Source organism: Nitrobacter sp. Nb-311A, assembly GCF_000152905.1.
Classification (GTDB): Bacteria; Pseudomonadota; Alphaproteobacteria; order Rhizobiales; family Xanthobacteraceae; genus Nitrobacter.
The window spans coordinates 1-112812 of record NZ_AAMY01000013.1 but is presented as its reverse complement, the minus strand read 5'-3'; the positions used below and the strand labels follow the sequence as shown (position 1 = coordinate 112812).

General features: G+C 60.0%; 82 protein-coding genes, 3 pseudogenes and 1 other annotated feature. Of the genes and pseudogenes, 33 read left to right on the top strand and 52 right to left on the bottom strand.

Annotation, left to right across the window (positions count from 1 at the left end; translation table 11 throughout):
• From NB311A_RS06885 to NB311A_RS06850, 8 genes are all read right to left on the bottom strand, one after another.
• On the bottom strand, positions 1 to 3167 hold a 3167-nt coding region (locus NB311A_RS06885; protein WP_009797780.1), incomplete at its 3' end, for a non-ribosomal peptide synthetase.
• The gene (locus NB311A_RS06880; protein ID WP_009797779.1) at positions 3160 to 9723 is read right to left on the bottom strand and encodes a non-ribosomal peptide synthetase; all 6564 of its coding nucleotides are present in this window, start codon (positions 9721 to 9723) and stop codon (positions 3160 to 3162) included. The genes NB311A_RS06885 and NB311A_RS06880, both read right to left, overlap by 8 nt.
• Before the next feature lie 2 nt (positions 9724 to 9725).
• Entirely contained in the window at positions 9726 to 19481 is a 9756-nt protein-coding gene (locus tag NB311A_RS06875; RefSeq protein ID WP_040674198.1) for a non-ribosomal peptide synthetase, read from the bottom strand.
• A gap of 63 nt (positions 19482 to 19544) precedes the next feature.
• A complete protein-coding gene (locus NB311A_RS06870) occupies positions 19545 to 20513 on the bottom strand; it encodes a TauD/TfdA family dioxygenase (protein ID WP_050752075.1) in 969 nt (322 codons plus the stop codon).
• Positions 20482 to 21237, bottom strand: coding sequence for a thioesterase II family protein (locus tag NB311A_RS06865; protein WP_083780398.1), 756 nt, complete (start codon positions 21235 to 21237; stop codon positions 20482 to 20484). The genes NB311A_RS06870 and NB311A_RS06865 overlap by 32 nt, the downstream gene beginning before the upstream one ends.
• Before the next feature lie 16 nt (positions 21238 to 21253).
• A complete protein-coding gene (locus tag NB311A_RS06860; RefSeq protein WP_009797775.1) occupies positions 21254 to 21481 on the bottom strand; it encodes an MbtH family protein in 228 nt (75 codons plus the stop codon).
• 1115 nt (positions 21482 to 22596) lie between these two features.
• Complete coding sequence (locus tag NB311A_RS06855) at positions 22597 to 24915, bottom strand: TonB-dependent siderophore receptor (protein ID WP_040674169.1); 2319 nt, start codon at positions 24913 to 24915, stop codon at positions 22597 to 22599.
• A 310-nt stretch (positions 24916 to 25225) separates the two neighbouring features.
• A protein-coding gene (locus NB311A_RS06850) for an IS3 family transposase (protein WP_086008680.1) occupies positions 25226 to 26457 on the bottom strand; the annotation gives its coding sequence in 2 pieces (ribosomal slippage) (positions 25226 to 26166 and positions 26166 to 26457; 1233 coding nt in all).
• Positions 26057 to 26173 (bottom strand) — a sequence feature (AL1L pseudoknot). It overlaps the preceding gene by 117 nt.
• A gap of 645 nt (positions 26458 to 27102) precedes the next feature.
• Between NB311A_RS06850 and NB311A_RS06840 the strand changes: the two genes are divergently transcribed.
• Positions 27103 to 27822: an FkbM family methyltransferase gene (locus tag NB311A_RS06840; protein ID WP_009797772.1), complete on the top strand. Its 720-nt coding sequence runs from the start codon at positions 27103 to 27105 to the stop codon at positions 27820 to 27822.
• Positions 27823 to 27998: 176 nt separating this feature from the next.
• On the opposite strand, the gene NB311A_RS06835 is transcribed toward NB311A_RS06840, so the two are convergent.
• On the bottom strand, positions 27999 to 28796 hold the full coding sequence (locus NB311A_RS06835; protein WP_009797771.1) for a universal stress protein: 798 nt from the start codon (positions 28794 to 28796) through the stop codon (positions 27999 to 28001).
• 314 nt (positions 28797 to 29110) lie between these two features.
• On the opposite strand from NB311A_RS06835, the gene pabB reads away from it, so the two are divergent.
• The 8 genes from pabB (at position 29111) to NB311A_RS06795 (ending at position 38708) form a co-directional block, all read left to right on the top strand.
• Positions 29111 to 31228 (top strand): aminodeoxychorismate synthase component I, encoded by a 2118-nt coding sequence (pabB, locus tag NB311A_RS06830; protein WP_009797770.1) that lies wholly within the window; start codon positions 29111 to 29113, stop codon positions 31226 to 31228.
• A 385-nt stretch (positions 31229 to 31613) separates the two neighbouring features.
• Positions 31614 to 32144 (top strand): hypothetical protein, encoded by a 531-nt coding sequence (locus NB311A_RS19630; protein WP_009797768.1) that lies wholly within the window; start codon positions 31614 to 31616, stop codon positions 32142 to 32144.
• Positions 32145 to 32163: 19 nt separating this feature from the next.
• Positions 32164 to 33705 carry a glycosyltransferase family 2 protein gene (locus NB311A_RS06820; protein ID WP_245256955.1) on the top strand — a complete coding sequence of 514 codons (1542 nt, stop codon included), beginning with the start codon at positions 32164 to 32166 and terminating at the stop codon, positions 33703 to 33705.
• A complete protein-coding gene (locus NB311A_RS06815; RefSeq protein WP_009797766.1) occupies positions 33702 to 35015 on the top strand; it encodes a glycosyltransferase in 1314 nt (437 codons plus the stop codon). The genes NB311A_RS06820 and NB311A_RS06815 overlap by 4 nt, the downstream gene beginning before the upstream one ends.
• Before the next feature lie 150 nt (positions 35016 to 35165).
• Entirely contained in the window at positions 35166 to 36260 is a 1095-nt protein-coding gene (locus NB311A_RS06810) for a LicD family protein (RefSeq protein ID WP_009797765.1), read from the top strand.
• On the top strand, positions 36257 to 36718 hold the full coding sequence (locus tag NB311A_RS06805; protein WP_009797764.1) for an adenylyltransferase/cytidyltransferase family protein: 462 nt from the start codon (positions 36257 to 36259) through the stop codon (positions 36716 to 36718). Before NB311A_RS06810 ends, NB311A_RS06805 begins: the two co-directional genes overlap by 4 nt.
• Before the next feature lie 54 nt (positions 36719 to 36772).
• Positions 36773 to 37795 carry a hypothetical protein gene (locus NB311A_RS06800; RefSeq protein WP_009797763.1) on the top strand — a complete coding sequence of 341 codons (1023 nt, stop codon included), beginning with the start codon at positions 36773 to 36775 and terminating at the stop codon, positions 37793 to 37795.
• Between the two features lie 61 nt (positions 37796 to 37856).
• Positions 37857 to 38708: a hypothetical protein gene (locus NB311A_RS06795; RefSeq protein WP_009797762.1), complete on the top strand. Its 852-nt coding sequence runs from the start codon at positions 37857 to 37859 to the stop codon at positions 38706 to 38708.
• Between the two features lie 353 nt (positions 38709 to 39061).
• On the opposite strand, the gene NB311A_RS06790 is transcribed toward NB311A_RS06795, so the two are convergent.
• Positions 39062 to 39283: a hypothetical protein gene (locus tag NB311A_RS06790; RefSeq protein WP_009797761.1), complete on the bottom strand. Its 222-nt coding sequence runs from the start codon at positions 39281 to 39283 to the stop codon at positions 39062 to 39064.
• Between the two features lie 478 nt (positions 39284 to 39761).
• On the opposite strand from NB311A_RS06790, the gene NB311A_RS06785 reads away from it, so the two are divergent.
• Positions 39762 to 40211 carry a DUF2231 domain-containing protein gene (locus NB311A_RS06785; RefSeq protein ID WP_040674166.1) on the top strand — a complete coding sequence of 150 codons (450 nt, stop codon included), beginning with the start codon at positions 39762 to 39764 and terminating at the stop codon, positions 40209 to 40211.
• 217 nt (positions 40212 to 40428) lie between these two features.
• Here NB311A_RS06785 and treY read toward each other — a convergent pair whose 3' ends face one another.
• Together treY and NB311A_RS06775 are read right to left on the bottom strand one after the other, a co-directional pair.
• Positions 40429 to 43227, bottom strand: coding sequence for a malto-oligosyltrehalose synthase (treY, locus tag NB311A_RS06780; protein WP_009797759.1), 2799 nt, complete (start codon positions 43225 to 43227; stop codon positions 40429 to 40431).
• Between the two features lie 213 nt (positions 43228 to 43440).
• A complete protein-coding gene (locus NB311A_RS06775) occupies positions 43441 to 44958 on the bottom strand; it encodes a YdiU family protein (RefSeq protein ID WP_009797758.1) in 1518 nt (505 codons plus the stop codon).
• A 137-nt stretch (positions 44959 to 45095) separates the two neighbouring features.
• Here NB311A_RS06775 and NB311A_RS06770 point away from each other — a divergent pair, with 137 nt between their 5' ends.
• Positions 45096 to 45530: a hypothetical protein gene (locus NB311A_RS06770; protein ID WP_009797757.1), complete on the top strand. Its 435-nt coding sequence runs from the start codon at positions 45096 to 45098 to the stop codon at positions 45528 to 45530.
• A 78-nt stretch (positions 45531 to 45608) separates the two neighbouring features.
• On the opposite strand, the gene NB311A_RS06765 is transcribed toward NB311A_RS06770, so the two are convergent.
• From NB311A_RS06765 to NB311A_RS06725, 9 genes and pseudogenes are all read right to left on the bottom strand, one after another.
• On the bottom strand, positions 45609 to 46583 hold the full coding sequence (locus NB311A_RS06765) for a cytochrome-c peroxidase (protein ID WP_245256953.1): 975 nt from the start codon (positions 46581 to 46583) through the stop codon (positions 45609 to 45611).
• Positions 46584 to 46617: 34 nt separating this feature from the next.
• Positions 46618 to 47157, bottom strand: coding sequence for a hypothetical protein (locus NB311A_RS06760; RefSeq protein WP_050752078.1), 540 nt, complete (start codon positions 47155 to 47157; stop codon positions 46618 to 46620).
• Between the two features lie 103 nt (positions 47158 to 47260).
• Positions 47261 to 49408, bottom strand: a complete 2148-nt coding sequence (locus NB311A_RS06755) for a TonB-dependent siderophore receptor (RefSeq protein WP_009797754.1) — start codon at positions 49406 to 49408, stop codon at positions 47261 to 47263.
• A gap of 369 nt (positions 49409 to 49777) precedes the next feature.
• Positions 49778 to 50785 carry an ABC transporter C-terminal domain-containing protein gene (locus tag NB311A_RS06750; RefSeq protein ID WP_009797753.1) on the bottom strand — a complete coding sequence of 336 codons (1008 nt, stop codon included), beginning with the start codon at positions 50783 to 50785 and terminating at the stop codon, positions 49778 to 49780.
• Positions 50786 to 50956: 171 nt separating this feature from the next.
• Positions 50957 to 51453, bottom strand: a pseudogene (locus tag NB311A_RS06745) (TPM domain-containing protein).
• Between the two features lie 3 nt (positions 51454 to 51456).
• A complete protein-coding gene (locus NB311A_RS06740) occupies positions 51457 to 51777 on the bottom strand; it encodes a hypothetical protein (RefSeq protein WP_009797751.1) in 321 nt (106 codons plus the stop codon).
• Between the two features lie 58 nt (positions 51778 to 51835).
• Positions 51836 to 52378 carry a flavin reductase family protein gene (locus NB311A_RS06735; RefSeq protein ID WP_009797750.1) on the bottom strand — a complete coding sequence of 181 codons (543 nt, stop codon included), beginning with the start codon at positions 52376 to 52378 and terminating at the stop codon, positions 51836 to 51838.
• 8 nt (positions 52379 to 52386) lie between these two features.
• On the bottom strand, positions 52387 to 53616 hold the full coding sequence (locus NB311A_RS06730; protein WP_040674163.1) for an acyl-CoA dehydrogenase family protein: 1230 nt from the start codon (positions 53614 to 53616) through the stop codon (positions 52387 to 52389).
• Positions 53617 to 53734: 118 nt separating this feature from the next.
• Positions 53735 to 54010 carry a hypothetical protein gene (locus NB311A_RS06725; protein WP_040674183.1) on the bottom strand — a complete coding sequence of 92 codons (276 nt, stop codon included), beginning with the start codon at positions 54008 to 54010 and terminating at the stop codon, positions 53735 to 53737.
• Positions 54011 to 54469: 459 nt separating this feature from the next.
• On the opposite strand from NB311A_RS06725, the gene NB311A_RS06720 reads away from it, so the two are divergent.
• On the top strand, positions 54470 to 57001 hold the full coding sequence (locus NB311A_RS06720) for a DUF3772 domain-containing protein (protein WP_009797747.1): 2532 nt from the start codon (positions 54470 to 54472) through the stop codon (positions 56999 to 57001).
• Between the two features lie 69 nt (positions 57002 to 57070).
• Complete coding sequence (locus tag NB311A_RS06715) at positions 57071 to 57475, top strand: winged helix-turn-helix domain-containing protein (RefSeq protein ID WP_009797746.1); 405 nt, start codon at positions 57071 to 57073, stop codon at positions 57473 to 57475.
• A 290-nt stretch (positions 57476 to 57765) separates the two neighbouring features.
• Here NB311A_RS06715 and NB311A_RS06710 read toward each other — a convergent pair whose 3' ends face one another.
• A complete protein-coding gene (locus NB311A_RS06710) occupies positions 57766 to 59457 on the bottom strand; it encodes an outer membrane beta-barrel protein (RefSeq protein WP_040674182.1) in 1692 nt (563 codons plus the stop codon).
• Positions 59458 to 59744: 287 nt separating this feature from the next.
• On the opposite strand from NB311A_RS06710, the gene NB311A_RS06705 reads away from it, so the two are divergent.
• Positions 59745 to 60758: an SIS domain-containing protein gene (locus tag NB311A_RS06705; RefSeq protein WP_040674161.1), complete on the top strand. Its 1014-nt coding sequence runs from the start codon at positions 59745 to 59747 to the stop codon at positions 60756 to 60758.
• A gap of 63 nt (positions 60759 to 60821) precedes the next feature.
• Here the strand turns inward: NB311A_RS06705 and NB311A_RS06700 are convergent, their stop codons facing one another.
• The 3 genes from NB311A_RS06700 to hemH all read right to left on the bottom strand — a co-directional run bounded on the left by NB311A_RS06700 (position 60822) and on the right by hemH (position 63530).
• The gene (locus tag NB311A_RS06700; protein ID WP_009797743.1) at positions 60822 to 61268 is read right to left on the bottom strand and encodes an NfeD family protein; all 447 of its coding nucleotides are present in this window, start codon (positions 61266 to 61268) and stop codon (positions 60822 to 60824) included.
• 23 nt (positions 61269 to 61291) lie between these two features.
• A complete protein-coding gene (locus NB311A_RS06695) occupies positions 61292 to 62290 on the bottom strand; it encodes an SPFH domain-containing protein (RefSeq protein WP_040674179.1) in 999 nt (332 codons plus the stop codon).
• A 202-nt stretch (positions 62291 to 62492) separates the two neighbouring features.
• Positions 62493 to 63530 (bottom strand): ferrochelatase, encoded by a 1038-nt coding sequence (hemH, locus tag NB311A_RS06690; RefSeq protein WP_009797741.1) that lies wholly within the window; start codon positions 63528 to 63530, stop codon positions 62493 to 62495.
• A gap of 87 nt (positions 63531 to 63617) precedes the next feature.
• Between hemH and NB311A_RS06685 the strand changes: the two genes are divergently transcribed.
• Entirely contained in the window at positions 63618 to 64016 is a 399-nt protein-coding gene (locus tag NB311A_RS06685; protein ID WP_009797740.1) for an MAPEG family protein, read from the top strand.
• A gap of 21 nt (positions 64017 to 64037) precedes the next feature.
• Here the strand turns inward: NB311A_RS06685 and NB311A_RS06680 are convergent, their stop codons facing one another.
• Positions 64038 to 66143 carry a M3 family metallopeptidase gene (locus NB311A_RS06680; RefSeq protein ID WP_009797739.1) on the bottom strand — a complete coding sequence of 702 codons (2106 nt, stop codon included), beginning with the start codon at positions 66141 to 66143 and terminating at the stop codon, positions 64038 to 64040.
• Between the two features lie 150 nt (positions 66144 to 66293).
• On the opposite strand from NB311A_RS06680, the gene NB311A_RS06675 reads away from it, so the two are divergent.
• From NB311A_RS06675 to NB311A_RS06655, 5 genes are all read left to right on the top strand, one after another.
• Complete coding sequence (locus NB311A_RS06675; protein ID WP_009797738.1) at positions 66294 to 66554, top strand: hypothetical protein; 261 nt, start codon at positions 66294 to 66296, stop codon at positions 66552 to 66554.
• 665 nt (positions 66555 to 67219) lie between these two features.
• Positions 67220 to 68362, top strand: a complete 1143-nt coding sequence (locus NB311A_RS06670; RefSeq protein WP_009797737.1) for a type III PLP-dependent enzyme — start codon at positions 67220 to 67222, stop codon at positions 68360 to 68362.
• 132 nt (positions 68363 to 68494) lie between these two features.
• Positions 68495 to 69094, top strand: a complete 600-nt coding sequence (locus NB311A_RS06665) for a GNAT family N-acetyltransferase (protein ID WP_009797736.1) — start codon at positions 68495 to 68497, stop codon at positions 69092 to 69094.
• Positions 69095 to 69446: 352 nt separating this feature from the next.
• Positions 69447 to 69899, top strand: a complete 453-nt coding sequence (gene rnk / locus NB311A_RS06660; protein ID WP_009797735.1) for a nucleoside diphosphate kinase regulator — start codon at positions 69447 to 69449, stop codon at positions 69897 to 69899.
• A gap of 453 nt (positions 69900 to 70352) precedes the next feature.
• Complete coding sequence (locus tag NB311A_RS06655) at positions 70353 to 71789, top strand: homospermidine synthase (RefSeq protein ID WP_009797733.1); 1437 nt, start codon at positions 70353 to 70355, stop codon at positions 71787 to 71789.
• A gap of 67 nt (positions 71790 to 71856) precedes the next feature.
• Here NB311A_RS06655 and NB311A_RS21865 read toward each other — a convergent pair whose 3' ends face one another.
• The 7 genes from NB311A_RS21865 to NB311A_RS06620 all read right to left on the bottom strand — a co-directional run bounded on the left by NB311A_RS21865 (position 71857) and on the right by NB311A_RS06620 (position 78403).
• Positions 71857 to 72198, bottom strand: coding sequence for a hypothetical protein (locus NB311A_RS21865; RefSeq protein WP_009797732.1), 342 nt, complete (start codon positions 72196 to 72198; stop codon positions 71857 to 71859).
• A 208-nt stretch (positions 72199 to 72406) separates the two neighbouring features.
• Positions 72407 to 73420 carry a WD40 repeat domain-containing protein gene (locus NB311A_RS06645; protein ID WP_083780397.1) on the bottom strand — a complete coding sequence of 338 codons (1014 nt, stop codon included), beginning with the start codon at positions 73418 to 73420 and terminating at the stop codon, positions 72407 to 72409.
• Complete coding sequence (locus NB311A_RS06640; protein ID WP_040674160.1) at positions 73420 to 74490, bottom strand: GTP-binding protein; 1071 nt, start codon at positions 74488 to 74490, stop codon at positions 73420 to 73422. Before NB311A_RS06640 ends, NB311A_RS06645 begins: the two co-directional genes overlap by 1 nt.
• A gap of 117 nt (positions 74491 to 74607) precedes the next feature.
• Complete coding sequence (locus tag NB311A_RS06635; RefSeq protein WP_009797729.1) at positions 74608 to 75546, bottom strand: metal ABC transporter solute-binding protein, Zn/Mn family; 939 nt, start codon at positions 75544 to 75546, stop codon at positions 74608 to 74610.
• Positions 75546 to 76415: a metal ABC transporter permease gene (locus NB311A_RS06630; RefSeq protein WP_009797728.1), complete on the bottom strand. Its 870-nt coding sequence runs from the start codon at positions 76413 to 76415 to the stop codon at positions 75546 to 75548. The genes NB311A_RS06635 and NB311A_RS06630 overlap by 1 nt, the downstream gene beginning before the upstream one ends.
• 6 nt (positions 76416 to 76421) lie before the next feature.
• A complete protein-coding gene (locus NB311A_RS06625; protein ID WP_009797727.1) occupies positions 76422 to 77177 on the bottom strand; it encodes a metal ABC transporter ATP-binding protein in 756 nt (251 codons plus the stop codon).
• Positions 77178 to 77797: 620 nt separating this feature from the next.
• Positions 77798 to 78403, bottom strand: coding sequence for a superoxide dismutase (locus NB311A_RS06620; protein ID WP_009797725.1), 606 nt, complete (start codon positions 78401 to 78403; stop codon positions 77798 to 77800).
• Positions 78404 to 78684: 281 nt separating this feature from the next.
• Between NB311A_RS06620 and NB311A_RS06615 the strand changes: the two genes are divergently transcribed.
• Positions 78685 to 79122, top strand: a complete 438-nt coding sequence (locus NB311A_RS06615) for a DUF2147 domain-containing protein (RefSeq protein WP_009797723.1) — start codon at positions 78685 to 78687, stop codon at positions 79120 to 79122.
• A 24-nt stretch (positions 79123 to 79146) separates the two neighbouring features.
• Here the strand turns inward: NB311A_RS06615 and NB311A_RS06610 are convergent, their stop codons facing one another.
• Positions 79147 to 81624 carry a heavy metal translocating P-type ATPase gene (locus NB311A_RS06610; RefSeq protein WP_040674158.1) on the bottom strand — a complete coding sequence of 826 codons (2478 nt, stop codon included), beginning with the start codon at positions 81622 to 81624 and terminating at the stop codon, positions 79147 to 79149.
• A 56-nt stretch (positions 81625 to 81680) separates the two neighbouring features.
• On the opposite strand from NB311A_RS06610, the gene NB311A_RS06605 reads away from it, so the two are divergent.
• A complete protein-coding gene (locus NB311A_RS06605) occupies positions 81681 to 81956 on the top strand; it encodes a metal-sensitive transcriptional regulator (RefSeq protein ID WP_009797720.1) in 276 nt (91 codons plus the stop codon).
• 235 nt (positions 81957 to 82191) lie between these two features.
• A protein-coding gene (locus NB311A_RS20170; protein ID WP_116394719.1) for an IS5 family transposase occupies positions 82192 to 82961 on the top strand; the annotation gives its coding sequence in 2 pieces (ribosomal slippage) (positions 82192 to 82503 and positions 82506 to 82961; 768 coding nt in all).
• 79 nt (positions 82962 to 83040) lie between these two features.
• Here NB311A_RS20170 and nhaA read toward each other — a convergent pair.
• Together nhaA and NB311A_RS06585 are read right to left on the bottom strand one after the other, a co-directional pair.
• Positions 83041 to 84408: a Na+/H+ antiporter NhaA gene (nhaA, locus tag NB311A_RS06590; RefSeq protein ID WP_009797718.1), complete on the bottom strand. Its 1368-nt coding sequence runs from the start codon at positions 84406 to 84408 to the stop codon at positions 83041 to 83043.
• A 94-nt stretch (positions 84409 to 84502) separates the two neighbouring features.
• Positions 84503 to 84796 (bottom strand): hypothetical protein, encoded by a 294-nt coding sequence (locus tag NB311A_RS06585; protein ID WP_009797717.1) that lies wholly within the window; start codon positions 84794 to 84796, stop codon positions 84503 to 84505.
• Between the two features lie 145 nt (positions 84797 to 84941).
• Between NB311A_RS06585 and NB311A_RS06580 the strand changes: the two genes are divergently transcribed.
• The 3 genes from NB311A_RS06580 (at position 84942) to NB311A_RS06570 (ending at position 86753) form a co-directional block, all read left to right on the top strand.
• Complete coding sequence (locus NB311A_RS06580) at positions 84942 to 85160, top strand: hypothetical protein (RefSeq protein WP_245256952.1); 219 nt, start codon at positions 84942 to 84944, stop codon at positions 85158 to 85160.
• A gap of 145 nt (positions 85161 to 85305) precedes the next feature.
• Positions 85306 to 85539, top strand: a complete 234-nt coding sequence (locus NB311A_RS06575; protein WP_131522885.1) for a hypothetical protein — start codon at positions 85306 to 85308, stop codon at positions 85537 to 85539.
• Between the two features lie 131 nt (positions 85540 to 85670).
• Complete coding sequence (locus NB311A_RS06570) at positions 85671 to 86753, top strand: LLM class flavin-dependent oxidoreductase (RefSeq protein WP_040674176.1); 1083 nt, start codon at positions 85671 to 85673, stop codon at positions 86751 to 86753.
• A gap of 59 nt (positions 86754 to 86812) precedes the next feature.
• Here the strand turns inward: NB311A_RS06570 and NB311A_RS06565 are convergent, their stop codons facing one another.
• Entirely contained in the window at positions 86813 to 89170 is a 2358-nt protein-coding gene (locus NB311A_RS06565; RefSeq protein ID WP_040674174.1) for a TonB-dependent receptor, read from the bottom strand.
• 449 nt (positions 89171 to 89619) lie between these two features.
• Here NB311A_RS06565 and NB311A_RS06560 point away from each other — a divergent pair, with 449 nt between their 5' ends.
• Positions 89620 to 90543 (top strand): ABC transporter substrate-binding protein, encoded by a 924-nt coding sequence (locus NB311A_RS06560; RefSeq protein ID WP_245256951.1) that lies wholly within the window; start codon positions 89620 to 89622, stop codon positions 90541 to 90543.
• Positions 90544 to 90549: 6 nt separating this feature from the next.
• Here NB311A_RS06560 and NB311A_RS06555 read toward each other — a convergent pair whose 3' ends face one another.
• From NB311A_RS06555 to NB311A_RS06535, 5 genes are all read right to left on the bottom strand, one after another.
• The gene (locus tag NB311A_RS06555) at positions 90550 to 91380 is read right to left on the bottom strand and encodes an ABC transporter ATP-binding protein (RefSeq protein ID WP_009797711.1); all 831 of its coding nucleotides are present in this window, start codon (positions 91378 to 91380) and stop codon (positions 90550 to 90552) included.
• Positions 91377 to 92378, bottom strand: a complete 1002-nt coding sequence (locus NB311A_RS06550) for an iron ABC transporter permease (protein ID WP_009797710.1) — start codon at positions 92376 to 92378, stop codon at positions 91377 to 91379. The genes NB311A_RS06555 and NB311A_RS06550 overlap by 4 nt, the downstream gene beginning before the upstream one ends.
• 193 nt (positions 92379 to 92571) lie before the next feature.
• Positions 92572 to 93351 carry a sulfite exporter TauE/SafE family protein gene (locus NB311A_RS06545; protein ID WP_040674155.1) on the bottom strand — a complete coding sequence of 260 codons (780 nt, stop codon included), beginning with the start codon at positions 93349 to 93351 and terminating at the stop codon, positions 92572 to 92574.
• A 15-nt stretch (positions 93352 to 93366) separates the two neighbouring features.
• Positions 93367 to 95028 carry a bifunctional protein tyrosine phosphatase family protein/NAD(P)/FAD-dependent oxidoreductase gene (locus tag NB311A_RS06540; protein ID WP_009797708.1) on the bottom strand — a complete coding sequence of 554 codons (1662 nt, stop codon included), beginning with the start codon at positions 95026 to 95028 and terminating at the stop codon, positions 93367 to 93369.
• Positions 95029 to 95070: 42 nt separating this feature from the next.
• The gene (locus NB311A_RS06535; protein ID WP_009797707.1) at positions 95071 to 95958 is read right to left on the bottom strand and encodes an MBL fold metallo-hydrolase; all 888 of its coding nucleotides are present in this window, start codon (positions 95956 to 95958) and stop codon (positions 95071 to 95073) included.
• A 413-nt stretch (positions 95959 to 96371) separates the two neighbouring features.
• On the opposite strand from NB311A_RS06535, the gene NB311A_RS06530 reads away from it, so the two are divergent.
• The gene (locus NB311A_RS06530) at positions 96372 to 97007 is read left to right on the top strand and encodes a peroxiredoxin (protein ID WP_040674154.1); all 636 of its coding nucleotides are present in this window, start codon (positions 96372 to 96374) and stop codon (positions 97005 to 97007) included.
• On the top strand, positions 97004 to 97408 hold the full coding sequence (locus tag NB311A_RS06525; protein WP_009797705.1) for a metalloregulator ArsR/SmtB family transcription factor: 405 nt from the start codon (positions 97004 to 97006) through the stop codon (positions 97406 to 97408). The genes NB311A_RS06530 and NB311A_RS06525 overlap by 4 nt, the downstream gene beginning before the upstream one ends.
• Positions 97409 to 97522: 114 nt before the next feature.
• Here NB311A_RS06525 and NB311A_RS19625 read toward each other — a convergent pair whose 3' ends face one another.
• From NB311A_RS19625 to NB311A_RS06490, 8 genes are all read right to left on the bottom strand, one after another.
• Positions 97523 to 98044: a hypothetical protein gene (locus tag NB311A_RS19625; RefSeq protein ID WP_050752074.1), complete on the bottom strand. Its 522-nt coding sequence runs from the start codon at positions 98042 to 98044 to the stop codon at positions 97523 to 97525.
• Entirely contained in the window at positions 98028 to 99554 is a 1527-nt protein-coding gene (locus NB311A_RS06520) for a di-heme-cytochrome C peroxidase (RefSeq protein ID WP_050752073.1), read from the bottom strand. The genes NB311A_RS19625 and NB311A_RS06520 overlap by 17 nt, the downstream gene beginning before the upstream one ends.
• A 390-nt stretch (positions 99555 to 99944) precedes the next feature.
• Positions 99945 to 101012, bottom strand: coding sequence for a PAS domain S-box protein (locus NB311A_RS06515; protein ID WP_009797702.1), 1068 nt, complete (start codon positions 101010 to 101012; stop codon positions 99945 to 99947).
• Positions 101013 to 101259: 247 nt separating this feature from the next.
• Positions 101260 to 102297, bottom strand: coding sequence for an AraC family transcriptional regulator (locus NB311A_RS06510; protein WP_009797701.1), 1038 nt, complete (start codon positions 102295 to 102297; stop codon positions 101260 to 101262).
• A gap of 453 nt (positions 102298 to 102750) precedes the next feature.
• Positions 102751 to 104865, bottom strand: a complete 2115-nt coding sequence (locus NB311A_RS06505) for a DUF262 domain-containing protein (protein ID WP_009797700.1) — start codon at positions 104863 to 104865, stop codon at positions 102751 to 102753.
• A 97-nt stretch (positions 104866 to 104962) separates the two neighbouring features.
• Positions 104963 to 105052: a hypothetical protein gene (locus NB311A_RS22485; protein WP_245256956.1), complete on the bottom strand. Its 90-nt coding sequence runs from the start codon at positions 105050 to 105052 to the stop codon at positions 104963 to 104965.
• 270 nt (positions 105053 to 105322) lie between these two features.
• A complete protein-coding gene (locus NB311A_RS06495; protein ID WP_009797698.1) occupies positions 105323 to 105589 on the bottom strand; it encodes a conjugal transfer protein TraD in 267 nt (88 codons plus the stop codon).
• Between the two features lies 1 nt (position 105590).
• Entirely contained in the window at positions 105591 to 105917 is a 327-nt protein-coding gene (locus tag NB311A_RS06490; RefSeq protein ID WP_040674171.1) for a conjugal transfer protein TraD, read from the bottom strand.
• A 181-nt stretch (positions 105918 to 106098) separates the two neighbouring features.
• Between NB311A_RS06490 and traA the strand changes: the two are divergent.
• From traA to NB311A_RS06470, 4 genes and pseudogenes are all read left to right on the top strand, one after another.
• Positions 106099 to 108362: pseudogene (traA, locus tag NB311A_RS06485) on the top strand (Ti-type conjugative transfer relaxase TraA); the annotation flags it as partial.
• Between the two features lie 334 nt (positions 108363 to 108696).
• Positions 108697 to 108987: a DUF1778 domain-containing protein gene (locus tag NB311A_RS06480; RefSeq protein WP_040674170.1), complete on the top strand. Its 291-nt coding sequence runs from the start codon at positions 108697 to 108699 to the stop codon at positions 108985 to 108987.
• Positions 108984 to 109499, top strand: a complete 516-nt coding sequence (locus tag NB311A_RS06475) for a GNAT family N-acetyltransferase (protein ID WP_009797693.1) — start codon at positions 108984 to 108986, stop codon at positions 109497 to 109499. The genes NB311A_RS06480 and NB311A_RS06475 overlap by 4 nt, the downstream gene beginning before the upstream one ends.
• Positions 109496 to 110363 (top strand): annotated as a pseudogene (locus NB311A_RS06470) (recombinase family protein); the annotation flags it as partial. The gene NB311A_RS06475 and the pseudogene NB311A_RS06470, both read left to right, overlap by 4 nt.
• Here the strand turns inward: NB311A_RS06470 and istB are convergent.
• Positions 110330 to 111193: an IS21-like element helper ATPase IstB gene (gene istB / locus NB311A_RS06465; RefSeq protein ID WP_009796681.1), complete on the bottom strand. Its 864-nt coding sequence runs from the start codon at positions 111191 to 111193 to the stop codon at positions 110330 to 110332. The pseudogene NB311A_RS06470 and the gene istB sit on opposite strands and share 34 nt — an antisense overlap.
• The gene (gene istA, locus NB311A_RS06460; protein ID WP_009796680.1) at positions 111193 to 112692 is read right to left on the bottom strand and encodes an IS21 family transposase; all 1500 of its coding nucleotides are present in this window, start codon (positions 112690 to 112692) and stop codon (positions 111193 to 111195) included. Before istA ends, istB begins: the two co-directional genes overlap by 1 nt.
• Positions 112693 to 112812: the final 120 nt, after the last annotated feature.

The window sequence follows — 112812 nt, the reverse complement described above, 5'->3', positions numbered from 1 at the left end:
CTCACCATCTGCAACGAAATGATCGAGTCGCCGCCAAGCTCAAAGAAATTGTCTGTGACGCCGATGACAGGCTGGCCGAGAAGCTCCGCCCAGATCGTCGCGAGCGCGGCTTCCGCCGGCGTGCGCGGCGCGATGTGCTCGGCCGAAGCCGCAAGCCGGTCCGGCGGCGGCAGCGCCTTGCGGTCGATCTTGCCGTTCGGCGTCAGCGGCAGCCGCTCCAGCACCACGATCCGCGCCGGCACCATGTAGTCCGGCAATGACGCCGCCAGCGCAGCCTTCAGCGCCGCAGCATCCAGAGCCTCGCCGCTGACATAACCGACAAGCTGGCGTCCCGTCCCGGCCTCGCGCGCCACCACCACCGCCGCACCCACGCCCGCCTGCGCCGCAAGCCGCGCCTCGATCTCGCCAAGCTCGATCCGGAAGCCGCGGATCTTCACCTGATGGTCGGCGCGCCCGACATACTCCAGCACCCCGTCCTCGCCCCATCGCGCCACATCGCCGGTGCGATAAAGCCGCGCTCCGGGCAGGCCGAACGGATCAGGCATGAAGCGCTCCGCCGTCAGCGCGCCGCGCCGCCAATAGCCCCGCGCCAGTCCCGCACCGCCAATGTAAAGCTCGCCGGCAACCCCAACAGGCGCAACGTTGAGATCATGATCCAGAACGTAGGCCGAACGGCGTCCGACCGGACGCCCAATCGGCGCATAACTGCCGTCGATCTCTGCGCTGGCGTCGACCTTCCAGAGCAACGGCGTCACAACGGTTTCGGTCGGACCGTAGCCGTTGATCAACGTCCGCGGATTCAGCGCGCGTTTGATTTTGTCGAAGCCGGCCTTCGGCATCGCCTCGCCACCAAACGAGTACAGCTCGACCGGCGGCGGATTTCCGTGCCACGCCGCACAGTCTGCAAGCTGCTGCACGTAGGCCGCCGGAAATCCGGCGTTCGTGACACGCTTTTCGCGCAGCACATCGAGCGTCTGCTCGGCCGACCACAGATCGCCGTCGCGCATCACAAGCGCGGCGCCGCACGTCAACGCCGTCCAGAGGCGCTCATGGGCGCCGTCGAAAGTGAAGGAGAGGAAGTGAAGCTCGCGTGAGCTTCGATCCATGTCGTAAAGACCAGCGGTAACCTCGCAATGCATCGCGAATGGCCCATGCTCGACGGCGACGCCCTTCGGAACCCCGGTGGACCCTGAAGTATAGATGACATAGGCCAGGCTGGAGGGCGCTATTTTGATTTCAGGTTCACTTTCGTGCTCCGCTTCGAGATCGGACAACTCAAGCGGAACGACTTCAATTTCGGCCGGCGTCGTCAGTGTCGTGCCTTCAGCATCACTCAGCACGATGCGCGCGCCGGCGTCGCGAAGGGTATCGACTTGTCGTGTCGCCGGATGCTCCGGATCCAGCGGCAGATAGGCTGCCCCTGTCTTCAGGACCGCAATGAACGCGATGACGAGCGACGGCGAACGTCGCGCCGAAATGCCGACCAGATCGGAGGGGCGAACGCCCAGCCTGATCAGACGATGTGCAAGCCGATTAGCGCGACGATCAAGCTCGGCATAGGTGATAACCTCGTCCCCGAAGATCAGCGCCGGAGCATCCGGCGTCTCGCGCGCGAACTTCGCAACCGTTCGATGCACGGGTTCGAACGCACTTCCGGTATCGGTATTGTCATTCCACTGCCGCAGTCTGGCCCATTCCTGCTCCGATAGCAGCTCCATGCCGGCGATCGGCTGCGCGTCCTTCTCAACCATCACTCTCAGGATCGTGATCCAATGCGACGCGAGACGCTCAATCGTGGAAGCCTCGAACAGCGCTGTAGCATAGGTGAAGATCGCGCGGATTTCGCCGGATGGCCCTTCTTCGCTATCGAGGGCGAGGTCGAATTTGACGGTCTCAACCTCAGGATCAATCTTTTCGATTTGCAGGTTGGTCAGGCTCGGCGGATTGCCCGACGCGCGCCGGTGTTGGTGGTTATAGAGAACCTGAAAGAGCGGATTCTGGCTCAGGCTGCGCTTCGGCTGCAGAATTTCAAGCAAGCGCTCGAATGGAAGATCCTGGTTCTCCTGCGCTTCGATTGTCGCCGAATGGACGGAGTTTATGAAGTCCGCAATCGTGGCGCGTCCGTCGATCTCCGTGCGAAGCACCTGTGTGTTGACGAACAGTCCGATCACGCCGCGGACTTCATCGCGGTGGCGGTTGGCGACAGGAACGCCCACACAGATGTCGGACTGTCCAGTGTAACGATAAAGCAGCAGCTTGAGACTTGCCAACAGCACGACGAACAAAGTCGTCCGATGCCGACGTGCCAGCGCACGCAACCCGTCGGCAAGCGCCGGATCGAGCGTGAGGTGAAGCGCAGATCCGGCGAGATCAGGAACCGCCGGCCGCGCATGGTCGATTGGAAGCTGCAACACAGTCGGATCTTTGAGACGGGCAGTCCAGTATTCGACCTGCCGTCCGCCATCGACTGCACTTATCCATAACCGCTGCCATTCGGCATAGTCGGCATATTCAATGTCGGGCTGCGCTAGCGTCGGCGTCTCGTCACACGCGAAGGCCGCGTATAGTTTCCAGAACTCGTCAACCAGCACGCCTATCGACCAACCGTCGGCCACAATATGGTGCAGGGTGACGACGAGAAAATGATCGTCCTCCCCGAGCGCCAGCAATGTGACGCGCATCAGCGGACCCGCCTCGAGATCAAAAGGCCTCAAGGCTTCCTGACGCGCCAGCAGACGCGCCTGCCCTGGACGGTCGTCGCCATCGAGCATCACCTGCCGCAACGTGACCGGTTGCGGATCGAGCACGATCTGTTCAGCTTCGCTGCCCTCTTGCCGGAAGATCGTGCGCAGCGCGCTATGGCGAATGACCAACGCATCGAACGCCTGCTGCAGCGCCCGCATTTGAAGGTTGCCGCGTATCCGCACGGTCGCCGAAATATTGTAGGCGGCACTATCCCGATCCATCCGCCACAGAAACCACAGCCGCGATTGCGCGAAGGATAACGGCGCTTGTGTCCGTTCCTGCCGCGCGATCGGCAACATCGCGAGATTGACGCCCCGTGCCGCAAGCTGCGTCAGGAACGTCTTCTGCTTGGCGGCGTCAAGGCGCATCAATCGCTGAGAGATGTCGCGAAGCTGCTTATGCGCGGCGGCGGTGTCACTCATCGGCAAACTCGAGTTCCTTCAGCATGTCGAGCATCGCGGCGATGTCGTCGCTACGCTTGTCGACCTCCATTTCGGGCGCAAGCGCAACCGCCATACTTTCGACGGTCGTCATGTCAAACAGCCGGTTCAGCGGAAGGTCATAGCCAAGATCGCGCTTGATACGACTGACGAGCTGAATGGCGACGATCGAGTCGCCGCCAAGCTCAAAGAAATTGTCTGTGACGCCGATGACAGGCTGGCCGAGAAGCTCCGCCCAGATCGTCGCGAGCGCGGCTTCCGCCGGCGTGCGCGGCGCGATGTGCTCGGCCGAAGCCGCAAGCCGGTCCGGCGGCGGCAGCGCCTTGCGGTCGATCTTGCCGTTCGGCGTCAGCGGCAGCCGCTCCAGCACCACGATCCGCGCCGGCACCATGTAGTCCGGCAATGACGCCGCCAGCGCAGCCTTCAGCGCCGCAGCATCCAGAGCCTCGCCGCTGACATAACCGACAAGCTGGCGTCCCGTCCCGGCCTCGCGCGCCACCACCACCGCCGCACCCACGCCCGCCTGCGCCGCAAGCCGCGCCTCGATCTCGCCAAGCTCGATCCGGAAGCCGCGGATCTTCACCTGATGGTCGGCGCGCCCGACATACTCCAGCACCCCGTCCTCGCCCCATCGCGCCACATCGCCGGTGCGATAAAGCCGCGCTCCGGGCAGGCCGAACGGATCAGGCATGAAGCGCTCCGCCGTCAGCGCGCCGCGCCGCCAATAGCCCCGCGCCAGTCCCGCACCGCCAATGTAAAGCTCGCCGGCAACCCCAACAGGTGCAACGTTGAGATCATGATCCAGAACGTACAGCGTGGTGTTGCCGATCGGGCGGCCCAGCGCAGGGCGGGCGTCCGCCGCATCCAGGCGATGACGCGCCGACCACACCGTGGTCTCGGTCGGGCCGTACAGGTTCCAGACCTCGCCCGCCTGCGCCACCAGCCGCCGCGCCAGGTCCGGCGGCAACGCCTCGCCGCCGCACAGCACCCGGCAGCCCGACGGAAGCGCCCCCTCGTGATCGAGCAGCATCCGCCAGGTCGCGGGCGTCGCCTGGATCAGGCTCACCTCATGCGCGGCCGCGAGCGCCTTCAGCCGGCCCGGATCCTGCGCCGCGGCGCGATCGGCCAGCACCACCCGCGCCCCGACCGTCAGCGGCAGCCACAGTTCCAGCACCGCGATGTCAAACGACAGCGAGGTCAGACCCAGCACGCGGTCCTTCTCCGTCATGCCCGGCTGCTCCGCCATCGTCGCCAGGAAGTTCGTCACCGCATCGTGGCGGACCATCACCCCCTTCGGAACGCCGGTCGAGCCCGAGGTGTAGATCACATAGGCCAGGCTCTCGGGAGGCACGGCGATGGCCGGGTTGCTGTCGTTCCCTCCCTCGGGCTGCGCATCGATCAGCCAGGCCTCGGCGCCGGTCTCCTCCAGCACCGCCGCGAACCGGCCGCGCAGCGCGCTTTGCGTCAGCACCAGCGCCGCGCCGCTGTCGCGCAGCATGTGCGTCAGCCGCTCCTGCGGATAGTCCGGATCCAGCGGCAGATAGGCCCCGCCCGCCTTCAGCACCGCAAGCAGCGCCACCATCATGCCGACGCCGCGCTCGCACCACAGCCCGACAACAACATCGGTCCCGACCCCGCGAGCCCGCAGCCGCCACGCCAGCCGGTTCGCACGCCCATTCAGCTCCCCATAGCTCAGCGCCTCCTCACCAAACACCAGCGCAATCGAACCCCAACAACGCCGAACCTGCCGTTCAAACTGTTGGACGACCGAGAAATCGCGCGAATAATCAGCTTGCGTCTGATTCCATGCTTGCAGCAGCCGCTGACGTTCTTCGGAAGGCAAAATATCCAATTGTCGAACCGGCGAGCGAGGTGAATGCTCCAATGCCCTCATCAACTGATCGAGCGCATGCTGCATCAAACCGCAGATGCGATCGGCCGAAAGCGAGCGAGCCACTTGAACGGTCAGACCAAGCGCCCGGCCATAATCCTCGACCGCCATCATCAAAGGATAGTTCGTCCGCTCTTCGCCGCCGAGCCACTCGACGCCCTGTATTCCGCTGCCACCGTGGTCCGGGGATGAACCGCCCGGCATTGCATTGTGCCGATAGTTCAGAATCGAGCTGAACAGCGGAGCCGGCGCGGCGACGCCGCTGCATCGTTGCGCCAGCGTCAGCGAAGCATGTTCATGCACCATCAGTTCGGTTAACCGGTCGTGAGCCTGACGAACGCTGTCCTCAACTGGTGTGCCGTCGAGATCAAGCCGCAACGGTAATGTGTTGATGAACAAACCCATGCTGCGATCACTGGCGCCGCCACCGTGCATACGGCCGGACAAAACGGTGCCGAACACGACCTGCTCGCGTTCGCTGCTCCTCGCCACAACTTGTCCCCACGCCAGATGACACAGGCTGGCAAGACTCACGCCCATGCGCCGCGCCAACGCGCGAAGGCCATCGTTGAGCGACGAGGGCAACATACGCCGGGCTTCCTTTATGCCGCCGCCATCGCCATGCACTCGGTCGAGGTAAAACGGCGTTGTCGGCTCGTCGATGTCGGCCAGCATGCTCCGGAAAAAGCGCTCGTGCTGCGCGGTCGCCTCAGGCTTGCGCGACTGCGCTACCAGGTTTCGGAACGGATGCGGCGCTGAAAGCTCATGGCCACGCCCGGATAATATCTTCCGAACTTCATCGTGCATCACCTCCAGCGTGGAGTGATCGCCGATCAGATGATGCAGCAATGCCAGAAGCAGCCAGCGCCCGGTGGCAGGGTCGCGCGCGATTGCAAACCTCAGCAGCGGCGCCTGGCTGAGTTCGATCCTATAGTGGCGCGGATCGAAGCGGTGCGCGAGCTGCTCTTGCGCGGGGGCTTCGCCATCGAGGACAACCTCTCTGACAGCGACCTCAGCCTTTCGCCAGACCACTTGCGCAGGCGCGGATAATCCGTCCCATACAATGGACGTGCGTAGAATATCGTGACGATCGATAACCTGCTGAACGGCGGCGAGATAGCGGTCGAGCAAATCGCGGCGTTCGAACGCCATCTGGCCGACCAGAAGATATGGATCGCCTTCCTTCGCCATCAGATGGTGAAACAGAATGCCGTCCTGGAGTGGCGACAGCGCATAAATGTCCTGAATATTCGCAACGCCGCCGGGTACCGCAGCGACGATGCGGTCGATGTCGGATTCGGTCAGCGCGATCAGCGGCAGCAATTCGGGCGTGATCCTGGCCGTCTGCGGCGTGATCCGATTAGCTGGAATGTCAATGTCTGCAGCGACCTTGAGGCCGGCGGCGAATTCAGCCAGCACAGGCTTTGCAAATAGCGTACGCACGTCCGCGACAAGCGAATGACGCTGCAGCCGCTCCAGCAAACGGACAGCAAGCAGCGAGTGGCCGCCAAGTTCAAAGAAATGATCGTTTCGTCCGATCCGGTCGACGCCCAACAGCTCTGTCCAGATCGCGGCGACAACCTCCTCTGTTTCACCTTGCGGCGGCTCGAAGCTGCGCCTTGCAAAAGCATCATCTTCCGGAGCAGGCAACGCTTTGCGGTCTATCTTGCCATTCGGAGTGAGCGGCAAGGCGTCCAGCCGCACGAAGGCCGACGGCACCATGTAGTCTGGCAAGAGCGAGCGAAGATGGCTGCGCATAGCAGCCGCAAACTCACCGGCATCTGGCGCCGCATCAGTGCGCTCACCCGTCGCAACGTAAGCGATCAGACGAGGATCCCCATTGTGATCGTGACGCACAAGAACCACCGAATCGGACACGCTCGGGTGCTCGTTCAGGCGAAATTCGATCTCCCCCAATTCAATGCGGAAACCGCGGATCTTGACCTGAAGATCGTTGCGGCCGAGAAATTCGAGATTGCCATCCGGCAGATAACGTCCGAGATCGCCGGTACGATACATCCGCGCGCTCGCGTCGTCGGCGAACGGATCGCGCTTGAAGCGCTCTTCTGTCAACTCAGTGCGATTGAGGTAACCGCGGGCGATTCCAGCCCCTCCGACGTAGATCTCGCCGGTCGCCCCGAGCGGAACGGGCGCACCGAAGCGGTCCAGCAGATATACTCGCTGATTTGGAATGGGGCGGCCGATGGGAATCACATCATCGTTAAAATCCGCCGGGCGCAGCCAGGTGGTCGCGCATACCGTGACTTCCGTCGGCCCGTAGCCGTTGAAGACAGCAACGCTCGAGGGCAGGCTCTTGATCAATTCCGCTTTTGGTGATTCACCTGCGAGCACCAGCACCTTCAGCGTCGCCAGCCGGTCGAGATCGGTGCGTCCTTGCAGCATTGCCGGCGGCAAACCGGCATGCGTGATCGCGTTGTCGACCAGGTAATCGATCAGGTCGGACGTGCTCTGATATTCGCGCTGACCGACAAGGAACAGCGCGGCTCCCGAGCACAGCGCCATGACGATTTCCCAGGCGCTGGCGTCGAAGCTGAACGAGGCAAACTGCGCGACGCGGCTGCACGGAGAGACGGCATACATCTCCTGCTGCGTCAGCGCCAGATTTACCACGCCGCGGTGCTCGACCATCACACCCTTCGGCTTTCCCGTCGAGCCGGAGGTGTAGATGATATAGGCGAGATGCCTTGATGTGAGCCCTACGGCTTCCGGAGCAGGCGACGCCAGTTCGGCAATCGTCGAAGCGCTCGCATCCAGATCGAGAATTTCGCACGCAGCATCCGCGAAGGTCGCGCATCGACCGTGATCGGCGATCAACAGCTTCGGCCTTGCATCCTCCACGATCTGTCGCAACCGCTCCGCTGGATAAACCGGATCGAGCGGCAGATAAGCGCCGCCTGCCTTGAGGACTCCGAGCAGGCTTACGATCATCCCGATACCGCGCGGCAGGCAGATGGCGACGAGCTGATCCGGGCCAACGCCCGATGCGATCAAATGCCTTGCAAGCTGATTGGCTCTCGCATCAAGCTCGCCATAACTCAGGTGAATACCGTCATGAACCACTGCCACAGCTTCAGGCGCGCGGCGAACCTGATCCATGAACAGTTGGTGGATGCAGCGTTCGGACGGGAACGGCGCGGCGGTCCTGTTCCACGTTTTCAAAACGAGCTTTCGTTCCTCGTCACCGACGATATCGATATGGTCTACAATCCGATCGGCATCGGTGACCATGGCATGCAGCAAAGCCAACAGGTAATCCCGGTGACGCATGATCGTCGCTTCTTCAAACAGCGCCGTCGCATAATTTAAGGTTCCGACGATGCGGTCCTCCGTCTCGCCAAGGTCAAGTTCAAGATCGAACTTGACCTGCTGAAGCGGAACATCGACGATCTCGGCCTTGAGGCCGGGCAGTTCGAGGACTGGCGCTGACTTGTTCTGCCACGCCAATACCACCTGAAACACCGGCGGGTGTTCCAGCCGCCGGGGAGGTTGAATGACCTCGACGAGTTGCTCAAAGGGAAGATCCTGGTGATCCTGAGCCGCGAGCGCCGTCGCTCGCACACGCCTCAGCAATTCGGCGACATCGGGCGCGCCTGAAAGATCCACGCGGATCGCAAGCATATTGACGAAGAACCCGATCAGGCCCTCGATCTCGCGCTTGTTGCGATTGGCTATCGGCGTTCCGATCACGAGGTCGGTCTGGCCGGAGAGTCTCGACAACACAGCCGCCCACGCCGCAAGCACGGTCATGAACGCCGTGGTGCCGTGCTTCTGACTGAACCGCCTGATGGCTTGCGTGAGATCACGATCGATCTCGACCGGCAGCGTGGCGCCGGCGAAAGACCTCTCCGGCGATCGCGGCCGATCGGTGGGCAACTCGATCGCCACGGGCGCGCCGGCAAGCGCTTGCCGCCAGTAGTCGACCTGCCGCTCCAATCGATCCCCGGCCAGCCATTTCCGCTGCCATGCCGCGTAGTCCGGATACTGAATTTGAAGCGGCGGCAGCGGATCGTCCGCACCGGCTGTCAGCGCCCGGTAAAGGGCGCAGAGCTCACGCACGAATACATTCATCGACCAGCCGTCTGATATGATGTGGTGCTGCGTGAGCAGGAAGAGATACGCCTTTTCCGACGTTCGGATCAAACGGGCGCGGATCAATGGTCCGGCCGAAAGATCGAACGGCCTGACGGATTCCTCGCGGCACAAATGCGCGACTTCATGTTCGAGATCGTCGCGGCCGCGTAGATCATGTTCGAGCACCGGCAGATGTTCGTCCGACGGCAACAGTTCGACGCGCGGCTGCCCGCCAACCACGCGAAAGACGCTGCGCAACGCTTCGTGGCGCGCGAACAATCGATCAAGACTTTGACGCCATGCGTCGGCGTCAAGCTCACCGGAAAGATTTAATGCGCCGCGAATGTGATAGTTGGAGTTGGCGCCATCGAGCTGCGCCAGCAGCCAAAGGCGCTGCTGCGCAAAGGAAAGTTCAAGCGGCTGGCCCCGCGGCACCGCCGGAATCGTCTCTAAACTCTCACCAACAGTCCGGCCACGTTCCCTGGCGCGCGCTACAAGCCTTCTCACCTGCGCGGGATCGAGAGCACGCAAATCCGGCTTTGCCATATCGACCATGTTCACTGCTCCACCGCGATCAGTTCCCGAAGTTCTTCGGCATCGAATTCCTGTTCGATCAACCTGATCGATACGACGCGCGCAAACGCGGCGAGTTCTGGATGCGCGAACAGATCCGAGATCGGTATGGAGACGCCGAATTCCTGCGACACCAAACTCAGCACCCGCACGGCAAGCAGCGAGTGCCCGCCGAGCTCGAAGAAGTGGTCGTTACGCCCGATCCTCTCGACGTCGAGTATTTCGGACCACATCCTCGCCAATGCGATTTCGACGTCGTCCTCAGGCGCTTCATAGCGACGACACGCCAGCATGCCCTCATGCGGTTTCGGCAATGCTTTCCGGTCGATTTTCCCGTTGCGGGAAAGCGGCAATTGCTCGAGCACGACGATCGTCGCGGGCACCATGTAATCCGGCAACACGGCGGCCAACGCGTCGCGTAACGCCGCACCGTCCAAGGTCGGATCGCCGCTCGCATAGGCGACCAAATGGCGTCCCGTCTTGCTATCCTGCGCCACCACGGCCGCGGCGCGCACGCCGCGCTGCTCGATCAGGCAAGCCTCGATCTCCCCAAGTTCGATGCGGAAACCGCGGATTTTGACCTGCTGGTCGGCTCGACCGACATAGTCGATCACACCATCATCGCGCCATCGCGCAAGATCTCCGGTCCGGTACAGGCGGTCGCCGTTAGCGCCGAAGGGATCCGGAATGAACCGTTCCGCAGTCATCGCACTCCGGTTCAGATAACCGCGAGCCAGTCCGGCACCACCGATGAACAACTCGCCCGTGACACCGGCGGGAACGACATTGAGGTCGGCATCGAGAATGTAGGCGGTTCTGGCGCCAACCGGCCGTCCGATCGGCGCAGTCTGCCCGGGCTGCAACGTTGCCTCGTCAACGACCCAAGCGGTCGGCGCGATCACCGTCTCAGTCGGACCATAGGCATTGATCAGAAGGTCGGCATCGACTGTCTCACGAACCGCCTTGATCCCGGTCTCCGACCAGGCTTCGCCACCGACGATGCATGCCCTGATCGAGAGCTTTCGTCCGCTCTGCCGCAATGCCGCGCTCAACTGATCCGCATAGGCGGGCGGTAAGAATATCGTCGTGACCGAGCTTCGCTCGATCTCGTAAACGAGATCGTCGATCAGCAGGCCCGGCCGGGAAGGCAAAACCAGTGACCCGCCCGCCATCAACGGCGCCAGCCAGCGCTCGTGCGCGATGTCAAAGTTGATGGACGCGGTCTGAAACTCCCGATCTCGCGGCGTCATGCGGTAAAGCCGGCTGATCGCCTCGCAATGCATGGCAAGCGGACCATGCGCGACAGCCACACCCTTCGGCGTACCCGTCGACCCCGACGTGTAGATCACATAGGCCAAGCTATCCGGATGAATTTCGATATTCAGATTGCCGGTGTCCTCTCCGGCAAAGAGCGACGGCCGATCGATGCAGAGAGTCTCGACAGCGATCTCATCCAGCACCGGCGAAAGCGACTTGAGCTGTTCGCTTTCCGTCAGGACGAGCCGCGCCCCGCTGTCGCGCAGCATGTGGACGAGTCGTTCGGCCGGATAATCCGGATCGAGCGGAAGATAGGCAGCACCTGCCTTCAGGACCGCAAGCAGCGCGACCATCGTTTCCGGGCTGCGCGCCAAAGCGATGCCAACCAGGCAATCCGGCCCGATATCCTGGGCATGAAGCCACCTGGCAAGCTGGTTAGCTCTGCTGTTCAATTCGCCGTAGCTGAGGTGCCGATCGCGCCAGATAACGGCGACAGACGAGCACGCTTGCGCCGCCTGCGCCTCTATGTGCGCGACGACGCCAATAGAGGAGGCGGGCGGCGGCGGCTGTGCAGCGCCGCTCCAGTTGAGAACCATGGTTTCATAGCCAGCCGCCGATCCAAGTCGCCCGAGGGAACCGCCTGCGTCGAATGCGATCTGCTCCAGTAATCCGAGCAGCATGTCACGAAGGCGCTGAATGGTTGCCCCATCGAACTGGGCCCGATCGTAGTTGAATTCGAGATTGAGGCGGTCGTTCCCCGCGAACACGGCCACCGCCAACGCAAAGTTGGTGGGGGTGACATGATCCACGCGCCCCAGGCGCGGGCCACTCTCTCCGGCCTGCAGCAGGTCTTCCTCGATCGGATAGTTCTCAAACACCAGGATGCTGTCGAATAATGTTTGCCCGCCGCGGCCCGCGAAGCGCTGGATCTCGTAGAGCGGCGTCCAGCCGTGCTCGCGCAGGACGAGGTTCTGCTCCTGTAGCCGGCGCAGCCAATCTCCCACCTGCGTTTGCGGGCTCGGTGCATCGACGATCGGCAGTGTGTTGATGAACAGGCCGACCGTCTCTTCGGCACCGGGAAGCTCTTCCGGACGGCCGGATACGGTCACGCCAAAACAGACCGCGAACTGTCCCGAAAGACGCCGCAACAGTTGCGCCCACGCAGCCTGAATGACCGTATTGAGAGTCACCCGCTCGCGTTTCGCGAGCGACTTCAGTGACCAGGTCAGTTCTGCATTCACCGCAAGCACAGTGCTGGCGTGCCCCAGGTCGTCCGACGCCTTGTTCGTGACCACCGCATTCGCCAGCAGAGTGGGCGTTTCGAGTTCGGCCAATGCGCCGCGCCAGAACCGTTCTGCGCTTGCGGAATCACGCCCCTGAAGCCATGCGATGTAATCGCGATAGCTACCCTGCGCCGCTGGCAGGACGCCATCTCTCACATGCTGGAGGACCTCAGCAACCAGCCGCGCCGAACTCCAGCCATCGGCAAGAATATGGTGGTGGGTCCAGATGAGCCAATGGCGCTTGTCGTCAAGATGGATCAGGCGCACGCGCTGCAATGGAGCCTGCGCAAGGTCGAATCCTTTCTCGCGTTCCTGCCGGGATACTTCGGCGAGCGCGGCATCCAGCTCCGCACGTTTGTCGCCGCGTTCGAGCCCGACCGCTCGCTGCCGCCAATCCTCTTCAATGAACGGCACCGCCGCATGACGATACACCACCTGCTGAGCGGCACCCGCGAGACTCCGCCACATAAAGCCTGTCCGCAACGCGGCGTGCCGGTCGCTGACCGCTTGCCATGCCATCCGGAGCTTTCCGGCGTCGAAGCCGAGTAGTTCAATTCCGACCTGATTTACATAGGCATCGTTGCCGCCATCACGGAGAGCGTGGAACAGCATGCCCTGCTGCATCGGCGAGAGGGGATAGATGTCCTGGATGTTGCGCGCATCCAGCGCAACTCCCAACTGGTCGAGATCGACCTGCCGCAGTCCGGACAACGCGACATCAGACGGGGTGAGGCCAGACACGCCGCTACAGCAATGAGCTGCCAACTCCCGTAACGCTGTCTCGTAAAGCCTCGTCAATCGTTCGATTGTCGCGCGGCGATAGCGCTTGCGGCCATATTCAAAGGACAATCGCAGCCGGCCGTCACGCACCAGACCATTGATCGTCAACCACCCTCTCATGGGACCAGAAGCGCAACGAGACGGACCCGGACTCTCCGGAGCAAATGAAAAACGCGACGATTCCCCCACGCTGCTATCGAAACGGCCGAGATAATTGAAAACGATCCGCGGCTCCGCCACTCGCTCCAGGACACGACGCTGTTCGTCCGAGCCGAGATAGCGCAACACACCATAGCCAAGTCCGTGGTTCGGGATAGCGCGAAGCTTCTCCTTGACCGCCTTGATCAGAGAGGCGTCGTCGCCCCCGCCTTGCAACCGCACGGGGAATGCCGTGGTGAACCACCCGACCGTTCGGGAAACATCCGCTCCCGAGAAGATGTCTTCGCGGCCGTGGCCTTCAAGCTCGACCGTCACATCCTCACATCCGCTCCAGCGCGAGACGGCTCTTGCAAGGCCCGCCAGCATCAGATCGTTGACCCGCGTCCGATAGGCGGCGGGCGCCTCCTCTAACAAGCTCGATGTCAGGTCGGGGTCGAGAACGAGAGACACTTCCTCGGTGTCTCCTACAAGGTCGACAACCCCATGATTGTCATCGCAAGGAAGAGCTGAGCCCGCCTCGCAATCGAGCCATAAAGATAGTTCGGAAGCCAGTTCCGCGGAGGCCGCGTAGGCGTGCAGACGTTCGCTCCATGATGCATAAGAGTCGCTCTTCGGCGCCAGTTCGAGGGCATCGCCTTTCTCAAGCTGCTCATAAGCTGAAGCCAGGTCTTCAAGAAGGATACGCCAGGATACGCCGTCGACCACCAGATGATGGATCGCGAGTAGAAGCCGCTGGCTGCCATCGGCAAGGTCCATGCCGACGGCGCGCAATAGAGGACCTGACGACAACGACAGGCTCTTCTGCGCGGCGGAAGCAAGCGCGGTCACCTGTTTGGCGTCACCGACACCGGCATGTGTCCATAATAAATCCGACGGCGCCGGTGAGATATCCTTCTCTGCCCTCCACCCGCCATGCACCTGCTTGAACCGCAAGCGCAACGCGTCATGGTGCTCCGCGACCGCCGTTAACGCGCGCCGCAGCACATCCCAGTTCATCCGCGCTTGCGGAATCAACAACACCGCCTGATTCCAATGATTCCGGTTACCGATTTTCGCGGAAAAGAAACGGTTCTGGATCGGAAGCAGATGACGCATGCTAGTTGCCGGATCGTTGCCGATCCGCGAACCGTGCTTTTCCTTTCCGGCGACAGAATCCGTCGTGACAACCGCGACCGCGGCGAGGCTGGCTATCGTCTGCTGGCCGAAGATCTGCTTCGGCGTCACGCGAACGCCCCGCTTACGCAAACGCGCAACGATCTGCAGGCTCAGAATGGAATCGCCGCCAAGCTCGAAGAAATTGTCATTACGGCCGACGCGCTCGCGCCCCAGGACTTCACGCCAGACTTCCGCGATCGTCGCCTCGGTATCTCCGGCGGGCTCGGCATAGGTCGAGAGGACGGCACTTCCCGCCGTTTCGGGCAGGGCTTTGCGGTCGATCTTGCCGTTGGATGTCAGCGGCAGCCGCTCCAACACAATCATATGGGATGGCACCATATAATCGGGCACGATTGCTGAAAGCTGGCGCTTGACCGCTTCCGCTTCCAGAGTCACGCCGTCACCGGGCACGCAATATGCAACGAGTTCCTGCCGTCCCGCCTGCCCGTCGATGCTGCGAGCGATAACAACAGCGTCATTGATTCCCGGCAGCGCCTTAAGGGCGCGGCCGACTTCGTCAGGCTCGACGCGGTAGCCGCGTAGCTTGATCTGGTCATCGCTGCGGCCGATAAAGATCAGCCGGCCCGCTCGATCACAACGGACGCGATCACCCGTCCGATAAAGCCGATCTCCGGCTCGACCGAACGGATCCGGCACAAATTGTTCTGCGGTCAAGCCTGCAGCACCGCGATAACCTCGCGCGACGCCCGCACCTCCGATATACAATTCTCCTGTAACTCCGATCGGCACTTCATTGAGGGAGTTATCAAGAACATGAACGCGCAGATTGGCGAGCGGTAAGCCGATCGGGACCGGCTCGTTCTTATGTACCGAGACACATTCATGGGTCACGACGCCGACGGTCGTTTCTGTCGGTCCGTAGTGATTGATAATCCGGCAATGCGGACGCAAACGCCGGACTTCATCGAGCAGCATCGCGTCACAGGCTTCTCCGCCCAGAACGAGCGTTTCACACGGCAGCAGATCGGCGGAGCGCCGCGCCTGCAACAAACCGCGCAGATGGCTCGGCACGATCTTGAGGACTCCAACCTTTTCTTCTCCCACGGCTTGCGCGAATGCATCCGGATCGAGCACCGCCTCCGGAGACAAAAGGTTCAGTGTCGTTCCAGACGCAAGCGCGCCGAACAGCACCGTGTGACCCAGATCAGCCGCCACGGTCGAGACCATCGCCATGCTGGCCGAGGATTGCGGCTGCAACCTTTGCAAGAAAGCCTGCACATAGTTGGCGAGCGCACCATGCGGGACGGCGACGCCCTTCGGCGTTCCGGTCGACCCGGACGTATAGATAACATAAGCAGTTTGCGCCGGATGAATTACCGTTTCCGGCGGACTATCCGATATTGCCTGGTTCGTCGTTTCAGCGTTCGCGTCAATCACGACACAATCGAGCACGTGGGATTCTGTCAGCTTCTCGGCGGCCGCAAGCAGGATTTCGATGTGCCCCTCGTTGAGAATGCGCCTGACGCGTTCCAGCGGCCATTTTGGATCAAGCGGCACGTAAGCAGCGCCTGCCTTCAGCACGCCAAGCAACGTGACAACGAAGGCCGGCGAGCGCTCTATCCACAGAGCGACCGCCACCTCGCGTGTCACACCGCGGGCGATCAGCATGTTCGCAACACGATTCGATTTCTTCTCAAGGTCAGCGAATGTCAGCGTCTCGTCCCCGCATCGAACCGCAACTGCGGCGTCTTCGCCGGACGTCGAGGCACGATGGAGCCTCACCACATCGTCAAATTCAAACGTTGTGGGCTGCGACGCCAACACCTGCCGATTCGCATCATCAATGACGAAGTCTGATATTCGTCTCTCTACGTCATCAACGATCTGGCGCAACATCGAACCAAACTGCACGGTAAATCGTTCGATCGTGGGTCGATCGAAAAGGTCGGTCGCGTAGTTGAAGGTCGCTTTCATACCAAACGGGCTATCGACCACATCGAGCGCCAGGTCGAAGTGAGAACCCGCGAGATCCATGATTTCGATATCGGCCGAGAGTCCGTCGACGCCGTTGAAGCCGCGCGGGGCCGTCATATAATTGAACTTCGCCTGAAACAGCGGGTTGTGGCCACCGTTACGTTCAGGACGCAGGCTATCGACCAGCATTTCAAAGGGCAGGTCCTGGTGCGACAGCGCTTGGATTACCGTTTCCTTGACCTGTCGGAGCAAGCTCGTGAAGCTTGTGTCATCGACGATCTCCGCGCGCAGCACCAGTGTGTTGACGAAACATCCAATCAGGCGTTCGAGCTCCGCTTGCTGGCGTCCCGCGACCGGCACACCGATCCGCAAATCGTTCTGTCCGCAATAGCGATAGAGCAGCAGCTGATAGGCGGCGAGCATCAGCATGAAGACGCTTGCGCGATTCTCTGCGGCAATCTTCCGAAGCCGCGCGGCCAGCATGCCGTCGATCGCAAGGCCGACCGTATCTCCGCCATGACTTTGCGTCATCGGCCTCGGGCGATCGTGCGGCAACGCCAGCAGCGGATGCACGTCACCCAGTTTCGTACGCCAATATTCGAGTTGGCGGTCGCCCTCGCCTTCCGCCAACCAGTTTCGCTGCCAGATAGCAAAATCGGCATACTGAACCGCCGGCACCGGCGGCAGGTCAACCTCCTCCCCGAGCGCGCTTCGGTAGAGACCGGACAACTCTTGAAGCAAGACATCAAGCGACCAGCCATCGACAACGATGTGATGGGCAAGCAGCAGCAGTTCGTGTGTGTCATCCGCGAGTTGAAGTAATATGGCCCGAAATAGCGGTCCGTTCACAAGATCGAACGGCCTGGCGAGTTCGGATCGTCTTATCGCAGCCGCACGGGCATCGCGGATGTTCGCCGGATAGGCGCGAAGATCCTCGTGCCTGTTGTCAACGTTCATTGCATCGTGAATGACTTGCGTTGCCCGGCCCTCGATTGCAACGAATGTGGTGCGCAGCGCCTCGTGACGACAAACGATCTGATCGATCGCGCCTCTTAGGGCGGCATGGTCGAGCTTTCCGTTCAGCCTGATCGTGCTTGCGACCGTATAGGCGGTCCCTGCCGGATCCATATTCCACAGGAACCACAACCGTTCCTGCGCATGCGACAACGTCGTGCGGTCGGCCGATGCGGCCTTGGGAATCGACGGCGACGGACGGAAGCGGTTTTGCGCCAAACTCTCGATGTGTTTTGCAAATCCAGCAAGCGTCGGCGCGTCGAAAAAACTGCGCAGCTCCAGTTCAACGCCGAAACGTTCGCGGATCGCAGAAGCGACCTGACCGGCCTTGAGCGAGTTTCCTCCCAGGACGAAGAAATCATCCTCGCAATGCACGGCTTTTAGGTCGAGCGCATCGCACCAGATCAAAGATACGGCGCGCTCGGTGTCGGTCACAGGCGCCGTTAAAGGTGCGCCATCACGGCGGCGCCCTCTCTCGAACACCATGAAGCTATCAAGCGTGTTGCTGGCCAATCGCGCCGCGCAGGCCGAACGCTGAAGTTTTCCGCTGGTCGTCAGCGGCATGGCTCGCGGATTCAACAGAACGATCACGGCCGGATATTCCTGCGCCTGCCGAAGTACGGCCTGCCCGATCGCTTCCGCCAGCACTTCAGGATCTTCGCCCTTGAGAACAGCTCGGCTGAATTCCGCCGCGACCCCGATGCCTTCCTGTCCGTCCGCCTCGACCGCGAAAGCAGCGACCCTTCCTCTGCGAACCGACTCCACATCGGCTTCGACCGCCTGTTCAACATCAGTCGGATAGATATTCTGTCCTCGCACGATCAGAACATCCTTGAGACGGCCAGCGACCACCAATGCGCCGTCACGAATGAAGCCGAGGTCACCTGTGCGCAGCCAACGGGCGCCATCGCGCTCCACGAACACCTGACGCGTGGCATCCGGGTTATTCCAATATCCGAGCGTAACGCTGGGACCGGTCACCCAGATCTCACCGACTTCGTCCATCTCTGCTGCAGCTGATCCGTCCACCCGCATGATGCGCGTTGCATGATCGGCGGGAGGTCGACCGCACGCCACGAGGTCAGTCCCCTTGCTTGCGCAAGCAACGACGCCTGTGGCGAGTTTCGCAGTGTCGAGCGTGTAGCTGATAGTCTCCGCGGTACCGTCACTCGCTGTTACCAGCAGCGTCGCCTCGGCCAGACCATAACAAGCATTTAACGCATGCCGATTGAACCCGGCCCGCGCGAATCGATCACAAAACCTCCGCACGGTGGTATGGCGGACAAACTCCGACCCGGAGAATGCGAATCTCCATCGACTCAGATCCAAACGGTCGATGATTTCATCCGAAATACGATCGGTACACAGAGCAAAAGCGAAATCAGGCCCGCCGCTCAAAGTGCCGCCGTGGCGATCGATAGCTTCGAGCCAGCGCCGCGGCCGTTCAAGAAAGTTACGCGGCGACATCAGAACGCCGGTAAAGCCTGTAAACAATGGATTCAGGAGTCCGCCGATCAGCCCCATGTCGTGATATAGCGGCAGCCAACTCACGAAAACATCATCGAGCGTCCCGCCTGCGGCGGCTTCGATGGCACGTTCGTTGGCCACGAGGTTTCCATGCGAGACGCAAACGCCCTTTGGCTGCGATGTCGATCCGGACGTATATTGCAGGAACGCGACTGCGTCCGTTGCGAGCTTGGTCTCGCGCCAGTCCGCGGCTGGTTCCGTCAAAAGTGAGTCCACAGCGATGATCTGAACGTTTGTCAGTTCAGGAAAAGCCGCCTCGACAAGAGAACAGAGGCCGGATTCCACCAGGATGAAACGAGGCGCTGCGTCACGCAAAATACCATTGAGGCGTCCGGCATAGCGCGCTGAGCTTTCCTCGGGCGGGTACGCCGGAACAGCGATCACCCCAGAATACAGACAGGCATAGAAAGCGACGACGTAGTTGATTCCGCTCGGCAGCAGTATCACCGCGCGCTCCCCGGCGCCGCCTAACTGCTGCAACCGCGCTGCGACCGACCTTATCCGCTCGTCGAGCTCCGCAAATGTGAGTTCCTCGGCGACACCATCCTGCTCCAGAAAACGTAGCGCCACCTTATCCGGCCGGCGCGCGACGTGCTCCCGCAATCGTTCGACAAGGTTGTCATCTTTCATCTTCTCGAATCCCTGTCGGTTTCGGTCAGAAATCTCACCATGCGCTACGACGAATGCGAGCAATCAGCTTTGCGGATTAGCTTCCGCCATCGCGACAATCACCTTGCGCGGCCCCTTGAAGGGTACGCGGGCGTGAGCCGTGAGCATGTTATCGAGCATCACAACGTCGCCTGCTTGCCATGGAAAGCTGATCTTGTGCTTGTCGAGCGTGGCACGAACGGCAGACAACGTTTCGTCGTCAATTCTCGAACCGTCACCATAGAAGGCATTGCGCGGCAGATGCATCTCGTCGCCGACAACGTCGAGCAAGCTCTCGCGCACTTCGGGATCAAGATTGGAGACGTGAAACAAATGCGCTTGATTAAACCAGACCCATTCTCCCGTCACCGGATGGCGCGCGGTACCCTGACAGACCTGGCGGGTGCGAAGCTCGCCGCCATCCATCCATTCGCATTCGATATCATGATCGGCGCAGTACGCTTCGACTTCCGCTTGGGAGTCGGTTCCGAACACGTTCTGCCAATCGACGTCGAGACCATTGCCGTAATTGCGCACATACATCACTCCCTTATCGGCAAAGCGTTCACGAATGTCCGCCGGCATATCGTTATAAATGGCGCGGCTATCAGCAATCGGCGTCTCCCCGCCTTCCAGCGCGGGTTGCATGCAATAGAACCAAATCTTCATCGGCCAATCGCGCGTGTAGGCCTGTTCGTTATGTAACGGAATATGCTGGTGGGGCGGATATTCAGTAGAAGTGTAGACGCCGGAAGTGACCTGCGAACGCGGCGTCGAACCGAATTCGTATGTGAGCAGAGGGTGCCCGAACCCCGCGGCGAAAGCACGAAATGCATCAGGACCGTTCAGAGAGAAATCACGAAACACGATGCCACCGCAATCGGTCAGATGTCTGTCGATGATCGACCGCAGCATAGGAAGCACCTCGTCCAACGATTGTCCCACTTCCTCTGCCTTAAGCAGTAAAGGAAGGCGCCGACCATCAATGAGTGGCTGAATGGAGAATGCGCTCATACTCGTCACTCCGATGTGAATTAGCCGATCGTCCTGATTGTGCCGCCAGCGCGGATCCGATGAGATCGATCAACTCGGCCTGCCGCGTGTGAATGAAGAAGTGATGCCCCGGCAATACGTCCATCCGGAACGATGCCGAAGTTTCCTGCTCCCAGGCCCGCAGGCCCTCGTTGCTGGTCTCGTCATCGGCCCCGCCAAACACATGCAGGGAGCAAGGCAAACGGGGCCGCATCCCATAAACGTAGGCACCACACATCATGAAATCGGCGCGCAACACCGGCAGCACCGATTGCATCAACTCCATATTCGAGAGCACCTCGTCAGGAGTACCCCGAAGACGGCGCAACTCCTGCAACAGCGCCTCATCGTTCAAAGGAAGACGCCACTTGCTGTTGTCCCGAACCGCCGGCGCTTCCGCGCCCGATGCGAAAAGGACGGCTGGCGCCCTCGCGCCGCGGTCGAGCAGATTGTGAACCAGTTCAAATGCGATAATCGCGCCGAGGCTATGGCCGAACACTGCATAAGGAACATCGAGATGCGCGCCGAGCTCGTCGGCGAGTTGCGCAGCCAGCGTGTGAGGATTGGTTGCCAACGCCTCATCCATCCGCGCGCCGCGCCCAGGCCATTCGACAGGCCAGACATCGATCCACGACGGCAGAAGCCTGCGCCAGCGCGCATAGCACATCGCGCTTCCGCCAGAGTAAGGCAGACACAGAAGCCGCATAGGTTGAATTGGCTCGCTAGTTACGCTGATTTTGTGACGGCGCTTCGTCCATGAATTTTCGCAAACTCAAGGGACGCATATCGGTCCACACCTGTTCGATGTAGTCGAGGCATTCCTTCTTGCTGCCGGTCTTGCCTACCTCTTTCCAGCCGGCGGGGACGTCTTTGAACGTCGGCCAGATGGAATATTGCTCTTCATCATTGATCACGACAGCAAATGTCACATCGTCTCTATCAAACACCATCACGGCCCGGCCTCCTTGTTCAGAAAACGAAAGCGACGATGTTTGACTAAGTCAGAAGCAGAGGCCGGTCAAAGCAATACCGACGAGAGTATTTTTTAATGTCTCAAAACTGATGATGGGAACATTCACACTCGCCATCACTGTGGCGAAAAAAGATAACAATAGGGCGAAGTTTAATTTTAACTGCGATAACTTTTTGACGCCATGCGCGTCCGTCGCAGAAAGGTCACGATCACATTCGCGGCTGATTGAACTGCGCTGAACCAGACTCCAGCCTTTTTTGATCGAGCATGATCTTATCCGAAAAGCCGGTTTCCGCTTTTGGGGATCATGCTCTTAAGTGATGATCGCGACCGAGTTTGAAAGGCGATCCTCTTCTTGAACGCCATGGATTCAAGGACCAGAGCGACTGAGAACAGGGCTACTGATCATAGCTCGAGCCGAGAGAGAAAAACAGAAAGCGGAAATTTTGAATCAGAAATCGTAGCCTGAGTTTCAGAGATCGCCGGGGCGATCATTCTGATACCAACTGCTTCGCTCAAGACAGCGAACTGCATCAAACCAAGGCGCGCTTCCGCCGGACACATTATGGCTGTTCAGCCGCCTGGCGTAAGCGCCATCGAAAACATTCTCTTTTTTCTTTGGTGCTCGCCGGCTCGGACGCGCGCACCGCTTTATCCGGGCCGGCCGAGGTTCTCAAGCTGGTTATCGCTCGTCATATAGCGCAAACAACGACAAGCGGGCTCAGCTCACCGCGCTGCCGTCGGATGATCCAACCGAACGCTTCTCCATCGCTGATCTTCGGATGAAGATCGGCTCAGGCGGAGGCAAACCGATAACCGAGAGGAGCAAGCTGAGATCAGCAGGATCGAAGCCGGGTGCTCGCTGAAGGATATGGTGGACGCGACGTGGGCGCCACGCCGCACCTGCTCACAACCTTCGCTGCCTCTATGCATCAAACGCTGGAGATACAGCTATAAGCCGAGAGACGCTCTATAGCGTTTTCGAGCGAGGCATGCCTCGGGCTTAACCCGAGGACGGATATCGTTTCGCGTGAAAAAACGCACCAAAACAACTGGAGCTTCGCTTCTGATTCAGCCAGAAGCGAAAATGCTCTAGAAGTTGAAGGTCGTCGAGACCAGGTAGGTCCGGGGAGCTGCAAGCGTGATAACCCCGCTATATGCCGATGCCCAGTAAGCCTGATTTGCGACGTTTTGTACCATGGCCCGGACAATAATCGGCTTCCCGTTCCAGGGCGAATCAAAGGTGTATCGCGCTCCCAGATCGACCCGTGTCCAGTCAGGTATCGTCAGCGTGTTTGTGACATTCGCATATTGCGTGCCGGTATAGATGACCCTGCCGGTCACGGTGAGGCCGCGCACGAAGGGTGTATCCCATTCCGCACCGATATTCGCTGTGATCGCAGGAACGCCGACTGCTTTCTTTCCGTCGTTGATCCCGTTTTGCGTCCTTTCCTGCACACCGTCGATCAAAGCGGCGCCGCCGAGAACGCGGATGGCGGGAGTGATCTCTCCGAATACATTGAGTTCCATGCCGCGGTTACGCTGTATACCGTTGAGTTCCTGAGTCTGATTCCCGAGCGTACCGACAGTGATGATGCTCCGCTGACTGATATCGAAATAGCTCAGCGTTGCCGTGATCCGGCCGGCGTCGAACTTTATGCCGCCCTCGGCTTGCTGGGTTGGTGTTGGCGGGAATACGGTCCCGGCATTCGCAAAAATACCGGGCACCACAACGGGTGTCTGCAGACCTTCGATATAGTTTGCATAGAGCGAGATGCGTTCGACCGGCTTGACAACAATCGCATAGGCCGGGGTCCACACTGACGTGCTTTGCTCCGGCCGGCTCGTGCCCGGCCCCGTCAAAACCATCACACCCGAGCCGGCGGTCTGGTGACGAGCGCCAACGGTGAACTGCACCCGGTCGTTCAGCATCGACATGGTATCGGATAGGCCGATGCTCGACAGCCTGACGCCGGTTACCTGGCTGAGAGCTAATGCATTGAAGTTGGCGGGCGCCGGTATGTTGGTCGGTTCGGTGTAGAGGTTCCAGGCAATTAGACCCGCTGCGCCAAGGTTCTGATTGTAGCTCCGATCGTTGACCGAGTAGTTGATATTCATCAAGTGATGAATAGGCCCGGTATCGACGTTCGCCCGGATACCAGTCGTGCCCGCGAAGGTCTCGAACGTCTCCTTGCCACGACCCGGCCGCCCAATGAGATCCCCCGCACCATTGACGATGTTGGGTGACGGATAGAGATAGTTGATGTTGCTGTCGTGATAACCGAACACGGCATAGGCGGTCATCCAGTCGGTTAAATCGACCTCTCCTTCTACAGTGGTGAAGAAGTCCGTGGGCGCATAATAGGCCCACGGAACCTGGAAATTGAGGCCAGGTTTCGGCGGCTGAGGAATGGCCGTCGTCGCGCCAAGCCCGAAGAATCGCATAGGCGGCCTCAGATTATCCGCCTGATAGCCGACATCGAAAGCCGCGCGCACCCTTTCGCCCCGATAATCAACCCCGAGGACGACGTTTCCAAACTCGTCCGTCTGCCGATTCCACGGTGTATTGCCGTTCGAGTAGGTGCTGTTCAGCCTGACGCCCCACTCCTTGTGTTCGCCGTACCGCCGGCCGAGGTCGACATTTGCTCCGAACTGCGATTGGGAAACATAAGTCCCCGTTATTCGCGTGATGTCGAGGTCGGTCGCATGTTTGCTGATCAAATTGATGGTGCCGCCGACCGCCCCGCCGCTGGTGGCGCCGGTGCCGCCGACGGTCATGCCGTTGAGCAGAGCGCTCGGTCCCTTGAGGACTTCGACGCGCTCGACGAAATTGGCCCTGGTGGAGTAGTACGGCGCGATTCCGTAGAGCCCGTTCAGGCCGTAATCGCCGCTGTCATAGTAGAAACCCCGGATAAAGACACCATCGGCGCCGCCGCCGGCTGCTTGAATCGTCCTGACTGAAGGATCGTTATCAAGCACGTCGCGAATCGTCCGCGCCTGCTGGTTTTCTATGAGTTGAGACGTATAGCTTGTCTGATTGAACGGCGTGTCCATCACGCTGCGGTTGCCGAGCATTCCCAGGCTCGCGCCCGTTGCAACCTGGCCACCGGCATATACCGGCGGCACGGTGCCGACTGTCCCGGTCGAAGGCACCATGAAAGGGACAGGCGCCGCCTGGCGCGGCGCCGGCGCGGCGACTTGTCTCCGGACCGGACTGGCCGTTCGGGTTCGTGACCGCTTGACCGACTGTCGTGCTTTCGGCTTGGGCGCGACGATAGTTACAGGCGGCAGGTTGGATTGCTGCGCGAGCGCTGGTCGAATATCGCCCGATGAATCCACGGAAACGACAAAATAGCTCACTGCTCCCAGCGACGCTATGCTCACAATAGTTTTAGCCGAGAGTTCTCGCATCGTCCCCGCCCCTAATTCCCTTAAAAATTCCGTTAAAAGTGATCCCCAGCGGCTCCTAACACAGGAACTGATTCTTGCGAACGAATCATAGGCTAGAAGCCATCTAAAAGTGTACGGTGCATCGCGACTGAGGTTTTCTCACAACACTTCAGGACGAACGCCGTCCCGGGCGACGGATTGCTGCGGCTCGATACAGTCGCCGCCGCATTCTGAAACGAAGTTTACGCGGCTCGCCAATGAACTATGGTCCGGAGACGATGAGAGCTTCAGCTGAACCGCCCCGGGTTTGCCGGAGGCCGTTTGGTTTAAGTTATGCCGCCATGGCCGATTGTTCCAGCATGGCGTAGTAGCGTTGCTCGGCTTCGGCGGGCGGGATGTTTCCGATGGGCTCCAAGAGCCGTCGGTTGTTGAACCAATCGACCCATTCCAGCGTTGCGAACTCGACGGCCTCGAAGCTACGCCACGGTCCGCGTCGGTGGATCACCTCAGCTTTGTAGAGGCCGTTGATGGTTTCGGCGAGAGCATTATCGTAGGAATCGCCGACACTGCCGACAGACGGCTCGATGCCAGCTTCAGCCAGGCGCTCGGTGTACTTGATGGATACGTACTGACTTCCTCTGTCGCTGTGGTGTACGAGCCCGCCGCGATGGACCGGCCGTCGATCGTGCAGGGCTTGCTCCAGCGCATCGAGCACGAAGCCGGCGTGCGCCGAACGTGATGCCCGCCAGCCGACGATCCTGCGGGCATAGGCGTCGATGACGAAGGCGACATAGATGAAGCCGGTCCAGGTGGCAACATAGGTGAAGTCGGAGAGCCAAAGCGCATTCGGCCTCGACGCCTTGAACTGGCGGTTGACGTGATCCAGCGGGCATGGCGCCGCCTTGTCGCCGATCGTGGTCCTGACCGACTTGCCGCGGATAACACCGTGCAAGCCCATGGTCCGCATCAATCGTGACACCGTACAACGGGCGATATCGAAGCCTTCGCGCTTGAGTTGCCGCCAGATCTTGCGCACGCCATAGACGCGGAAGTTCTCATCGAAGACGCGCCGGACCTCGATCTTCAGGATGACATCCTGCCTGGCGCGCGCCGACAGCTTGGCGGGATCACGCCGTTTGGCGACATGGGCATGATAGGTCGAGGGGGCGATCGACAGAACCTTGCAGATCGGCTCGACCCCATGCGCCGCGCGATGATCGTCGATGAAGGCGATCATGGCTTGGACCGGCGGTCGAGCTCCGCCGTCGCAAAATAAGCGCTTGCCTTGCGCAGAATCTCATTGGCTTGCCGAAGCTCGCGGTTCTCACGCTCAAGCGCCTTCAGCTTCTCCGCCACGTCCGTTGGGACGCCTGCTCGCTTGCCGCTGTCGATCTCCGCCTTCTTCACCCATTCCAGCAGGGTATGGCCGGAACAGCCAATCTTGGGGGCTATCGCCTCAATCGCAGCCCAGCGGGACGGATACTCGCTGCCGTGATCCAAAACCATTCGAACCGCTCGGGCCCGAACCTCCGGTGAAAACTTGTTCGTCGTCTTGCTTGTCATGGCTCCATCCTCTCAGGAGTTGGAGCCTCCGGCAAACCCGGGGCGGTTCAAGCCGCTTTCAGGTGAGGCCCGCAAGCGGGTCCTCCCTTTGAAGATCTGCAGCGTGAATGTCTTGAATATAAAGGCGAAACGCATCCCTGCGGGGTCGCTCGCGGAAATGACCGAGACTACTGACCCGCCGCTTTCACCGCGGCTGCAAAGCGAAGCGCGCACAAGCGAGCGCGGGAGGGAATTCGGCCGATCGGGTAGCCATCGGAGAGAGCGCTCCGCGGAACGCCCCATTTTGTGCATGGGCTTGTGAACGGGAGGCCCAATCACCCGTCCGCTAAAACCAGCAAGTCTACCGCAAGACCCTTACACGCGCAAGTTGCGGCGAGATCTTAAGACATGCCGCCAAGACAATAAAATCCCGGCCGCCCATTAGCGGAGCGGTGATTGAGCGCCGACCGCATCGACCCTGATCGCGGCTGCGAAGAACCACTGCATCTTCTGATGAACCCCGATTGCCCTGTCGACACTCGACGCAAATGTTGGGTAACAACGTGAGCCGGATGAAACGAAAAGCTACGAACCGCTAGGAAGACGCCAGTGGCACCCGCGCAATTCTCGACCTATTATTCCGCCCTGCGGTTCCTGGCGCGGTGCATGCGATATCGTTACCGGACGGAAAAACTCCAGCTCCAAACGCTGATGCGGCTCGATCTAAGCGGCGCCACCGTTCTCGATATCGGAGCCAACAAGGGCATTTATTGCTTCTGGATGTCTCGCGCGGTGGGCAGGCTTGGCCGGGTGATCGCCTTCGAGCCGCAGCCAGAAATGAACGTAGCGATCAGCCGGCTCAAGTCGATCTTCAAATGGCGCAACATGAGGGTGCTAAATGTCGCCCTTTCCAGCGTTGATGGTGTGGCTGTCCTTGCGCGCCAGAGGGTGGGAGACGGCAGCGCCTCACTGCAACCCTCGCGCCGTAACGTCGCCAACGAAACCCTGATGGTCGCCACTACGAAGCTGGACACCATCGATATGGACTTCAGCAATCTCAGATTCATCAAGTGCGACGTCGAGGGGCATGAGCACGACGTCTTCCGCGGTGCCGAGCACACCATCCGCCGCTATCGGCCGGTAGTGCAGTTCGAGGCCACACCATCCGAAGCGCAAGGCGTTTTCGATTTCTTTATCGGGCTCGGGTATTTCGGCGTCATGATGTTGGGCAACCGATACTTGAACTATTTAAGCCGCGAGGCACATTACAAATTTGGCAATGGCGGCCATCGCGACTTTCTGTTCTTCCCGCCGGAGGCGATCGGCACGACGATCGGCCCGAACATCTATAATCAGTTTCCCGAAGAGGCATCTCGTCGTGGCTAAAGATCAGTTCGTGGGCTTGGCAGTCATTGCCATTGGAGCCCTGCTCGGATGTCTCCTTGGGTATAATCTCTCAAAGCGACAACAACCACAATCCGGTGAGGACCGCTGCTCTTAAGCCCCATGGCAGACGTCGACCGTGATGAGATGATACGTGGATCACGTTCATCACTCGCGCTTTAATGCGACATAAAAACAGGAACGGTCATCGCCGATAGCATACCGCGCGTCGCTCCTCCGAAGACAAATTCACGCAAGCGAGAGTGTCCATAGCCGCCCATCACAAGCAGGCTCGTCGAACCGCCAGCAATATGCCTCAAAATGGTATTCGCAACATCCATATCAACGGCTGGTATCGTTTCCACCCTGACTTTGATATCGTGTCGAGCGAGATGCTGACCGATAACGGTGCCACGAAGCACCTGCTCATTAGCGGTCTTTTCATCTTCGACGATAAGCAGCTCGACGGTGCTGGCTCTTTTCAGAAACGGCAACGCATCATTGATGGCGCGCGCAGCGGTGCGACTTCCATCCCAACAGCACACAACCTTCTCGAGCTTCAACGCCTCCTGCTGAACGTTTGGAACGATGATGAGCGGCCGGCCGGAATCAAAGAGCGTTGTTTCGATAAGAATGCTGTTGTTGACGCCCTTATGATCATCGGATTGCATGACGACACTGAGATCAAAACACCGCGCCATTTCCGAGAACGTCTTAGACGTTCCTGAAACGAGACGCGGTTCGGCTGAGAGATTGCCACGTTTCATGGCCAGTTTGAAACGCTCAATCGCGCCACGTGCCTCTGCCTCGCTCGCGGCAAACAGATCCTCAAGAGCCTCGGCGGGAATGTTCGCTTCAAAGTTAAATATAACCGCCGTCAGATGGGCGGAAAAAACTTCCGCTATCGAAGCGGCAAAATCCCGGACGATATCCCGCGAGGGGTCGCGTTCCAGATGAAGAATAATGTCTTTAAGCATATAACTCGCTCCCCAATCCGAATACCCGTCGCGAGACCACGATATCGAAAATCACGGACGGTTGAAAGCTTCAAACCGTCAAAGGTTTTCGTGCGGCACCTTGGCATCCTGTCGAAAGCATGAACGGTCCTTCCGAAATGGCTCATCGTCTTACCGGTAGCAAAATATTAGAGGCCCGGACGACACGCCGCCAGTAGCGAATGCGAGACTTCGCGGATAAATGTATCGTTTCTGACTTTTCCTGCGACCAGTTCGGATCGATCAATCCTCGCCGGTCCCTCCGTGCGGGAACCAGTGCATGCCGAGGTCATGTCGTGAGGACTCTGATAATCGACAACTACGATTCATTCACCTACAATCTGGTGCACTTGATCGCCGAAATAAACCAGGAAGAGCCCCTGGTCGTCCGCAACGATGCGACGACATGGGACGAACTCTCCCGAAGGCCATTCGATAATATCATCATCTCGCCGGGCCCGGGACGACCCGACCGGGCGGCGGATTTCGGCTTATCCCAGGCCGCGATCGAAGCGGCCGCTTTGCCCTTGCTCGGCGTATGTTTGGGACATCAGGGCCTTGCCCTCGCGTCAGGCGCGTCCCTGGCACGGGCTCCCTCTCTCGTTCATGGGCGCACATCCAGAATCGTGCATCAGGCGTCCGGCCTCTTCGCAGGCATGCCACCATTGTTCAGTGCGGCCCGCTATCATTCTTTTGTTGTCCAGCGTCCTCTCCCGCCCGCTCTTGAGGAAATTGCCTGGACCGAAGATGGCCTCGTCATGGGGATCGCGCGTCACGGGCGGCCGCAATGGGGCGTGCAATTCCATCCGGAATCGTTTCTCACAGAAAACGGCCGGATCTTACTGCGAAACTTTCGCGACCTTTCGTTTCGCTGCACGGGACGAACCTCGACGCCACCGCCCGCACGGGCGGACAAGCAGCGCGCTGCGCCGCCAGCTACGACGACCCGCAAAGCATTCTGGCTCGAAATCCCGCGCGCGATTGACACCGAGACGGTGTTCTGTTCGCTCTTTGCCGATCAGCCCTTCGCCTTTTGGCTCGACAGCAATCTTGGGGGGACTCCGCTCTCACGATGGTCGTACATGGGAGATGCGACAGGGCCACATGCGCAGACGGTACAGTATCGCAGCGCTGACAGGATGACCCTTGTCGACGATGCTCGTGGCCACCGGACCGAAAACGTCGATATATTCGCGTATCTTCAAAGGGAGCATTCGGGCCGGCCGCAATCGGCGCCGCCATGTCCTTTTGTCGGCGGTCATGTCGGGTGGTTCGGCTACGAGCTGCGACATGATTGCGGCTCGCCGACCACGAGGCGGGCTGTAACTCCCGACGCTTTGTGGATCCGTTCGGACAGGTTCATCGCCGTCGATCACCGCGAGGGGAAAACGTATGTATGTGCGATCGATAGTCCCGATGAAGCCGCTCGCGCGCAGCATTGGATACGCTCTACACTCAAGCGGATCGAATCGGCGAAGCGCCCGCCCCTGAATTTCCCTTACGCGACCGACCGCGATCCTCTCGCATTCCTCATGAAAGATGGAAGAGAGAGCTATCTCTCCAAGGTCGCTCGCTGTCTCGACTTGATCGCGCAAGGGGAGACGTATCAGGTCTGTTTGACTAGCGAGCTTTCCTGCGCTGCCACAGTCGAGCCCCTGCGGGTTTATCGTGCAGTGCGAAACGTCAACCCCGCTCCGTTTGCGGCTTTTCTCAAATGGCCCGGCGGAGCCGTCCTAAGCGCTTCGCCCGAACGTTTTCTTGCAGTCGATACAGACCGCAACATCGAAGCAAAGCCGATCAAGGGAACGATCCGGCGCGCCACCGATCCGCTTGAAGACCAGAAACTGGCCGAAATACTGCGGGCTGGTCGAAAGAACCGGGCGGAGAACGGAATGATCGTCGATCTCCTGCGTCACGATCTATCGCGCTGTTGCGAGACCGGGAGCGTATCGGTGCGAAGCTTGTTTAACGTCGAAACATATCAGACCGTCCACCAACTGGTAAGTACGATACGCGGTACTTTGAAGCCGGAGTATACGCTGATCGACGTGTTGCGTAGCGGCGCATTTCCAGGCGGATCGATGACGGGAACGCCGAAATCCCGCACCCTTGAATTGATCGATCAGTTGGAGCAGCGCGCCCGCGGCATCTATTCCGGCTCACTTGGGTGGCTGGGTGATGATGGCGCTGCTGATCTGAGTATCGTGATCCGATCCATCGTGCTGGCCGATGGACGATTCTCTATCGGCGTCGGAGGCGGAGTGGTTGCGGAATCCACGCCCGAGGGAGAATTCGAGGAGATGCTCTTGAAGGCTGAGGCTTCGATCAAATCAATCGTCCTCGCCACATTTGGAAGCTTTAGCGAACGTCAATATCGTCTGGCGGAGCCTGGCGATAGAATGGCTCAAAACTAAGAAGAAAGATCGTGGAGGAAACTCCAGCGTCAGATGGTCCGGCAGATCGAAAACGACATCGAAGCGACGGAGACCGCCGCTACAACTCCAAAGCCGGTTCTTACGAAAATGACGGTTCCTCGACTTGAACCCTTTGATGAGAAGACATCATGGGCAGCGATCAATCCATCGAGACTCTGATTGTAATCAAAGCACTTCTATTTTGTGAACCGAAAAGCAGCTTGTGTGAACTATCGATGACAGCGGTCCAACAACACACCGAATTTCATCATTTTCAAACAATGGGGCAAAGACACATCAAGAGTCGCGCCTTGAGATTTGCCTTCGTGGTCTGCACGGACACCACGGCGCACATATTGAGGAATTGCAATGAGGACAGGTTCGAATGGTGAATATCCCGCATCCCAGGGTTGCCTTTGGTGATTTGCCTGATCAGTTCAAAACCGATGCAGACGAGGTCAGGCTCCCTCGGAAGACGCTGGCCGGACTTCTTGATTTGTATATCTCTTCCTGGGACTTCGACGAGGATTGGTATCTCACGACTTACCCCGACATAGCGGCCGCCGTCAGCAGCACCCGGTTTCCATCAGGATGGGCGCACTTCAGATCGGTAGGATATCTCGAGGGGCGGCTCGGTTCTCCGACGATTGTAGATAGCGAATGGTACCTTGAGACCTATCCCGACGTCGCTCAAGCAATGCTGGAGGGAAAGATAGCCAGTGCCGCGGAGCACTTCGAGAACTTTGGATACGCGGAAGGCAGGTTGCCGTCGAAACCTGGCGTTGACGCGAGGTGGTATGCACGCCGTTACATGCATGTTCGCAAGCAGGATCAGGATGAAGAGGAAAAACACGCGCATGAAGATTTTGTCAGGCGTGGCTATCGCGGGTTGGCGCTCCCCGCTCCGCCTCGCTGAGTTTTTTTGAGGAATGAACATGTTAGAAGCGCCGCTGCTTCCTGTAGCTCTTCGGAACTTTGACGAGTCTCGATACCTGGAATCCAATCCGCACGCGCGCCACGCGTTAACTTCGGGGGAAGCCGCCAGCGCGCTCGACCACTATCTGCGGTTCGGAATCGACGAGAACAAGCACTCCACCATCCGCCGTGAGCCGGGCACCGTGGCATGCTCGGTCGAACGATATTTGGTGTCGGAGTCGGGGTTCTGCCTGATCATTGGCTGGCTCGCGGATGAAGGCTGTGAAACTCCGCGAATGAAGCTGATCGGAGGCGATTTCACCGTCGAGTTGCCGCGAACCGCATGTTTCAGGCAGGCCCGGAAGGATGTCGAACAACACATCCGCGAGGGCGCCTACGACTATGGGTTTGTTGGGTTCGGTCAGTCCCCTTCGAAATCTCTTTTGAAGCAGTCACTTCTGTTTCAGGTGGCGTCTCTGACTGGCACATTTCAGACAAAGATTACTCCGGAGATTGTGTCGGACAAGCGCCTTCTAAATACGTTGCTGCAGATAATCGCGACGTGCGAATCTCATTCGGGTAAACAGGCAGCTCTGAATGGCTTTCTTTGCGGAGCCTCAGGAACAGCTCTCATTCAACTGTTTCGGTCTCACGTCGCATCGGCCGTATCCAACTCCTACGTTGAGCGCTTCCGGCCACGAAAGGTGTCGAGCTCATTCGTCACCGTATTATTCGGCTCAACCGAGCCTATCAAACTTCAGCCGATGTTATTCCGGGAGGCTGGGATCGATTTCGGCGAATGGATCTACGTCTGCAACTCGCCAGAGGACGCGGACGAAGTGTTGCGATACGCGCGTCTGATGTCGGACCTTTATGACGTGATGATCACTGTCATTGCCCTGGGAGACAATGCAGGCTTTGGCGCGGCAAACAATGCAGCCATCGATCATGCCGCAAGCAACCGGATCTTCATCATCAATCCCGATGTATATGCCCTCCCCGCTTATGCACGCCAGATGAGCCAAGTTCTGGCAGATACCAAGCTTGGGAAGACGCTATGGGGCGGATTGTTGTTCTATGATGATCACAATCTCATGCATTCAGGCATGTTCATCGACAAAGATGAGTTCGTCCGACGCAACTCTCTCAACCGCACCGACGATTCCGTGCTGGCGCCATACGGACGCCTGTTGCGCGTCGAACATTTTGACAAGGGCGTACCGTTCTCCGAACGAGAATGGCAGAAGCCAAAAGTTGTGCCTGCGATAACCGGCGCCGTAATGGCCTTTGAAAGGCCAATGTTTGAAAAGCTTGGAGGATTCTCTACACGCTACATTTATGGTCACTACGAAGACGCCGACCTGTCGTTACGTTGGAACGCTTCGAATGGACCTGTTTGCATACACCCGCAAATTCGCCTTGTGCATTTGGAAGGACAGGGTTCACGCGCTCGCGGTGAAGAATATCGCGGCGCCTCCATGGCGAATCGCCACTTCTTCACCGCCGAACATGGCGCGTATTTCGACAAGAATCTCGCCAAGACAAACAGGCGGACGCCATGAAGATTGTCTACGTCAGCTATCTTCATCCTTCAATAGCGCCGGGCGGCGCTCAACAGGTGGCGTACGAAATGTTTCAGGCTAGCCTGAAGCGCGGACACGATGCCTATTTCATAGCAGCGCTCGAAGCCAATCATGATCAAATCTACGGCAAACCCGGCGCGCCCATCGTCCCTGTCCAGGGCGAAGAGCGGCAGTACTTCTATTTCCCGCAGTATTACGACTTCCTCCACCTTTCAGTCGGCGATTGGCGCTCGATCCAGTTCTTTCGGGAATTGATCGAGCGGATCAAGCCAGACGTCATTCACTTCCACCATTATCATCGCGTCGGAGTGGAATCGATTCGTGCGGCCAGGATCGCGGCTCCTGATGCGGTCATCTGCTTCACCTTCCATGAGATGATGGCGATATGCATGGCCGATGGCCAAATGGTGAAGAGAGGCTCGCGTGATCTTTGCCGATCAGCCTCCCCTGTTTCGTGCAACAAGTGTTTCCCGGATCTTCGCCCGGAGTTTGTGACGCTGCGGGCGGCCCGCCTGAAAGCCGCTCTCGGGGAGTGTGACGTTTTCGTTTTTCCATCCGAGTTCATCGCCGAGCGATACGTGGAGTGGGGGCTGCCTCAGGAGAAATGCGTCGTCATACCAAATGGCCAGACCAACCTTGGCGCCACATTCGACCGCAGCCAGCATTCGCGGCAAGTCAATCGCTTCGGCTTCTTCGGACAATTCATCGACAACAAGGGCGTAGACGTCATATTCGATGCGCTTCTGTTACTTGGCAGAGAACAGCGGCTTCCGGCACAAGGCATCGTTGTCGAGATAAATGGCGGCAATAAGCACTACGCGTCCGGTCCTTACATGGATCGGATCAACCAACAGGTAGAAGAACTCCGCAAATCCCAATTCGGCAGGATCACCGTGCGCGAGAACGGGGCCTACGGTCGTGATCAACTGGCCGAACGGATGGCATCGATCGATTGGGTGATCGTTCCGTCAACCTGGTGGGAGATATTTGGTCTTGTTGTCTCTGAAGCCTGGATGTTCGGCCGGCCCGTCATCGCTTCTGCGATCGCAGGGCTGAAGGAAAGAGTGATCCCGCAAAAGAACGGATTTACTTTTCTACCACGAGACGGCCGATCGCTGGCGGCTCTCATGTTGAATCTGGTCGGAAACGAACAGCAATGGATCGCGACAAACCGATCCATCGAGCAGCCCTGGAGCGACGACGAAATGTTGGACGCTCACCTGACCCTTTGGAAGGAGTTTTCACCTGCCGTTTACGATCGCCGCCAGGTTGACGCGGTGGCGGTCTGACCCAGGGAGGGCCGGATGACTCCTTTTACGCAGCAAGTTTCATTCCGGAAGCGAGGCTGTTCGCCGATATTCGCAGCCATCGGCCTTTCGCTTCTCAGTAACATGGGAAGAACCAGGTATCCTGGCGAGTATGAGTAAGCGAGTTCACACGTGAATCTAGCAACACCCCTATTCGACAATTCGCTCCCTGCCATTCGAACCTCGATCGCAGGGATATCCAATGCGAAGTACGAACAGCTAACCGATGGCTCCAAGGAGATTTACAAACAGGTCCTGCGCATCTTCGAACGTCATAAGCTCGAATATTTCCTGTTCGCAGGCGCAATCGTCGGCTACGTGCGGAATGGCCGTATGCCCCCGTGGAATGATGATCTGGACGTCATCATTTTCGAGGATCAGATTCAGATCTTCGAGAACAGAATCCTGCCCTTGCTGCGAGAGTGCGGCTACGCTTGCTGGCCGGTGGCTGCGCCCTATACCGGGGGAGGATACCACATCCTAGCATTACAGCAGGACGCAAATTCCCGCCGCGCATCCATCGAACTGGCCGACGGGATACCCGTCGTCGTGCCGTGGGCGCAGATAGACGTATTCTATACAAGCGTCGATGAAGCGGGCTTTATAAGAAATCTGTCAAACTGGGGCATGTACCATACAAAAGAGGTCCCCGAAACGTGGGTCAGGCCGGGCACATTCATTCACCTGGATTCGTTTCGCGCTCGTGTCTTCAGCAATTATGAAGACGACATTCGGCACGAGTACGGCAACGTGGCCGCCAATATCGTTGTTCATTCACACGATAAAGTTGCGCTCAAGTTGATGGGATCTGACTGGGAAAAATTCGAGTTCGACTATGACGCTTTGCTGTCCACGAGGGTAAGAGGCATACCGCCGAGCTTGAGCCGAAAGCGACTTGCCGAATTCGTACCGGATGCGAACCGAAGATTCGAGACGTCGGCTGACGAAAACTTCGACGCCATTGCGAAGACGATCTGCGAAGACGCGCTGGGCCATGTCACCCTGACCGGAGCTGACCAGAGCTTCTGGGTCCTGGATTTGAAACGTTTATTCCCAAGCGTCAAACTTGAGGTTTTGATCGGGACAGAGAGAGAGGCGAAACGAGCAGTTCACCTGCGGCGCTTCATCGACAGCGTACAATTCTCCGATCCGACGATTCGTAAGATTTACGAGGATTGTCTGCTCGCCAACGATACCACTATCTCAAGACGGAGTGGTTCAACATGACCAATGTGATCACCTATGGAACCTTTGATTTGTTTCACGTGGGTCACGTTCGCCTGCTGCAGCGTCTGCGAAGCCTCGGAGATCGTCTCATCGTTGGATGCTCCACTGATGAGTTCAACGACATCAAGGGAAAGAAGTCTGTCATCCGATACAACGAGCGCGCTGAAATTCTTTCAAGCTGCAAGTATGTCGATCTGGTGATACCCGAGGAAACGTGGGAACAGAAATCCAGCGACATCCGAAAGCACGACGTCAGAATATTCGCCATGGGCGACGATTGGGTCGGAAAATTCGATCACCTGTCTGCGGAAACCGGCTGCATCGTGACGTATGTGAGCCGAACCTCGAATGTTTCCACCACCGATATCAAAGGGTATCTACGAAAAATCGATAGCGATACAATTGCGTCGATGAAGAACAAGATCGATCATTTACGTGCGCAACTGGAGAAGTACTAGGCCCTCCAATCCAATAGCGAGGGTTTGGACCCGTCCCGATCGTCGGATACGGAAATGAGAAAGCAGCGCCTGTTCGTTCGATCAACGCTTTCAATTCTCTTACTGCTGTTCTCAGGAGCTTCTGGCATCCTGTCAGCAACCGAGATCTGGATCGCCCCTCAAGCCTCTGTTCCACCTTCTCCCCTGAATCGCGCAGTCGATTTTCTGGATATGTTCAGATCTGACGCCCCTTGGCGGAAGACGGCTCAAGCCGTCAGCGTCTTCAAGCTCTACGGATCGTATCTCGAACATGCTCCTCAGGATCAAGTGAACCTGATCGTAGAGAATCTCAATGCTCGTCGTATTTCGATCGCCGTTGAAGCGGGGGTGCTGAACACTCCGGTGGCCAAGCCGGCATGTGGAGGCCCTGGGGTCGAAGGTTACTCGACGATCGCCCGCGCGAAATTGATTTCAGAAAAGATCAAGAAGGCGGGAGGCTCGATCGCGTATGTCGCAATGGACGAGCCGCTGTGGTTCGGGCGCTATTACAAAGGGCTCCCCGGCAAGAAACCAGGATGTCGTCTCTCGGTAGAGGAGGTTATCGATCTTGTGATGCCCGTGCTTCGGGTCTATCGCGACGATTTTCCGGCGGTGAAGATCGGAGATGTCGAACCGAGCGGCGTCGCATATCAGCCGGAGTGGCAAAGTGACCTACAAAGATGGCTTCGCGGCCTTCGCGAACGGCTGGGGTCACGCATCTCATTCATACAATTGGACGTGCCGTTTTCAGCCGGCTCGCGGCAGGTCGCCGCTGCGCTGCGTTTTTATCAGCAGTTGGACGTCTTGCGCGCGGAGAACCTGATAAAAGATATCGGCATTATCTATAACGGACTACCGACTGATCGCACCAACAAAGAGTGGATCGATAACGCGCAGAATCACATCAAGTTATTCGAGCACGGCCATAAGCTTCGCCCCCAACAGGCGATCATTCAATCGTGGACGCCGCGCCCAACGCATGCCTTGCCGGAAACGGACCCAGAGAGTCTCACGAGTCTGGTTCTATACTATGCCAGGAACTTTGACGGCGCGAAATGAGGGGAGCTGCGTGCATGATCAATCAAAGGTTGGCTGAAGCTACATCAAAGTGCGGCACGTGATGGCAGGAAAGACGATCATCCACGGCGGAGGCCAAATAGACGGGTATGCACAAACCAACTCGATCGAGGCGGTCCTTGCCTCGCTCGCAGCTGGCGAAAGACAGATCGAACTCGATTGCGTTAAACTGGCTGACGGCTTCGCATTGGCCCACGACGAGGCTGAGCAGAGATTTTATGGAGTTGAAAACAAGTTCGCGTCAATAACTCGGGACGAGTTTCAGCGACTGCGGGTATTCGAGAAATTCAATCCGGTTACGTTCGACATGGTCGAACGGCTCTTGAAGATTCTACCAGACACAAAGATAATCATCGACGCTAAATTTCCGGACTTCCAGTTTCCTGGCTTTCTCCAGTTCTTGACCAACAGCCACGCGTCCCTTCTGGACCGGCTATACTATCAGGTCTATCGGCGTGAATGGGTTGACTTGTGTCGCCCGTTCGGAATCCGAAAGGTCGTGATAGCCTTGTGGAAGCACTACGACTCGGATCCCTACTCAGACGCGGCCTATGACTTCGCTCGCTATGCAACGTCGACGTTGGACCCGCTCGGAATAAGTGTCAGATGGAAAATTCCCGGCAAGCAAACAGAAAATCTTCACCGGGCGGGTATGACGCGCCTGGCGAATTTGGCCGACATATACTTCCATGGCCAGGACATTTCTCTGTGCAGGGAAAAGGAGCTTCTCGATACTGGCATTAATTTCTTCAGTTCATATTCGCTAGGCAGTTTACCCGACGGATTTGATGCCGGATCTTACAAGAAAAAACATGCTGACCTGATGCATTTGAGTGACCTGTGCGCGGCTTGCCACTACCTGGAATTTGGCATTCGGGAAGGCAGGGCATTTTAAGTCACAGGAAGCTCATAACTCATGGCTCCGGCTGCTCACTGTACTTGCCGAGAACAGCTCGATCTTCTGTAGGCTCAATCGCGTGCGCCTGTCGGCATGGTCGACGCCGCGAGACAGGTTTACCGCCTTGCGGCTTGCCAACATTTCTTCAGTTAGGGAAAAAACGAGATCGAGATGCAAGAGACGGCGAAGAACCCGACCGGAGTCGGGTGTCCATAGCCAAGATGTATAGCCGAGATAGACGTCCATCGTCGTGCCGTTTCTTCGTCGGCAGGCAAGAAGGTGCCTTTCAGCGACAAAAGAACCGCTCGACCGATCAGCACTCGATGAACGAAAGCACGTGACTTTCGCGATCAGTTGACAGAACCAAAAGGCAGGATGGAGACCGTCTCACCGTCATGATCAAGAATGGTGATGCATATCCCATTATCATTCAGGTCGGGCATGTCACCCAACATCTCCCGAGCCAGGAGGGTACCGTACATAACGGCCTCCTCATGGGTCTGCAGGGGAACCTTGATGGGTTTCGATTTGCGCTCGGCCAAGTCTGTAATGATGTAGCTGAAAATCGGCATGATGAGTGAGTACCGCCTAGGTTCATTGTCGCTAAAGGAAGCGAGGAATTCGCAAGGGACAGGCAAAGAGGCCCGCTAGAGGGCGCTGCCTCTTTATTTTAAGGCTGACGAGTAATATCCGTTGATAGGGACAGCTGTTGCTTTTGTTATCGATCGTTTCTTAGACCATCACGCGCTCCACCGCCAGTCCGGATTGCGTGGGTCTCCCTCGCTGCGGATCGGTATATTTTTAGAAGCTTTGACCGACGATCAGCGAAGCTGGAGGAACGAGAAACAGACCAAAACGCCCGGCCTCCATCCGCGTCCGGACGCCCGGACGGAAGCGGGCTAATCGACTTCTGGCGTTCCATCATCTGCAATCGGCCGGCGCCGGAAAACCAGCTAACGCGGTTTCACTGCGGTCATCGCATTTTGCTCCTTCGAAAAAGAGGAACGGACGGCGCGGAAAACTGTTGCCAGCGAAACAAGGGAGTTTCCTATGGCAACCGTCAACCCACGTTCTACTGCGCAGATAGCCGGCCACCCAATCCATCCCATGGTGATAGCTTTTCCCATTGCCTGCTTTGTTCTGGCCTTCGTTTCCGATCTTGCTTTCGCAGCGACTTCGAATGGATTTTGGGCCACGGCCTCGCTGTGGCTGCTCGGCATAGGCCTCATTACGGCCGGGCTGGCAGCCGTGACAGGCCTTGTCGAAGTGTGGGGCGATACCCGTGTGCGCAACCTGTCGGATACGCGGCTTCACGCGATTGGCAATGCCATCGCTCTGATGATTGCGGCTTTCAACTGGTACTGGCGGTTCGATAGCGGCGACTCTGTCATCGTTCCGACCGGCGTCGTGCTTTCGGGCCTCGTCGTGCTCGGCCTGGCATTTTCAGGCTGGAAGGGCGGCGAGATGGTGTTTCGCCACCGGGTCGGAGTCGCGGACTAAAAACGAGCACGGCTTCCCAACCAGTCTCTGCCGTTCCGTCCAATGCAATCGACCACCTTGCTGGCGGCCGACCTTGACCCGAGGATGGGATACCCGCTCGCGTAAAGAAGACGCATTAAAAGCAGCTCACACCGCCTACAATTAAAGGTTCCCCCAGCCGCTTGCGGCGACCAGTCGCTGTCAATCTTGCGCGAAACTAAAAATGCGGGCGGCGGGGTCAGGCGAGTTCAGAGGGCGTGAGCAGCGCGACCGGCAAGGTGGCGAACAGGTCGCGGGCCGGAAGTGATCCTTGCGAGAGCGTGAGTTCGCGTCCGCTGAACAGCTCTATCCATCGCCGTGGAGCAACTGCCGGCAAAGTCAGGACGCAATCCTCCCACGCGTCTATTTGATTCCCACGGGATGGGTATAAAGCCACGGCGGTCACCAGTGTGCTGGTATCGCGGGTGCGCATGAACGCACAGAGACGATCTGCCTGCGGACCTGTGGCAGGGAGTGCTTCGTATGAGCCCTCCATGAAGAGTTCCGGTTCGCGTCGGCGCAGCGCCAACGTCTCGGCAATAAGGCGAAGTTTCAAACGGCCGTCACGCCAGTTTTCCAGGAGCTCCGGAAGTTCGCCGCTGCCGGATTCCAGAGACGCCAGTGATGCTTTCCGGACGTCATAGTCAACGGGACGACGATTGTCCGGATCGACCATGCTGAAGTCCCAGAGTTCCGCACCCTGATAGACATCAGGTACACCGGGCGCCGTGAGCTTCAGTACGACCTGGATGAGACTGTTAAGGGCGCCGAGGCCGGCCACGCGCTGCTGAAACGCAGAAAACGATTCCAGGAAGGGATTGGTGCGCGAGGTGTCCAGCGCATAGCGAATGAACTCCAGCACGGCGTCTTCGTATGCCGCGTTTGGCGCGACCCAGGTGGTATGGACCTTGGCCTCGCGCATCGCTTTCGTTACGGCGCCTTCGATCCGCTGGCGAAAGGCATCCACTTCCTCCGGATCGAGCTGTCCCGCTGAGAGTTGCGCCGGCCACGCCCCGATCAGGAGCTGATAGAACGCATATTCGTCATTGCGATCGGGCGGCGCCGCCTCCCCGGCTCCTGCGTTGCGCGCCCGCAGCATCCGGCTCCAAAGTGCGATATATTGGGCCCAATCGTCCGGTATTTCCGACAGCACGGCCAACCGCGCCCGCGTATCCTCACCCCGCTTGGTGTCGTGTGTGGCGGTGCTCAGCATGGCATGCGGCGTTCGCTTCGCCCGCTGCGCATTGGCATGATGGAACGCGGATATGCTTACACTGAATTGGTCAGGATGGCCGCCGACCTCATTCAGCGCCAGCATCCGGTTGTAGCGGTAGAAGGCGGTGTCCTCGAGGCCCTTGGCCATAACAGGGCCGCTATATTGCTGCGCGCGCATTGCGACGCGAACGACCTCCACGCGGCTGAAACCGCTACGCGGCTCGGCGACGAGATCGCGGGTCAGAACCTGATGGAGGAAATCGAAGACGCTGGGGTCCAGGGCGGCGCCATTGCGGCGGGCCTGGGCCATGGCCCAGTCGATATCGCGGCGGTCGGCTTGGGTGGGCGCGCTCCGTCCGTCGACATACGTGCGGTAGACGGGGAAGACGGCGATGATTTCTTTCAGCGCGCGCTGCAGAACGTTATTGGTGAAATCGGCGGTCCGCGGATTCGAACGCGCCACCCGGGCTGCCTCCCGGGCCAGCACGTTCAGCTCGCTCGCCATTTCATTCTCCATGATCCGCATTTTCGAATCGCGGACGATGGCGCTGAACGGCGCCCGTTCGCCGGTGAAGTCGGCGTAGAGAGACGTGAGGCGTTCCTCGCCCGCGGGGTCGTTCAACAGACCGGTGACGAGATTGGCGAATTCGTAGCCGGTCGTCCCTTCGACATCCCAGTCCTCACGGAGAGTTTCATGGGGTGCGAGGATTTTCTCGACAATGAGATAGAACGGACGCGGCGCCTTTTCCCGCAGGCGCAAACAATATCCTTTCGGATCGAGAAGGCCATCGACGTGATCCAGCCGAATCCCGTCCAGTACGCCCTGCTCAAGCAACCGGAACACCAGCGAGTGCGCATGATCGAAAAGCTGAGGGAGCTCCATCCGGATCCCGGCCAGATCATTGATGTTGAAGAAGCGCCGGTAGTTGATGTCATCAGCCGCGACGCGAAAGTGGGCCGCGCGCCAGTGCTGGTCGCGGATCAGCGCGTCAAGCTTCGACCAGCTTCGCAGATCGCCAGCCTCGCCGTTGAAACAATCCACCGCAGCCTGGATCGCGATCATCAGATCCGGGTTTTCCCTGACTGACTCCGCCAGCTCCAATTTGAGATCCGAGGCCCGGCGGGCGATATGCGGCCGCCATGTCGAGAGGTGCGCGAACTCGTCGCCAAGGCGCTCCAGGTCCGGGTGGCTATCGCCGAGGACGCGCTCGTAATGAAGCGGGCTGATGGGGAGCTTGTGGGTGTCGTATGCCCACACGGCCAGGGAGCCGGCATCAGCATCAAATCTGAGACGGAGCGCGCCCGACTGGAGTTCGGCACCGTACTGCTCGCCCAGGAAGGGCACCAGCAGTTTGCCTTGCAGATAGCGGCGATCCGACTCCCAATCGATATCGAACCAGCCGGCGAATTGCGAATCCGGACCCCATTCGAGGACGTCCAGCCACCACGGGTTGTCCGCGCCGCCCACCCCCATGTGGTTCGGGACGAAATCGAGGATCTGGCCGAGACCGTTCGTCCGAAACGCGGCGACCATCCGCTCGAAGGCTGCGATGTCGCCCAGTTCCGGATTCAATTCGGTGTGGCTGACGATATCGTAGCCGTGCGCGCTGCCGGGGCGGGCCCGCAGATAAGGCGAGCAATAAACATGGCTTATTCCCAGCCTGGCGAGATAAGGCGCAAGCGCCGCCGCCCGGTCGAAGCCGAAATCCTTGTTGAATTGCAACCGGTAGGTGGCGCGCGGGATCGGCTTGCGATCAGGCTGGTCCAGTCGATCAGGGGTCATCCCGGCATGTCCGCCGCCGATTGATGTTATCAAAAGAGGTCGCCGGTACGTAGACCCGGTCTACGAACGTTGCGGTGTGGTGGAAGAAAGCCTCTTTCAACCTTTGAACGCTGCGAGGGTTCCAGCAAAAAGCCTGAGTGATCGCGCCGTGCCTGACTTAAACAGGTTGCGCCGACGGAAATTGAGACGCGATCCCTGTACGAGGCCCGCCAGTTATGTCCCGCAGAACGTCTGCCGGACTTCTTCCTCCGGTCGGGGCGGCTTCGCATAGTCAGCAAACTTCGGCTGGTCGTCGAAGGGATGCGCCAGCACCTCGACGAGTTCGTGAAATTTCTCGAAGCGTCCCGCTTCGGCATCCCGAATGACCGCTTCGATGCGGTGATTGCGCGGGATGAACATCGGATTGACGGAAAGCATCCCGGTGCGTCTCATCTCGGCCGGCCGCTCTTCAAGCGACAGGCGCTGCCGCCACCGTACGGCCCATTCGTCGAAAGCGGATGGGTCTGTGAATAGCGAGCGCACGTCATCATCAGCTTTCTCATGGACGGCGGCTTCGCACAAAGCGCGGAAAGTCAACGTAAAGTCCGCATGATTTTCCGCCATCCGGTCCAGGAGATCGGACGCGAGTTCGAGATCGCCTTCCATCTTGAGAGCGAGGCCAAGCTTTTGACGCACCCCTGCAAGGTACGCGTCATTGAAGTGATCATCAAAGCCGGCGATCGAGGCATTTGCGGATTCAATCGCCTTGTCACCGCCGTCCGCTATCAGCGGCAGCAATGCCTCGGCGAACCGCGCCAGATTCCAAGCCACGGCGGCGGGCTGATTTGCAAAGGCATAGCGGCCGAACTGATCGATCGAGCTGAAGACCTTGTCAGGCCGGTAGGCGTCGACGAACGCGCACGGCCCGTAATCGATCGTCTCGCCGGCGACCGCGGTATTGTCGGTGTTCAGAACACCATGGATGAACCCGACAAGCATCCATCTTGCCGACAGCCGGGCCAGCGCTATAACCACCGCATTATAGAAGGCCAGATACGGGTCCTCGGCCGAGCGCGCTTCCGGGTAGTGCCGGGCGATGGCATAGTCGGCCAGAGCGCGCAGGTTTTCGATGTCGCCCTGTGCGGCGAAATACTGAAACGTGCCGACACGCAGATGGCTCGACGCAACGCGAGTCAGGATCCCGCCCGGCAGCACGCGCTCGCGCACGACCTGTTCGCCGGTCAACACCACGGCAAGCGAGCGTGTCGTCGGAATGCCGAGCGCGGCCATGGCCTCGCTGACGATGTATTCGCGGATGACAGGACCGAGCGCGGCGCGGCCGTCGCCGCCCCGGGAGAAGCGGGTCCGGCCCGAACCTTTGAGCTGAAGATCAAACCGTTTGCCCGCCACGTCTACGACCTCACCGAGCAAGACGGCCCGCCCGTCGCCGAGCTGTGGCACGAAGCTTCCGAACTGGTGGCCTGCGTAAGCCTGCGCGATGGGCTCGGATCCAGGCGCGATCTCGTTGCCGGAAAGAACAGCAACCCCTTCCGGGCTTTTGAGAAACTCCGGATCGATGCGCAGCCGGCGAGCCAGCGCATCATTCACGCGCAGGAGTTTCGGCGCTGCCACCGCTGCCGGCTTCACGCGCTGATAAAAAGCGTCCGGTAACCGCGCATAGGTGTTGTCGAACGGAACGGGCGCTGCCGCATCCGCGGGCGCCACACACGACTTTTCTGCAAGCTGGCTCATGCGCTTAAAGTCGTTCCTCCGTTCCGAAAAAGCAAGGTTGAGCGTTGGACCTGAATGAGCTGCACCTTCTGGACATCATGATGAGCGAACATTAGGCTTTATGGCGAGGGGCGCGCGATCAGAGAGCGTGGAAGCATATGGTTCCTCAGTGGCAGTATCAGGTTCGATTCGATGTCGTCGATGCGGCGATCTCGGAATCGATACGACGAAAAGCGCAAGACCCGGCGCTAACGCGCCTCTTCGAGATCCTCGCCCGACACCGGGCCGTGCCGAAATCCCAGTTCGATGCCTTTTCGGAGTATGTCACCGCGGCAGAAGAGCGCGGCGTCGATGGCTATCCGCTTTACCAATGGACCAAGGCGACGATTGAGAATCCGGCGAAGAAGGAGAAATATCTGAAATCCTTCACGCTCTATGTGGACGATCAGGAGGTCTATGCCAAGGAGATTGCGGACGGTCTCGAGTCCGATCTGCAACCGCTCGCCACGAGCGGACTCATAACGCGAATATCCAAGTACGATACGAATCCCGACAATAATCCTCAGCCGCCGCGGCGTGGCGGCAAGGGTTAGACTTCGTCATGTGTCGTGCGGCCGGCGATCATCACTCATCACGGCGATCAATGGCACCGATCATTCGCGTTCGGCCATTCATAAGCGCTTGCCGCACGCCTCTTCAGGCATGGCGAGCGATTTGCGCCGGGTAAACTCGGTATCGGACAGCGCCGTGAGGAAGGCGATCAACTGCCTCACCTCGGCCGCGTTATGCGTCAGCCCGTGCCTGGAGATCGCCTCATCGAGCGTCCGCGCCGATCCATCGTGCCACCAGGGGCCGGTGAGCGCGACGTTGCGCAGCGAGGGCGTCCGGAACTTGCCACGGTCGGCGTCCATCCCGGTCTTTTCGAACAGTCCCTGATCGGCCAGCGCGGGATCGACCGGGCCCAGACGGTGCATGGCCAGATCCGTGAAGTTAGGTCCTGAATGACAGCTCACGCAATCGCGGGCGAACAGCACGGAACCAGCTTGTGCCTCCGGACCAAGCTGCTGCCGGTCCCAGGCGCTGCCGTAGGAGATCAGCGTGCGTTCGAAGCTCGCCAGCGCGCGCGCCACGTTGGGAAATTCGATGCGACCGCCATCGTCGGGAAAGGCGCGCGCGAACATCGTCCGGTAGCAGCTATCGCGTCCGAACCGCCTGCCGATCTCAGTTTCGCGCCCCGCCATACCCATCTCGACCGGATGAGTGCCGAATACCGGGATCGCCGCCTGCGTCTCAAGTGTCTTGGTCGCCGGATCGGCAAAGTTCAGCGGCGTGAACCAGGCGACATTGGCCAGCCCGGGAACATTGCGTCGTCCGGACTCGTCGGTCACGCCGGGATGGGTGCGGTTGCCATCGGCGAAACCGTGCTTCTGCTCGTGGCAGGTGGCACAGGACATGGTGCCGTCAGCCGACAGATCGGCGTCGTAGAATAAACGCCGCCCAAGCTCGACCTTGGCGGCGGTCATGGGATTGTCGGCCGGAATCGGCGGCGCCGAAACGCCGGCAGGCAGCGTCCAGCGCCATGTCGGGGCTGGCCGCAACAGGAACCCGGCTGACGACAACATGACCAGCAGGAGCCCGGCTGACAACAACGGACGCGAGAAACGCCGGGTCTGCACGGGATCAGGGCAAGCGCGCGAGCAGGACCGTCATCTCCGGCTGGCCATTGGCCGATATCTGCAGGATGTAAGGACCTGGAGTGAGAGAGTAATCCACCATCTTGCGGATCCCGGTGCAGTTCGGCCCATGTCCGTGCGCGGTCGATCTTGCCGCCTGCTCGTCACGAACAACGTCGATCCAGGCGGCCGAATCGAGCGCCACCCGGTAGGCGCCGGCTTCGCGTATATCGATCCGTACCAGACCGCCGTGGCTGACCGAGCCGCCCGGCTTCTCGGGACGCAGCGGATAGCGCACCTCAGGCGTCGGCAGCAACGTCAGGCGTGCGGCCCGGCCGATCGGCAGGCTCGCGCTTGAAATGCTCGCCTCGCTACCCGCCGCCTGCAATTGGAACGGCGTGGTCCAGGGCGCCAGTTCGCCTGTCGGCGCGACCGGAGTGGCGCAAGCGGGCGGAGCAGCTTCCTGCGCCTCGGTCGGTCCGGCCGCAACGGCGGCGATCCCAAGCGCGCTCAGCGCCAACCCCCATGAAATCTTCCTGCTGCGCATCTTGCCTCCCGTCACCATGTATTTCTCGAACATAACGTAGCTATTGGAAGATGCACGCCGGATATCCCGGCGTGCATCTTCTCGCCGCGACCACCGCACCAAGCTAGAACGTGGCGCGCGCCTTCACGTAGAAGGTGCGTCCCGGCTGCGGCAATCCCCACGCCAGTTCGTAGTTCTGGTCGAGCAGATTTCTCACCCCGCCCGCCACCTCGACATTCGCGGTGACCTTGTAGTTGACGTTGATGTTGGCGAGCGTATAGGCGCCGGTGCGGATATAGAGATCGGGAAAGGCGGCGCGGATCGGCGCGTTCGGTCCCTGGGTGCCGACAAAGACATCGCTCCAACGGTCGCTTGCGACCTCCAGGCTCGGAGTGATGGCGAGCGGCTCGATCGGTCGCCATGTGGCATAGATGAACGCCTTCTGGGTCGGCACGCCGACCGGCCTAAATTCAGGGATTGATACGTCGCTGACGTTGCGCTCGATGAAAGTGTAGTTGCCGCCGATCATGAATTGCGCAGAGAGTTGCGCTTCCAGCGAAGCCTCGAAACCGTAGAAGTGGCCTTGGTTGACGTTTTGCGTTTGCGACTGTGTCGGGCTGACGCGAACCGCCTGAATCAAATCGCGCACGTCGCTGTAGAAAATCGCGGCCGTTCCCCGCAGATTGGAAACAATCTGACCCTTCCAGCCCAGTTCGTAGTTGGTGGCACGTTCGGGGCCCAGATTAGGATTCGGAATCGCGGTGCCGAAGCGCTGGCTGTAAAGCTCGAAGATGGTTGGAAAGCGCGCGCGGTCGGATACGCTGAAATGAAGCTGCCCGGTCTCGCTGTAACGCCAGATCGCCGCCGTCTGCCAGTTCAAGGCATCGGCGCCGCCCTTCGGATATTCGTAGATGAATCCCCCGCCGCTGTTGTACTCCTCGGCCCTGTCGATCGAGTATTTGTCGTAGCTGACGCCTCCCACCAGATCGAAGTTCGGGGTGACATGGAGGGTATCTTCTACCGCGATCGACCATGTCGTCTGCGCCTGATTCTGCCGCGGTTCAAGCATATCCAGCGTCGGATGGGTCGGCCGATTGTGATTCCACTCGGCGTGGAAATCCTGACGGTAGAAGAACGCCGCCTTCAGCGTGTTCATCGGGATCAGCTCGGTGCCGGCCTCCACCGAGCCGCCCCGCGCGCTATCGTCATAGAAGCTGTTGAAGCGGCCGTTATTCGACTGCGACGAATAGGTGATGTCGTCGTACGCCGAGAGCACGTTGTAGAACTTGTTGTGGTAAAGTTTGGTCCTGACATAGGAAGCGTCGCCGAGCTGCGTGTTCGACAGGAAGGACAGGTTCTCGACATCCCATGCCGGCCAGCGCCAAAAGCTGTTCTGGCTCGACGGCGGATTGTTGTAGACATTCAGAGGCGCGCCCTTGGCGCCGGACTGCTTGATATAGTTGATGCTGTATTCGTCGGTAGCATTGGGCGTGTAACCAGCCTTGAGGTTGATTCGCCAGTCCTGGGTGTCTGATCCGTTGCGCCGTCCGCCATCCTCCAGTGATCCGGCATAAGGACCTTGCGCCGGGTATGGCGAATAGCCGCGCGATAGCGACCAGAAATTCTGGTCGAGTTGATTGACGCTGCCCTGAACGTAGAAATTCTCTTGGCGTGAGCCGATCCTCGCGTAGCTGTTCCAACCCTGGAATGCTCCGCGATTGTCGAACGTCGCGCCGCCGCGGAGTTCAGACTCGAACGGCTTGACTGGCTTTAGCGACACCAGGTTGATGGCCCCACCCATCCCGCCCGGCCCGTCGAGCACCGAAGCATAACCCTTCTGAATCTGGATTTCGGCGATATCGCCGGTGAGAAAACGGCTGAAATCGAGCCGGTTGTCGGCTGGGAGATAGACGCGCACGCCGTCGATCATCAACGGAACCTGCCAGCGGCCAAAGCCGCGTACGAAAATGTCGGTCTCGTTACGCTGGCCAGCGGACGACTGCGTGCTGCTCACGCCCGGCACGAGATTCACCGCCTGATCGAGCGTCTGCTTTTCGAAGGTCCACATTTGCTCGCGGTTCACAGTTGAACCACCGACGCCTCCACCCCCGCTACCGCCGCGTCCTCCGCCCGAAACATAAATCTCGCCGAGTTGATAAACTTCGCCCCGATCCTTGTCCCGATCTTGCGCGTCTGCGCCGACCGTCATCGCAACAATCGCGACCGACGACAGCAGCGCACCCCTGCCCGAAAGCCCCCTTGCCAGTATCATAATCTCCCCCAAGAGATTTCGTTATATATATGCTCATATATCGCTAATGGAGACTAACGGGAGAGACAAAGCGACATATTGACACATATACAACGAATTGAGTCGAGGGACTCTTGCACCGGATTTCAGCTATGGGGCGTGGCAAAGCCGCTTTTAAAGAATGGCGCGGTATCGACCCGCACACATCAAAGCGCGCGGATAGCGCAGCGCGCGAAGCTCCCTATCTTTATGATTTGGCATGTTTTCTTCACGCGAACGGATGTCCACTCCGCTCCAAACGCTCAAAAAGCAAAGCTCCATCTCGCGATCAGAACGTTATCCGTTCATCAGGCATGAGGTGACGAACCCTTCAAAGGGCATGGAGACGCGTCAGCGCTCTGTGATCAGGCCGCGACTGGTGACGACAACCCAGCGACCGTCCTGCCTCCGAATCGCATCGACGCGCCCGAGTCCCGGCACCGGATCGCCGGCCTGAACCTCATAGACGCCACTCCGGCCTTCTATCAAAGCATTGCCGTCCATGACGTCGTGCAATACCCAACCGTGGACCGCGGGCAGACGTGCGATGCCGGGCTTGGGCGCCGGCAGCGGAACCGGCTCGGCAACTGGAAGCGAGCCTGTGACATTCGTCGCGGCGGCCGTTGCAGGCGCGGCGGGTGCTGCCGGCGCCGCAGACGCATGCTGCTTGTCCAGCGCCTCCTGGAGCTTCGTCACTCTGGCCGCCGAGTCAGCATGCGCCTTCTCGATCTTGCCCAAACGATCGTTGACCTTGGCGAACTGGCCAGCATCGCCCTTGGCCGAGCGATCGATACTTGTTTTTAACGTGGCGATTTCGGATTCGAGCCGCTCGATCGTAGCCTCCAGGGCCTGGGTGCGGCCTGCAATCGCCGACGGCGGTTGCTCCGCAGTGCCGTGGCCAAGTCCGGATGTCACAAGCGAACCGCCGATCGCGCCGGCGATCACGGCCAATGCCGCTATCGCTGCCATGGCGGCGAGACGCCCTTTGCCGAACCGGCCCGACGTCCGCGCGCCGCCGGCTGCCGTTGAATTCCGATCGTTCGCCGCACCATCCCATGCCTCGCGGCGGAACGGCGCCACGATCACGGTCTTGCCGGTCGCTCGCGGCACGTCGCCTCTCGGAGCCTGCGGCTCAATCGCGGGCTCGATCCGAGGTGTTCCGACCGCCGGCGCTCCGGCTTCAGCTTCGATCGTCGGGTCGATGTGAGACGCAACCGGATCGGCGGCGTCGGACGACGGCGCCGACGATTCCTGCTCTGACGCGAATTTCGGAGATTCAACGCGCGGCGACTCGTCCCCTGTCTCGGAGGGTTTGTCACCGCGCTCACCGGCAGCCCGATCAGACGAATGGTCGCTCACGTTAAGAACTCCAATAAAGGTTGAACTATTCGGTAACTTTTGATGACTTGCAAAATCGTTACATTGAAGACCATTGCGGAAATTTTAGGATTTTTTCCGACCGACAAAACGGCTTGACCGAGCCGACGAAGTCTCGGCCGCCATCGGCGCGAGAGCAACAGCGGCGCCAGATCAGATCACCACCGGCGCGTCCGGCAGTTCGTTCGGACCGGCTCCCCGCTTCGGAAAGTGTTTCGCAAGTTGTCGCGAGACCGCTTCCACGCCCGTGACGGCCCCGGCCTCGAAACGACCCTGCTTGAATTCAGCTTTCATCGCGGCGCAGATGGTCTTCCACACCGCTTCGCCGACCCTGGCGTGAATCCCGCGATCGGCAACGATCTCGACATCGCGGTCGGCGAGCAACAGATAGATCAGGATATCGTTGTTGTGCGCGGTATCCCATATCCGCAGATGCGCGAATACATCGAGCGCACGCGCCGACGCCGGCTGATCCCGGAACAAGGGGATGCCGTCGAGCGCGCCCTCAACGGCGAACACCACCTGACCCGAATGGGTCGCCTCTCCGGCGCAGATCGCCCGCTCGATGGCTGCCATCCCCTCCGGCGGAAAATGCTGCGCACCCTCCAGCGATACGCGAGCAGGTGCCTGCCGATACGCCCGATGCCCATGCTCTACCAACTCCCAGACGCGCCGCCGCCGCCGAAACCGCCGCCGCCACCGCTGAATTCGCCACCGCCAGAAAACGACCCGCCTCCCCGGCCGCCGCCGATCCAGGTGCCGCCGCCCCGCTCCGCGCTCGAGATAATGGTGTCGCCCACCGCCGTAAAAATGAACGCCAGCACCGCGGCGATCCCGGCAACCATCAGCGAGCCGACGAATATCCAGGTCGCGACGCCGGCAAGAACGCCAGTCGTCGCCGAGCCGACAAGCCGGCCCAGGATGCTCCGGAAGATCCCGCCGAAGACAAGCACGCCGACTTTCCACCGTGGCATGGTTCGAGTCCTGACCACGGATATCGCGACGCAAGCCTACGATGGATAAATCAAACCATCATTCGCCAACGAAGCGGCCATATTTACCACGGGAAAACAACAGCGCCTCGTCGGGGTTGTAGCTATAGGCTTCCACGGCGCCGAGGAAGATAACGTGATCTCCGCCGTAATAACGATCGACGGTCCGGCATTCAAAGTTCGCAACGCTGCCCGCCAGAAGCGGAGCGCCGCCGAGACCCGGCTTCCAGTCGGCCCCCTCGAACTTGCGGCTCGACGGCTGCGCGAATTTGGCCGCGAGCGCTTGCTGTGAAGCGCCGAGTACATTGACGGCGAAGTGACTGGCGTTCTGAAAGACGCTCATGTTCCGCGAATAGACCACGAGACTCCACAGCACCAACGGCGGATTCAGCGAAACCGACGCGAACGAGTTGCACGTCAGCCCGTGTGGCCTTCCTTCCTCGTCGGCGGCCGTGATGATGGTGACTCCCGTTGCATAGGTCCCGAGCGCATTGCGGAAGTCGCGCGGATCGAGAGCTGATTCCCCGCGCGCCAGCTCACGGGCCGGGTCCGGCGGATCGGAACATTCAGGACCGTCAGTCATCAGACGCCTCACAACGTCAGATTCTGCGACGGCAGCCCGAGGGCGACCCGACCGTAATCCGTGCCCGCAGCATCGAAGCTGAATGCGATATGGGAGTTGATCGCGTTCGCATCGCGGAACTGACGCTGTAGTGGAGCGGCGGCAAACAGGCCACGCGCCCCGCTTGACGCAAACAGCAACGACACCGCCTCGGTGCACAGAGTCACGGCGTACGCGCCATCGCGACGCCATCCGGTTTTCACCACCATGTCGGGGACAAGCCCGCGCCGCGAATCGGACATCGCCCGAATGCAGATCGAGCGCATGATCAGACGAGCGGCGTCGATCTTCGCGGATGCTTCGGCAATCTTGATCTGCGTGGACTGAAGATCGCCGAGCCTGGCGCGGCTGACAGTGGTGGCGCGGTGCCGCGCGGTCTCGATGTAGTCATTGAGACAACCCTGGGCATTGCCAAGCGCCACGCCGGACAGCACGAACGGAAATAGCGCGAAGACCGGCAGGGCATAAAGCGGGTTCGGATTGACAGCGCTACCGGGAGACGGGCCTCCAGCGATGTCCGCGACCGACAGGGTCATCCATTCCTCGACGAAGACATCGTCGACAGCAACGTCGTTCGAGCCCGTTCCCTTCAGCCCCGCGGCGTTCCACATATCGATGATCCGGTAGCGCTCGCGAGGAACCAGGAAAATCCTGTATTCGATGCCGTCGGCTTCATCGTCCGACGAAACGTGCCCCGCGAGCATGTTCCAGGCGCAGCAATCCACTCCCGAAGAAAAAGGCCAGTGGCCCTGCAGGCGGTACCCACCCTCGACCTTGCTGGCGCAACCGGAAGGAAACACAAAGGACGACGCGATCAGCGCGTTTGGATCCTTCCCCCAGACGGCATCCTGGGCGCGGCTGTCGAACATGCCGAGCATCCAGTTATGGCTCGCAAGGTTGGCCAGCGTCCAGGCCGCGGATGCGTCGGCCATGGCAATCGCTTCGGCGACGTCGACGAGCGCGACATAGTCGAATTCAAAACCACCGACCCGCTTCGGCTGCAGAATTCTGAACAATCCGGCCTCGTGGAATTCCTTCTCGGTTTCAGGCGGCAAGCGCCGCAATTCCTCCGTCCTGGCAGCCCGGTCACGCAGATCCGGCACGAGCGCACGCGCCCGCGTCATCGCGGCCGCATAGGCATGATCGTCCGCGTCAGACCCGGCCGGACTTGCAGGCATGCCAGGATCGCTACCTGCCATTTGACAATCCCCTGAAATTCGGCTGACCGCCGATGCAGTGAGCTTCGCCACGCCTTTCCTAACTACAAGCGGGCATGAAGGGGATCAACAGCAGATGGCATCTGCCAAATCCAGCCGTTTACTGCGCGGCCACCCTGCGAGTTTTTGCAGATAGGCCCTTGTCGAGTTCGATACGGCAGCCCGAGCTAAGGCTGGAGCGGTTTTTGACCATGCAGGCGGTGATCCGGCCGATGTCCGGAATTTCGGAACTGCAAAGGCGGAATGCGTCGCCGGTACACTGCCGTTGCGCTTCGGCGGTGAAGGCAAAGCTCGGGCTGGCAAGCGCGGTCAAAGAGGTCGCGACAGCCAGGATCGCGGCGATTTGACGGACGGTTTCGGTGCGAACGACGCTCATCTGAAGCTCCTCAGGCTGGCCGTGAACCTGCGGCCGTTGTCGATGCCGCATCCTGGACCATTGACCCGGGAGAGACCGTGAGGTGAGTCACTCAAGAAATATGCAAGTTATATCAATGGAATATAGCCAACGGACTCGCGCGAACCGGCCGTGGCCGCCGTCAGAGCCCTGCGACAAATCGGCCTGTGAACTTCGCCCAAGCGTTCCTTGGAGCTTCTGATCAACCGGACGCCATCAAGCATTGACGGGGCGCTAAAGACCGAGTCATTTCAAGCGAGCCGTGGCTGAACCGCCGCACACACAATGGGCGGAATTCTGCCTATCATACCTCGAACAACTGCGCGGCTTCACGCGCATTGCACGGCCGGCCAGCAGCGGGAAACCGTTACGGCCGGCTCCGCCATTCCGTTCTGGAATGCTGCATCATCCATCCCCTGCAAGTTTCGATAGGCAAAGAGCATGAAGACAATCCGCGCGGCAATTTTCTTCATCATCTTTTTATCGTGGATGCCTCTGAACGTCGTGACGGCCGCGCCGGCGCAAGCACCGGGAAATGGCAAACCGGCGAGCCCGGCTGCCGCGCCTGCCGCACCCCCCGCTCCCGCGGATCTGCCGTCCGTACCGCCGCCGGAGTTTCCGCGGGCACAGGCGAAACTCGACGGCTGGAAACGGACGCTCGATCAGGTCGAGACGGCACTGCGCGCCAAGGTTATCCACGACACCGTACTGAACGATTTCCGGGACCGGGCGGCAACGACGCAGCACGAAGCACGCGAGCTGATATCAAAAATCACGCCTCGCCTCGAAGCGGCGACCGCGCGGGCTGCAGAACTCGTGCCAAGCCCCGAAGCGACCGCTCCACAGCCTGACGATGTGAAGCTCGAACGGGCCAAACTGTTGGCTGAAATCGCCGGAAGGCAGGGCGTCATTCAACAGGCCAAGCTCATCAATGTGCGAGCCCAGCAAACAATCGATGCGATCTCCGATCGGCGGCGCGCGGTATTCAACGAATCCGTGCTGCAACGCTCCGCTAGCCTGGTCAATCCAACATTCTGGGTCACGGTCGCGAACGCTGCTCCGATTGCCGCCGGCCGCCTGGTCGATCTCCTCTCCAAGTGGGGCCGCGTACTGTCGTCACAGCCGCTTCGCGCCGCGTCCGGCTTCGTGATCGCCGCCATCGTAGTGCTCGGATTCTTCCTGTCACCGGGCAGGCGCTGGTGGTCGCGGTGGACGACGCGCGATCCCGAGATCGCCAATCCCAGCGCACTGCGGAAAACGGGTTCCGCGGCTGCGATCGTATTCACAGACACCACGCTTACGGCGGTCGCGTTGTTTGTGCTGTACCAGGCGCTCATGATGCTCGAGGTTCTACCCGGCGATGTCACACCGATCGTACAGGCCCTGTTCCTGGGCATCACCTTCGGATTCTTTTTTATCCGCCTGACCACCGCGGTCCTCGCGCCGGGGCGCCCATCGTGGCGCCTTATCGAGCTGGATAATGCGGCGGCCGACGGCATGGTATCGTTCTCCGTCCTGCTCGCCATGGTCATTGCGACCGGTATTGTTCTGGACGCAATAAACCTTGCCATCGGGACGCCCCTCGACGTTCAGATTGCAAGCTGGGGCCTCGTTGCGACGGCGAAGGCGCTGCTTTTCATGGGCGCCCTGCGGGTTGCGGCCAGCACCGAGGACGAAGACGAAACGACCCCCGCTGCTTCCTCCACACAGAAGTCCGCCTGGCACCTGCTGATCCCGGTGGGCTGGGTGTTGGCCACGGCCGCTGTGCTTGGACCGCTCTTGGGATATGTGGCGTTCGGCCGGTTCGTTGCGAAAGAAATGGGCGTGATGGTCACCGCGCTGATGAGCTTCGTGCTGCTGAGCCGGTTCGCGGCCGTTCTCATCAGTACGACGTTCGCCTATAATGGCACGATCGGCCGCTTCCTGCGGCAAACCACGGGTCTCGGGAGCAGCGCGGTACGGCAGATCGCCGCACTGCTCGGCGGTCTTGTCCAACTGTCCCTGATCGGACTGACAGCCTTTTTTATCCTCACAACGTGGGGAATTCGTTCCGACGACGTCGTCACGTCGATGTCGTCGGCATTCTTCAGCTTTCAAATCGGCAGCATCACCTTTTCGCCGTCCCAGATTCTCGGCGCGCTCGCTGTCCTCACCGTCGGCATCGTAGCCACGCGCGCGCTCAAGCGGTGGCTGGAAGAGCGTTTCCTGCCGGAAACCAATCTCGATGTCGGCGTTCGCAGTTCGATCGGGACCGGCGCCGGCTACGCGGGAGTTATTCTCGCCACGCTGATCGCACTGTCGTACATTGGACTCAATTTGCAGAACGTCGCCATCGTCGCCGGCGCGCTATCGGTCGGTATCGGCTTCGGACTGCAATCCATCATCAACAACTTCGTTTCCGGTCTGATTTTGCTTGTGGAGCGGCCGATCAAGGTCGGAGACCGCATCGAGGTCGGCACCCGCATGGGCGTCGTGAAGCGCATCAACGTACGCGCCACCGAGATCGCCACATATGACAACGTCTCGGTGATCGTACCGAACGCGGAACTGATCAGCGGTCAGGTCGTCAACTGGATGCACGGCAGCTATTCGGCCCGTTTGTCAGTGGCAGTCGGCACCTCCTATGATGCCGACCCGGACAAAGTCATCAAAATCTTGCTCGATATCGTCGCGCATCATCCGCGCGCGCTGAAGTCGCCTGAACCGTTTGCCATTCTTGGCAATTTTGGCACCGACTCGCTGGAGTTCACGGTGTTCTTTCACGTCGCGCATATCGGCATCGATGCGGGGGCCGCCAACGAGGTCAGGCTCGAAATTCTCAAACGCTTCCGCAAAGAGGGAATCGAAATTCCCTATCCGCAACGGGACCTGCATATCCGGGATATCGGCCGCCTCGAAGCTCTCGTGCGCGACCTGACCGACAGCGATCGTCCCGGAGCATCACGACGGCGGATAAGATCATTGGAAAGCTGACGTTCATTATCGAATGATGTATAGTCCCGTCTCCCATATGCCTTGGATCGTGGAATACCGAGCATGAGAATGCAGGCTTCATCCAACAGATCAGTGCCCTCGCTGAGTCTACGTATCGATCTCGATCCCAAGGGCCGCATCGGGCCGGGAAAAATTCAACTGCTCGAGAGCATACAGACTTGCGGCTCGATTTCGGCCGCCGGACGTGCCATGGACATGTCCTATAAGCGCGCGTGGGATCTTGTCGATGAAATAAACCGCATCTGCCGGCAGGCAGCGGTCGCGCGGCAGACCGGCGGCAAGAACGGCGGCGGCGCGGTTTTGACCCCGTTCGGGGTTTCCCTCGTGGCTCGTTACCGCAAGATAGAACGCGATGCCGCCAGCGCGGTCCACAAGGAGCTCGAGGCGCTACGAAACGACATCCGGCACCCGAAAAAAAGCGCGGAACGGGACAGGGACGCCAAGACTCGGTGACCCGGCCGCGACTCGGCATTCTTCAACTCACCTCGACGCCGACCCGACCTGCAACTCTGACTGCCGCAACCTTGAGGAAGGCGCAGATCCCGATCATCAATCCGCCAACGACAGCTACGCTTCATCGTTAGATCCTGATGGCAGATCTTGTGATCGCGGTGGATGTCGGATCGAGCAGCGCGCGCGCAGGAGTGTTCGACGCGGGCGGTCGACTGCTGGCGCGCGCCGAAGTCCCGTTTGCGACCCCCCACCCCGAAACCGACCATGCCGGGCACAGGGGATCATGCTCTCTAGCGCTGCAACCGGACGCCTAGCATCACCACGGTCGCCGCCGAACTTGCGCCGGGAATGTTCGTACTCAGCACGTCGTGGCGCACCTGCGCCTTGATCTGGAATTCGCGGTTCAGCCTGTAAATGAGATCGCCGGAGATCGAGTATATCTCGTCGGAGCGGATCGAATCCCGATACTCCTGCGTCGCATAGGTGAACCTGCCGATCCCGGTCAGCCAGCGGCGAAAATCGTGATCGATCTCGATGGTGTGGGAACGTGTCAGCACGCCGGAGACACCGGGTACATAGGATTCATCGACAAAAGTCACCGAGATGAACTTTGCCGTGGTCAGCGCGGTCGCGGACCAAACCAGCGACCCGCTGGTGAGCAAGCCGGTCAACTGGTTCAGGCGCGGGTCCGCATAGTTCCGGGCGGTATAGCCGATAGAGGCTTCGCCAATCAGCAAACGCGTCAATTCAAAGCTGGTCCCGACCTTGGCGTAGCCGCCGCGGGAGTCGCGCTGGAAGCCAAAGCGATCAACCGGCGTGTCGCGCGCTCGTGCGTCAGCCTCGACCTCGCCGAAGGGCTTGAGGCCCGGCATCAGATCATAGCTCGCGCGCGTCACGGCGCCGTATTGGTTGAAGTTGCGGTCCGCATTGGTCGCCGATGTGCCGTCCGTCAATTGCGAGTCCTGATACATGGTGCGGTCGGCGAATCCGTGCAGCGAGAGCTGCAGCCGGTTGATGTCGTGTTCGATACCGGCCGTTCCACCGGTCGTCGCGAAGATCGGATACCTTGCCAGACCGGCCTGGACGTTGGGGCTGCCGGGATTGTCCGTGCCGATCCGCAGCCGCACCTCCGAATTTATGCGGGTATCACGCCTGACGTCGAGACGTCCCACGGCCCTGCCGATGAAATCCGGTCGATCCACGTTCGTCGGGACCGACACCACCGACTGAGCCGGATTATTGACCCCCGGCGGGAAAGTTCTGCCAAAGCCGGTGAATGATCCGCGGAAATCAACCAGAAGAGAGTGCCGCTCCCAATCCGACGCAGCCACGAATTCGGGCGACACCATGTAGAACGCGGAGCCCTTCGGGCTATTGAAGCGACCGGGATTGGTGTTGTAGCCACCCCAGAGTTCGACCGCCGACCTGACGAGAAAGCTGCCGACGTAATTGCCCACGGCGCCGAACGGATCGTCATCGCGCTTGAGACGGCGGCGCGGTGGCTGCCCCTCGACCCTCCCGGCCATAGCCGGGGCAATCGGAGTCGTATTGGCGGTCGACGACGGCGGAATCGATAACGGCGGTGGCGGCGGAACGGCGACGAAGTTGCCCGGCCCCGGCGGCTGCTTCGGTTTCGGCGCGCCGGGATAAAGCTTCGGCTTCTTGCGCCGGCGATTGAGCGAATCATAGCCGGTATCGCCCGCACCCGTCGCGGCGGGGATGTCGTAGGCGGGAATTCTGCCGATGCGGGAGGGAGCCGTTGTTGAGAATGCCGATGCTAAATCGCCGCCGGCATCATCGGTCCGGCGCAAGGAGGACTCCCGCGCCTGAAAAAATCCGCCCCGAAGCGGAGTGACGGCATCCCCGGTAAGCGTCTGGGCCTCAGCAGTCGCGCATCCGGGAACGATGAGGGCGAGGCAGACCAAAGCCGCGCGCCACGTCGGTGCGCGCTGGCAAAAGCCCGTCGCTGGACCGGAAGACACGATCCCGAAAACTCCAAGCAAAACATACTGCAAAGCTCGCCCGAAGGGGCGGGCTATCGTTAATGGAGGTAAAACAATTATGGTTAACGGGCCGTTGAGAACGCGAACCTGCATCGCATCGCGCAAGCAGGCGTGCTAAGCACAACCATCCGAACGTGGCGTCGCGTCTCAAAGCCTTTTCGCTTCTGACGGAACCAGAAGCGGGGCTCTCAGATCTTGATTTGACGCGTTTTCTTTACGCGAACCGCTATCCACATCGCTCGAAAACGCTATAGCGTGGAACCAGCATGACTTCATTTGAATCACCCACAGTGACATCCGCCATGACCGATCAGGCCAATGCCGCGATCGAGTCCGCATTGCGGACCTTCGAGGCGGAGGCTGGCGGGGTGTCGGCGCTTGCCGCAGCGCTCAAATCCGATCTCGGTTCCGCATTCGCTGTTGCAACGGACCTGATCCGCAACGCCAAAGGGCGGCTGATCGTTACCGGCCTCGGCAAGTCCGGCCACATTGGTCGCAAGATCGCCGCGACTTTCGCCTCGACCGGAACGCCTGCCTTCTTCGTCCATGCGGCGGAAGCCAGTCACGGCGATCTGGGCATGATCACTCCCGATGACGTCATCATGGCGCTGTCCTGGTCGGGCGAGCAGCCGGAGATGAAGAACCTCATCACCTATGCCAAACGCTTTCGTATCCCCCTGATCGCCATGACCGCCGAACGCGATTCCACGCTCGGCAGCGCCGCCGATCTTGTGCTAACGCTGCCGAAGGCGCGCGAGGCCTGTCCGCACAACCTCGCGCCGACAACCTCGACGCTCATGCTCCTCGCGCTCGGCGATGCATTAGCCGTCGCGCTTCTTGAAGGCCGCGGCTTCACCTCGACCGATTTCAGCATGCTTCATCCCGGCGGCAAGCTCGGCGCGATGCTTAAACAAACGCGCGACATCATGCACAAGGGCGATGCATTGCCCGTGGCGCTGTTGGGGACGCTGATGTCACAGGCCATTGCCGAGATGACGGCGAAGACTTTTGGTTGCGTTGCCATCGTTGATGACAATGGCACGCTCGCGGGCATCATCACGGACGGCGACCTGCGCCGCCGCATGAGTCCCGATTTGCTCTCGTTGAAGGTCGAGGATGTCATGACGCGCACCCCGATCACTGTGCGGCCGGATCAACTCGTCGGCGAGGTCCTGGACTTGCTCAACACCACGAAGAAAACGCAGCTTCTGGTCGCCGACAATAACAAGCTCGTCGGCGTCATTCATTTTCACGATCTGCTGCGCGCGGGCGTGGCCTGATCGTTCAAACGAAGGAGAGACCCTCGCGGGTCGCGTCGAGCATCCCGCGAGATCCGATGCGCGCTACGGCGCCGCAGCCACGGTCAGGCTCGCGCCGTCCGCCTTCACAATTTTCACCCGGCTGCCGGCCGGCGCATCCGGTCCTTCGATCCGCCAGATCGTATCGTCGATCCGCACCGTGCCCGCTCCATCCACGATCGGCTTCTCTAGCGTGAACACGCGCCCGACCAGCGCGTGAGCGCGCTTGTTAAGAAACGGACTGTCGCCGGCGCTCGCCTTCGAGCGCGCCATCCGACGCCAGAACGGCACAGCGGCAGCGGCGAACACGGCAAACATCAGGAGCTGCGTTTGCCACGTTGAATCCACCACGAACGACAGCCCGCCGACCAGGAACGCGGCCAGTCCGAGCCAGAACAGGAACACACCCGGCGTCAGCAGTTCAAGACCCACCAGAACGAGGCCAAGGATCAGCCAGTTCCAGTTTCCGAGCGACGCGAACAGGTCCGCCATAAAACCCTCCCTCGCCCGACGATCTATCCTTGCGGCGGCATCGGCGGCGGCACAGGAGTGCCGACATTCGGCACTGCTCCCCGTCGCGCGGCTGCAGCAGGCGCCGCATTGTCGCCGAAGGTGGCCTTGGCGATCTCGCCAATGCCGGCCAGCGACGCCAGCATGCTGGTGGCTTCCATCGGCAGCAGCACGACCTTCTGGTTTGGCGAGTTCGCAAGCTGACCGAACGCCTTGATGTATTTATCAGCGATGAAGTAGTTGAGTGACGCCACATCGCCTTTCGCGATCGCCTCGCTCACCATGCGCGTCGCCTTGGCCTCGGCCTCCGCGGACCGTTCGCGGGCCTCGGCATCACGGAAGGCGGCCTCCTTTCGGCCTTCGGCTTCGAGAATCTGCGACTGTTTCTGACCCTCGGCCTTGAGAATCGCCGACTGTCGCTGGCCTTCGGCCTGAAGGATGTCGGCGCGTTTGTCGCGCTCGGCCTTCATCTGCCGGCCCATCGCCTGCACGAGGTCGGCAGGCGGTACGATGTCCTTGATCTCGATGCGGTTGACCTTCAGACCCCACGGAGTCACCGCGGCATCCACAACACGAAGCAGCCGCTCGTTGATCTCGTCACGATGCGACAGCACCTGGTCGAGATCCATCGCGCCCATGACCGAGCGGATATTGGTCATTGTCAGCGTCACGATGGACTGGTTGAGATTCGCCACCTCGTAGCTCGCCTTGGCCGCATCAAACACCTGATAGAAGGCGACGCCGTCCACCGTGACCGTCGCGTTGTCCTTGGTGATGACCTCCTGCTGCGGAATTTCGATCACCTGCTCCATCATGTTGACCTTGCGGCCAACGCGGTCGATATAGGGAATGATGAGATTGAGGCCGGGGTCGAGCGTCCGTGTGTACTTGCCGAACCGCTCGATGGTCCAGTCGTGGCCTTGCGGCACGGTCTTGACGCCGGCTAGCAGCGTCAGGATCACGAGTCCCACAAAAGCAATCGCAAAAATATCGAACCCGGTCATAAAACTCTCCCTGCGAGGCACCGTCCCCTTCAGGAACGCGATGCGTTCGCCGCCTTCCGTATAATACAAGATTGTGAACCGCCGGTTAGTCGCCACCGGAAGAGGTAAGGTTCGATCGACCGGAAGCGAGACACCTAGAATATCTTTTCAATTCGACGCGTTTTCCTTGCGCGAACCAGATTCCACTTCGCTCGGAAACGCTCTATATCCAGCCCTTAAGCTCGCGCAGCACCAGCGTCCGGATCACTTCCATACCCGGATCGCTGTCGTTCAGGCAGGGAATCGCGCTGAACTCCTGGCCGCCGTTGTGGCGAAAGATCTCCGCATTCTCCTGCGCGATTTCCTCCAGCGTCTCCAGACAATCGGCCGAAAAGCCCGGCGTGACGATGGCCAGCCGCTTCACGCCCTCCTTTGCCAGTTTTTCGACGGTCTTATCGGTGTAGGGCTGCAGCCACTCATCGAAACCGAAGCGCGACTGAAACGTCAGCATCAATTTCGACGCATCAAGCCCCATCCGCTTGCGCAGGGCTTGAGTAGTGGCGACGCATTGCGCCTGATAGGGATCGCCCTTTTCGATATAGGCCTGCGGCATGCCGTGGAAAGACGCCATGATCACTTCAGGCGTGAAGGAGAGCGAGGCGAGATGCGTCTCGATTGAAACTGCCAGCGCCTCGATATAGGCGGGATCGTCATAATATGGCGGCGTCACTCGCAGCGTCGGCTGGGCGCGCATCTCGCTGAGAATGCGGAATGCCTCGTCACATACGGTGGCGGATGTCGTCGCTGAATATTGCGGATAGAGCGGCACCACCAGGAGCCTGTCGCAGCCCTGGGCCGCCAGCGCCGCGATGCGCGAGCGCATCGACGGATTGCCATAACGCATTGCCCAGTCGACGACGATATGCTCGTGGTCGGCGACTGTGGCTGCGAGCTTGTCGGACTGCGCGCGCGTAATGGTCTTGATTGGCGACTCGTTGCGCTCGGTGTTCCAGATCTTGAGGTAGTCGAGCGCCTTGCGGCGCGGGCGAGTATTCAGGATGATGCCGTTCAGCACCAGCTTCCAACCCAGGCCCTGCTTCTCGATGACGCGTGGATCCGACAGAAATTCCTTCAGATACGCCCGCACACCGCGGGCATCGGCGGTATCAGGGGTGCCTAGATTGACGAGCAAAACACCAACGCGCTCGCGCGGAGCACCGGCGGCGGTCCCGGCCTTGCCGATAGGAATAACGACCGTCATGCCACCTGGATTCGCGCGCCGGCCCGTTCTTGTCAAGCCCGCGCATCTGCCGATGCCGCCGCAATACCGACCGCGAAGGGATTTGGCATGACGGTCGCGGAATGGTGTGTCTTCGGGGCGGTCATTCTGTATCTGCTGACGATCGTCCCGTTCAAGGCGCTGGGGTCTCCCCGCTTCGACAACGCCCGGCCGCGCGATCCCGGATTCTACGACCATCCGCTGCGTGCGCGCGCGCTCGGAGCGCACCTGAACGGCATCGAAGCTTTTCCGTTTTTTGCCGCCGCCGTTCTGCTTGCGGAGTTTCGCGATGCGCCCCAGCGTCTGATCGACGAGCTGGCGATCCTGTTCCTGATCGTCCGCGCCGCCTACGTCGTGACCTATATCGGCGACCGTCCGACGCTGCGGTCTATCCTCTGGGGCATCGGCTTCGCCATCAACACGGCGATTTTCTTCCTGCCAGCAATCCGGCACTGGCTGCCTTCCTGACAGGCGCGGATATGGAGCCGGTCAACTCCTCTGCGCCGCCTGCGGCGCTTCCAGCAATCCGCGCCGCCGCAACAGCGCCTCCGGCTCCGGCTTGCGACCGCGGAAGGCGATGTAGGCTTCTTCCGGATCGCGCGAGCCACCCGACGAATAAATATCGTCATGCAGCCGCTTGGCCGTTTCCTGATCGAAAATGTCGCCGGCCTCCTCGAAGGCTCCGAATGCATCGGCATCCATCACTTCCGACCACATATAGCTGTAATAGCCGGCCGCATAGTGATCGCCGGAGAAGATGTGGCCGAACTGGGTCGGCCGGTGGCGCATCGCGATTTCCGCCGGCATTCCGATTTTGTTCAGCCCGGCGCGCTCGAATGCTCCCACATCGCGAATCGTCGAGGCCGGCTGGCTGTGGAACTCCAGATCCATCAACGCCGAAGCGACGAATTCGACGGTGGCAAAACCCTGGTTGAACTGCCGCGCCGCAAGGAAGCGCTCAAGCAAATGGTCCGGTAGCGGCTCGCCGGTCCGGTAGTGCTTGGCGAACCGCCGCAGCACGAGCGGCTGTTCCTGCCAATGCTCATAGAGCTGCGATGGCAGCTCGACGAAATCGGTAAACACGTTGGTGCCCGACAGCGAGGGATAGGTGACGTTCGACAGCATGCCGTGCAGGCCGTGTCCGAACTCATGGAACAGTGTGCGCGCATCGTCCGGCGACAGCAGCGCAGGCTGGCCGTTCGCGCCCTTGGCGAAATTGCAGACGTTCACGACCAGCGGCGCGACATCGCCGTCGAGCGTCTGCTGATCGCGCAGCGACGTCATCCAGGCCCCGGACCGTTTCGAAGCTCGCGCGAAGTAGTCGCCGTAGAATAACGCCTGATGCTTGCCGGACGCGTTCATCACTTCCCAGACCCGGACGTCCGGATGCCAGACCGGAATGTCCTTGCGCTCGGAGAAAGTGAGCCCGAACAGCCGATGCGCGCAGTCGAAGGCCGCGGCGATCATGCCATCCAGCGTCAGATACGGTTTGATCGCGGCATCGTCGAAATCGGCGCGGATCTGGCGTAGTTTTTCAGCGTAGTAGCGCCAGTCCCACGGCGCGAGGGAGAAGTTGCCGCCCTCCTCCGCGATCAGGGCCTGCAAGGCGTCGCGATCGGCAAGCACCCGCTCACGAGCCGGTTTCCAGACCCGCTCCAGCAGGCCGCGGGCGGCTTCCGGCGTCTTGGCCATCGAATCCTCAAGCCGATAGGCAGCGAGGCTGGGGTAGCCCAGGAGTCTTGCGGCCTCCTCGCGAAGCGCGAGGATCTCCACGATGAGTGCGTTGTTGTCGTTGGCGTTACCGTTGTCGCCGCGGGCGACGAATGCCTTGTAGATTTTCTCACGCAGATCGCGCCGGCGCGAGCTGTTGAGAAACGTCTCCACCGACGAGCGCGAAGTGGTCACGATGGCCTTGCCGGGCAGCGCGCGTTCCTCCGCCGCGGCACGCGCCGCCGCAACGAAGCTGTCGGGCAGGCCGTCCCGGTCGTCCTCGCCGAGTTCGAGGAACCACTCTTGCTCGTCGCCGAGGAGATGATGTCCGAAGGTGGTGCCGAGATGAGCCAGCCGTTCGTTGATCGCGGCCATCCGCTCCTTCGCGGTCTCGTCGAGACCGGCGCCGGCCCGGTGGAAGCGGGTGTAGGTGCGTTCCAGCAGCCGCACCTGTTCCGCGGTCAGTCCGAGCGCCGCGCGATTCTCGTGGAGTTGCGCGACGCGGCCGAACAGCACCGCATTCATCAGGATCGGGTTCCAATGCCGCGCCATGCGCGAGGAGACATCCTTGTCGATCTCGAGCAGCGCCGGATTGGAATGCGCCGACACCAGATTGTAAAACACGGCGGAGACCTTCGCGAGCAGCCTGCCGGAGCGTTCCAGCGCGACGATGGTGTTGGCGAAGTCCGGCGCCGACGGATCGTGGGTGATGGCGGCAACCTCGGCGGCGTGATCGGCGAACGCCTTCTCAAAAGCGGGCAGGAAGTGTTCAGGCGCGATCCCGCCGAACGGCGGCGTCTGGAAAGGCGTCTGCCACGCCTTCAGCAGCGGATTGTCCGGGTCGGAGACGGAAACGATAGGCGACGATTGAGGCGTGTCTGACATAGGGATTCTGCTTTCGCCCGTTGCTGCACATGTCTGCCGCGATCCGGAGGCATCGGAACTATAACACGCGACAGGGCATTTTGTGGCCCTTGGCGCTTGCCGCCGCGGACATTTTCAGAGAGATTGCCGTCCGCAATGGGATTCCTAAACATGAGTTCTCAACCTGCTTCCTCCGCTTCACGCCAGATCGCCTGGCCCAGCGTCATCACCGTCATTTCGGCTGCGATCCTGATCGGCGCGGAAGTATTCGGCGCAGCGTTCGCCGGCGGCTGGGCGCTCGCGATCCTGTTCGGTCTCAGCCCGACGGAGGGCCACATCCTGCAAGCGGTGCTGTTCGTGATCGGTGTCTTCGTCATGATCAATTTCATCCGCGCTGCCCGACGCGTCGAACCCTTCGTGCGGCGAGCCTGAGAAAAACCGCTGCGGCGCAGGGCTAACCTGCATCCTTCCTACGTCTCATCCGCCGCTTCATTAAACAACTCTTAACTCTATCGATCATCGGCGCACGATCGCGTCCTATCGACGACGTGGGGAAACCACGCTTCGCTCCAAGAAAACTATTGCGAAGCCCGAGCAAAAGACTTATCTCCGCTACTGCCCAATTTCGCACGTGCCTGTGGTCGTGTGTCAGTCGGTGGGTATCCGGACAAGAGGCCGGACAGCCGCCAAGGGTGAAGTAGCCGAGGGTCACTCAGATCGATCGAGACTTGAATCGATTGAGACTGAGAGACCAGCATCTCTCTCCAGGGATGCCGTTGAAGGCGCTTCATTCCTTGCAACCGTGACTGGCAGCCGGAGGCGAACCGGCGCACCCCGCTCTCAACGGGGGACGCGACTTAAAGCAACGACGGATCGGGCTTTTTTGGTCTCTACCGGCCTTCCACCGCCGGCGCGGGCTACTGAAAAGGCTTGTCCTTCATTGCCAGGTGTGCGGGCGGGATCATCCCAACCAATCCACGGCAGCACAGTTGATCTGAGCTCAAGGCGTTGTCGCGTCTCCATCATGCGACGACTCCGGAACGTTCAGGCCGACGTCATTTTGAACGAGTCCGTCGCTGGACCGTTTGGAGGGTGCTATGACCGAACGCATTCGGGAATTCCTGCGCGACCGTCGCAGCAAAGGCAACGATACCGAGCCCTGCCTCGTGGTCGATCTCGACATCGTGCGCGACAACTATCAGACCTTCGCGAAGGCATTGCCGGACTCGCGCGTGTTCTACGCCGTGAAGGCGAACCCTGCCCCCGAGGTGTTGAGCCTGCTTGCCTCGCTCGGTTCGTGCTTCGACACGGCAACCGTCGCCGAGATCGAAATGGCGCTTGCTGCCGGCGCGACGCCGGACCGCATTTCCTTCGGCAACACCATCAAGAAGGAGCGCGATATCGCGCGCGCCTACGCACTCGGCATTCGCCTGTTCGCCGTGGATTGCAATGCGGAGGTCGAGAAGATCGCCCGCGCCGCTCCAGGGGCGAAGGTGTTCTGCCGCATCCTCTACGATTGCGCGGGCGCCGAGTGGCCGCTGTCGCGCAAGTTCGGCTGCGAGCCGGAGATGGCGGTCGAGGTGCTCGATGTCGCCAAGCGTCTGGGCCTTGAGCCGGTCGGCATTTCGTTCCATGTCGGTTCGCAGCAGCGCAAGCTGAAAGCCTGGGATCGCGCTCTCGCGATGGTCTCGCAAGTGTTTCGCGACTGCGGCGAACGCGGAATCAACCTGACCATGGTCAACATGGGCGGAGGCTTCCCGACGAGGTACCTGAAGGACGTTCCGCCGGTCGTGCAGTATGGCCGGTCGATCTTCCGCGCGTTGCGCAAGCACTTCGGCAACCAGATCCCGGAGACCATCATCGAGCCGGGCCGAGGCATGGTCGGCAACGCCGGCGTGATCGAGACGGAGGTCGTTCTGATCTCAAAGAAGAGCGACGACGACGAGAACCGATGGGTCTATCTCGACATCGGCAAGTTCGGCGGCCTCGCGGAGACCATGGACGAATCGATCCGCTACGCAATCAGGACGCCGCACGACGGCGCCGAGATGACGCCATGCGTGCTGGCAGGTCCGACCTGCGATTCGGCCGATGTGCTCTACGAGAAGCAGCCGTATCCACTACCGGTGACGCTTGAGATCGGCGACAAGCTGCTGATCGAAGGCACCGGCGCTTATACCTCGACCTATTCGTCAGTGGCCTTCAACGGCTTTCCGCCGCTGAAGACTTATCACATCTGAGCGTCAGCTCTCCGTCCCGGTCGCGGAGAGCTCAAAGAGAGCCAGAATCCGGTTCGCCGGCTTCCTCCCTGTCACAACTCTTGCTGACAACACTCCGCGGCTGTTCGAGCCCGTCGGAGGGGGTGACGCGCCATGAATGCTGTTCTCAAGAAAAACGCCGCCCGGTGCGAGGTTTCTTCCTTCGCGATCCGTGCCGAGCGCCCTTCCGACGTCGCCGCGCGCGAAGCATTGCTTGATGCAAGCTTCGGCGCGGACCGCCATGCGCGGACCTGCCAGCGCCTGCGTGACGGACGGAAGCCGGTCGAGGGCCTCGCTTTAGCGGCGGTTAGCAACGGCGAGTTGATCGGAACCGTGCGGCTGTGGCACGTCAGCGCCGGGGGCATCCCCGCACTGGCGCTCGGTCCCCTCGCGGTTGCTGCGGTCCATCGCAGCCTTGGCGTCGGCGCCGCATTGACGAAACGCGCGCTCGATCTCGCGCAGGCGCATGGTCATGGCGCAGTCATCCTGCTCGGCGATGCGCCATATTACGCGCGCTTCGGTTTCTCGACGGTCAAAACCGGCAACCTTCTCCTGCCTGGTCCTTTCGACCGTGACCGTCTGTTGGCGGTCGAACTGCGAAAAAATGCGCTTGAAGCCGCCGCTGGCCGGATCGTGCCGACCGGCGCTCGGGTATCGAGAATGCGGCGATGTCACGCCCGGGAAATTGCGCGGCCGATGCCGTGCGCAGCGTGAACGCACCCGGACCGGCGATGCTCGTTTCGAGAGCGGGCGCGCGAAACGCCTGGGCCGAGGACAAAATTCAACAAACGCCATCCTCCGACGGAGGGATGCAACGCCCCGCTCCGACCGGAGCATTGACTTCCGCTCGGATCGCCCTACCTTGGCATTATCATGTCGAACGTTTGCAATAACCGTTTGTTGCTACGCGCCGGTCACCTTCACGCAGGAAGGTGACCCGGGTGGGCGCGTGTCCGCCCGGGATATCAAGTTCGACCGCATTCCCCGCTGATCATTGTCTCGCCTCGTCGGTGATCGACCCCATCAACAGACGATCGCCCGCAACGACCCACTCGCGGTGAAAAACATGTTCGACAATCCACAGACGCGCCTCCCCGCCATTGCCATCAGCGCACACGATATCGATCGCTTGCGGCACCTTGCCGAAGCTGCGATGGAGAAATATCCCACGACGGCAGAATTTCTTGCCCGGGAAATCGACCGCGCCGAAATCATTCCCGCCGATCGCTCCATCATCGACGACATCAGCGGCCTGAGGCGCAAAATCAATCTCGTGACGATGCAGTCCGAAGTGACGTTCGTCGACGACATCAGCGGCGAAAAGCGCAAGGTCGTCCTTGTTTATCCGGAAGACGCCGACGTCGATGCCGGCAAGATCTCGATTCTCTCACCCATCGGCGCGGCCCTTATCGGCCTGTCTACGGGACAGAGCATCGAGTTCCAAACTCCCTCCGGCGGATGGCGTTCGCTGACCGTGATGGCCGTCTCGTCGCACTGGCCGACGCCGGACCGCAAATAGCAGACATGCGCCTATCTCCGCGCCAGGGAGACGGGCGCATTACATTGTGAAGAGCAGGCACGATGACCATATGCGGCCCTCAGCGGCAGCTCGTGTTATTTCCGGCTTTCGATGGCCGCATGGCGTCCACAGTCAAATCGCGAACTCCGGCCGGACTTTCGCGATCGGAATTGGCCATTCCGCAAATCAAAACGTCCGCCGACGCCGATTGCGTGCTCGCGCCTGATCAAGTGGCGTGACGACATGACAGAAGAATGAAACACGTAAACAGCTCACGGCATTTTCACGCGACGTAAATCCCGATTCGGCTCAACAAAAAACGCCAATACAAAGCCCTCCCTTTTTATTCTTTCAGAACAAGCGTTCCGGGTCTTGATTTCATCGACGATTTATCGTTCAGGGATACGCAGCGACCGCTTGTCCGACCTGTAATTCCCGACAAATTGGAGATACATGATGTCGTCGAATGCTTCGTCCGTGCACGCACGCATCACCGGGCCGATCGTCATGATCGGATTCGGTTCGATCGGAAAAGGCACCTTGCCGCTGATCGAAAAGCATTTCGAGTTCGACAAAGCGCGCTTCGTCATCATCGATCCCCAGGCAGACGACACACTGGCACAAAAGCATGGCGTCAGATTCATCAGACAAGCCATCACCCGCGACAACTATCATGATGTCCTCGTTCCGCTCCTGACGGAAGGCGGAGGCCAGGGCTTCTGCGTCAACCTGTCGGTCGACACCGGCTCGGTCGATCTCATGACCATGTGCCGCGAGATCGGATCGCTTTACATCGACACCGTGGTGGAGCCCTGGCTCGGGTTCTATTTCGACAAGGGCGCCGGCCCCGAAAAGCGTTCCAATTACGCGTTGCGCGAAACGCTGCTCGCGGCCAAGCGAAGGAGCGAAGGCGGCACCACCGCAGTTTCCACCTGCGGCGCCAACCCCGGCATGGTGTCCTGGTTCGTCAAGCAAGCGCTGCTCGACATCGCGCGCGATACCAATACCGCGTTCAACGAACCGAAGAGCCGCGAAGGCTGGGGCCAACTCGCGCACAAGCTCGGCGTCAAAGGCATCCACATCGCCGAGCGCGACACCCAGCGGGCAAAGACGCCGAAGCCGATGAACGTGTTCGTCAATACCTGGTCGGTGGAAGGATTCGTCTCAGAAGGTTTGCAGCCCGCCGAACTCGGCTGGGGCACCCATGAGAAGTGGATGCCTGACAACGGCCGCAAACACGATACCGGATGTCAAGCAGCGATCTATCTGCTGCAGCCCGGCGCCAATACCCGCGTTCGCACGTGGTGCCCGACGCCTGGCGCACAGTATGGCTTTCTCGTCACGCACAACGAATCGATTTCGATCGCCGACTACCTTACCGTTCGCGACGGCCAGAACGTGATTTATCGTCCGACATGCCACTACGCTTACCATCCCGCCAATGACGCCGTGCTGTCGCTACACGAGATGTTCGGTGCGGAAGGCAGAATGCAGCCGAAGTGGCATATCCTCGATGAAACCGAGATCGTCGACGGCGTAGACGAGCTTGGCGTGCTGGTGTACGGCCACAGCAAGAACGCCTACTGGTTCGGCTCGCAACTGTCGATCGAAGAGACCCGCCGCGTTGCGCCGTATCAGAACGCCACCGGCATGCAGGTATCGTCCGCCGTGCTGGCCGGCATGGTATGGGCGCTGGAAAATCCGGAAGCAGGCATCGTCGAGGCCGATGAGATGGACTTCCGCCGCTGCCTCGAAATCCAGCGTCCCTATCTCGGTCCAGTAAAGGGTTTCTACACCGACTGGACACCGCTGAGCGATCGCCCCGGGCTCTTTCCGGAGGACATCGATACATCGGATCCGTGGCAGTTCAGGAACATTCTGGTTCGGTGAACCAAGCGAGAGACGGGAGAATAAGCACTCCCATGCGCAAGCATGGAGACGATTCGCCCCGCGGCTCTTAATTTTCCTTGATCGGCGGTGCAACCTTCTCTGCCGGCGCGGGCGGCAGAGCCGGCTGAGGGTTTGCGTGCCCCGCATCATCGGCATCCGGCCGCGCAGGCTCCGGCGCAGGCGTAGTCGGACGGGTACCGCCCGGCTTTGAGTCGGCTGGCCCGTTCTTTTTGCCAGCGGGCACCGGGAAGGTTTGCGGCGAGGACGCCTGCGCGATCACAACTTCTCTATGTGCAAATGACAGGGAGATACCGGACACGACGGTACCGATAGCAACGACCGCCACGATCGCCAGGACCGTTCTTGCATCGTTTCCTCTTCTCGCACCGCCGTCGCGTTTGTTCGCCATGAGGGGCCCCGTCGCCAATCTCAAAAGACCAACAACTCGCCGCCAGCAAAGTTCCTTCTCAAGACCCCCGAGGACCGGCTCGGCTTTCCAGCGAAAGAAGCATGTCCTCAGGCTTGACCCGAGGATAGCGTCCGGCTCGCGTGAAGATAACGCGTCAGCTCAACTCGGAGTTCCGCTTCTGATCATGTCAGAAGCGGAAAGGCTCCATCTAGAGGTCGACCAGCCCCGCTTCGCCGTTCTGCAGAGCAAAAGCCATCATCGAGCCTTTGGCGTTCCACGCCAGCCCTGCGACAGGCGCTTCGCCGTCACGGCGAACCACAACCTTGGCGCCGTTGGTGAGCCTTACCATCAAGATAGTGCCATTCTCATAACCGGCAGCAAGGAAGTCCTGGGTCGGATGGCAAGCGACCGCTGTGACGCGAGCCTGCAATGGAGCCAGCATCACCGGCTCCTTGTCCATCGGGCCGTCCTTGCTGGCGAACGGCCATACCACCACCCGGTCTGCGCCGGACGTCGCCAGCAATTTTCCACCCATGCCCCATGACATCGATTTCACGCGGCTGGGATAGCCGGTCATTTGCATATGCTGCGCATCGGCCAGCCGCCAACCATGCAGCGCCGGTTCGTGCATGGTCGTGATGATGAACCTGCCGTCAGGGCTGAACGTGACGCCGAGATGCGAACCGGCCCATTCCAGCCGCTCCGGCGCGGCCGTCATGTTCGGAAACCACAGCGACACGCCGTTATAGTGCGCGAGCGCGAGCCGCATGCCCTTCGGGGCGAACGAAAGTCCTCCGACGCTCGAAGGAGCGTCGATCGCCTTTTCTTCACCCTTGATCCCGCGCACGAAAGCGGTCTTGCCGGCGGACCATGCGAGCGTGCCATCAGGATGGACCGCAACGTTATCGATCCAGCGACGCTTCGCGTCGGTCGCAAGAACCGAACTCTCACCCTTGATGTCGAGGGCGACGACCTTGCCGTCGTCGCCGCCGGTGATGATCCGCTTGCCGTCGGAAACCGACGACAGGATCGCGCCACCATGAACGGCCACCGCGGCCTTCTCACCATCGGCGGAAACGAGCGTGATTGTTTCCTCGTCGCCGACGAACGCGGCATGATCGCCGATGAAGTAAAGGGCTGCCACCGGCGAGCCGATGACGACGGGACGCACGCGCTCGCCGATCGAGGCCATCGCGTGCTGCTGCGGAGCGGTGTCTTTCATCACGCGGCGATGCAGTTCTGGAAGCCTTCGCGGATCAAGGCTTCCGGCAATTCGCGGCCAATGAAGACGAGACGGCTTTCCCGTTTCTCGTCAGGCTTCCATGGGCGCTGGCGGCTGCCTTCCAGCATCATGTGGACGCCCTGGAAGACGTAGCGGTCGTCGTCGCCGCTGAACGCCATGATACCTTTCGAGCGCAGAATCTTCTGCCCCTCCGCCGCCAACAGTTCCTGTAGCCACGGCATGAACTTGTCCTGCTCAAGCGGCTTGTCCGAACGCAGTGACAGCGACTGCATCTCCTCGTCGTGATAATGCTTCGGGCCATGGCCGTGATCATGGTCATGATGATCATGGCCGTGGTCGTGATCGTGGTGGTCATGATCGTGGTGGTGATGGTCGTGACCGTCATTCGCGAGGAAATCCGGCTCCAGTTCGAGAATGCGGTCGAGATCGAACGCGCCGCGCTCCAGAACATCCGATAGCGCCACCTGGCAGCGCTCGGTGCGGTGCAGTTTCGCGTAGGGATTGATGCCGCGAATCCGCGCCTCCACATCGGCCAACGCCGGCGCCGACACCAGATCGGTCTTGTTCAAGACGATGACATCGGCGAAGGCGATCTGGTTCTTCGCCTCGGGCGCGTCCTTCAATCGCTCGCTCAGCCACTTGGCGTCGGCAACCGTCACCACGGCATCAAGGCGCGCATGGTTCTGCACGTCCTCGTCGACGAAGAAAGTCTGCGCCACCGGCGCCGGATCGGCGAGGCCCGTGGTCTCCACGATGATGGCGTCGAACTTGCCCTTGCGCTTCATCAGTCCTTCGAGAATACGCACCAGGTCGCCGCGCACCGTGCAGCAGACGCAGCCGTTGTTCATTTCGAACACTTCCTCGTCGGCGCCGATGATCAGGTCGTTGTCGATCCCGACTTCGCCGAATTCGTTGACGATCACGGCATATTTCTTGCCATGATTTTCAGACAGGATACGGTTCAAAAGCGTGGTTTTGCCGGCACCGAGATAGCCTGTCAGCACGGTTACGGGAATTTTCGTCGAGGCGGAGGCGTTTACATCAGACATCAATAAACTCGGGGCTGTTTTGCTCTCCTTGCGGAGAGAGGTAGGGTTCAATAGCACGCGCAGCGTTCAGCGACCATGCGAGCCGTCTTGCGATCCTTCCCGCGAGGAAGGCCGCGGCTAGTCCGCCAGCGCGCTGATTAACGTCTTTATATTATGCCGGACCATGGCAATGTAAGTGGGGGCTTCGCCCTTTTCATCGCTCAAACTGTCGGAATAGAGCGTCCCCCCGACCCGGGCTCCGGCTTCGGCGGCGATCTGGCGGGTCAGCCGCGGATCGCTGAGATCCTCAAGAAACACGGCCGGGATTTTTGCCGTCCTGATCTGCGTGATCGTGGCAGCGATATCGCGCGCGCTCGCCTCGCTATCGGTCGACACGCCCTGCGGAGCAATGAAAGCAATGCCATAGGCCGCCTCGAAATAGGTGAAGGCATTGTGGGCCGAGATCACCTTGCGGCGCTCGGGTGGAATACGGGCCACCGCTTGGCGAACCTCTCGATCCAGCGCGTCCAGCTTCACGAGATAGTTAGCGGCGTTGTCCCGATAGACCGATTCGCCCGCGGGATCGGCCGCGATCAGTGCATCCCGAATGTTAGCGACATATATTTTGGCATTGGCAACGGACTGCCACGCATGAGGATCCGATGAATCTTTACCGTGGAGCATTTTATTGACGTCGGACCCGCGCAACGAAACGCCCGTTGCCGCAACGACGATCGCCGCGTTGCCGCCGGAGGCCTGCACCAGCCGCGGCAGCCAGCCTTCGAGTCCGAGCCCGTTGACAATGACCAGCCTCGCGGCCGCGACCTTCCTGGCGTCTGCCGGTGTCGGGGTAAACACATGCACGTCGCCGTTCGTTCCCACCAGCGTGGTGACACCGGTTCGCGCGCCTCCGACAGCCCGCGCGAAATCGCCGAGAATCGAAAAACTTGCGACCACGGGGATCCGTTGATCGCTGCGGTCATCTCCGGCATCCTGGGCGCGGGCGGGCGCGAGCGCTGCCAAAGCAATCGCCATCACCCATATTCCGAGACGGCGCCGCGCCATGACCTTCACCATCACGCTTCGAGATGGGGCGCGGGAAAAAGCGGTCGAAGAATCCCGCGAACGCGTCCGAACAGCACGGACAGCGCATAGATCGCCGACGCCACCAGAATGACTGCTGGCCCCGCGGGCACCTTGCTGTGGAACGACAGTATCAGTCCGGTATAGCCGGACAGCAGCGCGCTGACGACAGCGATCATGATCATGCCAGTGATGTCGCGCGACCAGAATCGCGCGATGCCCGCCGGCAGGATCATCAATCCGACTGCCATCAGGGTACCCATCGCATGGAAGCCATTGACGAGGTTGACGACGACCAATCCGAGAAACGCCAGGTGCGCCGGCGCGCCGGCGCGGCTCACCGTGCGCAGAAACACGGGATCAACGCATTCGATCACCAACGGGCGGTAGATCACCGCAAGCACCACAAGCGTCACGGTGGCATTGATCGCGATGACCATGAGCGTCTGGTTGTCCATCGCAAGGATATTGCCGAAGAGCACATGAAGCAGATCGATGTTGGTGCCCTTGACCGACACGATGGTGACGCCCAACGCCAGCGACGCGAGATAAAAGGTTGCCAGCGACGAATCCTCTTTTAATTCGGTGAGGCGCGACACCACCCCCGACAGAATCGCCACTGCGAATCCCGCGATCAATCCGCCGACGGTCATCGCGAACAAATTGAGACCTGACAGCAGGAAACCGATAGCCGCTCCGGGCAGGATCGCGTGCGCCATCGCGTCGCCGACAAGACTCATCCCCCTCAACATCAGGAACACGCCGATCGGCGCCGCCCCAAGCGCGAGCGCAATAGCCGCCGCCAGCGCACGGCGCATGAATTCGAAGTCGGCGAAGGGAGCGACCAGCGCGTCGTAAACCATGATGCCTCAGGCCGCGCGCGGTGAAACCTGCGCCGCGCAGGCGGCAGCGCCGTCGTCGAAAGCCTCGCACATTTGCCGGGCTCGCGACAGATTGTCGGCCGTCAGCGCCTGCGCCGTCGGCCCCCATGCCACCGCGCCGCGCGCAAGCAGCAGCGTCTCCGGGAAATTCGCGCGCACCAGGTCCATGTCGTGCAGCGCCGCGAGTACTGTGCGCTTCTCCTCATGCCAACGCCGCACCAGAGCGAGCAAATCGGCCGCGGTCTTGGCGTCAATGGCGTTGAACGGCTCGTCCAGGATGATCACGCCGGCATCTTGCAACAGCACCCGAGCGAACAGCATGCGCTGCATCTGTCCGCCCGACAGCGTTCCGATGGGACGATTTTCAAATCCGTTCAGGCCGACGGCCGCAAGCGCTTCGACGATCCGCCGACATTCGCGACTGCCGAGCCGGCCGAACGCACCGGTGGCTCGCCACAACCCGGAACTGGTGAAATCGAACACTGAAATCGGAAAGCTGCGATCGATCTCGGCGCTCTGTGGCAAATAGGCGATGTCGCGGACGTCGAGACCTCCAAAGACGATCGAGCCGGCCAGTGGTTTCAGAATGCCCACGATGCCGCGAAACAGCGTCGATTTGCCCGCGCCGTTCGGACCAACCACCGCCAGCATCGCGCCGGACGCGATCTCACCGGTTAGATGATGCACAGCCGGATGCCGCTCATAGCCCAGCGTGACGTCACGGAACTGAAGTTGCGCTACCATCGCACGGTCGTCAGCAATACGGTGGCCCAAAGTACGACGATGGCCGCAAGCGCCGTTCCCAACCGTGCAACCAGCGCCATCCGCAGGATCGACCATGGCACTGCCTGGGCCGGATGCGGCGAGGACGGTCCATGGCCGTGTTCGTCTGGGTGTCCATGCCCGTACGCTTGACCATGGATGCGAGAGCGAGACTGGAGCACCTGATACGCTTTCCGGCTCCGGGGACCAGACAACAGAGCCATATTGTCGATATTCACAACCGTTATATTATAACATCACAGATGTCCAGCAGACAAGCCGCCGCAGCTTTCAATGAGCGGGCGGACCGGCGCGAGGAGGCAAACAGGCCCGCGCGCTCGAATGATCACCGACCGCGAAGATGGCAGGCCAGACCGATCCCGCCGCGTTCGTACAACGCCCCATCAAGCGATCATGAGAGCGCGCGCGACCGGTTATTCGAACAGCGGTCACACCCCACATTGCACCTGAATAGGAAACAACTGGAAGATCAGGCCCGTTGAGATCGAACCAGAAATATCGATGAGAAATGTAATGAACGGGACATGCAAAAAAGGCGGCGCCACAGTGCCGCCTTTCATGACGTTTTACCAGGCTACCGATCAGACGGCCTTGGAGAACAGTTCATCGACATAATCCCAGTTCACAAGATGATCGAGGAATGCCTTGAGATAATCCGGACGGCGATTGCGATAATCGATGTAATAGGAGTGCTCCCAGACATCGCAGCCGAGAATGGGAGTCGCGTTGTGAATCAGCGGATTCTCGGCATTCGGCGTCTTGGACACACTGAGCTTGCCATTCTTGACCTGTAGCCACGCCCACCCCGAACCGAACTGTCCGGCGCCGGCCGCGGCGAAATCGGCCTTGAATTTGTCCAAAGTGCCAAAATCTTCGATGATCTTCTTCTCCAGACGACCCGGCAGTTTGTTGCCGCCGCCGTTGGGCTTCATCCAGTTCCAGAAATGCAGGTGGTTATAATGCTGACCGGCATTGTTGAAGACGGCCACGGCCGCGCTCTTACCGTATGAGCTTTTCACGATATCCTCGAGCGATTTGCCCTCGAATTCAGTCCCCTTGATCGCGTTATTGCCGTTGGTCACGTAAGCCTGATGGTGCTTATCGTGATGATATTCCAAAGTTTCTTTGGACATATGGGGCGCAAGCGCGTCATGGGCATACGGCAGGTTCGGAAGCGTAAAGGTCATGGGTTATTTGTCCGAATTGGTGGGAGATTGAAAGGGAGCCTGGAGAAACACCAATAGGTGTTTCCTTCGCCAGCACTACAAGAGCCGTTACATACCATAACGTGAGAGTGGTCAACGCCGGGTATTCCGCTCATGCAGGCTTCGTATTCACGAGACGCGCAGCTCGCTTGCCATCACGTCCTTTGCTTTCTCCAAGACCGGATATGGCGCGCCGCACATATCGACGTTGCACAATTCGATTTTTTTGTTATGCACCCCAAGGGGCTCAGAAGGTGGTTGTCATGCTCATGCGATCCGGCGTTGCCGTTGCAATTCTTGCCGCCATGTTATCCGTCGCCGGCGCACAGACATCGCCCGGCCCCAGCGGCATCTGGCTGACACAAGCGGGTGACGCCAAGGTTCGTGTCAGCAGATGCCACAGCGGGCTTTGCGGCGTCATCGTCTGGTTGCGCGACCCGATCGATCCCGCGACGGGAAGACCTGCCGTCGACGACAAAAATCACAACCCCGCGCTGTCCAGGCGACCCATGATCGGATTGCCGTTGTTCCACGGCATGTCGCAAACCGGCCCTAACAAATGGTCAGGCACGATCTACAATGCTGATGACGGCAACACCTATGCCGGCAACGTCTCTGTCGCAGGACCGGGCGCGTTGCGCGTGGAAGGCTGCCTGGGCGCCTTGTGCAGCGGAGAGGTCTGGACACGCTCCCGCCGCTGACGAACAAGCCGCCTCCCCTCGTCTTCAAAGCTTCACGGCGCGCAGCCGCAACGCGTTGCCGACGACGCTCACCGACGACAGCGCCATGGCCGCAGCGGCCACGATGGGGGAAAGCAGCAGGCCAAAAAGCGGATAGAGAACTCCGGCCGCGATCGGGATGCCGGCGGCATTATAGATGAAGGCAAAGAACAGGTTCTGTCGGATATTGCTCATGGTCGCCTCGGAGAGACGGCGAGCACGAACTATGCCCATAAGGTCTCCTCCGAGGAGCGTCACGCCGGCGCTCTCCATGGCGACGTCGGTCCCGGTCCCCATGGCAATGCCGACATCGGCGGTGGCCAGCGCCGGCGCATCGTTGATGCCGTCTCCGGCCATGGCGACGACGCGGCCCTCATTCTGAAGCCGGGCGACGACGGCGCTCTTCTGCTCGGGAAGGACATCCGCCTCGACATCGGTGATGCCGAGCTGCCTGCCGATCGCGTTGGCGGTGGCGCGGTTGTCGCCGGTCAGCATGATGACCTTGATGCCTTCGCCCGCCAGCGCTTTCAGGGCCGCGGGCGTTGATGCTTTCACGGGATCGGCGATCGCGAGCAGGCCGGCCAGCTTGCCGTCAATGGCGACGTTGACGACGGTGACGCCATCATTGCGCAGGTCATCGGCTAATGCCGCCATGTCCTGAACGGCGACATCCCGCGATTCGAGAAAAGCCGCCGAGCCGATCAGCACGGCTCTCCCCGCGACCTTACCGATCACGCCCTTTCCGGCCGGGGCATCGAACTCCTGCACCTCACCCAACGCCAGATCGCGCTCCTTTGCCGCAGCTACGATGGCGTCCGCCAGCGGATGTTCGCTGGATCGTTCGACACTCGCGGCAAGACGCAGCAGGTCGTCTTTCTCGACCCCTTCCGCCGCCTCGATGGCAACGACCTTGGGCTTGCCCTCGGTCAGGGTGCCGGTCTTGTCGACCACCAGCGTGTCGACCCTCTCCATGCGCTCGAGTGCTTCGGCATTCCTGATCAGGACGCCGGCCTGCGCGCCGCGTCCGACGCCCACCATGATCGACATCGGCGTGGCGAGCCCGAGCGCGCATGGACAGGCGATGATCAGCACGCTCACCGCAGCAACCAGGCCGAACGCCAGACGCGGCTCGGGGCCGACGAAGGCCCAGACCGCGAACGCAATCGCGGCCGCAGCGATGACGGTGGGCACGAACCAACCCGCCACCCGATCGGCAAGGCGCTGGATCGGAGCGCGGGACCGCTGCGCCTGCGCCACCATCTGTACGATCCGCGACAACAGCGTGTCGTGCCCGACCTTCTCGGCTCGCATGACGAAACTGCCGGACCGGTTGATGGCGCCGGCGATCACCCTTGCGCCCGTTTCCCGGGCGACCGGCATGGATTCACCAGTCACCATGGATTCATCGAGCGACGAGCGACCCTCCACGATATGGCCGTCCACCGGTACTTTCTCCCCGGGGCGAACCCGGAGCCTGTCGCCGGCGGCCACCTCATCGAGCGCAACGTCATGATCCGCGCCTGACACATCGACGCGGCGCGCGGTTTTCGGTGCAAGATCGAGCAGCGCCTTGATGGCGCCGGACGTTGCCTCGCGCGCGCGCAACTCAAGCACCTGCCCGAGCAGCACCAGGATCGTGATAACCGCCGCCGCCTCGAAATAGACCGCGACCGCGCCGTCGTGCCCGCGAAAGGCGGGCGGGAAAATCGCAGGCGCTACGGTCGCGGCAAGGCTATAGACATAGGCAACGCCGGTACCCATCGCAATCAGCGTGAACATGTTGAGATTGCGTGTCGTCAGCGATTGCCAGCCGCGCACGAAGAACGGCCAGCCGGCCCAGATCACCACCGGCGTCGCAAACGCGAGTTGAATCCAGTTCGACAGCGTTGGTCCGATCCAGCCATGCGTTCCGGCAATATGCGCACCCATGTCCAACGCGATTACAGGCAATGCGAGGACCAGCCCGATCCAAAACCGGCGCGACATGTCCGCAAGTTCAGGATTGGGCGTGTCGTCAAGGGACACAAGTTCCGGCTCCAGCGCCATGCCGCAGATCGGACAGGCGCCGGGGCCGACCTGGCGGACTTCCGGATGCATCGGGCAGGTGTAGATGACGCCTTCGGGGACATTCGCCGGCGGCGCCTTGGATTTGTCGAGATAGGACTGCGGGGCCGCCGCGAATTTGGTCCGGCAGCCGGCAGAGCAGAAGTGATGCGTCGTGCCTTGATGCTCGAAGCGATGCTTGCTGGTCTGCGGATCGACCGTCATACCACAGACCGGATCAAGGACTTCTCCATCGGCCGCATGGTCGGCGTAACCGTGGTGTTGATGAGGCGCGTGCGCGTCATGGGCATGTACCGTCACAGCTTTCCCACCGCAGCAGCTCGACTCGCTGGATATGGAGGCGGATGACGCAGTCTGATTCTCCGCCGCGCAGCCGCAGCCATTTCCATTTTGGAACCCTGCTTGCCCTGCTGTATTCATTCCAATCTCCGCAGTCCCCCCTTGCAGTATATACCCTGTGGGGGTATGTATCCTGCATGCGCGACAATATCAAGGTATCCTGCCGAAAGCGCCTGAGCCGGATCGAAGGCCAGGTCCGCGGGTTGTCCCGAATGGTGGACGAAGACCGCTATTGTATCGACATCGTGACGCAGATTTCCGCCGTGCGTGCCGCGCTCCGGCGCGTCGAGGAGGAAGTGCTGAAAGATCACGTGGCGCATTGCGTCGAACACGCGATCGCAAGCGGTAACAAGACTGATCAGCGGCGCAAGATCTCCGAGTTGATGGCCGTCATCGAGCGGACGAACCGATAATTGAAGAGATCCTATCGGCGCTCCGCCGCCGAGCCGGATGAACTGATCAACGCTTCATGTCCACTCCAGAGCATGATCCGTGGAAATCGGTTTTCGGAAAGGAGCATGCTCAAACAAAAAGATAAGCGACGAGTCTGGTTCAACGCAGTTGAACCAGAGTCTAGGTCACGAACCCATAAATGGGATTCCGTTTGGACGGGAGGCGTGATTCAATCTCCGGAGGGAGGAGGATTGAATGGCTCGTTTTGATCTGACGGATTTCGAGTGGTCTGTGATTCAGCCGCTTTTGCCGAACAAATCGCGCGGCGTTGCACGGGTGGATGACCGGCGGGTGCTGAACGGGATCTTCTGGCGGCTGCGTACCGGTGCGCCGTGGGCGGATATTCCGGCGCGCTACGGCCCGCATACGACCTGCGTGAACCGCTTCAACCGGTGGCGCAAGGCAGGCGTTTGGGATCGTATTCTGTCGGCGGTTTCAAAGGCTTATGATGGCGACATCCAGATGATCGACTCCTCGTCGATCCGCGTGCATCAGCATGCGGCCAACGGTCAAAAAAACAGACCAGATCCCGTTGCATGGGTCGCTCGCGCGGCGGGCTGACAACCAAGATCCACGCGCTGGTGGATGCCTGCGGCCTGCCGATCTGCCTCAAGATCACCGAAGGCCAGGCCCATGACGGGCGCAGTGCGCAGGACATGATCGACACCGTCGAGCGCGGCGACGTGCTGCTGGCCGATCGAGCCTATGATTCCAACGCCCTGCGCCAGACCCTGGCCGCGCGCGGCGCGACGGCCAATGTGAAGCCGATGCCAAATCGCGTCGTCGCCCTGCGCTTCAACAGGCAGCTCTATCGCAAGCGCAACCTGGTCGAACGGTTCTTCAACAAAATCAAGCATTATCGAGCCGTCGCCACCCGCTACGACAAACGTGACGACAACTTCCTCGCTGCCATCAAGCTCGCCTCAATCCGCATCTGGTTGCGATTTAATGAGTCGATGACCTAGGCTCGCGCGACAGCAGGACATAGCGGTGTCGCCACGCGTGCCGAACGCAGGATGGAAAAACGCATCCTCGCTCCCCATTTCAGGTGCGAGTTTCCGTCCGGCCTCTCAGTTTTCTGACGTATAACGCGCCCCAACCGAGCCCGAGCAGCGCGGCCACCGAAGACCCCATCAGCACGCCGAGTTTCGCTGTGGCAAGCAGGTTCTCGTCGGCGAAGGCCAGCATGGCAATGAAGATGGACATGGTGAAGCCGATCCCTGCAAGCAAGCCAATCAGCAGGATGCCGCCCCATGACACACCAGGCGGCAGCCGGCACCAACCCATCCACACCATGAACCAGGACGCGGTAACCACGCCGAGCGGCTTGCCCACCACGAGAGCAAGCCCGACGCCAAGCCCGACGAAATGCGCTCCCCCCGCAAACAACTCCGCATCCCCAATGCTTACGCCCGCGTTCGCCAGCGCAAAGAGAGGCATGATGCCGTAAGCGACCCATGGATGCAGCGCTGTCTGCACGCGCACCACCGGCGGCAATATCTCGCGACTGGCGAGATGCAACTGCCGCCGGGATTGCGCCAGACGATGCGCGTCCTTCGCAGGCACCGCGTCATGATTTCGAAGCTCTTCGGCAATACGGGACAATGCATCTAGCGGCTGTTCGCGCATAGGGATGGACACCACTGGCGTCATCAGTCCAAGGACGACACCGGCGAGAGTTGGATGGGCGCCCGTCACCAACAAGCCGGCCCAGATCACGGCGCCCGGAAGGACATAAGCATACGCCGAACCGACACCGATCCGTTGAAACCCAACGACCGTCAGGATGCCGGCGCCAGCGATCAAAAACCCGCTCGGCTCGAGCCCGCCCGAGTAGAACAAAGCGATAATCAGCACCGCGATCACATCGTCGATGATCGCAAGCGCGAGCAGAAAGATCCGCACGTTGCTCGGGATCGACCGGCCCAGCAGGGCGAGTACGCCGATCGCGAAGGCGATGTCGGTCGCCGTCGGCACCGCCCAGCCGCGCGCCCGCACCACATCGGTGTTCAGCGCCAGATAGATCAAGGCCGGAACCACGACTCCTCCGGCCGCCGCGACGACAGGCAGGACCGCCTGATTGAATTTGCTCAGCGCCCCCTCATGAATCTCGCGTCGGATCTCCATGCCGACAACCACGAAGAAGACGGTCATCAGCGCGTCGTTGACCCAGAAGTGCAAGGATTGGGCGTAAACGAAACGACCAAGCCCGAACGAGAATGTCAGATGCCAGAGGTCATGATAGCTTTGGGCGAAAGGGGAGTTGGCCCAGATCAGAGCGATGGTTGCGGCGACCAGCAGAACGGCGCCGCTGACAGCCTCGACGTGCAGAAATTGCTCCAGTGTCGCAAGGGCTCGCTGGGCAAGTAACTGGGCCCGCGGCAGGTCACGGGGAGAAGTCTGTCGATCCATCGGTCATGCATATTCCGCGCGGCGGCCCGACCAACGCACGACCTGTTTCCGCTGCCCGATGCAGCAAAAACACCCTGACCGTTTTTATACGCGATCATGTCCGCGAGGCAACAGGCATTGCCACGGCGAGAGCATTTTTGTGAAGTGGATACCGGTTCGCGTAAAGAAAACGCGCCAAATCAAAATCTGAGAGCCCTGCTTCCGATTCAATCAGAAGCGGAAAGGCTCCAGGCGTCATCATTCCTGCGTACGCGCAGGATGTCTTCGACGTCGCGGATTCCGTACCGCGCGGGAAGCTCTCGACGAATAGCTCTCGATCCGTCACGCCGAGTTCGGCAGGCTCTGGTTTCGCGGAGCACTTCAGATCGATGGCGACCGCGCGGCTCAACGCCGATCCATCTTGACAGTAATTCGCTATATCTAATAGACTATAACGTATTGCAGCAGCCAAGGACTGGCGGTCGCCGGCTTACATGCCTCAAACGCTACCCTATCGCGACGATATCAATCGATATGTTGAGACGGATGTGGAAATGAAAGATTCAGAGCCGCTTCAAGTTACGCTTACGAAAATGTGTGAGCTTCACGCCATTGACATGCCACCCAACGGAGAGTTGGCGGAGCATTTCCAACTCGCATTTCCATCGGCCAGCTATGATGACGAGGCTGGTGAGTGGCGCATGGCCTGGAAGAAGGGAACCTACGCCGAATCCAACGCACGACTGGAAGCTTTTTTTCGGAGAGAGGCGTAGCTTTCTCCCACGTTGACAAGTGCTGATGCTTCACCGCTGCATCTGTCATAATCGCAGTATCGTATCGCACAACCGTGGCGTCAGCATAAGTCGCAACCGCAGACGCGACGACGTGACTATGAAATTCACAGAGTTGGAGGCCAGGATGCATCACGCCAAGGACGCACATAAGTTCGCAAAAGCGCCATCTCATGCGTTCGTTTTGCCTCGAGACGGAGAAATGGCCGAGCTGCTTCAACAAGCGTTTCCCGAAGCCTATTTCGATGAGAAACATCTCGAGTGGCGGATTGATTGGGATGAGCGGCAGTTTCCTACTCAAGGTCAGCGCCTCGACGATTTTTCGATCAGGCACAAACTTGAAATTTTCCATCGCTACTGACGCGCGGTAACTTGGTCTTTGGCCTGCGGCCGCTGATTCAGCGTACGCTATATACATCAATATATAGCAATATATATCAATGGCGGCGACACTCGTTTTCCGCGCATGATTTCGCATACGAGACATTTCTGATGACCAATAGCGTATACGCGTCAACCATGGATCCGGGAATCGGACGTCAAGTGCCCGGCACGGGCGAGGCAGCACGATGCTTCAAGCTCGGCTTGTCTGGCTGCGGCGGCGGCCTCGAATCGATTTCGACCTCTCAAATCCTCGATTTGGTCGAGAAAGTCGAAGCGCTGGGCTTTACCGGGATCTGGCTCAATGAGGAACACTTCCAGGGCAGCATCGTGGAAGTTGAGGGCCGGCGATGCCACTCACCTCTGATTCTGGCGTCCGCCATTCTGGCGCGCACCAGGCGTCTGCGCGTCGGCTTTTCTGTATTGCTGGCGGCGCTGCACAACCCGATCCGTCTTGCCGAGGAAATCGCGACACTGGACGTTCTATCCGATGGGCGCGTCGACGTCGGCATTTCCCGCGGCAACAACCCCCGTTATCTCAATGCCTACGGCGTCGATCCGGAAGGCACCGCTGATCATTTCAAGGATATGCTGACATTCCTGCCCCGCGCCTGGGCGGCCGGCAAGATCCCATTCGGCGATACCGCTCACTCGATCGAACCGAAGCCGATCCAGTCGCCACACCCGCCGATCTATGTCGGCACCAACACCAACGAGACCGCCGCGTGGGCAACGAAGAACGGTCACAAGATCATCTGTCACGGCATCATCAGCATGCCAAACCAGCGCCGGCTGATGCGCGCATATGTCGACGCCGGCGGTGATCCCGCAAAAGTGCCGTTCGGACGCTTTGTCTATGTCAGCGAATCGGATGCGTCAGCACGCAAGGAGTTGTGGCCGACAATCGAGAAGTTGACCACGCGGCTGAAGGGCTTCGGTCTGTTCAAGCGCGAAGGCGTTATCGACGAAGCGGGCCTGGAGCCGGAAAACTTTTATCGCGACATGGTGATTGCGGGATCACCCGAAACTTGCGCGGAGAAGTTCATGACGCTGCACGATGAACTCGGCGTGACTTACCTCAACGCATTGTCCGCATTCTTCGGCTTCTTGCCGCTTCCACTGCTCGAACGCTCCCTTGACCTGATGGGGAACGTGCTGCGGCCAAATCTCGAAAAGACGCTGGCGGTTGCCTGATCCGATAACGGGTCAAGAGTGGCGCGCCGCACACTCCCGCGGCGCGCTGTTTCATACTGTCAAAACTTCGCCGATAGCGATCCGATGACCGTTCGCGGAGCGCCAGGGTAGTAGGTTCCACCCGAACTCAGGTCGATGTCGCTGGGAGATATCTGCGCGATATACTGGCGATCGAAAATGTTCTGAATCGAGAGACTGGCTGTCAGCGATTCGATGTTAATGAGGGAGCCGAGATTATAAGATACCGTCACATCGGCTACGGCGTATCCGGGCACGCACTGAAGGTTGGCGGCATCACCGAAACGTGGGCCAATGTAGCGGACGATCGGCGTGATGGCCAGACCATCTGCCTGATAGGTTATGCCGCTATTCAGCATGACTTGCGGCGTGTTTTGGATCTGTTTTCCCTTCGTCGCCAGCAAGGCGCCGCCGCCTAAGGTCGGCGTATCGGCATCGAAGGTTTCAGACGCCAGTGTGGCCGATCCGAAAACCGTGAACCGATCGTCGAAGCTGTAGCTTGATACAAGCTCAAAACCGTATTCAGTGCTCGAACCGGTGCCCTGAAAATAAGCGACGTTCGGACCAATCGATGGGTCGATGATCTTGACCTGCTTGTTCTGATGTTTTGCATAGAACAGGGTGGGAATCACAGTCAGCCCGTACTGGCTGAAGCGAAGCGAGGCATCAAAGTGATCAGCCAATTCCGCCCGCACCTTGTCGACTACCGTTTGCAGCGTGAAGCCCTTGGCGAGAAAAGCCGCACGGTTGTTGATGTAGTTGCTTGCTTGCGGCCCCCAATCCGGACGGCCGAATCTGCGTCCATAGCTGAAGCTCACGCTGAGCGCCGAGTTCAGATCGTGACGGATAGCGACGTTAGGAAGCCAGGCGACGTAGTCGCGCGCCGACAAAACGGCATCAGGATAGACGGCGGGGTTCAATGCGAGCGCCTGATCATAAGTGCCGTCGGGGATTCCCGCAGTGTTGTAGTATGACATCTGCGGTGCGCCGAGAACCATATAACGCAGGCCGCCGGTGAGGAAGGTTGCTCCGAACTTCTGCGATATCTGGAAGTATGGACTGTTGACGCTAAAGTTGTCGATCTTCGCAAGGCTCTGCCAGTGCGAGAAATCAAGCCCGCCGTCTGCATTGACGGTGAAACGCCGCTGATCCGTCGGAGGCGGAGGCGGTTTCATCGATTGCCACCAGTATCCGGCAACAACGTCAGTACCCCACGGAAACTGACCGGTGTACTCGAAAACGCTACCGACGTTGTCGTTTTGCTGACGCCAGATCTGGACGTTGTTTCCAGCCGCGTTGGATCTCGTGGTGTTGTTGTTCCAGTAGTAGGGTTTGAACAACAGATGCTGTCCTTCGGCGAAATTATAGTCCAGTTTTGCGATGGTCGCGAACACCTCGGAACTGATCTGGTTGAACTTGTAATAGTTGACGTCAGTAGCGGAGACCCCGGTCAGCACCGTGTTGTAGTCAAACCGATAGTTGTTTTTGAGATCCGAAGCCTGAGCATACGTCAGCGCGCGGAAGTTGTTCCCGTTATATTTGTTGTAGACCGCGTTGACGTTGAGGGTGACACGGTCGCCGAAATTCTGGTTCAACCCGAACGTTACATTCTGGCGTCTCTGGTCACCGGCGCCGGTCCACTTGTCCGCGCCGATATTCGATCCGGAGATAAAGGCTTGTGTCCCGGCATCGTTCAACAGACCCGTATCGATACGCACGAACGTCTTGTAGAAGTCGTAGGAACCGAATGCCTGCCGGCCGGTGATTCCTGCTTTATCTTGCGGACCAAGGATGAGTTGATTGATGACGCCGGTGGCATTTGAAATGCCCAGCCCCTGGTCGGATGGCACCGCGCCACGGTAAATGTCGATCCGACGGATGTTCTCGAGATCAAAAAGATCTGTGCCGCCGACGATGCCCATCAGCGGTACTCCCTCGATGTTTCTCGAGAGATGGAAGTCGCCCTTGCCACGGATGTTGATGTTGCGGGTCGGGCTGAGACCGTACGGATCGGGGCTCCCATACGTCACCGACGGCACCATGGTCAGCGCCTGATAGAAGCTTGTCTGCGCCGGGCCGCCAAGAATAGCGATGCCTTGCGGCGAGACGCTGCTGGCGCCGGGCAGCGTGGGACCGGTGCTGAGAACCTGGTTTTGCGCCGCCAACACACCGGCCGATTGTAGTTGCTGCGGAGCCGGCGCCTGATTTCGCTGCGATGCCTGCCGCGAACGTCGCGCGGTCCGGCCTCGCGCATTTGTTACGCCATTCTGCCGCACATTTCTCGGTTGACCGTCGCTGGTAACAGTCACCGGCGGAAGATTTGTTGAATCCTGCGCCATGGCTAACGCGCCATATGACTCGCCGCCGAGCAGAGCACCGATGAACAATATTCTCTTCACAATCCAGCCCCCAATATTTTCCACGCAACGACGCACAGCGCGCCGCTTCGCTCGCGATGTCCATGAAAAATCGCCGTACCCTCCGGCACGGTCTTCTGTCGCCGATGCGATCCGCGGGTTCTCAAATCCGACGCGGATCGCTTTCGATCGTTCCTGCATGTCAGACGCATGCGCTTCGATCAGAAAACGGCAGCGGTTCGAAGCATCGTGACGCGAATACTTCAAATCGTTATATACAGACTGATATCACGTATAGAATGAAACCCGTACCGTCAAGCATCGCGGTACTCTCTCACGCAGAAGCAACGCAATTTTCGCGCTTGCGATCAGGAGAACTGAATTTGATTCAACGCAAAATAGCTCAACCGCGAGTCATTACACTTTTCGCGTGCGTCGTAACGCTTATGTCGTGGGCGACACATGCGTGGGCCGACCGCACGATCACGGACATGGCTGGTCGTAGCGTGATCATTGCGGATCGTGTAGCGCGCGTGGCAACCATTGGTCCCGTCCCGGTTCTCAACAGCTTCGTGTTCGCGCTTGGCGAAGCAAAATCGCTCGTCAACGGTCTGCCACCGAACCTATCCGGTCCACGCTGGCGCATGCAGTATCTGGTCGATCCCGATATCGCCCGGCGCCCTGTGCTGCAGGGCGGCGGCGGCGCGCCGCTCGTCGAGGGCCTCGTCGAAACGAAGCCGGATATCGTTCTCACGATGGACCGGAAAACCGTCGATCTGGTGGCTCGCGCCCACACACCCGCGGTATTTCTCGCATGGCGGCAGCCCGAGGACGTAAAAGCGGTGATGCGTTTGCTCGGCCAAATCTATGACAGGACCGAAGCGGCGGAAGCCTATTGCAGCTACTTCGATGTTACGCTTGGCAACATCAGCGCGCGGCTGGCACAGCGGTCGGCGCAACGGCCGCGGGTACTCTATGCCAATCTCAAGCGCATGACTCAACCGCACCTGATTGCCGAGTGGTGGATCGCTCAGGCCGGCGGCCGAAGCGTCACGGGCGGCGATCGCCTGACCGAGGCGCTGACCTTCTCTCGTGAGCAGCTTCTGGCATGGGATCCGGAAGTCATGATACTCAGCAACGCGGCCGAGGTTGCCGAAGCCTATGCCGATCCGCGCCTCGGCACCGTCTCGGCCATTCGCAATCGCCGCGTCGTCGCTATTCCGACAGGCGTGCACCTGTGGGGCAACCGCACCGTCGAAGAGCCTCTGACCGTGCTGTGGGCGGCGCAGTTCATCCACCCCGATCTGTTCAAGGATTGGGACATCCGGGATGAAGTCGTCGCGTTCTACGCGACATTTTTCAAGACAATGCTGACAAAACCGCAGGTTGAGGAAATACTGAATGGCCGCCCATGAATACACTCATGGGCGAGTTGGCTCACGGCGCGTATCCAACACTCGCTCCATTGTCGGCACGATCACCATCCGGCCCTCAATGTTTGTCAGGGTCGAGACCGCAACGCCGTAAAGCACGCGAATGAGCGATGGCGTGATAATTTGCTCTGGTGGACCATCCGCCATAATCACGCCGTCGCGCAACACGGCAATGCGCGTCGCAGCCTGCACCGCATGTTCCGGATTGTGTGTGCTCAACAAAACTGTACGGCCGCCGCCGGCCAGATCGACCAAATGCTGCAACAGCCGGACCTGATAGCCATAGTCGAGTCCCGTCATCGGCTCATCCAAGACAAGAATGCTGGCGCCCTGCGCAAGCGCACGGGCGATCAGGGTCAGTTGCCGCTCGCCGCCTGAAATCTCGGTATAGCGGCGCGCGGCGAGATGTGTGATTGCCAGTCGCTCCAGCACTTCATCCACGGCCCGGCGATCGGCGGCTTGCGGCGCGCGGAAGATGCCGGTCTCGGCAAGACGGCCGAGCAGCACCACGTCACGCACCTTATAGGGAAACGGTGCGACATGTGCCTGCGGCACATAGGCGATGCGTTGCGCCAGGGCGCGGCGCGAAAAGTCTGCAAGCGGTTTGCCGTTCAGCCGGACTTCCCCTCTCTCGGGTTTGAAAAAGCCAAGCATGATACGAAATAGCGTGCTTTTCCCGGCGCCGTTGGCGCCTAGCAGCGCAACGATCTCACCGGAATGGAGACGGATCGTGATATCGTCAAGAATAACACGCATGCCGCGCCGGAAATGGACCGCGCGTGCCTCGAGATATTCGGTGGCGGTCGCAGCTGCCGTCATGTCCAGCCTTGCCGAGCCCGGCGCAACACGATGATGAAGGCAGGAATCCCTAAAAGCTCGGTGAGAATTCCGATCGGAATTTCGGACCTGGTGATGCTGCGCGAAAGACAATCAGCGATGATCAGAAAAATCGCACCGGAGAATGCACTCGCCGGAAGCAGCCGCGCATTACCTGGTCCGAGCGCAAGACGCACCACATGCGGCACCACGAGACCGACCCATCCGATCATGCCGGCGAGTGACACCGACAAAGCGGAGACCAGCGTGGCGGCGCCTATCACACCGTAACGCACCTGCTGCGCCGGCACGCCGAGCGCGCGCGCCTCGTCGTCGCCCATCGACAGCGCATCGAGAGCACGACCAAACAACGCAAGCACCATGAGCCCGCCGACGATCGGAATCGTCGCCCAGCGAATCTGCATCATATCCACGCCGCCAAGACTGCCCATGAGCCAGTACACGATGGCCGGTAATTGCTCGTAGGGGTCTGCGGTGTATTTCACGATTGACACCGCTGACGTGAACAGCGCGGCCGAAATCATGCCGCCAAGCACGAGCATGACCATCGAGGCATGACCGAACATATTGGCGATCAGAAGTCCGACGCCGACCGCCACCAGCCCCATACCGAACGCCGAAAGCTGGATCAACGCCCAGTTGCCGAACAGCAAGATCCCCAGCGCCGCACCAAAGCTGGCGCCGCCGAGAACACCGAGAATTCCTGGCGAGACCAGCGGATTGCGAAAAACCGCTTGAAACGCCGCGCCGGATGACGCAAGAGCGGCCCCAACCAGCCCAGCGCCAAGAATCCGCGGCAAGCGGATTTCCACGATGATATTGTGAAGCAGTTCATAACGTTCCGGCGTCATTGGCTTTAACCCGGCCATGGCCTGAAAGAACGCAATGATGTCGCTAATCTCGAGCGGGTAGCGGCCGATGGTGAGGGCAAACAGGACCACGCCGATCAGTAACACGGGCATAAACATGAGACGCGCCATGCGTGTTGCTCTTCCCCTGATCGGAAGGACGGAACAGTTCGCGGGACCGCCGCGACGTACCGCAGCGATCGTTATCACAATATAAACATAACGTCGATCTCGGCTGCATCACCGGAACTCAACCTCGGAGCAGGTATCAACGGCCTCAACCGTCATTGTACGAGATCGAAATTGCCACGCTCTGATCAGATCTTCAGCCGACGAGGCTGCGAACGACGACGTAGACCCCAACGCCGGCGACTGTCACGGCGAATACAACTGACAAAGCCCGCTTTTGCTTCGCCAACCGCACCGCAATCCGGCCACCAAAAAAACTGCCGGCAATGCCGCCCGACACAAACATGACGACCAATCGCCAGTCGATCAATCCGGATAGGGCATAGCTTGCGGCCGTCGTAAGTCCGAAGGCGAAAACCGATACCAGGGACGATCCGATCGCCGCCAGCAATGGTAATCGGGCCCCAGCGACGAGGCCCGGAACGACGAGAAAGCCGCCGCCGATGCCGAAGAATCCCGCAAGCAGCCCTGCCCCGCTCCCGAAAACCGCCAGGCGCGGAGCAACTGCCGTCATGCTATCCTTCGTCAATGGAACGAACTTCTTGATCTGGTCATGCGGCTCTCTAAGCATGAGGAGCGCGATGACGATCATGAGCAGCCCGAACAGGAAGAGCAGCCATTGACCGTCGAACGACTTGCCGATCGTCGAACCCAGACCTGCGCCGACCATCCCGCAAGCCGCGAACACGAGCGCGCAAGGCCAGCGTACATTGCCGGCACGAGCATGGGTGATAAGGCTCGATAATGCACTCAACGCGACAGCCACCGCGCTGGTCCCGATGGCCACATGCGTTGATGGTACGCCTACCACGTAAACAAGGAGCGGAACGGCGAGGATCGACCCTCCCCCGCCGATCAGTCCAAGAACCACTCCCACCAATGTCCCCGATAAGACCGAGAGCATGTCTTGGACCATGAGCGTACTCGCTTGTCAGCGCACGTTTGGAGCGGCCATCCACTCCTTACCCTTGAGCATCGCGTGCCAATAGATCGGCGGCAGGATTCTCTCCTTCAGCCACCAGGCTGCCCGGGTCGGCTTCCTGCCGTCCAGGACGAAGGCGGGGAAGCTCGGCAGAAGCTTTCCGCCATAGCCGAATTCGGCCAGAACAATTTTTCCGCGCTCGACGGTTAACGGACACGATCCATAACCATCATAGACAGCCTGCTTCGTGCGAAGACCCAAATCGACGCAGATATTTTCGGCAACAATCGGAGCCTGCTTGCGGGCCGCCGCGGCGGTCTTTGCATTCGGAGCCGAACATACGTCGCCCAGAGACCAGATGTTTTCGTATGTGTTGTGACGCAGGGTCCCCTGATCGACGCTGACCCATCCGGCGGCATCCGCCAGTGGGCTGACTCGCACGAAATCCGGCGCACACTGCGGCGGCGTCACATGGATCATGTCGAATTGCACCTCGACGGTCTCCGCCGGGCGATCGGAAGATGTCTTGGTGAAATACGCTTTCTTGCCCGGTCCATCGATGGCGACGAGATTGTGCTGGAACTTCAGCTTCGCATCATACTTCTTTACGTACTCCATCAAGGCAGGCACGTAATCGGCGACGCCAAACAGCACGCCACCCGCATTATAGAATCCGACATCGATATCGCGGAGGAGGCCCTGACGGTACCAATGATCCGCCGACAGATACATCGCCTTTTGCGGCGCGCCGGCGCACTTGATGGGCATCGGCGGCTGCGTGAAGATCGCATTTCCGGATTTCAACGAGCGAACAAGCTCCCACGTATAAGGCGCAAGATCGAAGCGGTAGTTGGAGGTCACCCCGTTGCGACCGAGCGTTTCGGTCAACCCGGCGACCTTCGCCCAATCGAGCTTCAGACCCGGACAGACGACGAGACGGTTATATTTTACGACCCGACATCCTTCCAGAATCACAGCGTTCTCGGTCGGCTCGAATGCGGTGACGGCAGCCTTGATCCAGGTGACGCCAGAAGGCACGACCGCTGCCATCGTATGAACGGTTGACGCCGCGTCGAAGACGCCGGCGCCGACCATGGTCCATCCGGGCTGATAGTAATGAATGTCGGCAGGATCGATGGCCGCAATGCCGAGATTGGGCGCACGCGCCAGCAGGCTCGATGCGCAGGCGATGCCAGCGGCGCCGCCGCCGACGATGACGACATCGTAGCTTGCGTCCGCCAGATGCAACGGGGTCTTGCCGCCGTTAGCGATCCTGCGCACGATTCCGGACATATCATAGCCGGCTGCCTTGGCGGCATCGAGCAGCACCGGTAGAGGTTGCGTGGATGCATTCGCCAAACACCAAAGCGAAACGGATCGCGTTCCGGTACGGCAGAAGGCCAATGTCGGCTTTGGCAGGCTCTTCAACAGCCGCCCGAATTGCACGGCGTCGTCATCGGACATTCCGGGAACGACGGGCAGATGGATGAACTCTATTCCGCGGGCGGATGCTGCCGCTTCCAGTTCCACAGCCGATGGTTGATCGGTGCCCTCACCGTCTGGCCGATTGCAGATGACCGAACGGAAGCCGGCCTGCTTCAGCGCAACCATATCCTGCGGCATAATCTGCGCCGACACGCTTAGTTCATCGGTTAGTTTCTTGGCGTCCATGGGTTCGTCCTTCGCGCTGATAGGCGACTTGTCGCTCGGTTCTTAGAGTGTGTTGATCGGGACCTTCAGAAAGGTCTTTCCGCTTTCGTCCGGTTCAGGCAGGTGTCCCGCGCGCGTGTTGACCTGAAGCGACGGCACGATGAGGCGCGGCATCGAAAGGGTCTTGTCGCGGGCTTCGCGCATCTTCACGAAAGAATCCTCGCTCACGCCGTCGCGCACATGAATATTGTGCATGCGCTCCTCGCGCACGGTCGTTTCCCATCGGATCTCGCGGCCATCGGGGCCGTAATCGTGGCATAGAAACAGCCGTGTTTCCGGCGGCAATGTTTCCAGGAGCTTCCTGACCGAGCGATAGAGCGTGCGGGCGTCGCCTCCCGGAAAATCCGCTCGCGCCGTGCCTCCGTCAGGCATGAACAACGTGTCGCCGGTGAAGGCCGAGTCTCCGATGACGTGGGTCGTGCAAGCCGGCGTATGTCCCGGGGTATGGATGACGAACGCGGTCATCTTGCCGATCGAATAGGTATCGCCATCCTTGAACAGTCGATCGAACTGACTGCCGTCGCGCTTGAAGTCCGTGCCTTCGTTGAAGATCTTTCCGAAGGTCTCCTGCACGGTCACGATGTGCTCACCGATTCCGAGTTTGCCGCCAAGCTGTTGCTGGATATATGGCGCAGCCGAGAGGTGATCGGCATGCGCGTGGGTCTCGATGAGCCAATCGACTTGCAAGCCATTGCTACGGATATACTCAACGATCCGATCCGCTGATTTGTAGCTGATACGGCCAGCGGCATAGTCGATGTCCATGACGGAATCGACAATTGCGCAGGCCGGGGAGGACGGATCCTTGACCACATAGCTGATGGTGTTGGTCTCGGGGTCGAAGAACGGAGTGACCTCGGGCTTAATCGAGATATCGATCGGATAGTTCATTGTGAAACTCCCTGGGTCGGCAGTACATGCAGTACATGCTGTCAAGACTTTCACTGTTCCAACCCTCCTGGAGACTGGCGGATAAAGACAGCAAGAACTCAAACGGAAGCAGGAAGAATTATGGGCTTCCCGAGCGATCCCCTTATCGGGCTCCGTAAAATCCTCCGGCGTGTTCCCTGCCTCCATCCATCGCCGACCAGGCCGGTCGCAGTGTCAGGATCTGGCATCACTTACATATATTCATATACATATATTACTATGTATGAAATTAATAGGGGTCAACCGAAATAAGAGCATTTCTCGCAATGTGCTGAAAACACTACACTTAGCAATTTAGATAGTTATATAAGTATGTAATTATGTTGCGAGCATCGAACCGTCATGCCATAGGAAAGTCTGCAGGTAACGCAACGATGGCCACTTTGATGAACGACGTAACGCCTCGCCCGACTGCGTCTTTTCCCTTGCGGATGGGGGACGCCGCTCCCGACTTCGAAGCCCGATCCACGAAGGGCCCGATCCGGCTTTCGGACTACAGAGGCCGATGGCTGGTGTTCTTCTCGCACCCGGCGGATTTTACGCCGGTATGCACCACGGAGTTCGTCGCGCTGGCCAAAGCGCAAGACCGCTTCGCCGCGCTGGACTGCGCGCTGTTGGGTCTTTCGGTCGACAGCCTCTATTCACACCTCGCCTGGACCCGAACGATAACGGAGCTGTTCGCGGTGGAGATTCCATTTCCGGTGATCGAGGACCCATCGATGATGGTGGGCCGCGCCTATGGCATGATCGACGAAACCGCCGAAAACAGCGCGAGTGTGCGGGCGACCTATTTCATAGATCCCGAAGGCGTCATTCGCGCGATTACTCACTATCCGCTAACGATCGGCCGCTCGATCGACGAAATGGTGCGGATGGTGGCGGCGCTGCAGGCAACCGTGTCGGGCCAGAAGTTGGCGCCGGCCAACTGGCAGCCCGGAGAACCGTTGCTGCTGCCTGCCGATGAGAAAACGCAGAAGGACACTAACTGGTTCTGCCGGAGCGCGGCATGAACGCGATATGGCGATCGCGCGAGCAAGCCGATCTTGCAGCCGATAAATTACGCAAGTTCGCCCAGCCTCAGCGCCTGATGATCCTTTCGCTATTGCGGGAAGGCGAAAAGTCCGTGACGGAAATCGATGTGGCGACCGGGATCGGACAGCCCGCGCTCAGCCAGCAACTCGCAGAACTCCGCAAAGCAGAACTGGTCACGACGCGGCGCCAAGCGAAGCAGATCTATTACAGCCTGGCTGATGAGTCAGTGGCGCTTTGCGTTCGCAGCCTCGAGGCCATGTTCAACGCCGGCGATCCTGAGCAGGTCTTACTGAACATGACGAGACCCAGCCTCCGCTCAGAAAGCGAAAGCACCGTGGGTGGAGCCGCGAATTTCGTACGGCTCCGTCGGTCGGGTTGAGATTGCTGGTCAGGCTGGCGACCACTCCCCAAATCGCGTTGCCAGTCTCCGGAGATTCATTGGACCAGCCGCAATACATCGAAGTCTCGATGCTCTGACGGGGGCAAAGACCATTCAAAGCGTTTTCAAATATTGCACCAGTGCATCCCGTTCGGTGTCGGTCAGACCGCGTCCAATGACGCCATTCGGCAGCTTGGTCTTGTCGGTCTCGGCGCCTTCGAATGAATGTCCAAGATTGCTGTTTCCAAGTCCGGTTACGTCAAAACGGGTGATTCCGACAGCGCACGTTTCACCAGGTTTCACCGAAAGGCCGACTTTGACAGGATCGAACTCCCGGCTTCCGACGCAGAAAACCTGGGGCCTTAGGTGCTGTGGGGTGAGCAGGTCGTACAGGGTGGGCACCGATCCGTTATGAAGATAAGGCGCCGTGGCCCAGACGCCGTCGAGCGGTCGTGCGCGATAGTGCGGCACCAGAACGATCGGCGGATTGGCGGGCTTGCCGTCAACAGGCGCAATCGGCTTAAAGGCCTTCTTGTTTTGGCAGTTCCGCCGCTCTCCACGCATGATCTTCTCCTGATCCGCCGGTAGCGGGTTGTCCTTGAACCATTGGTCGATCGACTTATCGACCACCGCCATCAGCGCCAACGTGAATGAAGCGTTCAGCGCCTCGTCGATCGGGCCGTTCCTTATCGAACTCGGGATCGCGCACGGGACCGCGATGACACTCGACGCAAAGCTCAGCATAAAGCTGTCGACCGTTTCTCACTTTCTCATCGTCGACTTGCCAGGCCGGATCGTTCTCAAATATATCCGCGACCTCCTTCCATCTGGGCGCGACCAGCCCCTTGAATTTTGGCGTCTGACCAGGCGCGTTATCGGCAAACGGATCAGGTCCGCGAAGCATTTCCTCAATCCAGAAGATGTTCTTCATCTTCATCGACGACCTGAACAGTGGCCGATTTGGATTCGAATGCTCTGTCAGGTTGAGTTTTGTCTTTACGCCCAGCGACTGTCCTGCATTGCGGACAAGTTCATTCTGGACCGAGCCATCATATTGCGCCCATAGGAACCACGGCACGTCCCAGATAGGCGGAAAGCTGACCGGCGCATCAGGCCGCGCATAGTTCCGCGCAAGCACCTCAGGAAACGCTTTATCTTCCTTAGCGATCGGTGGCAGCAAATTCGAGAAGAAGATTTGATTGAGGGCATCGAGCCGGCCAAACCCTTCATCGATATATGTCATATTCCCGCGCGCAAGAATTTCCTTGCTCCAATCCCTTTCGTGTTTGATCTTATCGAGGGTCTGTCGCAGTTTCTTTTTGAGTTCTTCTTTGAATGCGGAGCGATCGGCCGGTGGCGAACCAGCTTTGACAGCGCGCTCAATGACACGATCGGCAAAACGATTGAAGCGCGTGGGAACGTAAACAGTATAAAAAATCGAAAGCCCAATGGCCGACTCGAGATTTCCGAGGTTGACCATCGCCGGTCCGCCGTCAAAGCGAATGCCGACGTCCCGATAACGGATTTGGCCTGTATGACAGGCGGCGCAGGTGAAGCCAAGTTGAGCGGGATAAGGCTCGCCGGTAGCCGGCTCGACGCCGCTTTCCAGCTTTGCAAAGCCCACCGGTAATCCATCAGGATTTTCGGGATAATTTTTGAACTGTTCGGGTTCGGCCGCAGGATTGGTATTAAACGAGTCCTTGCTGTAACCGAAATCGGACGCGCTGCCGTCAAGCTTGCGCGGACTGGGAATGAAGCCGAAACGGATCAGATAATCTCCATCGCTCAGCAACTTTGGTGTGGAAAAGACTGCGAGCTCCGCCCGCTCAAGCGAGACGAACCAGTCATAGGGCACTGGAAAGGTTGCAGTCCCTTGAGATGCGTGATGGAACCAGAAGCGCTCGCGCGCTGACCAATTTTGCTTAAGCCAGTAAGCCTTCGAAGGTGTCTGCGCGGCCGGCAGCGGTGGAGGCAATATGGCGGACACTGTTTCGCCGGCCCGGCCGATATCCTTGAGCACAGCCCTGACCTTCTCTGGCGCCAAGACCGCCACCAGAAAAAGAGTCACCGCGGCCGCTAGCGCACCGGTGATGATCACAAGAACAGTTTTAAGAAAACCAGGCCAGCGTTTAAATGAAAAGCTCATAACAATGTGCCCCTGTAGTCGGCTCGACCCTTAGCGGTGCCCTGATTGAGGTTACATAAATTCGAACAATAACAATCGTCGCTTTCGGTCGAAGCCAGGCTCAGTTCTTCTGTGGCGTCATCCCTGCTAGTTCTTTTTTCCCGGAAGCGCTGACAGTACGAGGTGTCCGAGACAATCGACCTTCGTTTCGAGCATCTGGCGGCGCTACCGAAGGGCCGTCCGCTTGAACATCATCGATGCATATTTGCCTGTCCTGGTTACCCTCTCAGGTCAATACACCGAAATGAGAATCCTGCACTGATTGACAAGGTCAAGACCTAGGCATGCGCATTGCCAAGCGCTCATGCCATTGTAAGGCCCGCGTTGTTAGAGGCAGAATTTCGGCGCATGTCATGCAGTGAGGACCGCCTGGGGTATGGCGATCGTGGCCACGAGGCCCGTCGGGCGCCAATCGCGCTCGATCGTCGTGTTCAACGCGCGTGTCACGCTTCGTTCAAGGCGGCTGCCAAACCCTTCAGGTCCGGCGGTTGAAGGCGCCGGCCCGCCGGTTTCCCGCCAGGTGAGGCGAACCAGGCTCCCACCGGTGGCGACGCTCACGTCAAGCCGTCCGCTCCCAGCCGATAACGAGCCGAACTTGGCGGCATTGGTGGCCAGTTCATGCAACAGCAACGACAAATAGGGAATTGCCTTGGCGCCGACATCGCAATCATCGCCTCCGATCGCAACCCGGCCGTCTGCCGCGATATAGGGATCGAGAATTCTGCCGATGAGCGTGAGGAGAGACGAGATCTGCCTGTTCCACCCATGATGTGACTGGTCCGCCATGGTCATATCGTGCGCGCGCGCCAGCGATGACAGCCGCGCGCGGATATCGTCGATCACGTCTGTTCCGCTTCCGGACGACCTTGCGCTGATCGACACGATGGCGGTCGCCAGCGCAAACAGGTTCTTCACCCGATGATGCATCTCACCCATGAAGAGCCTTTGCTGCGCCAGCGCCATCAGCCTTTCGGTGATGTCGCGGGCGATCATGGAAGCGCCGACAACATCGCCGTCATCATTTCGAATAACGGAGATCGTCAGCGATATATCGACCAGCGATCCGTCCTTTCGGCGTCGTTTCGTCTCAAGGCGCCCCGCATATGTGCCGCATTCAATTCGCGCCAAGATCATCGATTCTTCCTTCAGCCGGTCGTTCGGGATCAGGATCGCGATCGATTTGCCGATCGCCTCGTCCGCCGAATATCCGAACAGGCGGGTCGCGCCACCGTTCCAGCTCTGTATGATGCCGTCGAGATTTCTGCTGACGATCGCATCATCCGATCCCTTGATGAGCGCAGCCAGCCAGTCTCTCGGATCAGGCGTGCCACCGCCATTACTTCCGTTCCGTCGGAGGTCGCGGGCGGCAACCTCGACTGACGGATGATCTTTCTGCGCAACCTCATGCTCGCTGGACATCTTGCGCCGTCCTTCAAAAGCTCAGGCCATCCTTCCTCCGCATTTGCCGTGTCGGGCGGCTTGAAGAACTGGGAGGCGCCTTTTCGACCCATGCCATCAAGCGAATCATTGGCGTGGCAGGGGCAACAGAAAAGGTCGGCATTGGCCAAAAATCGGAGACATCCGGCCAATCTCGGAAGCCGATCATGGAAATTGCAAAGTTTGGCTTCACGCCATTGCAGAAGCGACGTTACCGGCCGCGATTGCTTCAGGTTTCGCGCCTGATGCCGCTCTTGCGATAGTCTTGTGGAGTAGCGTTGGTCCAGCGGCGGAACGCGTGGCGGAACGAGGCGGCGTCGCCGAAGCCCAGAGCAAAGGCGATCTCCTCGACGCTGAGGTCGGTGTCGCGGATATATTTGATGGCGATTTGGGCCTTCAGTTCATCGGCGAGTTGCCTGAACGAGGTTCCTTCCTCCTGCAACCTTCGCCTCAGGCTGCGCTCGCTCATGTTAAGATATTTAGCGATCCGCTTGAACTCGATCGGCATGGACAGATTGGCGAGGATGAGCCCGCGCACCTCACCGGCGACCCCTGCGCCCAACTTAAGCTGCTTGAGTAACCCATCGCAAAGTTGCCTCAGCTCCGCATAAGTAAGCTCGTTGCCGTAATCCGGCCGTCGGTCGAGCCAGGCGGCATCGAAGGTGAACCTGTTCTCGGGCTTGTCGTAGAGAATCGGGCAATCGAAGAAGGCCGTCCCGCTGCCGTCGTCATGCGGCCTCCTCAAGGCATAGTCGATCAGCGCGGGCTTAAAGGCCGGCCCCATTATATTGCGATGCAACGACAGGTGTACCGCCATCTGAAACTCGACGATGAATCGGTAAAGCCGGTCGTCGATGTCCAAATCATGCGTGGGCGTGACGATCCAGACAGCCGTGCTCCCTTCCTCCTTGAAGCAGATCTCCATCATCGGTGTCGCCAGTTGGTGATAGGCCGCGGCGAACGCCATCGTATTACGAAAATCGGTGCAACTCAGGATGGCAAGACCATAAATCCCATAGGTCGAGACGCAAGATTTCAAGCCGGCATGGTATGCGAATCGGGGATGCGTCGAAAGTTTGATCGCATTGCGATAGGACTGAAGAACCTGCGCCGCCGAAACCTTCGTCGCCGGCGAGCGCAATTGCTCGGGCGAAAGGGATATGTCGGCCAAAGCTTCTTTAGCGGGAATGCCTTCATCGCGCAGCAGGTCGACGATCGTGGCGATCTTGGCGACAGAATAAATTTTGTCTTTGGTCGATGGGTTCATTGTTCAATAGAGAATCGGCCCAAGGAACAGAATCCTCATTCTGACGAATTTCGTTCCGAAAGCCATCCCAGCGCGTTAGCACCGATCACCTTGTTGCGCACCGGGGTAAGGCAGCCAAGTAGCCGGAAACTGCGGCGATCAACTGAAATAACTTGAATCGCAACCGTCTCGGAAGCGTATTGCAGAGAACAATCGGCGGCAAACGGGGAGGTATGCCGTCTGGATGGTGTGTGAGAACCATTCTGTATAGTCCAACCAGGTGAAGCATGTATCTGGTTGATGATTAAAGAGATAATCGACCAATTTGTGCGGCAGTCGGCGGTATTTGGCGGGCCGCGACCGATAGTGATGATCACTACATTTACGCCATAGCCCTATGACGAAACCTCCCTGTTACTCGAATTCGGTTAAATCGAGTTACGCATGGGCCGGTCTGGATACCTCGTAAGGTGGTCAGACGTTGACGGTTGCTCGAAGCCGGCGCCATTCGTCCGCCAATATCCAATCGCCATCATTGCGAGCGATGTACCAATCGTTCCACCCGTTCCTGCTGGTACTTGTGATCGCCTTCGATGCAGCCGAGAAGGACGCGAACGAGCCCTCCACACCGTCCACAATCAACGCGCCGTTCTGCACCAATGCATGATAGGGTGCGCCGGAGTAGGTGAAGCGGCATCGAGTAGTACCATCCGAAGGCAGCGCATTTGTCAGAGGCTCCATTACGTTCGTGATATCGTGATCGCGCTCTGGAGCCAGCCATATCTTTTGTGCCACATTGAAGAGCGCTGCGCCGCGCTCAGCAATGGTTTCCTCGTTCCAAGCGTCAAAACCATTCAGGTCGCGGTTAAGCGCGAGACTGGAGTTGGAACGAACTGCTGGCATCTTCACCGAGTACGGTCCGTTGGATACCGAGGAGTTGAGGGCCTGGGTGAGCAAAGTAAGGTTTCCGAGCTTATTTACCGCAGCCGAGCGAGCTGACTGGCGTGAGGCAAATTCGGGATCGAACTCACCAGGCTCCAGGTGATCGAAGCCAGGGATTGGCCAGTTGGTGGACCACACCTGCGGCATGATGTGTTCGATCGTCAGGGTCGATTTGATTTCGATGTCCTCGCTCAGCACCGAGCGTTTGGCCCGTTCGATTGCCTCGAAGATGTAGCGAAGTCGTGATTGACGCGGTCCTTTGTACTGATCGCGCTCCATCCAACCTCGACGCCATTCGGAATTATCCGGCCAGCGATCTGTCTCGGCGATCCGGGTGGAGAGATATGAGATCAGGGCGTCAACTCTGTTTCTCTCCGCCTTCCGGAGATGAGCAATCATACCGACAAAGAGACGATTGTAATTCTTGTTCGGCAGTCCGCAAATGTCGCGCCGCAGAATATAGCTTTTCAAGGCTTCGAGGGCTCGGGAGAGACCCGCGCCTAAGTCTGCTTCGGTAGCGAGATAGATTACCAGGGGCATGGCCGTCGAGACGTCGAAGGCATCTGCGAACAAGCCGAAATCGCCAATTGGATCGTTGGGCTCCTGATCGAATAGCCTCTTCTCGACAGAGGCGGTCGCTGTAATCGCTTCCAGTTCGTTGGCGACCGACTCGAAGGGGCGATCATTCAGAATCCACCGACGATAGCTCTCGAAGAGCTGATCGACGGACACGAGATCTGCTATTTTCATCGAAAGGTGATCGGTGAGCATCCAATCGAGACGTTGGCGGGCTTGGCGACCGCGTGATGCGCTTTGATTCCAGAATGCACGGTCGAGAGGGAGCCAGTGCTTTTCATAGAGGCTGTCGACGGTGAGCGAACTGCCGTTCTGCCCGAGCCCTTTAGCGCGTTGGAAGATAAAGTTGCGCATGAGATCGCCTGGCGTCAGGTCAACGCCACGGCTGTTGAGTGTTTCGAAGATGGTTTGAGGATCATCACCTCCTTCCAACTCGATCGAGACGACCGCGAGGCCAGCCTTCATCGCTTCGAACAAGGTCTCAAATCGAAATTCGTCGAAGCCGCCGTCCATCACGACATGACGCTCAATGACGTCTTTGAAATGGGCATGAGCTGAGATCGCGCGCCGAACGAATCCGTCTTCGTTAACCGCCGGGGGCGTGATGGCGTCGATATCTGCCGAGGGATCGATCATTGCAATGAAGGCGCGGCGATCCGTACGCGACGGCCAGAGCTTAAATCGTTCGATCGCCTCCTGCGCCATCACACCTTCGTTGAGCAGGTAGGGGCGCAGTTCGGACGCCCATTTCGCCGAATGGGTCGCGGCGACATCTCGAAGCGCTGCGAGCAGAATCTGGAATGAGGTGAGACGTTGCTGGCCGTCGATGATCTCGAAAGCCTGCACCTCTTTGCCGAACGTCTTGATCTGGGCGATCACGATTGCACCCAAAAAATGGGGTGTGAGCGATGCGCGGTCAGTCCTGACGCGATCAGCCGCACGCTCGATATCCTCCCATAGCAGTTCGAGTTGTGGCTGCACCTTCCAAGCATATTGCCTCTGATAAAGGGGGATCAGGTAGCGCTTCTTGCCGTCGAACAACTCGATAATAGAACGTGTGTATGGTTTCATGCCTTTGCCCCCTTACTCGAAGCGCACGCTGCGACTGTCGGTCAGCGGCCAATCAGCGTCTTTCAGAAGCTGGTCGATCTTGATGCGCGCGAACGCTTCATTGGTCACGTTTCTGCGCCTTCCCGGACCGTCCTTCATCCTTCGCGGCGCTGGCGGCGCGCGTGGAAAGCCGCTGATATTCTTCCACGGACACAACCACCACCACGCCGCGCCCGTGTTTTCGATCAGCACAGGCGCGGCGCGCGCGGTGTCGATCATCAGGCCGAAACCGTTCTTGGCCTCGCGTGCAGACATGGTTTTCATGGCCGAATCCCGCGACATTCACTTGCGCCACTTAGGGCGAAATAGCTCTTTTTGCCAAGGGCAGCGAGGACAGAAAATCTGAAACTGCGCGGCGTTGCCGCGCGATGGCGGTCGGCGCTGCGATATGTTGGGTCTCCGCGCTGCCCGCCATCGGTCACGCCCGATCCTGCTGCGGCTGCACCCTGTCGTTCGAGCCTGCTGGACGTTCCATCTCGAATCCGATCTTTCCGAGTTTCGTCCAGATGCTGCGTGCCCGTTCACCGTCCTCGCTTTTGAGCTTTTCGGCGATCCAGAGCAGCGCGCCGTAGATCATGGCGCGATCATTGCCGGTAAGGTCCACAACGCCCGCCTTGACGACGAGGCCGCCGAGTTCGATCAGATGCCGCGTGCGTTTGCGGCGTTCGATCTGCCAGCTTGGCATGTCATGCCGCGCTCGCGCCGCCTGATTCCGGTTGCGCGCCGCCCGGTTGCGATGGAGCGCCGCCGTTGTCGCGGTCAGGCGCTGGTGCAGATCGCCGCGATTTTCCGCGAAAGAACGCCGCGCCGCGCTTGGCCCATGCCTCCCTCTTTCCGGCATCTTTGGTTTCGGTCAGCACGACCAGCGCCCCGGCCAGTTCGTCGGTGGCGAGCGCGTCCGCCCCGGTGGCGATCACCAGTTCACCCAACTGCTGCACCTTGCGTGTTTTCAGTTCCCGCGCCTTGTCCTCCAGCGCCTTGAGTTCCGCGTCATAGTCCCGTGGTTTGCGCATTGCCGTGTCCTTTCTCGGTCGCAAGTGGTTGATGCGGTAAGGATAGTTGCGCAGACGGCGGAACGCAGTATTGTTGCCGGGACGGTGTGGCACGGCCCGGTCCATCCCGAGATTTTTTCGAGGGAGGGCGCGCTTATACGTCGTTCCGACGTGCGCTTGACCGTGGCAATGCTTGATCGCGATGGCGATCTATCATCTTCACGTCAAGGTCATTGGCCGCAAGGCCGGGTCGAGCGCGGTGGCCTCCGCCGCCTACCGCTCGGCGTCGCGGACGCGCGATGAGCGTATCGACCGCGTTCAGGATTTTTCCAACAAGCGCGGCGTCGGCCATTCCGAGGTGCTGTTGCCCGAGAACGCCCCCGAGGCGTGGAGCGACCGCGAACGGCTTTGGAACGATGTGGAAGCATTCGAGGTGCGTAAAGACGCACAGCTTGCCCGCGAAGTCGAGTTCGCCATTCCGCGCGAGATGACGCAGGCGCAGAGCATCATGCTTGCCCGCGACTTCGCGCAAGCCGAATTCGTCGATCGGGGCATGATCGCTGATCTCAATCTGCATTGGGACATTGGCGAGGACGGGATGCCGAAGCCCCATGCCCATGTCATGCTCACCATGCGCAGCATGGCCGAGAACGGTTTCGGCCCGAAGGTGCGGGAATGGAACCGCACGGAGATGGTCGAGCGCTGGCGGGAACGCTGGGCCGAACACGTCAACGAGCGGCTGGCCGAACTCGACATCGACGCCCGGATCGACCATCGCAGCCTTGAAGCTCAGGGCATCGGGCTTGAGCCGCAAAGCCAGATCGGCGCACCCGCACAGCGCATCGAGGGCGACGGCATTGAAGCTGCCGACCGGGCGGACCTTCACCGCGAGATCGCCCGTAACAACGGCGCGCGGATCATAGCCGACCCGTCCGTTGCGCTGGACGCGATCACACACCAGCAATCGACCTTCACGCGCCGGGACATGGCGATGTTCGCGCATCGGCACAGCGACGGCGTCGACCAGTTCAACGAGGTCATGGGCGCGATGCGCAATGCGCCCGGTCTGGTCGAATTGGGTAAGGACGGACGCAGCGAAGATCGCTTCACCACCCGCGACATGATCGAGGCCGAACAACGCTTGCATCGTGCGGCGGAACTCATGGCCGAGAAGGAATTGCACGAGGTCAGCGACAGGAACCGCGAAGCCGCGCTGGCCCGAGTGGAACAGCGCGGCCTTGTCATGTTCGGCGAGCAGGCCGACGCGCTAACGCATGTCACGGATGGGCGCGATCTCGGGATTGTCGTCGGCTATGCCGGAACGGGAAAGAGCGCCATGCTTGGCGTTGCGCGCGAGGTATGGGAAGCGGCAGGCTTTGAGGTGCGCGGCGTTGCCCTCTCCGGTATCGCGGCGGAAAATCTCGAAAGCGGAGCGGGTATGCATCGCGCACCATCGCCAGCATGGAGCATGGCTGGAAGAACGGGCGCGACATGCTCACGACGCGCGATGTGCTTGTCATCGACGAGGCGGGCATGGTCGGCACGCGGCAGTTGGAGCGTGTCTTGTCCCATGCCGCCGACGCAGGCGCAAAGGTCGTGCTGGTCGGCGACCCGCAGCAGTTGCAATCCATCGAAGCAGGTGCGGCGTTCCGCTCGATCCATGAGCGACATGGCGGCGCGGAAATCGGCGAGGTGCGCCGCCAGCGCGAGGACTGGCAGCGTGACGCTACCCGCGATCTGGCTACGGCCAAGACCCGCGATGCGATCCATGCCTATGACCGTCACGGCATGGTGCATTCCGCCGAAACACGCGAACAGGCGCGTGGCGATCTGATCGACCGCTGGGACCGTCAGCGTCAGGCATCCCCCGACAGCAGCCGCATCATCCTCACCCACACCAATGCCGAGGTGCGCGAACTCAACGAGGCAGCACGCGACCGGATGCGCGCGGCTGGCGATCTGGGCGAGGACGTGCGCGTCACCGTCGAGCGGGGCGAACGGAACTTCGCCGCCGGGGATCGCGTCATGTTCCTGCAAAACGAGCGTGGCCTTGGCGTCAAGAACGGCACGCTCGGCACCATCGAGCAGGTCAGCGAACAATCCATGTCGGTTCGCACCGATGACGGGCGCAGCATCAGTTTCGACCTGAAAGACTACGACCGCATCGACCACGGCTATGCTGCGACCATCCACAAGGCGCAAGGCATGACCGTGGACCGCACCCATGTTCTGGCAACGCCGGGCATGGACGCTCACGGCAGCTATGTCGCCTTGTCCCGTCACCGCGACGGCATGGACCTGCACTATGGCCGCGACGACTTCAGCAGCCAGGACAAACTCATCAACACCCTGTCGCGCGACCGGGCAAAGGATATGGCGACGGATTACGAACCTGCGCAGAGCTACGCCGAGAGGCGCGGCATCACCGCCCACGCCCATGATGCTGCCGTTGAACAGGTCGCCGAACCATCGCTCGAACACCTCGATCTCGGCTTGTGTGACCGGAACGGGGTCGGGCCAGTCATCGGTCACGGTCCATGTGCTGAGGTCGTGCTTGGGCGGCCTACCGGGGAACGGCCACGGATAGCCCAGCAATTCCTCAAGCTGCTCCGACGCCGTAGGCGGTCGTTTAGCGTGCCGGGGACGAGATGCCGCCTCCGGCTTGTCGTCGTCCCTGCGGTCAGAAGTCATCGAGGAAGTCAAATTCGTTAAACGAACCTGTTCGATGAACTCTTTGGCTCATCCGATCCTTGATAAATCCGGCAATATGCCGTATATAACGAAAGAAAGGAGTTCAGCCATGCCCAGACCCGCAAGCGAAGTGGAAACCGCCCGCCTTGAGGCGCGCGTTCCTGTCAACGTCTATGAACAGATGCAACGCGCGGCCAAGCTGCGCGGCATGACGCTTACCGGCTATCTCATTGCGACAGCAGGCGAGGATGCCCGCCGCACGGTCGAGGAGGCCGACGTGCTGCGTCTGGCTGCCGAAGACCAGATGCGCTTTGCCAAGGCGCTGATTGATCCGCCCGCGCCGAACGCGCGTCTCGCCCGTGCCGCCAGGCGCCATGCCGACCTGATCGCGCCCCGGTGAGTGCAAGGTTCGCGATAGAGGCGCTGACCAAGGCCCACCAGCGCAAGACGTTCTCGTGCGGCAACGAGCGGATAGACCGCTATTTCCGCGAGACGGTCACGCAGGACATAACGCGCCGATACGCGACCTGCTTTGTCGCCCGAGACCTTGAAACCGACCGGATCGCGGGGTTCTACACGCTATCCTCGAGCAACGTGCCGCTGACGGCCGTGCCCGAGCCGCTGGCGAGCCGGTTGCCGCGCTATCCAACTGTCCCGGCCGTGTTGATCGGTTGGCTTGGCCGCGACCAGTCCTATGCCGGGCTAGGACTCGGCGAGGCGCTGCTGTTCGACGCGATCAGGACCGTCGCCGAAGCGCCGATAGGCGCTCACGCCATATTCGCCGACGCCATCGACGCAAAGGCTGCGGCCTTCTACGCGGCCTTCGGATTCGCGCCGCTGACTGACCGGCCCAATACTCTGTATCTGCCTGTTGCGACTGCACAGCGCCTTTTGTCGGGAGAAACCCCATGACAACTTCCGCCGCCGACAAATCTCAGCATCGGGTGATGCAGCGCGCCGCCCTTTATCTGCGCGTTTCGACGGCGCGGCAGGCCGAGCATGACGTTTCCATTCCCGACCAGAAGCGGCAGGGCGAAGCCTATTGCGAGGCGCGGGGCCTGCAACTGGTGGAAACCTTCATCGAACCTGGCGCATCCGCCACCAACGACCGCCGCCCGGAGTTCCAGCGGATGATCGAGGCGGGCACGTCTAAACCCGCGCCGTTCGACGTGGTAGTGGTTCACTCGTTCAGCCGTTTCTTCCGCGATCATTTCGAGCTTGAGTTCTACGTCCGCAAGCTGGCGAAGAACGGCGTCAAACTGGTCTCGATCATGCAGGAAATGGGGGATGACCCCATGCACGTCATGATGCGGCAAATCATGGCGCTGTTCGACGAATACCAGTCCAAGGAAAACGCCAAGCACGTCATACGGGCTTTGAAGGAGAACGCCCGCCAAGGCTTCTGGAACGGCTCGCTTCCCCCTATCGGCTACCGCGTCGTCGCGGCCGAGCAGCGCGGAGCCAAGACCAAGAAGAAGCTGGAGATCGACCCGCTCCACGCCGACACCGTGCGGCTGATCTACCGGCTGGCGCTGGAAGGCGACGGCACGACCGGCCAGATCAAGAACATCGTCTCCTACCTCAACAGCCGCCGCATCTTCACCCGCGACGGCGGGCGCTGGGGGCATCGGCCAGGTTCACCGCATCCTGACCCGCCGCACCTATATGGGCGAGCACGAGTTCAACAAGCGTTCCAAGACCGAGGAATTGAAGCCGGTCAGCGAGATCGTCACCGTTCCCTGTCAATCGGCTCGCAAATTTGACCCCGTATCGGCGTTCAATTTTGACCCCTTCGCGCGGCGTGGTTTGAGGGTAGCGCTCGACTCGTCGGAGCTGGCCGGGATTGCGGAGACGAGACGAGCGCGGGTGGCGTGATCGTCGTCGCGGCTTTTGAAGCGCCAGCTGTCGTTACCGGTTTCGACGATGTCGCAGTGGTGGGTCAACCGGTCGAGCAGCGCGGTGGTCATCTTGGCGTCGCCGAACACGCTGGGCCATTCGCCGAAGGCGAGATTGGTGGTGACGATGACGGAAGCACGCTCGTAGAGCCGGCTGACGAGATGGAACAGCAACTGGCCGCCGGATTGGGCAAAGGGCAGATATCCGAGTTCGTCGAGCACGATGAAGTCCATCCGGGTCAGATGTTCGGCAAGCCGGCCCTGACGTCCGTTACGGGTCTCGATCTCGAGGCGATTGACGAGGTCGACCACGTTGTAGAAGCGACCGCGGGCGCCGGATCGGATGCAGCTTCTGGCGATTGCGATGGCCAGGTGGGTTTTGCCTGTGCCGGTGCCGCCGACGAGCACGACGTTGCGCTGCTGGGCGATGAAGCCGCCGCCGGCGAGATCATTGACGAGCGTCTGATTGATCGGCGTGCCTTCGAACTGGAAGTCATCGAGATCCTTGGCCAATGGCAGCTTGGCGATGGTGAGCTGGTACTTGATCGACCGCGCCTGCTTCTCGTTGATCTCGGCGCTGAGCAGGTCGCCGACGATGTGCTGAGGTTCGTGCTGGCGCTTGACGGCCGTCGCCATGATCTCGTCGAAGGCAGCCCTCATTCCGTAGAGTTTGAGCTCACCCATGAGGTCGAAGATTTGGGTTCGTTCCATCAGATGGTCCTCCGGAGGTTGTCGTAACGGGCGCAATCGGCGATCGGCGCATGGCGGAGCGTCAGTGCCGCCGGCGTCATAATGTTGGCCGGTGCAGCGGGTTCGCGTTGGCGAGCCAGGATGTTGAGAACGACGTCAGCGGAATGAACGCCATGAGCGATCGCCTCGGCGCAGGCGGCTTCGACCGCCGACAAACCGTCCGTCAGCACCGCATTGAGGATGTCGACCATCTGTCGATTGCCGTCGTCGGTGCTGGCGAGCCTGCGCCGGATCCGTTCGATCGCGGCCGGCAACACCCAGTCCTTGAAGGGTGCGCCGTTACGTAAGGCCCCGGGTTTGCGCGCGAGCACCGGCACGTAGTGCCAGGGATTGTAGGTCGTCTCGCCGCGTCCGAACGATCGCGGATGCTCCGCAACGATGCGCCCGTCCTGACGGATCACGATGCGATCGGCATAGGCTTGAACTTCGACCGGGCGCCCGACGGCGCTGGCAGCGACCGAGTATTTGTTGTTGTCGAAGCGCACCAGGCAGGTCTTCGAGACCGATGCCGGCACCGCGTGGAATCCGTCGAACCGGCCAGCATAGGGAACGAGCTTGGGCCGCTCGGCTTCGAACACCTCCCAGACCGTCTGTTCGGCCAGTTCTGGATGTCGGTGCGCCTTGGCGTAGGCGATGCACTTATCCAGAAGCCACGCGTTCAACTCGTCCAGGGTTTTGAACCGCAGCCGTGGCGTGAAGAACCGTTCCCGGACCAGCCCGACCTGGTTCTCGACCTGACCCTTCTCCCAGCCCGACGCCGGCGTGCAGGCGACCGGATCGATCAGATAGTGGCTGCACATCTGCAGGAAGCGGCGATTGTAGCGGCGATCCTTGCCGACGAAGATCGTCTCTACCGCCGTCTTCATGTTGTCGTAGATGCCGCGGCTGCAGGTACCCTTGAACAGTGCGAACGCCCGGTCGTGGGCGTCGAATACCATCTCCTGCGTCTCCCGCGGATAGGCCCGCACGAACAGCATGCGGCTGTGGCACAGCCGGACATGAGCGACCTTCACGATCGCCGTCACGCCGTTGAGGAGAACGATCTCATGGCTCCAGTCGAACTGGTAGGCTTCGCCCGCCGCAAAGCTCAACGGAACATAGGCCGCCGCGGTCGATTGCCCGCGCTCCTTGCTCCAACGCCTGGCGTAACGCCGTACGGCATCGTAGCCGCCGTCATAGCCGCGTCCGCGCAACTCTTCGAAGATCCGGATCAGCGTCAGCTGTTCGCGAGCCGATTTGGCCGCGTTCGCCGCCAGCAGTTCATCAAGCTCCGCCGCCCAACGCCCGAGTTTGGGGCGCGGCTGGATCGAACGCTCATACTCGAACAAGGTCTTGCCCGACCTCAGCACCTTCCGGACCGTGTTCCGCGACACCTTCAGGTCACGGGCGATCTCCTTGATCGTCTTGCCCTTGATGAAGTGTTCGCGCCGTATCCGCGCAATCGTCTCCACGATCAGCATCCCCGACCACCTGCTTCATGACAAAGCAGGCAGCGCAACAGCCAACCTGTAGGGGGTCAATTTTGGACGCCGATCCCCCGGCTTACGGGGTCAATTTTGCATGCCGAATGACAAAGAAGG

Bases quoted from the DNA above. Each gene is read 5' to 3' on its own strand.
- NB311A_RS06880 (WP_009797779.1), bottom strand. From the start codon at position 9,723: ATGGTCGATATGGCAAAGCCGGATTTGCGTGCTCTCGATCCCGCGCAG.
- NB311A_RS06875 (WP_040674198.1), bottom strand. From the start codon at position 19,481: ATGAAAGATGACAACCTTGTCGAACGATTGCGGGAGCACGTCGCGCGC.
- NB311A_RS06870 (WP_050752075.1), bottom strand. From the start codon at position 20,513: ATGAGCGCATTCTCCATTCAGCCACTCATTGATGGTCGGCGCCTTCCT.
- NB311A_RS06865 (WP_083780398.1), bottom strand. From the start codon at position 21,237: ATGCGGCTTCTGTGTCTGCCTTACTCTGGCGGAAGCGCGATGTGCTAT.
- NB311A_RS06860 (WP_009797775.1), bottom strand. From the start codon at position 21,481: ATGGTGTTTGATAGAGACGATGTGACATTTGCTGTCGTGATCAATGAT.
- NB311A_RS06855 (WP_040674169.1), bottom strand. From the start codon at position 24,915: ATGCGAGAACTCTCGGCTAAAACTATTGTGAGCATAGCGTCGCTGGGA.
- NB311A_RS06840 (WP_009797772.1), top strand. From the start codon at position 27,103: ATGCGATATCGTTACCGGACGGAAAAACTCCAGCTCCAAACGCTGATG.
- NB311A_RS06835 (WP_009797771.1), bottom strand. From the start codon at position 28,796: ATGCTTAAAGACATTATTCTTCATCTGGAACGCGACCCCTCGCGGGAT.
- NB311A_RS19630 (WP_009797768.1), top strand. From the start codon at position 31,614: ATGGTGAATATCCCGCATCCCAGGGTTGCCTTTGGTGATTTGCCTGAT.
- NB311A_RS06820 (WP_245256955.1), top strand. From the start codon at position 32,164: ATGTTAGAAGCGCCGCTGCTTCCTGTAGCTCTTCGGAACTTTGACGAG.
- NB311A_RS06815 (WP_009797766.1), top strand. From the start codon at position 33,702: ATGAAGATTGTCTACGTCAGCTATCTTCATCCTTCAATAGCGCCGGGC.
- NB311A_RS06805 (WP_009797764.1), top strand. From the start codon at position 36,257: ATGACCAATGTGATCACCTATGGAACCTTTGATTTGTTTCACGTGGGT.
- NB311A_RS06800 (WP_009797763.1), top strand. From the start codon at position 36,773: ATGAGAAAGCAGCGCCTGTTCGTTCGATCAACGCTTTCAATTCTCTTA.
- NB311A_RS06795 (WP_009797762.1), top strand. From the start codon at position 37,857: ATGGCAGGAAAGACGATCATCCACGGCGGAGGCCAAATAGACGGGTAT.
- NB311A_RS06790 (WP_009797761.1), bottom strand. From the start codon at position 39,283: ATGCCGATTTTCAGCTACATCATTACAGACTTGGCCGAGCGCAAATCG.
- NB311A_RS06785 (WP_040674166.1), top strand. From the start codon at position 39,762: ATGGCAACCGTCAACCCACGTTCTACTGCGCAGATAGCCGGCCACCCA.
- treY (WP_009797759.1), bottom strand. From the start codon at position 43,227: ATGACCCCTGATCGACTGGACCAGCCTGATCGCAAGCCGATCCCGCGC.
- NB311A_RS06775 (WP_009797758.1), bottom strand. From the start codon at position 44,958: ATGAGCCAGCTTGCAGAAAAGTCGTGTGTGGCGCCCGCGGATGCGGCA.
- NB311A_RS06770 (WP_009797757.1), top strand. From the start codon at position 45,096: ATGGTTCCTCAGTGGCAGTATCAGGTTCGATTCGATGTCGTCGATGCG.
- NB311A_RS06760 (WP_050752078.1), bottom strand. From the start codon at position 47,157: ATGCGCAGCAGGAAGATTTCATGGGGGTTGGCGCTGAGCGCGCTTGGG.
- NB311A_RS06755 (WP_009797754.1), bottom strand. From the start codon at position 49,408: ATGATACTGGCAAGGGGGCTTTCGGGCAGGGGTGCGCTGCTGTCGTCG.
- NB311A_RS06740 (WP_009797751.1), bottom strand. From the start codon at position 51,777: ATGCCACGGTGGAAAGTCGGCGTGCTTGTCTTCGGCGGGATCTTCCGG.
- NB311A_RS06735 (WP_009797750.1), bottom strand. From the start codon at position 52,378: ATGACTGACGGTCCTGAATGTTCCGATCCGCCGGACCCGGCCCGTGAG.
- NB311A_RS06730 (WP_040674163.1), bottom strand. From the start codon at position 53,616: ATGGCAGGTAGCGATCCTGGCATGCCTGCAAGTCCGGCCGGGTCTGAC.
- NB311A_RS06725 (WP_040674183.1), bottom strand. From the start codon at position 54,010: ATGAGCGTCGTTCGCACCGAAACCGTCCGTCAAATCGCCGCGATCCTG.
- NB311A_RS06720 (WP_009797747.1), top strand. From the start codon at position 54,470: ATGAAGACAATCCGCGCGGCAATTTTCTTCATCATCTTTTTATCGTGG.
- NB311A_RS06715 (WP_009797746.1), top strand. From the start codon at position 57,071: ATGCAGGCTTCATCCAACAGATCAGTGCCCTCGCTGAGTCTACGTATC.
- NB311A_RS06705 (WP_040674161.1), top strand. From the start codon at position 59,745: ATGACTTCATTTGAATCACCCACAGTGACATCCGCCATGACCGATCAG.
- NB311A_RS06700 (WP_009797743.1), bottom strand. From the start codon at position 61,268: ATGGCGGACCTGTTCGCGTCGCTCGGAAACTGGAACTGGCTGATCCTT.
- NB311A_RS06695 (WP_040674179.1), bottom strand. From the start codon at position 62,290: ATGACCGGGTTCGATATTTTTGCGATTGCTTTTGTGGGACTCGTGATC.
- hemH (WP_009797741.1), bottom strand. From the start codon at position 63,530: ATGACGGTCGTTATTCCTATCGGCAAGGCCGGGACCGCCGCCGGTGCT.
- NB311A_RS06685 (WP_009797740.1), top strand. From the start codon at position 63,618: ATGACGGTCGCGGAATGGTGTGTCTTCGGGGCGGTCATTCTGTATCTG.
- NB311A_RS06680 (WP_009797739.1), bottom strand. From the start codon at position 66,143: ATGTCAGACACGCCTCAATCGTCGCCTATCGTTTCCGTCTCCGACCCG.
- NB311A_RS06675 (WP_009797738.1), top strand. From the start codon at position 66,294: ATGAGTTCTCAACCTGCTTCCTCCGCTTCACGCCAGATCGCCTGGCCC.
- NB311A_RS06670 (WP_009797737.1), top strand. From the start codon at position 67,220: ATGACCGAACGCATTCGGGAATTCCTGCGCGACCGTCGCAGCAAAGGC.
- NB311A_RS06665 (WP_009797736.1), top strand. From the start codon at position 68,495: ATGAATGCTGTTCTCAAGAAAAACGCCGCCCGGTGCGAGGTTTCTTCC.
- rnk (WP_009797735.1), top strand. From the start codon at position 69,447: ATGTTCGACAATCCACAGACGCGCCTCCCCGCCATTGCCATCAGCGCA.
- NB311A_RS06655 (WP_009797733.1), top strand. From the start codon at position 70,353: ATGATGTCGTCGAATGCTTCGTCCGTGCACGCACGCATCACCGGGCCG.
- NB311A_RS21865 (WP_009797732.1), bottom strand. From the start codon at position 72,198: ATGGCGAACAAACGCGACGGCGGTGCGAGAAGAGGAAACGATGCAAGA.
- NB311A_RS06645 (WP_083780397.1), bottom strand. From the start codon at position 73,420: ATGAAAGACACCGCTCCGCAGCAGCACGCGATGGCCTCGATCGGCGAG.
- NB311A_RS06640 (WP_040674160.1), bottom strand. From the start codon at position 74,490: ATGTCTGATGTAAACGCCTCCGCCTCGACGAAAATTCCCGTAACCGTG.
- NB311A_RS06635 (WP_009797729.1), bottom strand. From the start codon at position 75,546: ATGGTGAAGGTCATGGCGCGGCGCCGTCTCGGAATATGGGTGATGGCG.
- NB311A_RS06630 (WP_009797728.1), bottom strand. From the start codon at position 76,415: ATGGTTTACGACGCGCTGGTCGCTCCCTTCGCCGACTTCGAATTCATG.
- NB311A_RS06625 (WP_009797727.1), bottom strand. From the start codon at position 77,177: ATGGTAGCGCAACTTCAGTTCCGTGACGTCACGCTGGGCTATGAGCGG.
- NB311A_RS06620 (WP_009797725.1), bottom strand. From the start codon at position 78,403: ATGACCTTTACGCTTCCGAACCTGCCGTATGCCCATGACGCGCTTGCG.
- NB311A_RS06615 (WP_009797723.1), top strand. From the start codon at position 78,685: ATGCTCATGCGATCCGGCGTTGCCGTTGCAATTCTTGCCGCCATGTTA.
- NB311A_RS06610 (WP_040674158.1), bottom strand. From the start codon at position 81,624: ATGAATACAGCAGGGCAAGCAGGGTTCCAAAATGGAAATGGCTGCGGC.
- NB311A_RS06605 (WP_009797720.1), top strand. From the start codon at position 81,681: ATGCGCGACAATATCAAGGTATCCTGCCGAAAGCGCCTGAGCCGGATC.
- nhaA (WP_009797718.1), bottom strand. From the start codon at position 84,408: ATGGATCGACAGACTTCTCCCCGTGACCTGCCGCGGGCCCAGTTACTT.
- NB311A_RS06580 (WP_245256952.1), top strand. From the start codon at position 84,942: ATGAAAGATTCAGAGCCGCTTCAAGTTACGCTTACGAAAATGTGTGAG.
- NB311A_RS06575 (WP_131522885.1), top strand. From the start codon at position 85,306: ATGCATCACGCCAAGGACGCACATAAGTTCGCAAAAGCGCCATCTCAT.
- NB311A_RS06570 (WP_040674176.1), top strand. From the start codon at position 85,671: ATGACCAATAGCGTATACGCGTCAACCATGGATCCGGGAATCGGACGT.
- NB311A_RS06560 (WP_245256951.1), top strand. From the start codon at position 89,620: ATGGCTGGTCGTAGCGTGATCATTGCGGATCGTGTAGCGCGCGTGGCA.
- NB311A_RS06555 (WP_009797711.1), bottom strand. From the start codon at position 91,380: ATGACGGCAGCTGCGACCGCCACCGAATATCTCGAGGCACGCGCGGTC.
- NB311A_RS06550 (WP_009797710.1), bottom strand. From the start codon at position 92,378: ATGGCGCGTCTCATGTTTATGCCCGTGTTACTGATCGGCGTGGTCCTG.
- NB311A_RS06545 (WP_040674155.1), bottom strand. From the start codon at position 93,351: ATGGTCCAAGACATGCTCTCGGTCTTATCGGGGACATTGGTGGGAGTG.
- NB311A_RS06540 (WP_009797708.1), bottom strand. From the start codon at position 95,028: ATGGACGCCAAGAAACTAACCGATGAACTAAGCGTGTCGGCGCAGATT.
- NB311A_RS06535 (WP_009797707.1), bottom strand. From the start codon at position 95,958: ATGAACTATCCGATCGATATCTCGATTAAGCCCGAGGTCACTCCGTTC.
- NB311A_RS06530 (WP_040674154.1), top strand. From the start codon at position 96,372: ATGGCCACTTTGATGAACGACGTAACGCCTCGCCCGACTGCGTCTTTT.
- NB311A_RS06525 (WP_009797705.1), top strand. From the start codon at position 97,004: ATGAACGCGATATGGCGATCGCGCGAGCAAGCCGATCTTGCAGCCGAT.
- NB311A_RS19625 (WP_050752074.1), bottom strand. From the start codon at position 98,044: ATGGCGGTGGTCGATAAGTCGATCGACCAATGGTTCAAGGACAACCCG.
- NB311A_RS06520 (WP_050752073.1), bottom strand. From the start codon at position 99,554: ATGAGCTTTTCATTTAAACGCTGGCCTGGTTTTCTTAAAACTGTTCTT.
- NB311A_RS06515 (WP_009797702.1), bottom strand. From the start codon at position 101,012: ATGTCCAGCGAGCATGAGGTTGCGCAGAAAGATCATCCGTCAGTCGAG.
- NB311A_RS06510 (WP_009797701.1), bottom strand. From the start codon at position 102,297: ATGAACCCATCGACCAAAGACAAAATTTATTCTGTCGCCAAGATCGCC.
- NB311A_RS06505 (WP_009797700.1), bottom strand. From the start codon at position 104,865: ATGAAACCATACACACGTTCTATTATCGAGTTGTTCGACGGCAAGAAG.
- NB311A_RS06495 (WP_009797698.1), bottom strand. From the start codon at position 105,589: ATGCCAAGCTGGCAGATCGAACGCCGCAAACGCACGCGGCATCTGATC.
- NB311A_RS06490 (WP_040674171.1), bottom strand. From the start codon at position 105,917: ATGCGCAAACCACGGGACTATGACGCGGAACTCAAGGCGCTGGAGGAC.
- NB311A_RS06480 (WP_040674170.1), top strand. From the start codon at position 108,697: ATGCCCAGACCCGCAAGCGAAGTGGAAACCGCCCGCCTTGAGGCGCGC.
- istB (WP_009796681.1), bottom strand. From the start codon at position 111,193: ATGGAACGAACCCAAATCTTCGACCTCATGGGTGAGCTCAAACTCTAC.
- istA (WP_009796680.1), bottom strand. From the start codon at position 112,692: ATGCTGATCGTGGAGACGATTGCGCGGATACGGCGCGAACACTTCATC.